We start from the raw sequence: 115,343 nt of genomic DNA, 5'->3' as shown, positions 1-115,343 counted from the left end.
CCCGGTGTCCTCTTCGGGAATAAGTCCCGTCTTTGTGACATTGACCAGCAGCACCAGCAACCCGAAAGAAATGCCTATGATGCTCCACAACAGCCATCGGCGATGGATAATGAACATCACTCCACGTACATAGCGTCGGCTCAGACTGTCGAAGACGGCATTGAACGCTTTACGGAAACGGGCTGCAAAATTGTTCTTAGTGTTGCCCTGCTCATCGATATAGGGTTTCAGCAGCAGCGCGCAAAGTGCCGGTGAGAGTGTGAAGGCATTGACTGCCGAGATTCCCACGGCAACAGCCATCGTGATACCGAACTGCGTGTAGAACGCTCCCGAAGTCCCGCCCATCATGGCTACGGGGAAAAACACTGCCATAAAGATTATGGTAGAGGTCAGGATAGCCGACGAAACGCCTTTCATGGCATCATCAGCCGCGAGAACTGCTGATTGATAGCCCTCATCGAACTTCGCCTGCACCGCTTCCACCACCACAATGGCATCATCGACCACGGTTCCGATGGCAAGCACAAGCGCGAACAGGGTGAGCAGGTTGATGGAGAATCCAATCATGGACATCACGGCAAATGTGCCGATGATGGAAACGAAGATGGATATGGTAGGGATAAGCGTTGACTTGATGTCCTGCAAGAACACATACACCACCACGATGACCAGAAGTATCGCTTCCAATAAGGTGCGGAGGACAGAGTGGATGGAGGCATACAGGAACTTGTTGGTATCGGTAAGCACCACGAATTCCGTCCCTTCGGGCAAGTCCCGGCTAAGGTCGTCAAGCACTTCGTGAATCTCCTTGATGGTGCTTGATGCATTGGACCCGGCTTTCTGGTTGATGAGCATCATAGCTGCCGGATGCCCGTTCACCTCGGAGGAATAGTTGTAGTATTCATCGCCCAGTTCCACATCGGCAACCTCTTTCAACCGAAGCACATTGCCGCCCGGCAGTGACTTGACGACCAGCTCACCGAACTCTTCCGCTCCGGACAAGCGTCCGCGGTATTTCATCGTGTATTCATTGGCGGTAGGATGATTGGCACCGAAGGAGCCGGTGGCGGCCTCGATGTTCTGTCGTGCAAGTACGGCAGAGATGTCATCGGGGATAAGCCCGTATTGCGCCATCTTGTCGGGACGCAGCCAAAGTCGCATGCTGTAGTTGGAACCGAACAACTGTGCCTTTCCCACGCCGCTGATACGTTTCAGCCTCGGCTCGACATTGATTTTCACGTAATTGCTCAGGAAGGTCTGGTCGAAGCGGTCATCGGGCGAATAGAGCGCGAAAGTCATCAGTTCGGCATTCTGCTGCTTTTCAGTGGTGACACCGGTCTTGGTGGCTTCCGCCGGAAGTTGGCTCAGTGCGCCGTTCACGCGGTTCTGCACGTTTACCGCCGCCATGTCCGCGTTGGTTCCCTGTTTGAAATAGATGTTGATGGAAGCATCTCCCGTATTCGATGCCGTGGAAGTCATATAGGTCATGTCTTCCACTCCGTTGATGGCTTCTTCCAGAGGGGTTATCACTGCCTTCTGCACGGTTTCAGCGTTTGCTCCCGGATAAGTTGCGAATACGTTGATGGTCGGAGGTGCGATGTCGGGGTATTGTTCCACCGGCAAGGAAAACATGGAAATCATGCCCAACAGTACAATCACCACCGAGATAACGCCCGAAAACACCGGGCGGTCTATAAAAAATCGCAGGTTCATTTCGTTTCGTTTTTAGGGGTTATGCTCATGCCTTCTCTCACCAGTCCCACGCCTTCGGCGACAATGGTGTCACCGACCGAAAGACCTTCTTTTACGATAAACCGGTTGCCGTCGTTCAGGCGGTCCACCGTGAGATAGGCGGCTTCCGCCTGTCCGTTTTTCAGACGGTAAGCGATAATCTTGTCCTGCAGTTCCACGGTGGCGGTCATGGGAATGGTTACGGCCTCCGTTTTCGGGTTTTGAAGGATGACATTGCCGATGCTGCCACTCAACAGTTCGCGGTCGGGATTGGGGAACAGGGCTTTGATTTGTACCGTTCCGGTAACAGGATCCACCACGCCGCTTACGGTTTCAATACGTCCTTTCGCCTTGTACAGGCTGCCGTCGTTGAGTTGCAGGCCCACTTCCGGCGTCCCGGCTATCATGCTGTCAATCGAGCCATAGCGAGCCGAATATCGCCGTAGCATATTCTCCGAAATGGAGAAATAGGCATACATCTCCGCATTGTCGGACACGACCGTGAAAGGCTGTGCCATATTGGGACCGACAAGCGCACCGATGCGATAGGGCAATGTGCCTACTACTCCGTTGCTCGGGCTTTTGATTTCCGTATAGGAGAGATTGTTGCGTGCATCCGATTCTTGTGCCTTTGCCTGTTCGAGTTCAGCACACGCCACTGCCAGTTGGTTCCGGGCGAGAGAAAGCTCGTAGTCGGATATGACCTTCTCGTCAAACAATGCCTGCTTGCCCCGCAGCTCGATTCTTGCCGTTTCCACTTTTGCCTGTGCCGCGCTGACATTGGCCTGCGCCGTGCGTAATGCCGCCCGATAGGGCACTTGGTCAATTACAGCCAATACTTGACCGGTCTTCACCCGTTCACCCTCTTTCACTTTCAGACGGATAATGCGCCCGGATATTTGCGGCAGGATGTCCACATCCTGCCGTCCGCGTATGGCGGCGGAATAGGACTCGGAGATTTCCACCGGACTTGCCGCGACCTTTATGACCCGATAACTCTGCACCGCATCCTGCTTGCCGTCCGCCTGCCTGCATCCGGTCGGCAGGAACAGCATGAGAGCAAATGCGGCGAAATTCGTGATAATGAATTGCTTGTTCATATTTTCTTCTTGTTTTGTATTAATTCATAAATTGATTTTTGGAACATGAATAAAAGTTTATCTTTTTCGTTCATGCGGATATTATCAGAATAATCGCCTTTTGTTATTTGATACCCGCATGGCTTGACCATAAAAACGCCTAAGCCCTTAGTGTATGAACTTACTTCTGAGGCGTAGTCTTTACTTGTATTTAATGGAACTTTCCCTTTAATATGACACCACTCATTATTGCAACTGATGTCTTCAATCTCAGACATCATTTTTTGCAAATCTGTAATAGCTTTGGAACTTGCCGCTTGGGGTATCTGCAACTCAAAATAGAGCATCGGTTCGAGAATGTCCACACCTGACTGTTGCAAGGCCAGCCTGAAGACATAAGGGGTCAGCTGTCTGAAATCAGCAGGTGTACTTACCGGGCTATAATACTCGGCTTGAGTAAAAGTTACTTTCAGATCAGTCACTTCCCATCCATGTAAACCAGATTGGCAAGACATACGAATCCCTTCAAAAACGGCATTTTGAAAAGAATGGTTCAGATAACCATAGGAGATGTCACTTTCGATTTGCAACCCTGTCCCTAACGGCAAGGGTTCAAGCGTCAGCCCTATTGTGGCCCAGTAAGGGTTGGGTGGCACTTCGATCTGAATAATCTTATTGACCTTTTTTACAGGTCGTTCTTTGTAGATAGTCTTGATCTCATCAAAATGGACCTTTACGGAAAATCGTTCTTCCAGCAATGTCTGTATGATTTCCTTTTGTGTCAAACCATATAACGAGATTTCCAATTCATCACTATATGAGTTTATGGAAAAGGACAAAGACGGGTCTTCAATCCACAATGTATTCAGAGCGGATATCACCTTGCTTCTCTCTTCGGACCTGTCTGGCCGGACGGAGGATTTGAGAGCGGGATGCTGATGAGATAACCCTTGAATCAAACAAGGTTTAGTACCTAAATAATCTCCGATTCGAAAATCTTCCATATCTTCTACAATCGCGATATCATTGGCCCCCACTTCATCAACATTTATCTCTCTGCCCTGATAAATAGTCTTTAGATTTTTAATCTTGATGAATTTTTCCGAATCGTTGATTCTTACAATGTCTCGAAGTCTCAGACTTCCGTCAATTATTTTTAGAAAACTTCTTTTATGTCCTTTGGGGTCATGCTCTATCTTATAGAGATAAGCTGAAAGTCTGTTTGAGACTGATTCTGGAGGAAGTATAAAAGAAGAGATGGCGTCCAACAACTCATTGATACCGATATTGAACATTGCTGATCCATGTAGTACCGGATAGACTTTGGCTTTTGCCACAAGATCGATTATCGTATTCCAATAATCAGCCGGTGAAATTTCGCTATCCGCCAAATATCGTTCTAATATATTGTCGTCATGGTTGCATACAAATTCTTTGTATTCTTCCTTTATATATGTTTGGGAGCAAATCGGATAAACCAATCCATCGACAACAGTTTGCATAAACAGGACATCTTGAGACAGATTTGTTTTTATATCCAGATACAAACGCTCTAAATTCACACCGTCACGGTCAATTTTATTGATAAATATAATTGTCGGGATTTGCAGTTTTTGTAAAGTATTGAACAGCAACTTTGTTTGCGCTTGTATGCCTTCCTTTGCGGATAAGATGAGGACTGCTCCATCAAGCATTTTGAATGTCCGCTCCACTTCCGCAATAAAATCCATGTGTCCCGGAGTGTCAATGATATTGCATTTCACTCCATTCCAGATAATAGATGTCGTAGAAGCCCGAACAGTAATTCCTCTACGTTTCTCTATATCCATAGAGTCTGTTATGGTGTCACCATTATCCACACGGCCGCACTTTTCCGTTGCTCCACTGGCAAACAGCAGATTCTCGGTTACGGAAGTTTTTCCTGCATCAATGTGAGCAAGAATTCCTAAATTTATAATATTCATTTGGATTAAGCAATAATATACTACAATAGATGCATTGTCGAAACGCACCTTTTAATACCTCCTCGTAGCATGTGAGAACTACAGGATTACTAACTCGTATTAATATGTATATTATTACTGCCGCATAACGATTGCAAAATTACACAAAAAAAATATATCTAACAAAAGTGGGAGGATTTTTTAACTTTTTTTACCATAGACATTTTATTAGGGAAGCGTAGGTTCAACTGGTAAGTACAAATAAGTAGAAATGTTTGAACAACAACGTTTTAGGAAGTTGAAAAAAATCAAGTTTCTCTCTCGGTATAACGTTTATTTTGGCCAATATCTTCTTTAGTTTGGCATTTGAGTATTTCCCATTCGTGTTCTATTTAGCTCCTTATTATGAGTATGTAGCAAGTTGCTTATCAAATTCAGCCTCTTTGAGGGTCAAATATGGTTTTGCAAATGGTGACTGACAAGACATAAACAAGGTCAGCAGGATTTTTTACATAAATGGACATGAATGTATATAACCTAAAATAAGAATAAATTTTAATAAGGGCTGCCCAAAAAGAAAAAAAATGCAGTTGCCATCCTACAGATACTTGCAGAAAGGATAAAATTTACTTTTAGACCTTTTGGGATAGCCCTTATTAATACTTCAGATAAAATTCCTAAGGTTATATTTTCAATCCTTTGGACCGGGTTTCCTCCTTGGCATACAGCCCCGGATGCCCAGTTATGGTGTGATTGGCGATAATACTTTCCGATGGATTGCGTATTTGCGGTGATGTATCTTCGGGATATTGCCTGATACCGTTTCGCACACCTTTCGCTTCCGGTTTGACCTGTTGCCCTTCATGCTCCTTTTCGGTGATTTCGGGTGTAGGCGGCGCAAGTTCCAGCTGTATCTTGCGGTCAAGGGCGGCAAGTTCGGACTTCAACTGTTTCAGTTCTTCCTCCTTCTTCCACACCTTGCCTGCTATCTCCTGCAACTGCGGTATCTCACGTTCCAAGACCTCATTCTTCGCTTTATACTGGTCGATGATGGAGGGGATTCTCTCAATCGCGTTGAGGAAGTTGCGGGCGGCGGCCAACGGGTCAGCCAGCGCCAGATGCCCGTTGTTGTAGGTGTACTTGTAGTTCCCCTCGACCACGAAGCGGTTGTCGGTAAACTCCAATCCCTCTTTGAGTATCCTTTCGCTGACCACCTTTATCGGGAAACCGTAAAACTCTCCAACCTGCGTGTACAACCCTCCGGTCGTGGCATTCTTGGCTATCTCCTGCAAACGCTTTCCGATGACTTTCTCATCGGCGGAATCCACTCCGTCCACCTTTATTATATTAAGGTGATTGCCCTCCTTGTCGGTCTGCACCACAGAGAGGAAGCGGTTCCAGTCCTCCGTCATGGCATCTATGAAAGCCGTGTTGTTGCGCAACTCGCCGGTCTTCGATTCCAGCTTGAACTCCGAATCACGCTTGCCCTTGTTGAACGACTTGCGTTCCCCTTCGAGCGAGGCGATACGTTTTTCCAGTTTCGCCTTGTCCAGCAGGTCGGTGTTGCCGGATAGCAACGCCATATATTCCGAGAAGTTCATGCCCGATTTCTCGTCCATTGCCCCCTCGTCGATGGTACGCGCTTCCATAGCACCGCTTTTAAGCTGGCTGATGAAAGTCTGCTTGCAGTGCAGGAGGTTGAACTTGTAACTGTCCAGTGATTTTTCCACCGCGTAGATTATTACGTCCACGTTGTTCCCGGCGAAATGCTTGGCTATCTCGTTGCCTGCTCTAACTCCCCGTCCGTCACGCTGTTGCAGGTCGGACGGTCGCCACGGCGTATCAAGATGATGAATTGCCACACACCGTTTCTGTGCGTTCACACCCGTTCCGAGCATGGAGGTGGAGCCGAACAGCACACGCACCGTCCCGGCGTTCATGGCGTCTATCACCGCCTTCCGCGCCTTGTCGGTCTTGCACTCCTGAATGAAGCGCACCTCGCTTGGCGGTATACCGTAGTCCTCCGTCAGTTTGCGCTTGATTTCCGAATAGACGTTCCACCCGTCGCCCGGCTGGTATGTCCCCAAATCAGAGAAAACGAACTGCGTGCCTTTCTGGGCGTCGTATTTTTGATAATACTCCGCGATCATCTTGGCACAGTGACTCGCTTTGTTGTCGGGATGATCTTCGTAATTCGGGTCTATCATGCGCATGTCGAGTGCCATTTTCCGGGCATAGTCCGTGGCGATGAGCATCTTCGCCTTTTCTTCCGTTTCCGAAAGCGGCAGCCTGCCCAACAAGGTGGCATCGCCCGTCTTGGCGAACTGCATCAGTTTCTGTATGAAGTCCTCCTGTTCCGGCGTGGGCGGTATATGGTGCAGTATCTCGTTCTTGGCAGGACGGTCAACGCCCACATCCTCCGCCGTGCGGTAGTCCGTGATTTCATTATAGAAGGCGGCAAGCTCCGGCACTTTGATGAAGTAGCGGAAACGCTCCTTCTGGACCACATTGTTCGTCACGTTAAATTCAAAATCCGTCGTCTTCTTGGCAAATATCGCCGCCCAAGCGTCGAAACACCTTATGTCCTGCCGTTCCAGCTCCTTCGGGCGCAGGTACTTGAACAGCAGGTACAATTCAGTCAGTGAGTTGCTGATAGTCGTGCCGGAGAGGAAGGTCGCACCCAAGTCTTTTCCTGTGCGCTCCTGTATGGTGCGTATGGCAAAGAGCATGTTAAGTGCCTTCTGGCTTCCCTCGCTGTTTCCCAATCCCGCCACACGGTCGTGGCGCGTGTTGAAAGTCAGATTCTTGAACTGGTGGCTCTCATCTATGAAGATGTGGTCGATGCCCATCTGCTTGAAATCCACCACGTCGTCCGTGCGTGACTTTATGGCGTGTTCCACCTTCTCCAGCTTCGCTTCAAGGTTGTGCTTGCGCTTCTCCAATCCTTTCAGCATCGCCCGCGACACGTTCTTTCCCTGCTGCCGTAGCACTTCGAGGTTTTCCTCCACCGTGTCAAGCTCTGCTTGCAGGATGCGCTGCTGCAATTCCGGCGACTGCGGTATCTTGCCGAACTGGTCGTGCGACATGATGACGCAATCGTAGTCGTTGTTCTTTATATTATTGAAGAAGCGCACACGGTTGGCGGTCGAAAAGTCCTTCTCCGAAGCGTACAGAATACGTGCGTTGGGATATGCCGCCTGATAGGTGGCTGCAATCTCCGCAACGTTGGCTTTCAGCCCGATAATCATCGGCTTGTGTGCCAAATTCAGACGCTTCATCTCATGCGCGGCGATGCACATTATCAGCGTCTTACCGGTTCCCACCTCGTGGTCGCAAATTCCGCCGCCGTTCTGTTTCAACATCCAGACGCAATCCATCTGTGAGGGATAGACGCTCTTGATACCCCGGCTTGCCAGCCCTTTCAGGTTGAGGTCGGGAAAGGTCTGATGGGAGCCGTCGTAGCGCGGGCGCACGAAACAGTTGAACTTGCGGTTATACATCGTCACAAGCCGCTCCTTGAACTGCGGCGACTGCTCTTCGAGCCATTCGGAGAAGCCGTTTCGTATCTCGTCAATCTTGGCGTTGGCGAGTTGTATTCCCTCGCTGTCGCGCATCTTGATGTCGTTGCCATGCTCGTCCTTGCCGATGGACTTCATCATGTCAGGGCAGGTGTTGTGCAGGGCGTGTTTTAGGAGGTGCATACCGTCATAGTTCCGGTAATACCCCTTCACCAGAAACTCGTCCGTGATTTTCATGGTGCGGTAGCCGCACACCACCGAAAACTCGTCCATGCTTGCGGAATAGGCGATTTTCACCTCCGTGTCGAACAGCCGGCTCATGTAGGCGGCATAGACACCCGTCGGAATCCAGCGTTCCCCGAAATTGAAGTCCAGATCCTCGAAGGCGATGCGCTGCGGCTCGGCATCTTTCAGAGCCTCCAACGCCTGCTTCACCTCCGGCATACGCTCATTTTCGGGATTGTCACCCATCCATGCCTCTATGCGTTCCGCTTTCTCTATGACATTTCCGGCGATGAAACGGTCTTTGATTTCGTAACCGGTCACGAGCGGATTGTAGTAGATGCGCCCTTGCAGGGCAGTGAGCAAATCCTCCGCCGTGCTGTCGGTTATCTCCCGCATATAGTCGAGATTGACCGTACCATATTTGTTGAGCGACGCAGACAGGGCTTCTTCGGGAGAGCCTACGTTGGCATGGCTCTCCACCGCGAAGGAAACAGGATGCTCGAAGATGTCCGCCTTGACGAACTTTCCGTTTTCCATCCGTTCCAGCGAAAGGATGTCGCGCCCGCCCGCATCCATCATCACTAACTTCACGTTCTGCTTGGCGTTGAGGTTGCCGTAGCGCATGACAAACTCATCGTAACAGGTATTCAGATGCTCTCGCCACGGAACATTTGCCTCGCGCCGGAGCGATTCATAACGGTACAGACGCTCGTAGGCGTCACGCAGCGACACATACAACAACGCCTTTTCCTTCTGGTATCCTTTCAGGTCGAGCGGCTGGAATGTCGCCCCGTATGGCGTGATGTCTTTCAGGTAGCCGATGTTATGACGCCCCCGGTCAGCCACCAGCGACCCTTCGCGCAGGTGCATCTCCGGCGTGCGGTGGTAGGCACGCGGAGAAAGGTCCACGACTTCCTCCTTCGGCTTTTCCGCTTCGATGTCGGGGAAAAGGAAAGTCCCCACCGCTTCCGATGGGGTATCTGTAACGGCAGGTGCGGCGACTGCCTCCGGCTGTGTTTCCTCCTGTCGTGGCTGCTCACGGGAAGTTTCCGGCACGGCTTTCACTTCCGTCTTTTCCGCCACTTGTTTCTCGTTATGCTGCCTTGCCAGTTCCCGAAGTTCTTTCCTACGCTCCGGCGTCAAACCCATCATCATTTCATAGAAACCGTTGATGGGAGGATTGGTATCCCAGTCCAGTGTGGCATAGATGTCGTCCGGGTCGGCAGGCTTGGCGGTGTTCTCCGCTTTCACCTCCTTATTCTCCATTGCGGGTTTTGCAGTTGGAGCTGTCGGTGTAACCGTGACTTTCGGTTTGGGCGGAGTGGACTTTGCCGTAACTGCCTTTTTCACCGTCTTTTTCTTTTTGGAGGTTTTCGGTTGGCTGACCTCTTCCGTCATCCCCCAGAGGTCAAGCAGGGTGAGCTGCACGCCTGCGGAATATTGCGGGCGCGGTTCTATCTCCGGCTTTTCATCTGCGGGTTGCGGCTTTTCTGTCGGAGTTTCCACCGTCTGCGCCGAGGATACTGTTTCCAATTTTATGGCAGGACGCTCTACTTTATTTTGAACGGCAACTTTTTCTTCCGTTCCTGCCTGCCGGATTGAACCCGAATACAAGCGCATGGCAAGCCTGTAATGGAAATCCTCGTCGAGCATACGGCGCAAATCCCCGGCGATGCCTGCTGCCTTGCCCTCGTGCAGATAAACCATAGCGGGCTTCCCGTAGGGTTCTGTGTCAAGTTTCGCCATCGTATGCACGATGCGTTCCGGGTGGTGGATGAAATAGGCGTTGTCGGTCAGGGCGGTTTTCGTGTCCGTCTGTATCACGGTCATCAGCCGCTCGTCCTGCGACATTTCCTTCTTGCTGAGGTTCTTTTGCAGGACAATCAGGTCACTGCCCACCTCCGTGCCCGCGTTGTCCGTGAACAGGTTGTTGGGCAGGCGTATCGCGGATACCAGATTGGCCTGACTGAACAGCTCGTTACGCACGGAGGTCTTGGTGCTATTCAATACCCCTTGCGAGGTGATGAACGCCACGATACCGCCGTCACGCACGGCATCCAGTCCTTTGAGAAAGAAATAGTTGTGGATGGTTTTCTGGGCGGAGCGTCTGCCGAAAGAGTCGCTCCGCTGAAACTCCGCGTCGAACACGGCAATGTCACCGAACGGAATGTTGGACACCGCCAAGTCGAAATAATTGTTGAACGGTCTTTCGATTTTCTCAAAACCGCAGGTGCGCATTTTCTGGTCGGGATAGAGATGCCTCAAGATTGTACCCGTGAGCAGATCCTTCTCGAAAGCCATCACATCCGCATTGGGGCTGTGCCGCAGCATGGAATCCACGAACACGCCGACACCTGCCGACGGTTCGAGCATACGGGCGGGGCGGACGCTGTAATCTGCCAGCACGTCCGCGATGGTGTCGGTTATCTCTTTGGGGGTGTAGAAAGCGGTCAGCACGGACGCTTTCAGCGAATCCACAAACCGCTTGTACTCTGTTTCGTCCTTGCTGTTCTCACGGATAAGCCTGTGCAGCTCCACCGTCGGGGCGAACAGTTCGAGGTCGGATTTCGCCCACCGGACGGCATCCGTCAGTTCCTTTGCAGGGTTGAGGATACATTTCAGACCGCCGAAACCGCAGTACCTTTGAAGTATGGCACGCTCTTCGGTTGTCGCTGTCCTATTTTCCCTGTCAAGGATGAATGCCGTCCGTATCGCCTCGATGTTGTCCCGCAGTTTCTGTTTGCGGTTAAACGCCATATTCGTCTAAGTAAAGGACGGTTGCTCCCGTCAGCTCCGTGTAGAGCAGGTCGTAATCGGAAGACAGGGCGAAATTGTCATCCGAGAGGTCATAGACGGAGAACACGTTGCCGACAAGCGGCAGCAGTTTCAGGACAAAGGCTTCACGCTTCTCTTCCGGCACTTCATCGGCAAACTCGTTTTCCACGACTTCGCGGAGGATGGCGTAACGGGAATAATGCAGCCCGCGCAGCAGCGTGTCCATCGCCAGTTCCTGCGCACCATCGGCGGGATAGCCTTCAAGCCGTGCCCTCTCATACGTTTCGGCGGCACGGTCGGCCCGTTCCCGTATGAAAGCGGTGTCGTCAGCCTGTTCAAACTTGTTCGTGCGGAGATAGTCCAGCAGGTACAGACCGTAATAGGAAAAGTCGGTCTGACCCTCGTTTTTCTTCTTGTTGTTCATTACTTTGGATTTAGCGGATTGATAATTAACGGGATAATCGGTTGGAAAAAGGAAGAAAAAGGCACTCGGTATCCCTCCGAGTGCCACCACTAAATCCAAAGTATGAGTGTAATCCGGTATCGAAGAACAATTCATTACTCTGAACAAGTGGCAAAGTTAATACTATTTCTTCCGTCCTGAAAATTTCTTGTCCTTTTTAGCCTCCGGGAACACAAAAGTCGTGTTATATTCCCCGTCAAAGGCGACAACAGCATCGAAACTCTTGCCCTGTTTGCTCTTGAACCCTTTGAGCAGCTTGGTATGCCCTTCGGTGAGCAGGTCTTTGATTTCATCGTCGGACAGGGTGCGTCCCGCTTTCAGCCGGAACACGGGCAGTCCGCACTCCGTGTTGTCGCAGCGTACCACCTTGCCGTAGAACCGCATCCTGCCCGTGCCACACTTGGGACACGCGCAGCCGGAGTCACGGCTGCCGAAGAGCTTGTCGCACGAGATCAGTTCGGAGGTTATCTCACGTGTGTACGCCTCTATCTCCTTGCGGAAGGTGTCGTCGGACAGTTCCCCGCGCTCGATACGCGCCAGCTCCTTTTCCCATTCGCCCGTCATGGCAACATCGGCGATGCGCATCGTCTTGACGACGGAATTGAGGGCAAGTCCTTTTTCGGTGGGAACAAGCGACTTCTTGCAGCGTTCCATGTAACCGCGCTTGAAAAGCGTTTCGATGATGGAGGCGCGTGTGGCGGGAGTACCGATGCCACAGTCCTTCATCGCCTGCCGCAGTGCGTCGTCCTCAATTTCCTTGCCCGCCGTTTCCATTGCCGAGAGCAGGGTGGCTTCGGTATGCAGCGGCTTGGGTTTGGTCTTTCCTTCGGTAATGGACGAGCCTTTCGGTGTCAGCGTGTCGCCTTCCTGCCAGCCGGGGATGGTAATTTCCTCTTTTTCCTCGCCATAGACGGCACGCCATCCGGTTTGCTTCACGACGCTGCCTTTTACGGTAAACTCCACTCCGGCACATTCCGCCGTGACAGTGGTCACATCCTTGACGCATTTCTCAGAGAATGCCTCGACCATGCGCCCGGCAATCATCTGATAGATGGTATTGTCCTCTTTGGAGAGGAAGAGCGGTTTCTCACCCGTGACGAGCAGGGCATGGTGGTCTGTCACCTTGCCGTCGTCCACGCTGCGGCGTGTCGGGGCGGCTTTTGCCCGCACCTTGTCTTTCCATTCGGGCTGTGTGCCGATGAAAGCGAGCAGTTTGGGAATTTCGGCAAACACGTCTTCGGGGATGTAGCGGCTTCCCGTTCTCGGATAGGTTATCAACTTCTTTTCGTAGAGTTTCTGCGCGATTTCAAGCGTCTGTTCCGCCGTGAAGCCGTGCTTGGCGTTGGCTTCTTTCTGGAGCGTGGTCAGGTCGTAGAGCAAGGGAGTTTCCTCCGTCTTCTCCTTGCGCTCGGCTTTCGTGACAGTGGCGCAACCTGCCGCCTTTACCTTATTATATAGTTCCATCGCCGGTTCTTTCTCTTTCCATTTCTCGGAGGATGAGAATTTCACGACTTCGCCGTCGCAACCGTCCGTTGCGATATGGAGCTGCCAGAATGCTTCGGACGTAAAGCGGCGGTTCTCCCAGTAGCGTTCACATACCATAGCCAACGTTGGTGTCTGCACCCGCCCCACGGAATACGTGCCGTGTCCGGCGGCGATGGATAACGCCTGTGTGCCGTTGATGCCCACGAGCCAGTCGGATTCGCTCCGCGCTTTGGCGGCGAGGTAGAGGTTGTCGTATTTGCTGCCGTCTTCGAGTTTCCGCAGTCCCTCGCGGATAGCTTTGTCGGTGAGAGAGCTGATCCACAGGCGCACGAAAGGAGTGGTGCAACCCGTATAGTGGTAGAGGTAGCGGAAGATAAGCTCTCCCTCGCGTCCGGCATCGGTCGCCACGATGATATGTTCGCTTGTGTCGAACAGTCTTTTGATGACTTTTATCTGCGACACCACGCCGCTGTCGGGCTTGTAACCTTTCTCCGTCCTGACCTGACGGGGGACGAGCGTGAATGTGTCGGGAATAATCGGGAGGTTGTCACGGACAAATCCGCGCACGCCGTAGCCGTCGGGCATGGCAAGCTGAACGAGGTGTCCGAATGCCCATGTCACGGCATAACCGCCTCCCTCGAAATATCCTTCCTCTCTCTTTGTCGCGCCCACGATGCGGGCGATTTCACGTGCCACGGAGGGCTTTTCTGCAATGATTGTCTTCATGTCTTCTTCTTTTTTGTTGATACTTTGGATTTTATTTTGGATTCAGTGGCGGACACGGGATTACATTTTCATGCCCTTGCCCGTTTTCTTCTGCGGCTTCTCCTGCTGCTGTTGCTGGCGGGCGTCCTTCGGGTTGGTCTGACCTTTCTGCAACGGCTCTCTCAGATTCTTTGTAGCCTCGTTGGTCTTGCCATCGTTGTTCACCGCCACCTGCGTGCGGCTCTCGTTGGACGGAGCAACCTGCTGTGCATTGTCAGGGTTCGTGTCGTAGCGGTACGGGCGTCCCTTCTCCGGGTTGAACTTGATATACATCGTGGCATGGAAGCCCTGCTTGTCGGTCACGTTCTCCAGCTTCACGGCTTTACCCGCCACATAGTCGGCTTTCTGCTGGTCGGTGAAGCTCACGCCGCTCCATTTGCTGATGGGGCGGATGCTGCCGTCCTCGTTCGTCCACGTGTTGCGGCGTTGCTCCTTCTTGGTCTGTGCGGCATTTTCCCCGCCCTGCGCCTGACTTTTCGATGTGTCGCCTTTGGTTTCCTGTGTCTGTGCGGTACGGGGCGACTTGCCGGTTCCCGGCACGAACTCCACGCCGCGCTGCTCCACGTTCACTTGCAGGGTGGTGACGAACTTTCTGCCGTCGTTGCGCTCGATGAGCTTGTCGCGTACGGGCAGTCCGGCGCGGAGCATGTCCCGCTCCTGCGTGGTGATTTCCGTCTTGCCGATGCGCTCCGGGATGCGCACCCTGCTTGCCGGAATGTCCGTGATTTCATTCGTCTTGCGGTCGATGCTGATGTAGGAGGGGATGATCTCGCCCGTTTCCCTGTCCACAATGTCCACGACCCTACCGAGATTGCCCGTTTCGCGGAGGTTCTTCCGGTCATTGTCGGAGAATTTGTGTTCCTTGTACTCATCCAGCTTCTGCTCCTTGCGGATGAAGTGCGGCACGAGGCTGATGTTTCCCTCACCGTCCTTCTTGAAGGAGAGGCGGGCGTCCAGCTCGAATGATTCGCCGCCGAAGGTCGGTTTGACCTTTACCAAGTCGGACTTGCCATAGTTGAGCATCTTCGTAAGGTCGCCGGACTTTTCAAGGTTGTCCCGCTTTACGCCCCATCTGTCCTCCAGCTCCTGCCAGTTGATTTTACTCTCGTCGATGGGCTGGTAGCCACGTTTGCCCTGCATCTGTTCGGATTTGTCCTGTTGCTGTTCTTTCCGTTGTTCCATGTTCTCCTGTTTTTGAGGTTCTTGTTTCTCTGTCTGTTGTGCTGCCATCTCTTCCTGCACCTTCTTCTCATAGTCGGAGGTGTCCACCTTGTGAGGGGCGAGCAGCTCCTTGTTCGCTTCGGGGTCTTTCAGCAGTTGCTTCATCACCTCTAAGAGATTTTCAGCTTGGTCTGCCGCAATGCGGTAGAAACCGAAGCGGCTGGGTTCCTTGCACTGCCGGAAGAAGTTCTTGAAGAAGTTGTCCAGCACGTCGCCATGTCGGTCGAATTGCAGGAAACTCTGCGCGTTCTCCGCTTTTGCGGGGGTGCGCTTGGGTGTGCCGTCCGCGTTCAGCCCGGCTACCACGCTGATCTCGCCTGTCTTCTCGTCACGGACTACCAGCACGTCCTTTTCGTCTTTTTTCTTTGCCATCTGAAAAATGTTTTAATGGGTTATTTATGAAAGAAATTATGGATACGAGCCTTGTAGAAGGCTATATCTTCCTTTTTGAAGTCCTTGATATGGTTGGAAAGGAATGTCAGCACGTCCTCCTCGCTGTAATAGGTCTTCTTGCCCAGCGTCTTGTAGGGCAATGCGCCTACGCTGCGGTAGCGTTGGAGGGTGCGTTTGCTTATCTGGAGCAACATGCACAAATCCTGATTGTCGAAAAGGCGGATGCTTTCCGTGATAGTGGGCTGTTTCCCCTCAGCCTTCATCGCCAGCAGCAGTTCGTCCTGACGGTCGAGCCGTTCCATCAGCTTCTGCATCCAGCCCTCGAAGTTGTTTCGTGTGAGCAGTTCCATGACCTATGTCCTCCTTCCTTTTGGTTTGCCGCCCGTGCGCAGCGTGTGGTTGTGGAACAGGGTGTCTATTGTCCCTTCCTCGTTCCTTACTGTGTTGTCCTCCAATAGCCGCAGTATCTCGGAAAGGCGGTAGCGGCAGCTTCCGCGTACCACCACATACTCGATACGGTGGTCGGTGCGCATACGCTGCATGGTGCGCTTGCTCACGTTGAGCATCTTCGCCGCCTGTGCCGTGTCAAGCAGCTTGTCTTCGGTTTCCCGCTTCCGTTTCTTCTCGTCCCTTGCCTCGCGGATGTACCCTGCGATGTTCGCAATCTGCGCCATCATCTCCTTGTAGGCGGAACTTTCCATTGTTATCACTTTCATGTTCAGTCCTTTCTTTTTGTTTCTGCGACAAAATTCGGCAATAAACAAAAGGGGCTTTAACAACTCACTACGTGACTCACGTAAGATTTTTGCGGAAGATGGCTCCGTAACCCGGTCAAACGGCGCAACAGGCAGCCTTTCAGCGGAAAACGATACGTCTTGTATGCCGTTTCGTTACCTTTGCGGCAAACTCTAAATGACATGAATATGGAAATAGTATCTATCGAGAAAAAGACTTTCGAGATGATGGTGGCGGCATTCGGCGCACTCTCGGAGAAGGTCGCCGCCCTGAGGCGCAAAAGCGACACGGGGCGCATGGAAAGATGGCTCACGGGCGAGGAGGTCTGCGGGCAGTTGAGAATAAGCCCGCGCACGTTGCAGACGCTGCGTGACAGGCGGCTTATCGGCTACTCGCAGATAAACCGCAGGTTCTATTACAAGCCAGAGGAGGTGAAGCGGCTGATACCGCTTGTCGGCACGCTCTATCCGCACGGCAGATGATTTGATTTATTCACCCACTGAATCCGAAGTTATGATGAACGAGAACAACGATGTTTTTACGATGGAAGACGAGCCGATAGCCTCTGTGGTGCAGGATATGCGCAAAGGCTCGAAATGGCTGTCCGCATTTCTGGAAAGCTACCGTCCTCCGCTGGACGGGGAACGTTACCTGACGGACGGCGAGGTGTCGGAACTGCTCCGTGTGAGCCGGCGCACCTTGCAGGAATACCGCAACAACCGCGTGTTGCCCTTCATACTTTTGGGAGGGAAGGTGCTTTACCCGGAAACGGGGCTGCGCGGGGTACTGGAAGCGAACTACCGCAAGCCGCTGGAGTGAGGCGGTTTCATGAAAAAGTAAACGGGTGACACCTTTTGTGGTGCTACCCGTTTACTTGTCTTATGGGGTATGTGCAATCAGCAATACCCGGCTTTTCCGTTCTGTATGAACATCACGTATGTCTGCCGTTTCTCTTGTGAGAGTGCCTTTCCCACCAGCCATGTGCGGAACAGGTGGGTGTTGTAGGTATTCACCCTGAAAGCGACCGGGATGATGATTTCAAGGGCGTACACGTCCGCGTGCAGCCCGTTTTCAAGCTGCATGTAGCGGCACACCTCGTAGTCGTTCAGCACGTCCGACTTGCGGACGGCTCTGATGGCGGCGTTCACTGCCGGGACGGTCGTATGGAACAATCCGGCTATTTCGGTGGCGGTCATCCACACGTCGTTACCGGTTACGCTGACTGCCTTGTCCTCGATGATGATTGTGTCACGTTTCATGGCTTTTCTTTTTAGATGGTGCAACCTGCAAATTCCTCGACGCCGTTCAATCTTGCGGCAAGGTTCTCCATGTCCTGATTGAGCTTCTCTTTGGTTATCTTTGCGTAAATCTGCGTCGTCTTTATGCTCTTGTGTCCGAGCATGGAGCTGACCGTTTCGATGGGAACACCGTTGGAGAGGAATATCGTCGTGGCTGCCGTGTGGCGGCTCTGATGCCACGTGATATGCTTGGTGATGCCGCAACGCTTGGCGACGGCACGGATACCGGCAAGGCACGTGTTATAATGCGGAACGGGAAATATCCTGCCGTCCCCGCACAGTCCCCGGTATTTGCCGATTATGCGGTTGGCGATGTCGAGCAGGCGGATGTTGGACACCACGCCCGTTTTCTGGCGGTTGATGTTTATCCACTCGTGTTCGTCGAAGTAGGTGCGGATATTCTCTTCCGTAAGGTTGCGCATATCCGCGAACGACAGCCCCGTGAAGGCGCAGAACAGGTAGAGGTCGCGGTACAATTCCTGTTTGGCGTTTTTCAGTTTCCCCTCCATCAGCAGGCGGATCTCATCTTTGGTCAGGAAACTGCGTGTTGTTTCCTCCTTCTTGATTTCATACTCGCGGAACGGGTCGCGCGTCAGCCACTCGTTGTTGATGGCGATGAATACCATCGTCCGTAACGGGCAGACGTACAGCCACACGGTATTGGTGCAGCAGTGCTTGTCCGTGCGCAGGAACATCTCGAAGTCGGAGATGAAAGCCGGGGTAAGCTCTTTTAGGGCGATGTCCTTCACATGGTAGCGGATGTCGAGGAACTCTTGCATGTGCTTGTAAACGGTGCGGTACTTCAGCAGCGTGCCTTTGGCTTTCATGCCTGCCTCCACCTGCTTCTCGTAGTCCTCGTTGTGCTGGCGGAACACCTGCATCAGCGTGTGGTAGCGGTGTTCCAGTCCGAGAAAGGCGTTCTTCACCTTCTCCGCCGTGACGAAGTTGTCACGCTCCATGATTTCCTGATAATGCCTGTTGATGCGTACCCGCATCTTGTCAAGCATACGGTTCGTTTCGAGTGCCGCCGTGCTTCTGCCCGTGACACGTCCACCTTTGGTGTCCCACAGTTTCGGATCGACAGTCAGTTTGCAGCTGAACTGTGTCTGGCTGCCGTCCACCGTGATGCGTCCCATGACGGGAACTGTCCCGTCCTTTTTCACTACCTGACGCTTGAGGTAGTAGATTACTGAAAATGTACTCTTCATTGTCCTTAATTTTTGGGTTTCAAAATTAGTTGGTGAAGAGTCCGGTGTTGGTACGCAAAACGGGGAGGAACGGCGCAATCTTTTTCCGTAACCTGATTTTTCGCATGAGTTATGGATAACTCACTATTCCTTAGAGCCTTGTTTCGCTATTCGTACCCGTTTGTCGCATTTTCGGGCATGGTTACGAACAAGTAACGTAGCGGCGTCAGGATTTGGCTTCGGCAGGGATTGTAATGGCTTCACGGATTATCGCCACTTCAACCAAAACCCTTGTAACTCAATTCTATCACTATATCTTTCCGCATTTCACTTTTTTGTAGTAACTTTGCAACGGGAAATTACAAATAAAACCTTTTATGAAAGAAGCCCTTACGCCACAGGTAAAAGTTTCGGTAGTAATGTGTACCTATAACGGAGAGAAATATCTCCGGGAACAGATTGAATCCATCCTGAACCAAACCTGCCCCGTTTACGAACTGATTATCCAGGATGACCGTTCTACCGATCGTACAGTTGAAATTGTCCGCGAATACCAGCAGAAGGATTCCCGCGTAAAGCTGTTTGTGAACGAACAGTCACTGGGCTTCAACTATAATTTCTCAACCGCTTTCACCCGGGCTACAGGAGAATACATTGCCTCGACCGACCAGGATGACATTTGGCGTACCGACAAGATTGAGGTACTGATGAAACACGTCGAAGGCTACAGCCTGTTATTCCACAATTCCCAGCTCTTCACAACAGACATCACACACTCCCTGGGAATGAAAAATGCATCCAACGTGCTTTATAACCCGCTTTTCCTATTGATGAAACCCTATGTGCCCGGTCATGAATGCTTTTTCAGCCGCACCATCCTTCCGCGCTTCATGGAAGCTGTGGAAAAGGAACATCGTATATCCTACGATTCACTGTTGATGCTGGCAGCCGTGACCTGCGGACCTATAAGATTCATAAATGAAGCATTGGTGTACTGGCGCCGTCATCCCCAAGCCACTTCTTATCTGAGCAGCAGCCACTACAGCTTGCTGAAAGGATTGGTATCCGCAGTACAAACCCTAAGCAATAAGGATAAGCGCAAAATTACCCAACGTTATTTCATGGCTCTAAGCGATTACCCCTTTACAGACTATGCAGCTGCAAAAATTATACGTTGCATGAAAAAAGGGAATTTATGGGGCATTCTGCAAAGTTGTATGCTCTGCTGCCACAACCGTAAACAGCTTTATCCCTATCACAACCCGCTGCAATCATGTATCAAGTCATTTTTCACACCATTGTATTTCATTCGCGACTGCAGCCAATTCATCATCTGTTAAAATCGTAAGAATATGATTCGCTTCACCGTTTTTCCACGTTTGCGCATCCTTCCTCACCAGAAGGCCAATCCTTATATCCGTGATTTTGTAGCTGCATTAGAGCAGGAAAAAGTATCCCAGGTGGTCAATCCGCCACACAAGAACCCATTGTTCAGCCTGCTGCCTCCCAAACGGTGGGGAGATGTATTTATATTTAACTGGTTCGAAAGTATTCCCGATTCCAAATACGGACCATTGCAGTCTGTTGTGGCAGTCTGCTTCGTCATACTGCTGAAACTATGCGGACGGAAAATAGTATGGGTATTACACAACAAAAAGCCTCATGCTGGAGGCCATGCACGATTGAAAAAATTCCTCACCCGCTTCATCGCACAAAAATCGGACCTTATCCTGACGCATGCCACCGAAGGTGTGAAAATGATTGAGGCTCATTATCCCTATGCCGCCGGAAAGATACATTTCCTTCATCATCCTACCAAAAACCGTCTGCCGGAATCACTACCTGCAGAAATGCCGGAATACGACATACTTATCTGGGGAAACATCTCACCCTATAAAGGAGTACTAGAATATCTTTCCTATCTGAAGAACAATCCGCAAGACCTCAAAGTATGTATTATTGGAAAATGTTCACCGAATTCATTAGCCAATGAGATACGCCAGATAGCGCCCCCGAACGTCACTTTTATCTGTGAAAGCCCTTCATTCGAGGAACTGGCACACTATATCCGGAAATCGGCGTTTGTGCTTGCCCCTTATTGTCCTGATTCGGTGCTGAGTTCAGGAATTCTGATGGATTCACTCTCTTTCGGAAGCAAGATTATCGGACCAGAAGTAGGTTCATTTAAGGATTATGCACGTGAAAAGCGCCTGAACGTCTACACGTTTCATGACTACGAGGATATAGAAAAAACGGTCGCCTGCTATAAAACGACTCCCATATCCCTTGAAGACTATCGGAGCTTTCTGAATGAAAACAACTGGGAGCACTTCGGAAACCGAATCATTAAATTAGTAAAATCCCTCAAATAAAATGACGAACACCTACGCACCTATCCTGCTATTTGTATATAACCGTCCGGAACATGTCCGCCGGAATATCCAGGCACTACTGAAAAATGAACTGGCAGCCGAAAGCGAATTGTTTATCTATTCGGATGCGGCAAAAGATGAAACATCACAGGCTGCCGTAAAAGAAGTACGCGCTTTTATCCGGTCAATACAAGGATTCAAGAAAATAACCATTACCGAACGTGCGGAAAACTGGGGACTCGCCCGTAGTATCATCGATGGAGTGACAACCCAGATAAACCGTTACGGTCGTGTCATCGTACTGGAAGACGACCTCGTCGTGGCCCCTCATTTCCTGCAGTTCATGAATGATGCCTTGGAAACTTATCGTGATGAAGAGCGGGTAGGTCATATCCAGGCCTGTGATTTTACTCATGACCCCTCCCTGCCCGATACTTTTCTCATTAAATGGACCGGAAGCTGGGGTTGGGGTACCTGGGACCGCGCCTGGAAACATTTCAATGCCGACGGAAAGGCACTGCTGACAGAACTGGAAAGCAGAAAGCTTACCTATACCTTCGACTTTAACGGCAAATATGGTTACACCCGTATGCTGCGCCGGCAAATTGAAGGTAAAAATAATTCATGGGCCATTCGCTGGAATGCTTCACTTTTTCTAAAAGGCATACTCTCGCTTAACGTCGGGAAATCGCTGGTGCAAAACGAAGGATTCGATGGAAGCGGTACCAACTGCGGCGGAGGAGGATTGTACGCATCCGAATTGTACATGGAGCGACTTCCTGTAAAAAAGATTTCCCCTATAGAAGAAAATATACAGGCACGTAATGCCTATGTCCGCTACTATGCCCGCACCAATTCATTCATGGCAAAGGCCATACGACGCATCAAACGTACATTGAAAGGAGACTTCGGCGCATGAAAATATACTATTACCACACCCGACCTATTGCTTCTGCCCTAAAAGAATGGAAGGAGCATACACATCCTGGACATATCCTATACGGACTTACCCACTTCCCTAAAAACGGGATTGACCCAGTGCTTCACCCATACAAACATTTCACCTCACGCTGGAAACTGATGTGGTATAACCTACACGCCATTCTGAGGTGTAAAGAAAATTATGATGTAGTTTATGGCACCTCTTACCGGGGACTGGAACTTCTCATATTCTTACGAGCTCTCGGCCTGTTCCGTAAACCAATAGCCGTCTGGCATCACCAAGCCGTCCCCCAAAGCAAAGGTTGGCTGAAAAATCTTCTTTCCCGCCTTTTCTATAAGGGTATAGACTGTATGTTCTTTTTCAGCAAGGCATTAATAGACGATTCCCTGAAAACTGGAAAGGTAAAAGAAAAAGACATGTACCTTATCCATTGGGGGGCCGATCTGGACTTCTACGACCGCATGCGGAATGAGGCGAAAGACAAAGAGTTCATCTCTACAGGAAAGGAAAATCGAGATCTGGCAACCTTACTCCAGGCTTTCAGCCATACCGGACTGGAATTCGACCTCTATACTTCCCCAGCTAACGGTGACCAGAAATATGAGGAAATCACCAACCGGTTTCAAGGGAAAAACAATATCCATATCCACATAGTAGAAGGTATCATACCGTATCAGTTAGCACTGGAGGTAGCTCGCTCAAAAGTTGTCGTCATTTCCTGCCTTAACTATCCTTACACTGTCGGACTAACTACGCTGGTAGAGGCACTGGCACTCGGGCTTCCAATCATTTCAACCCGAAACACCAAATTTGAAATGAATCTGGAACTGGAACAAGCCGGTATGTTAGTAGATTACGGTGATGTGGCAGGATGGGAAAAGGCTTTACAATATCTGCATGACCATCCGGAACAAGCCCTCAAAATGGGAGAAAACGGTAGAAAACTTGCAGAAACGACCTACAACCTGGAAAATTACAGCCGTGAACTTTCGGAAGTCCTGCTAAAAAGATTTAACCGGTAGCATGCTTTCAAAAAAGAATAATGTACCTTTGCAATAAAATTAAGCCGACAGACTAATGAGAGTACTGATCATCAATACCGCAGAACGCATCGGAGGAGCTGCCATCGCAGCCAACCGACTGATGGAAGCTTTAAAGAACAACGGAATAAAAGCCAAGATGCTGGTCCGTAACAAGCAAACCGATCAGGTGACAGTGGTTGCCCTCAAGAAATCATGGCGCAGAATCTGGCAGTTCACATGGGAACGAATTGTCATCTGGGCAGCCAACGGCTTCAAACGGCATAACCTTTTTGCGATGGATATTGCCAACACGGGTACAGATATTACCTCCTTACCGGAGTTCCGTCAGGCAGATGTGATTCACCTGCACTGGATTAACCAAGGCATGCTTTCCTTGAAAGATATCCAGCGCATTCTTGCTTCCGGGAAACCTGTAGTATGGACCATGCACGACATGTGGCCTTTCACCGGTATCTGCCATTATTCCGGAGAATGCGAGAAATACACTGCACAATGTCATGACTGTCCGCTTCTACTGAAGCCTCATCATCATGACTTGTCGGAAAAGACGTTCCATAAAAAGCAAAAGCTCTACGCTACGGCTCCCATTACGTTTATAGCTTGTAGCCGATGGCTGGAATCTATGGCACGCAGAAGCAGCCTGCTGCAAGGACACACCATTACAAACATTCCTAATGCGATTAATACTAATCTGTTCAAACCACGTACCAAGAAATTCGCACGCGAGAAGCTGAATCTACCTGCCGACAAGAAGCTTCTTTTGTTCGGCTCCATGAAGATTACGGATAAGCGTAAAGGAATAGACTACCTGATTGAGGCATGCAAACTGCTGGCTCAACAGGAACCGGAATTGAGTCAGCAATTAGGAGTAGTGGTATTAGGAAGTCAGGCCGAACAGTGCAAATCACTTTTCCCCTTCCCTATCTATCCCATGAATTACGTAAGCAATGAAAAAGAGCTGGTAGATATATACAATGCCGTCGACCTCTACGTCACTCCTTCCTTGCAGGATAACCTACCAAATACCATTGTCGAGGCAATGGCCTGTGGCATTCCTTGTGTAGGATTTAATGTAGGAGGTATTCCGCAAATGATTGACCATTTACACAATGGCTACGTGGCCCAATATAAATCGGCTGACGACCTGGCCAACGGCATTTGCTGGACGCTGACAGAGGGAGACTACGAAACATTAAGCTCCGAAGCCTATCGCAAGGCTGTGACAACCTACTCTGAAGCAACTGTAGCCAGCCAATACATTCAAATATACAACCACATCACCGGAAAAAATGCATAACATTCATCATTTACATCCGAAGTTTTCCATCATCACGGTTACTTATAATGCCGGAGCCGTACTGGAGGACACTATTCAGAGTGTCATCACCCAGACCTACAAGAATGTGGAATACATCATCGTGGACGGAGGTTCCAAGGACAGAACTTTACAAATCATTGAACAATACAAGGAACATATACATACCGTAATCAGTGAGCCGGATAAAGGACTGTATGATGCCATGAACAAGGGAATCAAGCTGGCCACCGGTGATTACCTTTGCTTCCTGAATGCAGGCGACGAACTGCATGAGGATGATACTCTCCAGCTGATGGTACACTCCATTACAGAGTCCACACTTCCGGATGTGCTATATGGTGACACAGCCATTGTGGACGAAGAAGGACACTTCCTGCACATGCGCCGCTTGGCTCCTCCAGAAAACCTGAACTGGAAAAGTTTCAAGGAAGGCATGCTCGTATGTCACCAGGCTTTCTTCGCACGACGTGACCTTGTAGAGCCCTACAACCTTCATTATCGTTTTTCAGCAGACTTTGACTGGTGCATCCGCATCATGAAGAAAAGCCAGGTACTCCACCACACTCATCTGGTGCTTATCGACTACCTGAATGAAGGAATGACTACACGCAACCACAAAGCTTCCCTAAAAGAACGTTTCCGCATCATGTGCAAGCATTACGGTGTAGTATCTACCGTACTGCGTCATGCCTGGTTTGTCATCCGGGCCCTGAAAACTAAAAAACGTCCCAGTTAAGTGGCCTGAGCCTCTTCACTGGAACGCTTTTATTTCTTCAAACAAACTTCCCGGCCTGTTTACTTCTTATTTTTCTTTAGAGCCAGCACAATGGCGACCAATATTGCCAAGCCCAATATGCCCAATGCAATGAAAGCAATAGTTTCCGTCACATGGAGTGATTGCGGGTCAAAGGTAAATTCTACCACATGCTTTCCAGCTGGTACATTCATCGCACGCAAGATATAATCTGCACGGCCATGCAATACCTCTTCTCCATCAATGAACGAACGCCATCCCGGATAGTAAATCTCAGCAAAGACTACCGTACCGCCCTTCGGAGAGTTTACTTCATACTTCAACGCATTAGGTTCATAGCTGGTCAATACAATCGTACTCAGGCTGTCGGCACCTACAGAAGCTTTCACTTCGTTCTGGAACTTTTTATCTACCACTGCTACGTGGGCCGGATTTACCTGATGCAACGCTTCTATTTCTTCATTGGCATTGTTCACATACTGCACCTCGTTAACAAACCAGGCATTGCCTAATGCATGAGGATTAAACATCGGAATAGTCTTGCCCTGCTGCAACGGAATGATGAAATAACGTGTATTCAGCATATTCAGTACCGGAGTCAACGTATCACCTACCTGACTTAAATCAGCTCCTACCGAGGGTAAAGTCTTATACAGAGCCGTAATTTCACCCTGAATGTGCTCATCAATCATTTCCTGATAACGGCGAAGCTTCGCTGCATGATACCCTCCAATACTTTTGTGCCAGTAGGCTGTATTGTTCTCATTAAAGGTATTGACCGACAGATTCAATACACGATAATCCAGAGACTTGTCCTGAAGTATCTGCTTGTCTGTTTCCGAAGGTTCCAGGAAAGGCTGCATTTCTGTACCCTTTGCCACAAACTGCTCGTCATACAGATAGCGTTTGTTTACACTCCACATATCTACCAGACAAAGCAAAGCCAGCAAACCAACCAGCAGCTGTGCTTTCAGTTTTCCGGCACAGTATCCCCATAACAACACAGCTCCTATCAATACGACAAAGAAGCTCCTCCAGGCATCCGAAGTAAAGATGGACTTACGTATCTCTTCCAAGTTAATTAAAATCGGAGCCAGCTGATCGGCCGGAATCGCATTCTGCAATGCGTTCATTTCGGCAGAAGACACATACGAAGGGAAGAAGAAGCCTGGCGCCAATGCAAACAGCAAAGAAAGACCTCCCGTCAAAGCAAAAGTAATATAGAAAGACTTACGTGATTCATTCCACAACTGCGGACGTTCTACCACTTCTTTTAACGCCATAATGGCCAGCAACGGTATGGTAAACTCTGCAATAACCAGAATAGAAGATACCGCACGGAACTTGCTGTACATGGGCACATAGTCAATAAAGAAATCTGTCAGGCCCATAAAGTTATGTCCCCAGGAAAGTAATATGGAGAATACGGTTCCACCCACCAGTGCCCACTTCATCGGTCCTTTTACGATAAACAATCCCAGAATGAAGAGGAACATAACAAAAGCACCTACGTATACCGGACCGGAAGTACCCGGCTGTTCCCCCCAATACTGTCCCAACTGACTATACAATCCCATATAGTTAGGGTCGGCCTTCTCCATGGCTTTCTCATTTTGAGCCAAAGGAACAGAAGCACCTCCTTTCACATTCGGAACCAGCAACGAGAAGGTTTCTCCGATGCCATAGCTCCACTGTGTGATGTAGCTTCGTTCCAACCCGCTATTGGTCTGGTTTGCACTGTTCTCCTTTACCAGCTCACTTTTGCCGCGCATGGTCTCCTTGCTGTACTCATACGTATGATATAGGTTTGACAAGTTCACACACACGCCCAACAGGCCGGCAACTACCAGTACCACACTGGCTTTGATAAATTGAGGTATCATCTTTTCCCGCCATGCCATCACCCCATACGCAATGGCCATGAACAGCATGACAAACAAGAAATAGTAACTCATCTGCGGATGGTTAGCCACAATCTGCAAGGCCACAAACAAGGCTGTCACAATCCCCCCAGCCAACAGCTTACCACGATAAGCCAGCACCATACCGGCAATGGTAGGAGGAATATAAGCCAGTGCTACAAACTTCCAGATATGACCGGCCGCAATGATGATGAAGAAATAAGACGAGAACGCCCAGATAATGGCCCCCAAGGCTGACATCCACACCTTAAAATCAAATGCACGCAAAAGGATGTAGAAACCCAGCAGCATGACAAATACATACCACACGTAAGTAGGCAGGAACAGATGATATACCTGTTGAATCCAGCCCAACGTATCGGTAGAGTCATAGCTCGGAGACATCTGGTAGGTAGGCATTCCTCCAAAAATGGAGTTTGTCCAGCGCGTACGTTCCCCCGTCTTCTCCAGGTATTCACTCATTTCACGTCCAGAACCGATGCCAGCTACTGCATCATGCTGAGCCAGAATTCGTCCTTCATTTACCGCAGGATAGAAATACGCAAACGAAATAAGGGCAAAAAGCACGATTACCACTACATCGGGTAATAGTTTCTTGAACAAGTTCATATTATTCATAATTAATGTTTTCGGCAGGCAAAGATAACACAATACTGCCTGAAAAGTCGTAAATTTGCCGCTGAAAATCTTTTTTAACGCATGAAAATAGGAATCATTACGGCCATGTCTTCCGAACAGAAGCAACTGGCTAATCAACTCGAGAACAAGACTGAACGCAAAGAAGGCCCCTTCACCTACATTGAAGGAAACATCAAGCAAAATACCATCATCCTGATGCAATGTGGCATCGGCAAAGTGAATGCCGCTGCCGGAACGGTCGAACTTATCCGCAACTTCCAGCCCGACTGCATCATCAGTACCGGAGTAGCCGGAGGAATCGACACCTGCCTGAAAGTGATGGACGTAGTAGTCAGCCAGCAGATTGTGTACCATGACGTATGGTGCGGCGAAGGCAATGCCTACGGACAGATTCAGGGTCTCCCTACTTTCTTCCAGGGAAATGAAACCCTCTTCCAGTGTGCCCTTTCACTCGATACAGAAACGGCTATCCACGGAGGTCTGATTTGTACAGGCGACAAGTTTATTACTGACCGCAGCGAACTGGACGAAATCAAGCATAACTTCCCGGAAGGACTGGCTGTGGATATGGAATCGGCTTCCATTGCCCAGGTGTGCTACCTCTATCAGATTCCTTTCATCAGTTTCCGCATCATCAGTGACACTCCGGGAGCTGACAAGCACTTTGAACAATACCAGAATTTCTGGGGGGAAATGGCCGACCGTTCTTTCCACGTCACTGAAACTTTCCTGAAAGCATTACCCAACAAACTATAATCGCTTTATGAAAAAGATACCAAGCTTTACAGTAGACCATATTCGTTTGCAACGCGGTATTTTCGTGTCACGCAAAGATGAAGTTGGAGGTGAAATCGTTACCACCTTCGATATTCGTATGAAAGAGCCTAACCGTGAACCGGCCTTAGGTCCTGCCGCTATCCACACCATTGAACACCTGGCAGCGACTTTCCTGCGCAATCATCCGGTATGGGCCGACAAGATTATCTATTGGGGACCAATGGGCTGTCTGACCGGAAACTACCTGATAGTAAAAGGCGATTTACAATCCAAAGACATTGCTCCGCTGATGACAGAAACCTTCCGCTTCATCGCCGATTATGAAGGTGAAGTGCCGGGAGCCAGTGCAAAAGACTGCGGAAACTACCTGATGATGAATCTTCCTATGGCCAAATGGGAGGCAGCCAAGTTCCTGCATGAGGTGCTGGAACAACTCACCGAAGAAAACTTAAACTATCCGGCTTCCCTGTAAAATCAAACCACCTGTTCCAGAAACACGAACAGGCTATCACCTTATCAGGTGCCGGAAAACAAAGCGTGCCGGCAGGCGCTTTTCAGACAGCCTGCCGGCACGCTTTCAGTACTTCTTAGGCAGTACCGTAGTACTTCCCTGGCAGTACTCCAGTACTTTCACGGAAGTACCGCAGTACTGCCTAAGAAGGATTACTCAGCCTTCAATACCACTTCCGCTCCTTTCAAAAGAGGAGAAGTCAGTTTCACACGAATCTCACCTTTCTCACCTGTAGTCTGGATATAAGCCAGCAAACGTCCGTGGAAAGCACGGTGGTGATTATCTGTATAATCACTCATATCTCCGTTATTAGAACCTTCCAGTCCCAACAAACGTGCCGGACCTTCAATCTGACAAGTTACGTCGTTATCGCCTAATTTTACGATAGTACCTTGTTCGTCCACCACTTCGATCGTTACATGTGCAGTAGCCTTATCCGGTGACAAGACTTCCTTATCCACAGTAGCCCGCAAGGCGGATGGACGTCCAGAGGTCTTGATGGCATAAGATGAAAGCACTTTTCCTGTTGCATCACAACCTTCTGCACGCAATTCTCCATCCTGATAAGGAATATCCCAGTAAATGATACCACTCTTATCATCGTAAGGCTTCATCTGGCCCACTTCTTTTCCGTTCAGCAACAAACGAGCCTGCGGTGCATTGGTATAACAAACTACCCGAATCAACTGGCCCGGTTCGTAGTTCCACAAATCCCATGCATCCATTGATACCCAGTCGTGCTTGGGATATGTACCGATGTAAGTCACAGGTTTTTCACTCCAAAGCGAAGCTCGGAAGTATCCGCGTGGTTTAGGGAAGCTGCCAAAGTCCAGCAAACCGGTATACAAACCTCTGGAAGGCCATCTGCCTGATTCACCCAGATAGTCTGTACCCGTCCAGAGGAACTGTCCGAAAATAAATTCCTTGTCGCGTACCGCATGCCAGGCTTCAATTCCCACACCGGTTTCACTACCGTAAATCACACGGTCAGGATAAGTAGCATGATCTTCATCATAACGGTTTTCCGTATAATTATATCCTACTACATCTACTGCTTCAGGATATTCTGTCTGATTCGACATTACCACTCCGGCCAATGCACCGGTAACAGGACGAGAAGTATCTACCGCACGTACACAGGCAGCCAGACGCTTTGCAATCTTACCGATACGCATGGCATCCGGCGCATCAGGCTTGTATCCTCCGAACATAGGCTGATTGATGGTTGTGCCATCCAGAATCGGATGAGAATAAGGGTCATTCGGATAGTCTACCTCATTACCGATACTCCACAAGAATATACAAGGATGATTCCGGTCACGACGCACCATATCCGTCACATCGCGTTCAATCCATTCTTCAAAGAAATCAAATGTTCCGTCATAGCTTGGCTCACCGACATTCCATCCCTTTATCCATTTCCGTTTCGGGAACTCCCATTCATCCGAAGCCTCATCCATCACCAGGAAGCCCATTCGGTCACATAAATCATACAATACCGGTGCCTGCGGATTATGGCTCATACGGATGGCATTCACACCTATTTCTTTCAGGTTTCTCAGACGGCGCTCCCATACCTCAGGAGGAACTACTGCTCCCAGTACACCAGCATCATGATGCAGACATACTCCTTTCACCTTCATCCACTCTCCGTTCAGGGCAAATCCCTTGTTGGCATCAAACTTCAACGTACGGAGACCTACATTCGTCGAACTGCCATCTATCCGTTTGCCGTCACAAAGCAGCTCTGTCTTCAACGTGTACAGATAAGGTGCATCCAGATTCCAGCGGCGAGGTTTCTTCACCTTCAATGATACTGTTTCTTTCGCAATACCTTCAGCCTTATCCGCCACTTTCTTACGGCCCTGTGCTACCAGTGTACCTTCTGCATCATAAAGTGCCGCAGAAACCTCCAATGCACCAGCAGCCTTCACATGTTTCTCTACTTCCATATCGACTGCCACTACCGCCTGCTTATCGGTCAGCGAAGTAGCGTGCCAGCCTATTCCCCATTGGGCAAAATGAATGTCAGGAGCAGAAATCATCCACACATCCCGGTAAATTCCAGAACCGGTATACCAGCGTGAATCGGCATAACGGCTGTGGTCAATACGGACTGCCAGCACGTTATCTCCTTCCTTCAGGTAGGGAGTCATGTCATACATAAAAGAGATGTATCCGTTCGGACGTTTACCAAGCAAGTGTCCGTTCAGATAAACCTCGCTGCGGTTATATGCTCCCTCAAAATAGATATAATGGCGTGCGGCCTTATCGGTAACCTGAAAATGTTTCCGATACCAGCCTATACCACCCGGCAAATAACCGGTACAGCTTGCCAGTGAAGGAGAAAGCTGTCCTTCTACCGACCAGTCGTGCGGTAAATCCAGCTTTCGCCATTTACTGTCATCATACGATGCAGAAGCACCCAGACTATCGTCTGACAAGCTGAACAACCAATTCTCATTGAATTTTTTGGCTTCGCCAAAAGATACTTGGGCTTGCACTGAAAAGCATGCAAGCAGAATGAATGAACAAAACAAAAAGAATCTGTTTCCCATAGAACCGTTTTTATTAATCATACAAATTATTTGCATAAGCTCAGAATAAGCTTACAAGAGTACATTTTTAGAAAAGCTAAAGTTACAGATGTTTTTCTGATAAAGGACAAGACCTATAAACAAAATAATAAAATCTCTATATAAAAATCTTTGAATCAGGAGCATATCCATTAATTATAAAGGGCTGACTCCTCAATGGAATCAGCCCTCCATGTTAAACAGTCTATATCTTAGCAATAACAGACTTATTCAATCTTAGTAGACTGCGTAAAACAATATTCAGATGCCTGTCCAGATTTTACTCCTACTCGTGCAAAGAAATAATCCTCAGAAGCTAAGCTTTCTGGAATATCAATCTCAGCAGTAATTTCTTGATCCAATGTAATGTTTGATCCTAAGCTAAGGTTTGCACGATTCGTATTATTATCTGTGATAAGAGTTTCTCCCAAATATATGCGTACATCTTCCAATGCAGCACCTTCAGAAACTTTCTTCACCGTAAATTTCGCAGTTACCTTAGAACCGTTTTTAGTGAACGAAGCATTCTTTATCACAAAATAAGGAGTAACAGGAATATCCTGTACCGTATTTCCATGTACTTCTATAAGAATCGTATCATTTGTAGGGCGTTCCCAAGGAGCATTACCCATACGTACGAGTTTATATTCTCCATCAAAAAGCACGGCAGAATAAGTTCCATCCTGATTAACATACACAGGAATAGAGTTATGAAGGGCATATCCGTCCTGATAAAGAACGAATTCAGCACCTCCGGCACGTACGCAAACGGGCTCACCATCATAAATGACTCTACCCGTCAACAAAGACTGAGGTTCATCATAATTATCATATCTACAGCTGCTTATTGCTAAAAGGCAGCACAACAAAGTAAAAAATGATGTTATCTTTTTCATATTTTTTTATTGAAGCGGGTTCTTTACAATTAACGGGTTATTATTAATTACATCATCTGCAATAGATGAATAGTAATTTGACATTCTGAACATACGGGCCAGGATGAAACGGCTTGAACGATGTTTCACAAAAATATACTTATCTGTATCATTCGTTCCCGGTTTTGCCTTAGCAATTCGATAAGGATACAGGCCATATACCACAGCTGTACTGTTTTCACTTTCATCTCCATCCCATACATCATCTGCAATTCTCCAACGTTTCAGGTCAAAGTAACGCTGGTCTTCAAATGCCATTTCAACTCGACGTTCATTCTGAATCTTTTCCAGTGTCAGGCTTGTCAGACTGTTTGCAGGGAATCCAGCACGTTCACGCAACTTATTAATATAGAACAATGCTCCCGGATCCTCATCTCCCAATTCAAAGGATGCTTCTGCTGCATTCAGATAAATTTCTCCCAAACGGAACCAGGGCCACCAGTTTTCTTCGTAGTTTCTCAATGTAAAGCCAACTTCTTCGCTTATATATTTACGAATATAGAAACCAGTATTACTTACATTCTGTGCTCCATCCAAAGGACCATCCTGACCAACATAAGTCTTACCATCCGTATAGGTACTACCCAGTGTCGGGTCAGACAACAGATCGTAATCCTGTTTTTCATCATTCCAAACAGCTACGCCAGCCTGTATGTCTACATCAGAACCTCTATATTTTGTACCCGGATAGATAACGGTTCCATAAAGACGTGCATCCTTATTGGCAAACAGGTCTGCAGGATTATCAAAAACCTTATAGTTATTGTTCTCATCCATATACTTCAGCTTTCCCGGAGTTCCATCCAGGTAATCAAAAGCTTCAACTAATCCCAATGACGGGCCGATGCAAGAAGAGTTTTCATTATCTTCTTTCAAATGCTGGATTACATTATCAAAACCAAAGCTATGAACCTTAACAGGATTCTTATAATCTTTGGCCCAGATTATCTCCGGATTTTTCTCCTTATCCATAAAGAGCTTATAAAAGTTTACACCTTTATCTGCATTCTTATTATACAAGTCATATCCTCCGTCTTTGATAATCTCTTTAGAAGCAGCAAGAGATTTTCTATAATAATCATCAGCCATACTTGCCGGAATACCGACCTCACCGCCATCTGTTACGAGTGTAGGAGTATATAAGGCATTGTATTTGGCAATTGAAGCAGCATACAACATCGCACGGCTTTCCAAAGCCAATGCCGTGAAATAGTTCGCTCTTGTCTGACTTCCGGCATTTGCCTTCAAGTCATTCTTCACAGCCTCACATTCACTGTAAACGAAGTCATAAACCTCATGTTCCTTCGCACGTGGATGCTGCAGGTAAGAAGGATCACCGCTATAATCATATTCCAGTGTAGAGGTAATCAAGGGAACACCACCCATACGTCTTACCATATCAAAATAAATGTAGGCACGAATAAAACGGAACTCTGCCTTAAACAAGCTTTTTTCCTCTTCTGTCAATTCTGTACCATAAGTTTCCAGATTCTCAATGGACATGTTGATATCGCGCATCAGACCGTAATCCCATAAGCGGCCATAATCATTTCCATATTGGAAATTATTTCTTCCGTTTCCGTCTAACGCACCACACCACATGGCATCATCAATTTCGGTCATACCTCCGGTATTAAAATCTCCGTGCAGATGCGTAATACGGTTATACAAGTTTGCCAACTGCGACTTTACCATATTGGGGTCATTCCATACCTGCTCATTTGTCAGAATATTTTTAGGATCCCTTTCGAACCAGCCATCACCACAACCCGACAAAACAGAAGCGAAGGCAGTTCCTATTATCAATAGTTTTATAGAATTCTTTTTCATCTTAATGATTGTTTTTTAGAATGTAACATTAAATCCAACAAGGAAAGTACGCTGCTGAGGATATACAACAGCTGCGGCAGCTGTAATTTCCGGGTCAATGCCATACTGATGTACATTATCAAATGAACACAGATTAGACACACTACCATAAATACGTACCTTCTGTGCATGAATCGGCTTCAGCATCCAGGTCGGTAAGCTGTATCCGATTTCCAGATTTGAGATACGCAAATAATGTACATTATGTAACCAAAAATCACTATTCTTATTATTGTAAGCAAATTCACCGTTACGGATTGCCGGATAACGTCCAGGAACCCATTCACTTTCCGGATCATAAAGATCCAAGCGATGCCAACGGTCTTCCAGCAAATAAGCTGGAGAGTTACCACCGTTATGATATGCATTGGTCAACTCATAGTTCTGTCTCCATCCCTGCATAGCACCTCCAGAGAAATCAATATTCAAATCGATTCCTTTCCATTCCAATCCGATATTACCACCAAAAGAAAGAATTGGAGCCCAGCCTTCAGGGAAACCGATAGGACGTTCATCCATACCGTTAATTACACCATCATTGTTCACGTCTTTATAGATAAGGTCACCCGGTAACAATGTGGTATTACCTTGTCCATCCAAGTTTACTGGATAATTCTTGATTTCTTCTTCAGACTGGAACTGTCCGATAACTTGATATCCCCAATAAATACCTCCCCAGCGGTCTTCAGAAGAGTTCCGGTATTCATCCCAAGAGTTGCTGAATCTCGGCTTGTATGACTCAATATTTCTGTAACGAGAGAAAGTAATGTTACCGCTTACTCTATAGTTGAAATCACCAATGTGGTCTGTCCAAGTGGCCATTGCTTCAGTACCAACATATGCCTGCTTGTTCAGGTTTTCGTTCGGCAAGGAATATCCTACTTCACTCGGTAACAATACGTCGTAACGTGCTGCCGGAACCCCTGTAATATCTTTACGGAACGCATCTGCACTGATTGTCAAACGGTTACCAAACATAGTCAAGTCAAAACCAATGTTCTTTGTAGTATTCTTCGTCCATGACAAGTTTGTTACAGGCAAACCTCTCTGATTCAATCCAGTTACATATTCTCCATCCAGAACGGCACTTCCCTGATTCCAGTTATAACCGCTCAGATAACCGAATAAAGATACTCCACTTTCTGTACCAGTCTGACCAATAGATGCACGAATCTTCAAATCATCTACTACTGATTTCAAAGGAGCAAAGAAGTTTTCTTCTGAGATTCTCCATCCGATAGAAGCTCCAGGGAAGAATCCCCAACGCTGACTGGGAGCATAAAGATAAGAACCATCATAACGGGCTAACAATTCAACCAGGTACTTATGAGCATAATCATAGTTTACACGAGCCAGCCAACCAGCACGGGCCTCATAGCTCCATTCATCACCAAAACTGTTGATTTCATCCATCTGCAGCAACGGCAAATAGTCTGTAGAAGGTTCAGTTCCGTAAGTTTTCTTGCTCCAATCATAATCAGAAGCTTCATAACCTAATACTGCAGAAATATTATGATCCTTTATCTGCTTATTATAGTTCAACTGCAACTGCATGTAACGGGTCGGCACGCTACGGTCAATTTGCAATCTCCAGCGACCTGCTGCATTAGTACCATTATAAGTATCAGAGGCTTCATCATAAGTATAAATCTGATATGCATACTGGTAACCGTCAAAACGGCTGTTAGTATAACCATAAGAGAATGTAGCCTTTGCTGTCAATCCAAAACCGAAATCATACTGAGCGTATGCATTGATATTTGCGTAACGAGTCATGCTATCTTTATAACCGGCAATGTCACGTCTGAATGCAGCCGGGTTATATCCGTTACGATAAGAGTCAATATTTCTGATATAATTAGGATTATCATTTGCATACGGGCTATCAATAGGACGCATTTTAAATACTGCCAAGATTGCAGAGTAATAACCGTCACCACCAGGCAGACCAACATCGTTTGTTTTTTCATATCGTCCACTTACCTGTGCACCGATAGTAAACCGATTGGTAATTTTTGTATCCAGGTTTAACTGGAAGTTAGTACGCTGATAATTAAAATCAGGCATCATGGCTTCCTGACTTGTATGCGCTACAGAAAGATAATAATTAGTTCTTTCAGAACCACCGGTCACACTTGCATTTACATGATACTGCGGTACATTTTTTCTCATGATCATGTCATAATAATCATAGCTTTTATAGCCCTTTTCTGTTCCAGCAGCCCATTTAGCCAGTTCTTCTTTTGTATACACTGAGTTTGGATCTTCTCCTCTATTCTGAGCAGCTTCGGCCAAACCTCTTGTATATTGTTCAGCATTTGCAAGCTCAGGGAAGCGAGTCAAATTCTGCCAGCCATAATATCCGTTTACATTGATGCTGACTTTTTCGTTCTTCTTACCTTTTTTTGTAGTTACCAATACAACACCATTTGAAGCTCGCAAACCGTAAATTGCTGCAGAAGCATCTTTCAATACGGTAATGCTTTCAATATCCTCAATATTTAAGGAGTTAAAAACATCATTTCCTGATACTTCTGAATTGACCAACCAGTCATTTCCGGTGTTACCACCATACGGAATACCATCAATTACATACAAAGGAGCACCCATGTTACGTATCTCCAAACTGATTCCTTTACCAGGACGGGCATCTTTTGCACGAGTTGAGATACCTGCAATCTTACCGGAAAGCGCTCCGGCTGTAGTGGTAGATACCGAACGTGTCAATGATTCAGACTTCACGTCACTGATCGCACCGGTCAGGCTTTTTCGATTTTGTGTACCGTAACCTACAACCACAACTTCATCCAAAGTTTCTGTGTCTTCCTGTAGTATTACATTAATAGGTGATTTCCCCTTAATTGCAGCCTCAGCTGATTTATAACCAATAAAAGAAACCACAAGAGTACCGTCGGTGGAACCCACCTCCAGTGTGAAATTACCGTCAATGTCTGTGATTGTTCCAACTGTTGTTCCTTTCACTGTGACATTGGCTCCAATAATAGGTTCCCCGGTAGCGTCTGCTACGTGACCTGTAACTTGATTTTGTGCAAATGCTACTACAGACATGAGTAGCATAAAGCAGGATAATAAGAATTTTAAATTCCTCATAGGTTATTAGAGTTAATGAATGTGAACGCAAAGATATGTAAACAAGGAATAAAAATGAGTAAATAAATTATGCATTAATGAATAAGAAATGATGCAATGTAAGATTAATAACAGTTCAAAAAGAGCATTATCAAATAGATCTATCCTTATTTATAAAAGGATAAGAATCCGCAGTTTAATTGTATTTACTAAGCCATACAAACATACAAGAAGCCCTCTAAGCGCATTATGAGACGCTTGCCCACCTTACTTTGAATCACAAATCAATCATTAAACGATTTCATATCAATCATTCTCGTATCCAAAAGAATTTTATCCAATAAATATTAGTATTTTTGAATTCACCCTAATTTTAATAAAGCATGAAATACTTTTTTATCACATTCTATTTGTTCTTGTGCATTGCTGAAATATCTTCACAACCTTATACAATCAAAAAGTTGGGTTTAGAAAAAGGGTTATCCAACAATTATATCAATGACATTGTAGAAGATAAAAAAGGATACCTCTGGTTTGCCACAGAAGAAGGATTGAACAAATTAGAGGGAAATCATTTTACCAGTTTTTATAAGAAAAGCGGTAAAGTGCTAAATCTGACAGGAAACGAATTAAACTGCTTACTTGACGACCCGACAGAACCTATTTTATGGATTGGTACCCAAAGAAGCGGATTAAATGCATTTAATTATCAAACCAACCAACAAATAATCTATCAACATGACAAAAAAAATCCAAATAGCATTTGTACAAACGATATAACTGGCATATATCCCACCTCAGACGGGAATCTATGGATTACAACTTATTGGCAGGGAATTGACTATTTAGATAAAAAAACGGGGAAATTCACGCACTATAATCAAACGACTATACCTGAACTCCCAAGCAATACCGTATGGACCTTGTTAGATGATAATAAAGGCAATTTATACATAGGACACCATGCAGAAAATGGGATGAGTATACTTTCACTAAAGACCAAGAAGGTCAAAAACTTTACACACGACCCAAACAACAAGAAAACACTTCCCCACAACAATGTTCAATGTATATTCAAAGATAACACAGGTAATATCTGGGCAGGAACAGGAAGAGGACTGGCTCTTTTTAACCCTAATACAGAAGAGTTTATCTGGTTAGGAGAAAAAAATCCATCACTGTCACATCTCGTTTATGATATTCAGCAATTCAATGAGAACCAATTATGGGTAGCTACAGAACTGGGAGGTATTGCCATTATAGATCTTTCAAAAACCCTGTTCAATACGGCAGAAGAGATACATGTAATCCAAGCAGGAAATAATGAACATAATCTAAACAATTCAACCGTTCGTTGTTTATTTCAAGACTCTCATCAAAATATCTGGGCTGGAACCTGGGGAGGAGGCATCAACTTCCTCAGTTCGGATGGTGCTTTATTTAAGTCATTTAGCTATTCGCCCAATTCGCCAGAAAGCTCTCTCAGCACACAAATTGCCAGTGCTGTCTGTATCGATAAACAGGGATTATTATGGATTGGCACAGATGGAGGAGGAATTAATATATTGAAAGACGGACAAAGAATAGCCACCTACACAGAAGAAAGTGGACATCTTAGTGGGAATTCCGTACAAACTGCTCTATGCGACCAAAAAGGAAATCTTTGGTTTGGCATTTTCAACGGAGGAATAATGTATTATAACATACAGACTAAATCATTTCAGCAAATATTCCCAGAAAAAGAATCTACTCAGGATGTACGCTCGCTTTTCGAAGATAATAATGGCACTATATGGGTAGGAACAAGCAACGGCGTATTTCAAATAGACAGAGAGTCTAAAAAGATTCTTCAGCACATGAATGCCAATGCTCCTGACAATTTGGTCCGCTCGGTTATGAAAGACAAAAAAGGACAGATATGGGTAGGAAGTTTCGGAAGAGGAATATTTCTTTATGCTTCCAATGGTAAACGATTAAAAGAATTCAACACCTACCTAAACTTCCCATCCAACACCATCAACCAGATTTTTGAAGACTCAAAGGGATGTATATGGGCTGCAACAGGAGAAGGTCTTGTCCAAATCGAGAACAGTTCACCTTGGAAATATAAGGTCTACCAGCGCAATGAGGGATTGGCCAATACCTTTATCTGGGCCATTGAGGAAGATGAAAACCAGAATATCTGGTTCAGCACCAATCAGGGAATCAGCTGTTTTGTTCGAAATGAAGAAAATATCTACAATTACGATTTCAGGGACAATATTCCAATGGCAAGTTTCACCGGAAGAAGCGTCTGCAAGGGCAAAAATGGAGTTATGTATTTTGGCTCCACGAACGGGCTCTGCTACTTCACTCCCAGCTATATTCTGGAAAAGCGACAGGCTCCAAAAGCCATTATCGGAAAGATAACCGTTTTTGAACCTCTTGTTTCCGAAAACAGTAATGAAACCGAAATTTCTTTAATCAACAAAGAAAGTGTACGGTTAAAACACCTGCAAAACAATTTCAATATTTCATTCAGCATACAAGATTACTCACTGAATGAAAGAGTAGAATATGCCTATATGCTAAAAGGGCTGGAAAACTCCTGGTACACTGTAAAGGATCCTAACAACGTCACTTTCCGCAACCTACCCCCCGGAAAATATGAATTCATGATCAAGACTCGTATCCGAAACCAGGAATGGTCAGACGAAATATCATCCATAGAAATTATCATTGCTCCCCCACTCTGGCTTTCCTGGTGGGCTAAATTACTCTATGTAATTAGTGGTGTAGGTCTGCTTTTCACCGGACTATGGGCTTACAAACGCAAATTAAATTTAGAGTATTTATATGAATCCGAAAAGAAAAGTCATGAACAGGAACAAGAACTGAATGACGAACGTCTGCGGTTCTATACCAATATTACCCACGAACTGCGCACTCCGTTGACACTGATTTTAGGCCCATTGGAAGATTTGGTAAAAAGCAATACACTTTCCAGCAAAGACCATCATCGGATTTCTGTTATTCATCAGAGTGCCGTACGATTACTGAATCTGATAAACCAGATACTGGACTTCCGGAAGACAGAAACACAGAACAAGAGACTGTGTGTGACAAAAGGGAACCTGACCAGCGCGGTCTATGAAACCGGACTGAAATACAAGGAACTGAACAACAAGCCGGAGATTCAGATTCTGATAGAGGTGGAAGAGGAAAACATGGTGCTGTTCTTCGACAAGGAAGTCATCACCATGATTCTGGACAACCTGATTTCCAATGCGTTGAAATACACAGAAAAAGGATATATCCGTATCCGCGCCGAATGGGTTACGGAAAATGGCATACGCTATGCGCAACTGTCCGTAGAAGACACCGGCTATGGTATCGGACAGGACGCTTTGGCACATATCTTCGAACGCTATTATCAGGAGAGCGGAGAACATCAGGCTTCCGGAACAGGCATCGGACTGGCACTGGTGAAAAACCTGGTGAAGCTGCACGAAGGGGACATTCAAGTAAAGAGCCTGCCGGAAATCGGCACGACCTTCTATCTGCGCCTGCCGGCAGGCAATACCTATCCTCAAGCCCTGCACGGAGAAGATATACATACAGACAAGCAAGACGGAAAGGAAGAAGAGCCGATTGAGAAACAAGAAGTGGCAGATAAAGATAAAAATGCCCGCCCGATTATCCTGGTGGTGGAAGACAATGCCGACATACGCGACTACATTGCCGACTCGTTTACGGACTTATATGAGATAAAGACTGCTGCTAACGGAAAAGAAGGATTACAAATAGCCACAGATTGTATTCCGGATATTATCGTCAGTGACATTATGATGCCGGTAATGAATGGGGTTGTCATGTGTCAAAAGCTGAAAGCAGACATTCGTACCAGTCACATTCCGGTTATCCTATTAACGGCAAAAGACAGTATTACCGACAAGGAGGAAGGCTACCAGGCAGGAGCTGATTCTTATCTGACGAAGCCTTTCAGTGCCGGTCTGCTGCAAAGCCGCATCAGCAATTTGCTGACCCAGCGGCGACTTTTATCAGAGCGCTTTGCCATCCGTCCAGACAAACCGAAAAAACAAAGCATGGAGGAAAAGAGGGCCATTATCACGGAATCTATGAACAAGTTGGACAAGGAATTCCTAGATAAAATCACCAATACGATTACCGAAGGATTAGCTGCTGCAGAAAATATAGATATTACCGTACTTTCCAATGTGATGTGCATGAGCAGTTCCACACTCTATCGCAAGGTAAAGGCACTTACGGGTATGTCAACTAACGAGTATATCCGGAAAATCAAAATGCAGCTGGCTGAAAAGTATCTGTTGGAAGGAAAATATTCTATCTCTGAAATCGCATTCAAGGTAGGAATCAACAGTAACGTATACTTCCGTCAGTGCTTTAAAGAAGAGTTCGGCATGTCTGCTTCCGATTACTTGAAGCAACTGACAGGTAAATCTATTGATGAGAAAGTCGATGAATAATCAGCTATAAAAAACGTCCTTACGTTTGATTCAAAACACAAGTACATTTGAATCAAAACGCAAGGACGTTTCAAAGCAAACGCTTAGACGTTTTAATCCGAACGCCTAGGCGTTTTTTCATGCTCATAAACCACATCAAAAAAGCGGCCGCTTTCACGAGGAAAACAGCCGCTTTCAAACATTATATCAGATTTCTAATTTATTCTGCTTCACCAGCCTGTTTCGGCATCTTATGACCCATTGTCAGGTAAGCTACCGGAGCAGCTACGAACAATGAAGACAATGTACCGATTACTACACCCAGAATCATAGCGAATGCGAAGCTGCGGATGCTGTCGCCACCCAGAATGAAGATACTCAGCAACACAATCAAGGTACTGAAAGAAGTGTTGATGGTACGACTCAAAGTGGTGTTCAGCGAATCGTTGAACAATTGCGTACGGTCACGTTTCGGATACAAGCCGATGAACTCACGCACACGGTCGAAGATAACCACCTTATCATTGATAGAATAACCGATTGCAGTCAGGATGGCTCCGATGAATGTCTGGTCTATTTCCAGAGAGAACGGCATCCATCCGTGACACAAGGAGTATGCTCCGATAATCAGCACAGTATCTACCGTCAATGCAACCGTAGCACCAATACTGAAGGCAATGTTGTTGAAACGAACCAAGATATACAGACCAATGGCAATCAAGGCCAGTACCACTGACCATACGGCGGAAGTCTTAATATCGTCGGCAATGCTGGGACCTACCTTCTGGGAACTGATGATAGAACCTCCGGCACGGTTATCGCGGTCGATGAAGATTTCCAGTGTGGTACCTTCTCCCAACAGGTTACCTTCCTTCAACGCATTGTAAAGGAACTCTTCGATTTCGGCATCGATTGTAGGAGAGTCTTCGTTGATACGGTAGTTGGTAGTCACACGGATTGTCTTACCGTCTGTACCCAAAGCAATAGCCTGCACGTTTGCATCACCCACTTTCGGCTGCAGCAAGCTACGTACAGTTTCCGGCTGTACAACCTGTTCAAACTGAACCACGAAGTTACGTCCACCGGTGAAGTCGATACTCTGTGCAAGACCACGTACAAAGAATGAAATGATACATACTACGATGACAACTCCCCAGATAGTAAACGAACGTTTCGTAATACCCATGAAGTTATAGTGTACATTCTGCATCAGGTTCTTTGAAATACCTGTAGTGAATGTCAGGTGCAGCCATTTGTCCTTGTTCATGAAGTGTTCGTAAACCAGACGAGTCAAGAACACAGCTGAGAAGAATGAGCAGAGGATACCGATAATCAAGGTAGTGGCAAAACCACGGATAGGACCAGTACCGAAGTTAAACAGGATGATACCTGTAATGATAGAAGTCAGGTTCGAGTCGAAGATGGCAGAGAAGGCATTCTTGTAACCTTCGGCCAGGGCCTGCTTGGTTCCCTTTCCTGCACGAAGCTCTTCTTTCGTACGTTCGTAAATCAATACGTTCGCATCCACGGCCATACCCAGTGACAATACCATACCGGCGATACCGGACATCGTCAAGGCAGCCTGGAATGACGAGAGGATACCCAGCGTGAAGAAGAAGTTGATGAACAGCGCACCGTTCGCCACCATACCCGGAATGAGTCCGTACATCACGCACATATAAAGCATCAGGGCAATCAGAGCCACGATGAAAGACACAATACCCTGGTTAATAGATTCCTGACCCAGAGACGGACCCACGATGTCTTCCTGTACGATGCGTGCAGGAGCAGGCATCTTACCGGATTTCAATACGTTGGCCAAGTCTTTCGTCACTTCCGGAGTAAAGTTACCGGTAATCTGCGAGTTTCCTCCGGTGATTTCAGAGTTCACACGCGGAGCACTGTACACGTATCCGTCCAATACGATGGCGATTTCCCGGCCAATGTTCTTCTTGGTCAGGGCAGCCCAGCGGCGGGCACCTTCCGTATTCATGGACATGCTTACGCAAGGCTTGTTGAACTGGTCGTATTCATCTCTTGCGTCAGTCACCACATCACCTTCCAGCGGTGCACGGCCGTTACGTTCTGTAGACTTGATAGCATACAATTCGAAGATACGTCCTGTCTTGTCCATATCCGAGGCTTTCACGCCCCACATCAGTTTCAGGTCGCGCGGCAGGATTTCCTTCACGGCCTTCATATCCAGAATACGGTTTACGTCGGCAGTATCCTTATAGTCTGCATATCCGACGATGCAACCTACTCCGCTCTGGTTCAGCTGCAATACGGCCAGCAACGGATGTTCTTTCTTCAGTGCTTCGATATTCGCACTGGAAGCGGCAGCGGTTTCGCCCTTCAATGCGGCAGCCAGACTGTCTTTGGCAGACACTGCTGAAGTCTGGGCTACAGCGGCCGTATCAGCTTCCACCTTTGCCGAATCAGCCGGAGTTTCCACATTCAGCAAACCACGAGCACGGTTGTCGGCAGAAGCCAGTACCGGAACGATGTCCTTTGCTTCGAATGTTTCCCAGAATTCCAGGTTAGCAGAACCCTGCAAAAGTTTTCTCACACGTTCGGGTTCCTTGATACCCGGCAATTCTACCATGATACGGCCCATCTTACCTTCCAGTGTCTGGATGTTCGGCTGAGCTACACCAAAACGGTCAATACGTGTACGCAAAACATTGAATGAGTTATCAACAGCAGCACTTACCTCTTCACGTAATACTTTTTCTACTTCAGCGTCAGTACTACGGGTATTTACTTTATCCTTCAACTGCTGAGTTGCAAAGAGTTCGGCAAGCTTGCCCTCCGGTGCCAGTTTCTTGTATTCTCTGATAAACAGCGTAATAAAGTCTTCCTGGCTGTTAATTTGCAATTTTGCAGCTTCCGCTACAGCTTTATTGAAAGCTTCATCCGGTTTGTTGTCGGCCAACGCCTTCACTACATCTGGTACAGAAACTTCCAGAATGACGTTCATACCACCTTTCAGGTCCAAACCCAACCCGATTTCCATCTCACGGCATTGTTTCAGCGTATAAATCCCCAACCACACCTTCTGATTCTGCATGGAATCCAGGTAATGTGCCGAACCTTTCGGGTCCTCAGCCGCCTTGTTCATCTGATAACGTGTAACGAATGAGAACGAAAGGTAAAAAGCACACGCAAGGGTCAGTAATACCGCAAAAACCTTTACAAATCCTTTGTTTTGCATGTTACTTTAGTTTATTATATTTACTTTTAAAATTTGATACGTTTATTCAAGGTTGCAAATATAGTTTTTTTTTCATTTATATGCGGAAAGGATTGTAAATATTTAAGGCTTAGAGCCTAAAAAAGGGAGTACAGCTTGCAAAAATGAAGCTATACTCCCTCTTTTAGTTATACTCTGTACAGATTTTCTCTGCTATCCGGACATTTTATTTCAATCCGCGAGTCTTCAGCAACGCATCCAGACTGGGTTCTGCCCCACGGAAGGTTACATACAGTTTCATCGGGTCGTCTGAACCACCTTTTTCCAGAATGTTCTTGCGGAAAGAGGTAGCAGTAGCCTGGTCGAACAAGCCATGTTCCTTAAACGCTTCAAAGGCATCTGTATCCAGACGTTCAGCCCAGATATAGCTATAATAACCAGCTGCATAACCACCCATGATGTGGTTGAAGTAAGTAGAACGATAACGAGGCGCAACCTGCGGGATCAGTCCCAATTTGTCCATCAGCTGTTTTTCAAACTGAAGCACGTCGAATCCTTCCATCGTAGTCAGACAGTGCATTTCCATATCCAGAATGGCAGCTGCCAACAGTTCTGTAGTCATAAAGCCCTGGTTGAACAATGCCTGATTTTCAATCTTGGCAATCAGAGAATCAGGAATAGCCTCACGAGTCTGGTAATGTTTGGCATACATTTTCAGCACTTCAGGTGATACAGCCCAGTGTTCCATAATCTGTGAAGGAAGTTCCACGAAATCCTGAGCTACAGAAGTACCAGACACACCTTTATACTTGCACTGAGTCAGCAATCCGTGCAAAGCATGTCCGAACTCATGATACATGGTGCGTGCTTCATCGATTGTCAGCAAGGAAGGAAGGTCACCAGCCGGTTTGGTAAAGCTGGCCACATTATAAATCAACGGACGAACCCCTTCCTGCTGTTCACGGAAGTTACTCATCCAGGCACCGCTCCGTTTGCTGGCACGAGGCATGTAGTCGCTATAGAACACGCCCAACAATGAATCGTCTGCATCCTTCACAATATAAGTCTTCACATCCTTATTATATACAGAAATAGAATCACAAGGAGTCAAGGTAATGCCATACAACTTGTTGACCACCGTACACAGTCCATTGTGCACATCTTCCTGACTGAAATAAGGCTTGATGGCATCTTCATTCAAATCATATTTCTCCTGGCGAAGCTTTTCTGCATAATACCACCAGTCCCATGCTTCCAGTTTCTCACCTTTTCCTTCACGGTCCATGATTTTCTGTAACTCAGCTGCTTCCGCTTTGGCATTCTTGATAGAATATTCCCACAAGCCATACAGCAGGTCAAGTGCATTTTTCGGGTTCTTCGCCATGTTGTCAGCCAACTGATACTCTGCGAAATTGTTGAATCCCATCAGCTGTGCCTTTTCCAGACGAAGAGCAAGCACCTTTTTCAGCACTTCCTTGTTGTCATTGGCATTGCCACGGTTACCCAGGCTGGTATATGCCTGATAGATATTCTTTCTCAGTTCACGGTTCTGAGCATACTGGAGCAACGGAGTACGGCTGGATTCCTGCAAAGTAAATACCCACTTACCGTCTTTTCCGTGTGCCTTGGCTTCCTGTGCAGCTCCTGCAATAACTGCATCCGGTAGACCAGCCAAATCTTCTTTCTTATCTACCACCAGCAGATAATCGTTGTTGTCGGCCAACACATGATTACCGAACTCAATGGTCAGTGTAGAAAGCTGCTTGTTGATTTCACGCAGACGTTCCTGCTTTTGTGCATCCAGTCCGGCACCAGAACGGATAAATTCCTTATAATATTTATCCAGCAGATAATGCTGTTCGGTGGTCAGCTGAATCTTTCCAGCCTCTTCCTGAGCATGAACAGCAGCCACTCTCTTATACAGCTCCTGATTCAGGAAAATATTATCACTGTGTTCAGACAGCATCGGCGCAATCTTTGCTTCCAGCGCCATCATTTCGTCATTGGTATCTGCTTCTGTCAAAGCAAAGAACACACCGCTCACACGAGCCAGAATCTCCCCGCTATTATCCAATGCCACAATCGTATTCTCAAAACTCGGTTCCTCCGGGTTCTCTACAATGGCTTTGATTTCCCCATTCTGCTGCTCAATGCCTTTCAAGAAAGCCGGTTCATAATGTTCCACCTTGATACGGTCAAAGTCCGGTGTTCCATAAGGGGTCTCAAACTCTGACAGGAACGGATTGCCCGTATCTGCCGCCTGCTGACCGCAGGCACATACCATACAACTCATAGCTGCTGCAAAAATTAAATTCTTCATCTTCTATTTATTATCAGGTTATAACTTCTCTACCAAACACCACAACGGATAATGGTCGGATGCTGAAATGGAATTGTCCACACGGCATTTCAATACTTTAAATCCTTTGTTCACAAACAAATGGTCAATGCGGAAATACAGAAAATTCCGGTTATACGAGAATCCCGGTCCCCAGCCGGCTTCACGATAAGCATCTGTCAATCCTTTTCCGATGGTGTGATGCGCATACGAAATAGGAGAATCATTGAAATCACCGCATACCAGCAGATACTTACCTGACTGCCGGGAGATGGCCTGTGCCACCGAATCAGCCTGCGGTCCACGGATGGCCACGGCATCAGCTAATTTATGCAACAGGTATTTACTGTCCGATTTCACGTTCTGTTCTTCAGGCGATTTCAGCAATCCCTCGTATACTTCCTTATCATGCGCATCCAGTTTATTCGATTCCAGATGATTGCATATCAACGTCAGTGTATCCCCTTTTATGTTTAGCCGAAGTAAAAAACTGGCATTACTCCCACTTTCATAAGGAATCTGTTCTACCGAGAGAATCGGGAATCGCGACAGGCAAGCCATCCCATTTCCGTTAGACGCTTTCAGCAACTTTCTGTAAGGATACATAGGGAAAACCTTCCTAGTCTCTTGAGCATCCCACTGATACTCCTGCAGACAAACCACGTCTGCATCACTTTCCTGAATATAATGTTGCACGGGACGAGATTCATTTTCCGCATCTCCGTACATATTCATAACGTTGTAGGTCAGAAATTTCAGTACATCCCCGTCCGTAGGTTCTTCCCCTCCTCCAAACGGAGTATACGTCGCGACTGCCCCTCCTCCTGCCAGTAAGAGCAGCAAAGGAAGGCACATAAACTTCCATCCATGAAACAGCCCCACTACTGCAAGAACAATCAAAGCCAACAAGAAAAAGGGAAAAAACAACCCCGCACAAGCCAGCACCGGATGAGCCACCGGCGATAGAAGCGGACTGTAAGCACAGCACAAAAATCCGGTCCCGACAACCAGGTTTCCTAAAATAAAGACTCCTCTAAACGTATGTTTCCAAATACTCATTTCTTACTTGCATCAAATAAGCTTTTTTTCTCGTCATCCGTCAGACTGTTATAGCCCGACTTACGCAGTTTGTCCAGAATCCGGTCAATTTCTGCCTCACGTTCCTTTTTCCGGGCATTGTATTCATAATCTGCCTGACGTCCTCCGTAGTGCACCTTCATCTTGGGTTTACGCTTCACCGGACGTCGCAAGCCTGCAAACCAGTCGCACACCAGGTTTATCCATTTTGTGGCATCGTGGCCGCTCTGCAATCCTGCCGCAAACCACCATCCGGCCAGTGCTCCACCCAGATGTGCGATGTGCCCGCCTGCATTGTCAGAAGTCATGAACAGCAAATCAAGCACCACCATGAACAAAGCCACATATTTCAGACGCACCGTACCGATAAACAGGAACTGTACCGGATAATTCGGTTCACGTACACTTACCGCCACCACAATGGCCAACACAGAAGCCGAAGCACCCAGCAAATAGGAAGAATACACGGCATCCTGAAAATAAGGAAACACATTATATGCCAGCATATAAAGCAATCCGCCACAGATACCTCCCAGGAAATAAAGTCCGCGCAAGTGCTTCGACGAGAAAAAAGCCAGAGACAGACGACCGAACCAGAATAGCCACAGCATATTAAACAAGATGTGCAGCACACCGGCATGCATGAACATGTAAGTAATCAGGGTCCAGGGCCTACGGATAAAGACCTCCGTCCATGCCGGCAGTTCCAGATAGTTCATCCACGGTGAAGCAGACACATTGAATAAGGTCAGAAAAATCTGCACCAGTGTCACTGCCAGAAACACCGCTACGTTCACATACACCAGACGCAGCACAATGTCTCCCTGCTGGAACTTTCTTTTCAAATCAGTAATAAATCCGTCCGCCGCCATTTTTCTTTCTCCAATAAACAATCAGTATCAAGCCGAACAACATACCTCCCAGGTGAGCGAAATGGGCTACTCCATCGTTGCTTCCCAATCCTAAAAGCAGCTCCAGCACCGCATATCCAATCACAAAATACTTCGCCTTGATGGGCACCGGTATCGGGAATACAAACATCTGACTGTTGGGAAACAACATACCAAATGCCAGCAAAATGCCATACACCGCTCCCGAAGCACCTACGGTAGTCAGCTGGTTCAGGAACACATCCATAGGAATGATACCCAGTCCCGTATTGACCGAATCATAATTAGACCACACCGCCAGATACTCCACATACTGCACCAACTCCTGAATCAGGCCGGCGCCAATACCACAAATCAGGTAATACGTCAGGAAGCGTTTAGGTCCCCACACCTGTTCCAGCACCCGTCCGAACATCCATACCGCAAACATATTGAAGAAGATATGCGAGAAATTGGCATGCATGAACATGTAAGTGATAAGCTGCCCCAGGTTAAAATCCGAAGCCAGGAAAAAGTGAAGACCCAGCATATTTTCTATATCCACTCCGTATTTCCGGGCCACAAACATCCCGAAGAAACAGAGCACATTGATAATAAGCAGGTTTTTCGTTACTGTTGGAAGATTATTCATATTGTTAAATCATTGATTCAGTTACAAATGTACAACATAAAATCGGGTTTGAAGGAATATGTATCCTTAAATTTCATTGAACGCACGCACCGAGTCACGCAGCACCAGTAAGCTTTCCGGTCCCATATTGAACAGCAGGTCAATCACACTGAGATTAGGCAGAAAACCCAGCTTCTGGTCAAACACCTGATAATAAGGTTTAGGAAAGAATGCCTTGTCCGCCTCCCGATAATCCCGTTTGGGATGAATCAGTTCCCGGAAATCATCGGCACACTCCACTTCCGGCATGTATTCCTCGGTAGGTATCAGGCGAGGCTCCATGTCAATCTGCCGGCACACCCACTCACACAGCTCCAGGTTAAACTCGAACAGAAACTCATATTTCTGCTCAAAGAACCGGTGAAACTCATCTGCATAGTAATCAAAGAAAGGACTATGCTTGTAAGCGGCTACAAACGCATTCCAGTGCACATGCCGCCAGTTGCCATGGTCTGAAATACGTACATCCTTCATCACACACTTCAGGTCGTCACTCTTTTCCGTCGGAATGGTCAGTACCAACGGTCCGTCGGCCGATGCAATCACGCACCGGTTGCGGTAAGTCTGCTTCATGTAGTGGTCATAACGCTCCACACGTACCGAAGGATAAGCAAAAAGTTTGGTATAATATTCTACGGGAGCCAGATAGGCCGACCCCAAAATCACTTCATTCTTCATTCTTTCTTAGTTTATGTCATTGCACCCGCTGCCAGAAGCGCCCCTTCCGCGAAGAGTACCAGATGCGCCAAGCCTTCCCTATCAGGTGGTCCTCCGGCACGAACCCGAACAAGCGGGAATCACAAATATTCACCGGGTCATTGGAAGCCACCCAGTAATAATCCTTGCCAAACGTATAAGCCTCCACGGGCTTTCCCTTCACATACAACGTATCGTGACGAACCTCTGCAGGCTGGTGTTCATGCGCCACAATCGTATTGCAGAGCAAGGTCACATTCCAGGGATATACCTTCACCGGAACGCCTTTCGCCGGAATCACATACGGATGCACTTCCGTACGGTTCTTTTCATCCAGCGGAACCAGCGGAATCCGTCCCTCCAGTTTCTGCGAAATCAAGTAATATTCATATTGGCTGAAACTCCGTATATACCCCCCGTCGGAAGTATATCCGGCCAGCGTATTTCCTTTGATACCCAGCACCGACAGCACAGTCAGCATCAAGTCTTCCGAAGACACCGGATAAGCATACAGCGATTTGGCATCCGGGCTGAGCACCTCTCCGCCCACACAGTTCAGGTCGGCATCCAACATCAGCGTATCTCCCGGCGTGCCGATACAGCGACTGATGAACAGCTCTCTCCACTCTATTCCTTTCTCCACCTGCTGGGGATGAGGGTTATTGAACAAGAGAATATCCCCCTTCTCCGCACGCGAAGATGCCAGCCGATGATAGCCGAAAAGCGAACAAAAAGGCAAACGCAGCCCGTAGCTCCACTTGTTGACCAGAATCCGTTCTCCCTGATAAAGAGAATTTTCCATCCCGGAAGAAGGAATTACACAAGTCGTCACAAGCAGGGTCCGCACCAGCCATACGGTCAACACCGTCAGGCCGGCCGCTCTCAACCACCACCATCCGGACTTTCCTTTGTTCATAGATTATTTAATGGAATCCACAAACTTAAACAGACGGTTCCAGCGAATCTTTCCGTCAAACCAGCCACGATCCTGATTCAGCGACAGCCAGATAAAAATAGGTTTACCCACAATGTGGTCTTCCGGCACGAAGCCCCAGAAACGTGAGTCGGCCGAATTATGACGGTTGTCACCCATCATCCAGTAATAATCCATCTTGAAGGTGTATTTCGTCGTTTCCTGTCCGTTGATGTAGATTTTTCCGTCTTTCACCTCCAGGCTGTTGCCTTCGTAGTTCTTGATCGGACGTTCATACATCGGCAGGTTATCCAGTGTCAGGTCTATGGTAGCTCCCTTCTTCGGAATCCATATCGGACCGTAGTTATCTACTGTCCAGCCCGTCAGTTTGTTATCCGGATACAGTCCGCCTGCATCATCATCCGGCACGTTTTCAATGGCAGTCACCAAGTCCTTCCGTGCCAGCAAGGCAGCCTTCGCCTTTTCAGTCAACGGCATGTTATACACCGATTCCTCCGTATAATAAGCCATCAGGTCCTCCTGGCTGATGCCCAGTTCATGACATAAATCCTCCGGCAGCATGCCCTTGGTATGCACGAAATAACGATACTGCACATTATCCGGCTCCTTGTTGGCCTTACCGTCCAGGTAAATAATCCGGTTCTTGATTTCCAGTGTCTGGCCCGGCATACCTACACAACGCTTCACGTAATTCTCTCTCCGGTCTACAGGACGGGTAATCACCTCACCATACAGCTGCGGATTTTCGTCAATATACTTGCGTCCTATCGAGTAATAATAATCATACACATCCCGTTGCTGCTCCAGGTTCAGGCTGGCCAAGTCAATAGGCTGCGAAAGTTGCTTACCGATGGCATAGCTCATGCGATAGATGTCTTCTGCCGGATTGCCGGTAGCCACCGTATCCCCTGCCGGGAAGTTGAACACTACGATGTCATTCAGCTGCACCTCTCCCAGTCCGGCCACCCGTTTGTAGTCCCACTTCGGCCATTCCAGATACGACTTGCAGTTGAACACCGGCAACGTATGCTGCGTCAGCGGCATGTGGAGCGGTGTCTGCGGAATACGGGCACCATAACTCATCTTGCTTACAAACAGATAGTCACCCACCAGCAGCGATTTCTCCAGCGACGAAGAAGGAATCACGTAGTTCTGAAAGAAATACAGATTCACAAAATAGACTGCCACCAGTGCAAACACGATGGCATCCACCCAGCCCATCACCGTCAGCACGGTCTTGTTGGTCGATTTCTTCCACCATGTCCAGGGAATCTTTTTGGAAATATATGCGTCAAAGATGAACGGAACCACTACCAGTCCCAGCCAGCTTTTCAACCAAATCAGGAAAATCAGGTAAAGCACCAGCACTATGCCGAACTTTATCCATTGTTTACGCGATGCCTGTATCATACTCAAAACTGAAATAAATCATTCATACCTAAGAAGCCCTGGTGCGCAGCCGTATATTCTGCAGCCAGCACCGCTCCCAATGCAAACCCCTTGCGGTTCTTTGCGTCGTGTGTAATTACGATAGAATCAGCCTCCGATTCATATTTGATGGTATGGATACCCGGTACTTCCCCTTCGCGGATGGCACTCACTGGCAATTCATCCGGTGCACAGTCGGTCGTGCCCGTCACCGTACCGTCGGGAGCAGTCAGTGTGCCCATCACCCATTTCTGCTTGCGGTCCAGGTTTTCCAGAATCCCTTCAGCCAGTGTAATGGCCGTACCACTCGGGGCATCCAGCTTGTGCACGTGGTGGGTTTCTACCATCGACACATCGTAGTTCGGGAACTGGTTCATAATCTTTGCCAGGTACTTGTTCACCGCCGCAAAGATAGCGACACCCAAGCTGAAGTTAGACGACCAGAACAGCGTCTTACCCTCTTCCTGGCACAGACGGCGCATCTCTTCGCCATGCTCTCCCATCCATCCGGTGCTGCCCGATACCACTTTTACCCCATTCTTGAACGCCTCCAGACAATTGCCGTAAGCCACTGAAGGAGCCGTAAATTCAATGGCCACATCGGCCGAACGGAAAGCCTCCGAAGCAAAATCTTCCCGATTATTTATATCAATGATACTCACAATTTCATGACCTCTGGAAAGGGCAATCTTTTCAATTTCCTTTCCCATCTTTCCATATCCAATTAATGCAATTTTCATAATTCTGATGATAATTTTATTCGCAAAGATAGTGTTTTTCAGTATTAATCATTACATTTACCCAACATTTACAGCTCGTTAACATGGAACATCTACTCCAGTTTGTATGGAAACACAAGCTTTTTCCGCTCACTCCGCTGCATACCACGCAAGGACAAACCGTGGAAGTCATTGACCCCGGACTCCCCAATCCCGATGCAGGACCCGACTTTTTCAATGCGAAAATCAAGATAGACGGCATTCTGTGGGTGGGAAATGTAGAAATCCACGTGCACGCTTCCGACTGGAAACGCCACCACCATCATCAGGACCGCGCCTACGACTCTGTGATTCTGCATGTGGCTTCCGACATCGATGCCGAAACCTTCCGCACCGACGGCACACCCATCCCGCAAATGGAGCTGCACTATCCGCCCTACCTGTTAGACAACTACCGCGAGCTGATTGAAACCAGCCATTACCCGGCCTGCTACCGCCTTATCCCTCGCCTGCCCAAACTCCTGCTCCACAGCTGGCTCTCCAGCCTGCAGACCGAACGTTTCGAGCAGAAGACACAGCGCATCCAGGCCCAGCTTACCCAAAGCAAAGGCGACTGGGAACAAGCCTTTTTTCTCACCTTAGCCCGCAACTTCGGTTTCGGCACCAACAGCGACGCCTTCGAGCAATGGGCACAGACCATTCCCTTGCAAGCCGTCAACAAGCACCGCGATAATCTTTTTCAGATAGAAGCCATTTTCTTCGGGCAGGCCGGCCTGTTGCAGGAACTCCCGTCCGACGACTATTCCGCTCAGCTTACCAAGGAATACGCCTACCTGGCCCACAAATTCGAGCTACAGCCCTCCGAACACCTTCGGTGGAAAATGCTCCGCATGCGCCCGGGCAACTTTCCGCACGTACGCATCGCCCAGCTGGCCAACCTCTACCACCGTTCCCAGGGCATGCTCTCTCAGTTGCTGCTGGCCTCTACGGTGAAAGAACTGCGCGACCTGCTGCGTGGAGGTACCTCCCTTTACTGGCTTACCCACTACGTTTTCGGCGAATCCTCGCCTGCCCGTCCGAAAACCCTCAGCGACGCCTCCATCGACCTGCTGATTATCAATACCGTGGTTCCCTTCCTCTATGCTTACGGCAAGCACAAAGGCGAGGAACGGCTCACCGAACGTGCCGGCAACCTGCTGGAGCAACTTAAACCGGAAAACAACTACATCATCCGGCTGTGGAAAGAATGTGGTCTGCAAGCCGCCCATGCCGGCGACAGCCAGGCACTCATCCAACTCAAAAAGAATTACTGCGACACCAAGAAATGTCTGTTCTGCCGCATCGGATACGAATATTTCAAGAAAAAAGAAGGTTAAAAACCCTTCTCACCCCTTACACACGAGTCTTTCATTAAATCAGTACTTCCTTGGCAGTACTCTAATACTTTCCTTGGAGTACTACAGTACTTACGTGGAAGTACTCAAGTACTGACAAGAAAGTACTGAAAGCTATTAAATCTGTATTTCTCAATATGTTACAGAAATTTATAGAAAATCCATCCCTTTCAAAGAAAAATCATTTCCGTCTTGACAAAGGAATATAGACCGAACACTCCCAGCCTGAAAGTCGGTTACGCAAGAAAGGAGACATATTGAACTTCCTTGTCATCCCCCATTTGTATTGCACAGCCACTTCCATGAATCTGAAGTCATACGCCAATCTTGCAAATACCGGCAAGTCGAAGAAACTTTTGTCATAAAAATAAAAAGTAGGCTCCACTCCTACCGACAGATTCAATCCTCGAAACAGGTACCGTCCCACACTTCCAGCAAAAGATGCCGACCACAGATTACGGATTCCTTCTCCGCCCACATACGTCGTATGCACGTCAGAAGAAAGATAACGGAATCCATAGCTGTAGCGGCCATATCTTGCCGATAACGACAAGTCGAAGAACCAGCCGGTATCCGGACGATTCAGCCGCCAGCGGTATCCGGCACCCAAAGTAAAATCAGCCCCCAAACGGGAGTTTGCCAAATCGAAAGGCGGTAATCCTTTCTCCGGTGAAGCCACCTGGTAGTTTACGGTATTTTTCCCTCCATAAAGCACTAGGCCTGAAGAACGGAGCATCTGTGCACGAACTGTCATCCATAAAAAGAAAAGGAATAAGAAAAAAGATAATCGTTTCATACTGATTTCCAATTAGCGTTATTATTTTTAATCTAGTTTCTGTTTTATTTACTTAACGATTCATTATTCAGCGAAATAAACGGGTGATTCTTTTTTATCGAATCCACATTATATTCAACATTAAACACTGCATGGTCAAAATCTAACTGTGTTTCAGACTCTGACAGTTCCATCCACTCCGTTTGCCGCAAGCAGCAACCACCTACCAGTCCGAAACCGTTCTCCACATTGGTGTAAGTAGCCCGCATAGGAGCCAGCTCCACATTACCCAGTTCATTATTCTTCTGCTCATTAAGTGATTTCAAATAACGGTAGAACTCTTCAGACAGACTATATAAATAAACCTTATATTGCTTTCTGTTTATAAAAGTTTCATCTTGAATAGAAGTCTTGTAATCAGGTATGTAAGTCATATTCAGGCGAAGTGTGTAATTCTTTCCCTGAATTTTCTCATCGCTCCAAAAATACAGATTCTGATAGTACGCATAGTTTCCCATAAAAATGTCATCCAAACCAGAAGAAGCATCCAACATTGGCTCATCACTCCAGTCCATATAAGCAGAAGACGGTTTGCCATAATGCACCTCCGAAGTCCCCTCTTTCCAATACTTCACCCTTTCTTTGACCGTTACCGCATAGTAATTTTCAATCTTTGCATAATCGGTAAAATTTATCTGAAGCTGGAGCACACTCAACTCAGAGGGTTTTCGTTCTATTTTAACAGCGTTTAAGGGAAAAGGAGCAGGAATAATGGTAAAGGCAGATACTGCTTTCACCCCTTCTACCGAAGCTGTAAGCCGGACACGGTCACTCGTCCCATAGGGCTGCACCACATAATAACTTTTGGCGGGGACTCCCGGCAATGAATCCTCTGTCCACAACAAAGGAACAGCAATGTCATTCACTTCCAGTCTGATGTCCCTTCCCTTTAATCCATACATTCTCATGCCTTTGTCATAAACTGGAAGACTGTGCGAAAGACGTACCACCGTAGTATCTCCACTTCCAGGATAACTATATACCGTTAATTTAGGAACCTCTGAAATTTCATCCAAGTCAAAATGATACACACAAGATGACAACAGACTGAAAGCTGCAAGTATTATTATAAAATTCTGTTTGTTTAAATGCATAAATACAATGTTTAGAAATTTGTTATAATCAATGACATTCCAATGCATACCGATTCAGAAATTTAAGGTGTAGCTAAAAGAAGGAATTATCGGGAACAGTCCGATAGCCTTTCCTCTGAAACTTCCATCCACCTGCCGTTCTATCTTTGTATAAAAAGGATTCATACGGCAATAAGCATTATAGATACTCACATTCCAAATTCGCTCGAATCCCCGCTTGGTAGTCCGCCGGAAATTGATACCCACATCCAGCCGGTGGTAGGCAGGCAAAGTAATATTGTTAGGTTTTCCATACATCGGCTCTAAGTCCGACAACTGCGAAGTTCCAGGTAGGCAAGGATTTTCCACATACTGTGTAGGAACCGTCGCATGGTCACCACTACGATAAGTCCACGCTGCATATACATCCATTCGATGGCTGAATTTACGACGATAGACAAAATTCAGTTTATGACGATTATCAAACTTGCTGGGATACCAACCGGAATAGAAATCATCAAATTTTTGCTTGCTCCATGATAAAGTATAACCAGCCTGAAAGAGGTTCTGCTCATCATGATACACCAGCGATGTTTCCAACCCATACGATTTGCCGTCTCCCACCCGTACCACCTGTTCCCAGTTTCCGGCAGGCAATGTAAGACTGCCTCCCGCCTCGTACTCCAACATTCGGCTGGTAGTACGGAAATAGCTTTCCACCTCCAGGCGCAACCTCCACGGAAGTTCCATGTACACACCACCTGCCACCTGTCGCGAATGCATAGGACGTATACGGGAGGTAGAAGGAACCCAACAATCGGTCGGCAAGTTTAAATAAGAATTGGATAACTGGTGCGCAAACTGACTCATCTCGGTATAGGAAACTTTTAAAGTGGTACGACTGAACAGACGGTAACTTGCCGATATTCTCGGCTCCAGCGAATGATATACTGCTCCCGAAACTTGATACATGGTATAACGTCCCCCCAAGTTTATCCGCAGCTTTCGGGTCAGCCTCATATCGTCTTCCGCATAAAAAGAGAATTCATTCCCCTTGTAATGGCTCTCTACTGATGACAATAACGTATCCGTCATTTCCTCCGTACCTCTTATATCCTGTGATAGCGTATGCTGCGGACAATAGATATGATACAAGTAATCGCTTCCGAAGCGAACATGATGACTCGCCGTAGGAAGGTAATGAAAATCCATGCGAAAACCTACGTCATCAATAGTAGAATAACTGTCCCTCTGCATCCGGTCTACAGAATATTCTTTATCATCTTCCCCTTTATAAAAACTATCATCTGACCTGAAGTCATATTTAGACAGATTACGGGCATATACCAAAGAAAAGTTACCGGTCAGTTTATGATTGAACTGATTATTCCATGACAACGCGGCAGAAAGATTTCCCCATCTGATATGATATTCATCCGTGGTCTGTTCTTTCTCTTGATGGAGCAGATTTCCTGACGGGAAAAGCTGTTTATCCTTCATTTTAAACAAATCTCTTCCAGAATACACACTAAAAGAAAGCCTGCTCTCATTGGAAAACCGATGTGTAATTTTCGCATTTATATCATGAAAAGCATAACGGGCATTGATATCTTCTTCGGGAAAGAAACGATTGGCAATCCGCAAAGCAGGAGCAGAAAGCACGTCCAACCAACTCCGGCGCATACCGAACACAAAAGAAGTTTTTTCCTTTATGACAGGCCCTTCGAAACGTAGCCTTCCGTCCAGCAGCCCCAACGAGACCATACCATGAAACTCCTTTAAGTCCCCCTCCTTCATACGGACATCTGTCACAGACGAAAGCCTCCCTCCGTAACGTGCCGGAAAACCACTCTTGTAAAAATCCACGTTCTTCACTATATCCGTATTAAATGCAGAAAACAATCCTCCAAAATGATTCACCTGATAGAGAGGCATGCCGTCCAATAAGAATAAGTTTTCATCATTCTTCCCCCCGTGTACATAAAGCCCGGAGAGCAGTTCCGTGCCAGCAGATACTCCGGGAAGCTGCTGAATTGCCTTGACTAAATCCGGTGAACTGAACAGTGAGAATTCCGTATTCAACTGTTCTGAAGTCAACGAAATCTTTCCAGTCTGAGTTGTAAAAAGAGAAGTATTCAAATCGGCTGTTACCACTACCCCTTCCAATGCAGTGGAACTTTCCTTCAAATAAATAGTACCAGAATAATCTGAACGCAAGTCCAATTCTTTCACCACCTCTTCATAACCTACATAAGAGAAACGCAAAGTATGCTTTCCTTCCGGTAATGTCAAACTAAAAAAACCATGTTCATCCGTTAAGGTACCGATATGCATATTCTGATCATACACCGTGACATTAAGGAGTGATTCCCCATTATCCTGACACACGTGTCCTGAGAAAGTATACTGGCTCGATTTAAACAACAAAACATAGCTGCCTTTTATCTCCCATTTGATTCCGGTTCCGGAAAAGACTGTTTGCAGATTCTCCTTCAATGACTTACCAGAAGAAAGAATGCCAGATAACCGTATCATTTCCAAAGAAGAATCATAGACGAAATTCACATGATACAAGTCTTGCATTCGTACGATTGCTTTCTTCAATTCTGAAGTTTCAGAACAAGGATGTCCCCCTAAACATAAACAGACAGCCGCCACAGTCCACAAGGTACTCATCATACTTGCTTTTTAATATGCACTTTTAATACTTTTTCTATTATCTCGATGATTTCGTCCAGACTGTGTGCATCGAAATTGGCTGTCAACCGTTTGTCTGTCCGGTCAGCTACCAGCTTTACCCCATAATAACGGGAAAGCTCTGCAAGTACTTTCGGAAGAGGAGTATTCTCAAATACAAAACTTCCTTTCTTTACAGAATCCGGACGATGGACGATTTGCGGAACATGCTGACCTTTTACCACTTGTGCCTCCATTCCAGCCAGAAGTTCTACACCTTCCGACTGACCTAGTACAGAAAACCGTACTTTTCCCGATTCCACCTGAACCCATGCGGTATCCGCACGGCTTTCATCCATCACGAAACAAGTACCCAACACTTGAACTTCAGCCAACTTTCCTATTACTTTAAACGGACGAGTACAATCTCTTTTTATCATAAAACCAACTTTCCCCGTCAATTTCACTTCACGACATACATCTGCATAATCCTTTGTACGGAAACAAATAGAAGAATAGGGATATACCGTAACGACCGAACTGTCCGGCAACTGGTACTTTACTGCATGTTCGTATGCTGCCAATTCTGTCCACTGCTTCTCAGGAGATATACCCACCCAGACAATAAACGCCAGCAATATAGCCGCAGCCAGCCCAGATAAAAACAGGAAATACCGGTTCTTTCCGCCTGCCCTTCCAACCACTCCATGCTTTTCCTTGAAAACTTTCAAAGCCTGCCGTGTGTCCAATTTATTCTTTTGATAGTGCCTCAACACAAAACGAAGGCATTTTTCTTCTAATTCATTCATGTTTCTGGTGATATTATACATTCAACCCTGTGACAATAGAAACCCCAAAAATCACTACGTGAAAACACTGAATTTTAGTTAAAGAGAAACATATACACTTTATATGCCCCCTCACGTATCAAACGAAATGCCTTCTGAATATGACTGTCGACTGTATGAACCGAAATATGAAACTTTTCAGCAATCTCCTGATACTTCAGGCCATCCCGTTTATGCAAAAGAAAGACCTCACGGCAACGCTCAGGCAAGGCATCTATGGCAGTCCACATTCGCGCCTCCATCACACTCCGCTCCTCCACCTCCTCATCCAACAAGGTTTCTTCTAATTCAGTAAATGAGACTCCCGATTTGAACAGATTTTCCTGACTCAAATAATCCAAGCTACGGTTCTTAACCATCACATACAAATAAGCCTTCATATTACTTACCTCACAAGACTTTTCATTATTCATTTTCTCCCACAAAGACGAAAAGCAATCCTGCACAATATCTTTGGCCATCTCTACGTCCTGTACATAATGTGTTGCATACAAACACAAAGGTCTATAATAAAACTTGAATAACTCATCTATATTTAATCTGTCTCTTCCCATGTGCAAATCGATTTCTATTTCAAATAGAGACAGATGAAAATACCAAAATCACCATCCTACTTCTGTAAAAAAAGTTAAGTCTTTTCAGTTCTTCATACCTCTCACCGCAACGCCTCTTCCACTGCCCGCAGATACCCGTCCAGGCGATTGCTCTTCAAGATAGCCTTCCGCTGTTTCTTGTCCAGCTCCGGCAACAGGTACTCCCAGCAGGTCTTCAGCTTGGCCAGCAGCTGCGCCTCTCCGCCCTCTATCACCCGATGATAATACAGATACATCTGCCGGTGCATCTGCGCTACCCGTGCCTTCAATTCGTTCTCGGACAATTCTCCCTCACGGAAAGCCAGCGCCAGCGCCGGATTCGTCAGCAGCCCGCGTCCCAGCATCACCCCTTTCAGCCGGGGAAACGCTTCCAGTACCTCCCGGATATCGGCCACCGTCAGCAAATCACCGTTGTACACCAGCGGCCGCTCGCACGCCTCATAGAACGCACGGAACGCCTCCCGGTCCACCGCCCCCTTGTACTGCTGCTTCCCGATGCGCGGATGAAGCGTCACCTGCGTCACACACGAACGGTTGAGTAACGGCACGAGCGCCTTCCACTCCTCCGCATCCTGGCCGCCTAACCTCATCTTCACCGAAAAGCGAATCTCCGGAAACACCTTCATCATCTCCAACAGTGCCTCCACCTTCTCCGGAGAAGACAAGATACCCGCTCCCTTCCCACGACGTACAATCAGCGGAAACGGGCAGCCCATGTTCACATCTATCTCCCGATAGCCCTGCGAAGCCAAAAAGTCCGTCAGCACCTTCAGCTCCTCCGGGTCCGAGGCAATCACTTGCGGAACCAGCCGGGGCACCGTGTTCTCTTCAGGCGACACGTCGCGCCTGTCCTTGTTACGAATCTCTCCCTTCTCCAACCGGACAAAAGGAGTATAATACGCGTCCACACCTCCCAGGCACTGCGCATGTGCATTGCGCCACGCCACTTCCGTAAAGCCCTGCAAAGGGGCTGCATAAATTACTGGTACATTCTCTTTCATATCCCGCAAATATAGGAATAATTCGCTATCTTTGTGAAAATACATAAACTTCACTCTCATGGAGAAATACATCTTTGAACTGAAAATGAAGGTCCGCGACTATGAATGCGACCTGCAGGGAATCGTCAACAATGCCAATTACCAGCACTATATCGAGCACACCCGCCACGAGTTTCTCTCCTCCGTCGGCGTCAGCTTCGCCCAGCTTCACCAGCAGGGCATCGACCCCGTGGTAGCCCGCCTGAACATGGCTTTTAAAACCCCGCTGACCAGCGGCGACGAGTTCATCTCCCGTTTGGCACTCCGCAAGGAAGGCATCAAATACGTCTTTGTGCAGGACATCTACCGTCTGCCCGACCTGAAACCCGTCATCAAATCGACCGTAGAAACCGTGTGCGTAGTCAACGGACGCCTGAGTGACAGCGCCCTCTTCAATGAAATCTTTGCTCCCTACCTGAACCAATGAACGAAAAAGAACTCCTCTGCCGCATGGCCCTTCCCCTTCTGCCCGGCATCGGTCTGGTAGGAGCCCGCCACCTGATTCAGGCTGCCGGAAGTGCGACCATGCTTTTCGAACACGCCCGCGAGCTGCCGGCTCTTCTTCCCGGAGTCACTCCGAAAGTAGCCACCGCCTTTCAGCATACGGAAGTATTCCGTCTGTGCGAAGCCGAGCTCTCGTTTGCCCAGAAGCACCAGATTCAGTGCCTGACCGAAGACGACGAAGCCTACCCTTCCCGCCTCCGCGAATGTCCCGATGGCCCGCTCGTGTTGTTCTACAAAGGCTCGGCCAACCTGAACAACCGTCACATCCTGAGCATCGTAGGCACACGCAATGCCACCGACTACGGCAAAGTCCTCTGCCAGCGTTTCATGCAGGAACTCAGCACCCTGATTCCCGACGTGCTGATAGTGAGCGGGCTGGCTTACGGCATCGACATCCATGCCCACCGTGAGGCACTGACCCACGGATTCGACACCGTGGGCGTACTGGCTCACGGTCTAGACCGCATCTACCCAGCTGTACACCGCCGCACCGCCACCGAGATGCTGACACAGGGCGGACTGCTCACCGAGTTCATGAGCGGCACCAACCCCGACCGGCAAAACTTCGTGAAGCGAAACCGCATCGTAGCCGGCATCAGCGACGCCACCCTCGTGGTAGAGTCCGGCCCCAAAGGTGGCTCCCTCATTACCGCCGAGATAGCCGAAAGCTACCAGCGCGACTGCTTCGCCTTTCCGGGCCGCGTAGGCGACACCTACTCCACCGGCTGCAACCTGCTGATACAAAAAAACCGCGCTGCCTTGATACAGGGCGCGGAAGATGTGGTAAAAGCCATGAACTGGGACCATGTGCCCATTTCCCCTCAGGTAGTCCAGCGCCAGCTGTTCCCGGAGCTGACACCCGAAGAAGAACAAGTCATCACCCATTTACAGAAACATCCCGACGGGATACAAATCAATACGTTGGTAGTGGAAAGCAACATCGCCATCAACCGCATGACCAGCCTGCTGTTCAACTTAGAGATGAAAGGCGTGGTCCGTGCACTGGCAGGAGGAGTTTACAAAATGGCATAAAAAATGGGAGAACGCTTTCTCCCAACCTTGTTAACCTTAAATCTAATACTATGAAAAAAATCACGTGACAAATGTAAGAATAACACTTATTCTGTGCAAATATTCAACCCTTGATTTTCAGCTTTTTAAAAGTTTTTAAAAGACAAAAAGAATTCGCCCCGAAACAGCGTGTGCTTCGGGGCGAATCGTTATCTGTCTGTAAAGAGAATTAGTCTTTCAGTTTTGCTTTGATGAAGTCGCGGTTCAAACGAGCGATGTTGCTGATTGAAACGCATTTCGGACATTCTGCTTCACAAGCACGAGTGTTGGTACAGTTACCGAAGCCCAGTTCGTCCATCTTGGCAATCATAGCCTTTGCACGACGCAATGCTTCCGGTTTTCCCTGAGGCAACAGGTTCAACTGGCTTACCTTAGCAGAAACGAACAGCATGGCTGAACCGTTCTTACAAGCAGCTACACAGGCACCACAACCGATACAAGAAGCGGCATCCATTGCTTCGTCAGCTACCGGTTTCGGAATCAGGATAGCGTTGGCATCCTGAGGAGCACCTGTACGTACGCTGATGAAACCACCTGCCTGCATAATCTTATCATAAGCAGTACGGTCTACCATCAAGTCCTTGATAACCGGGAAACCAGCTGAACGCCACGGTTCTACAGTGATTACATCACCGTCTTTGAAACGACGCATGTAGATCTGGCAGGTAGTAGCACCTGTAGCAGGTCCGTGCGGATGTCCGTTGATGTACAAAGAACACATACCGCAGATACCTTCACGACAGTCGTGGTCGAACACTACCGGTTCTTTTCCGTCTTCAATCAACTGTTCGTTCAAGATATCCAGCATTTCCAGGAAGGAAGTATCGCCTGGAATGTCCTTCATCTGGAATGTATCGAAATGACCTTTTTCCTTAGGTCCGTTCTGACGCCAAACTTTCAGCGTAAATGATATATTTTTATCCATTTTACTTAGATTCTTTAATTGTTTAACTTCACTGATTAGCTCTTGTAGTTACGAGTCTGTACCTTGATAGCTTCGTAAACCAGCGGTTCTTTGTACAATACCGGAGCCTTGTCGTCGCTTCCCTGGTATTCCCAGCAAGCTACATAGAAGAAGTTTTCGTCATCACGTTTTGCTTCACCTTCTTCTGTCTGGTATTCTTCACGGAAGTGACCACCGCAAGATTCGTTACGGTTCAATGCATCGTAAGCAATCAGCTCGCCCATTGTGATGAAGTCGTTCAGACGGAAAGCCTTATCCAGCTCTACGTTCAAACCTTCCTTAGAACCCGGGATGAACAGTTCTGTTTCGAATTCCTTACGGATGTCTTTCAGCTTAGCCAGACCGGTCTTCAAACCTTCAGCTGTACGGCCCATACCTACGTATTCCCACATTACGCGACCCAGTTCCTTGTGGATAGAGTCTACAGACTTCTTACCCTTGATGTTCATCAGGTGGTCAATCTTGTCCTGAACAGCCTTTTCTGCTTCTGCAAATTCAGGCAGGTCAGTAGAGAAACGAGGAACAGTAATCTGGTCGGCCAGGTAGTTCTGGATAGTGTAAGGCAATACGAAGTATCCGTCGGCCAGACCCTGCATCAATGCAGAAGCACCCAGACGGTTAGCTCCGTGGTCAGAGAAGTTACATTCACCGATAGCGAACAGACCCTTGATAGAAGTCTGGAGTTCGTAGTCTACCCAGATACCACCCATTGTGTAGTGGATAGCCGGATAAATCATCATCGGGTTGTAGTATTTCACACCGTTGATTTCGCGAGCCAGTTCGCCCGGATTTACGTCGGTGATTTCTTCGTACATATCGAACAAGTTACCGTAACGCTGGCGAACTACGTCCAAGCCCAGACGTTCGATACTTTCAGAGAAGTCAAGGAATACGGCCAGACCTGTGTTGTTTACACCGAAACCGTGGTCGCAACGTTCTTTAGCGGCACGTGAAGCCACGTCACGCGGAACCAGGTTACCGAATGCCGGATAACGGCGTTCCAGATAGTAGTCACGGTCTTCTTCAGGAATATCGCTACCTTTCTTTGTTCCAGCCTGCAATGCTTTGGCATCTTCCAGTTTCTTCGGAACCCAGATACGACCGTCGTTACGCAGAGATTCTGACATCAAAGTCAGCTTAGACTGCTTGTCACCGTGTACCGGAATACAAGTCGGGTGAATCTGTACGTAAGCCGGGTTAGCGAACATAGCTCCCTTACGGTAGCAAGACATGGCAGCTGTTACGTTACATGCCATGGCGTTAGTTGACAGGAAGTAAGTGTTTCCGTAACCACCAGTTGCGATAACTACTGCGTGAGCAGCGAAGCGTTCCAACTTACCGGTTACCAGGTTCTTGGCGATGATACCGCGTGCACGACCGTCAACCAATACTACGTCGAGCATTTCGTAACGAGTGTACAGTTTTACAGTACCGGCACCAACCTGACGGCTCAATGCAGAGTAAGCACCCAGCAACAGCTGCTGACCTGTCTGACCTTTAGCGTAGAATGTACGAGATACCTGTGCACCACCGAATGAACGGTTAGCCAATGTACCACCGTATTCACGAGCGAAAGGAACACCCTGTGCCACGCACTGGTCGATGATGTTGTTTGATACTTCAGCCAGACGGTAAACGTTAGCTTCACGAGCACGGTAGTCACCACCTTTCACTGTATCGTAGAACAGACGATAGATAGAGTCACCGTCGTTCTGGTAGTTCTTGGCAGCGTTGATACCACCCTGTGCAGCGATAGAGTGTGCACGGCGAGGAGAGTCCTGGATACAGAAGTTGAACACACGGAATCCCATTTCACCTAAAGAAGCAGCAGCAGAAGCACCTGCCAGACCTGTACCTACCACGATGATGTCCAGACGACGTTTGTTAGCCGGGTTCACCAGTTTCTGGTGAGCTTTATAATTGGTCCATTTCTCAGCTATCGGGCCTTCAGGAATCTTAGAATCGATTATCTTAGTCATAATGTTTTTTCAATTTAATCAGTTACACTTAAATTAGCAAGCACCGCAACCCATCATGTTTTTCAGGAAGAACACAACGGCTACCAGCATGAAGCCAAGTACGATGATGGTAGAATAGATGTTAGAGATGCATTTCCAACGGTTAATCCAGATGGTGTTGTTCCAACCCAAAGTCTGCATAGAGCTCCAGAATCCGTGAGTCAGGTGGAACCACAAGGCAATCAGCCAGATGATATACAACACGAAGAACACCGGATTAGAGAATGTCTGCATGATGTAGCCGTAACCGTCGGCTGCATGAAGACCACCCTTCATCGGGTTGCCGATGATTTCAGCGAACTGCATTTTGTACCAGAAGTTTACGAAGTGAAGAGCCAGACCCAGGATTACAATGATACCCAGTACCAGCATGTTCTGAGATGCCCATTCCACGTTTTTCGGTTTTGCTGTCACTGCATAGCGTTCGTGACCGCGAGCTGCACGGTTCTGCATCGTCAGCCAGAAAGCGTAGATGATGTGAATTACAAACAGGGCAGCCAGTCCGACAGTAGCTACCAGCGCATACCAGTTGGCACCGAGGAACTCACAAACCATGTTGTACGCCTCGCCCGAGAACAATGCAACAAGGTTCATCGCCATGTGAAATGTCAGAAACAGGACAAGGGCGATACCAGTAACACTCATCACCACTTTCCTTCCAATAGATGAATTACTTAACCACATAAATGATTGAATTTAAATTATTTAATTGTTAGAACTATAAATTCGCACTCGAAGGTCCAAATTATGATGCAAAATTAGAAGATTTATTGAGATAACACAACAGATTATGGAAAAAATTCTGTAATCGGAAGCCGTGAGCCACACGTAAAAAGCCTATCTTTTGGGAAAATTCATGCCGGGCTTGCGCAGTAGTTCAATGGCCTTTTTCATGCTGTCGTTCAGCGTGTTAATCACCTGGAAGTATTCGTTCATGTCCCAGATGTCGCGGGCCAGCAGGGCTTTCAGCTGGGTCTTGACCAGCGGAAGTGCCGTACGGAACTGGGCCTCGTTGTAGGTGATGCCCATGGAGGTGCCTTGTGCCACCAGCTCATCGAGCATGGCCTGGCTCACCTCAAACTCGCGGTTGAAGCGGTCGAACGTCTTATACTGCTGGAGCCATTCTTTCCGGTGGCGGTCAATCAGCTTGATGTTCAGCTGCACCATGGCGCCTTTGTCGCGCAATGACAGATAATAGTTGGTGTACATCGTGGTGTCGATGGGCACGAAATAGTCGGGCATGATGCCTCCGCCACCGTACACGGTACGTCCTAGCTTCAGGGTCTTGGCCTTGAGCGAGTCGGGGAAGTGGATGCTGTCGGCACTCATCATCTCACCCCGGTTGTAACGGTCTATCAAGTCTTTATTGTATTGCTCGATGCTTTCGTAAGGTTTCTGGATACAACGGCCCGAAGGGGTGTAGTAACGGGCGATGGTCAGACGGATCATGGAACCGTCGGGCAAATCGATGGGGCGCTGTACGAGTCCTTTTCCGAAGGTACGCCGGCCTACTACGATACCTCTGTCCCAATCCTGAATGGCTCCGGTGACAATCTCACTGGCGGAAGCCGAGAATTCATCGACGAGCACCACCAGACGGCCTTTCTGGAAATCGCCGTCGCCCTTGGCTTCAAATTCTGAACGGGGGTTGCGGCGGCCTTCGGTATAGACAATGAGTTCTTTCTTACCCAAAATCTGGTCGCACAGGATGATGGCGGCATTCAGGTAACCGCCTCCGTTGCCTTGCAAATCGAGAATCAGGTCTTTCATGCCTTGCTTCTGCAACTTGTGGAGGGCATCGGTAAATTCTTGTCCGGTGGTAGCGGCAAAGCGGTTCACACGGATATAACCGATTTTTCCTTCTACCATGTACGAAGCATCCAGACTGTATACGGGAATCTTGTCGCGCTTGATGGTGAAGGGCAGCAACTCTTTCACACCGGCACGCAACACTTTTACCGTCACCGTGGAGCCTTTTGGTCCGCGCAAGCGGCGCATCACTTCGTCAGTGTTCATCTTCACACCGGCAATGACCGTGTCGTTCACTTCGATGATGCGGTCGCCGGCCAGGATGCCGACTTTCTCGGAAGGTCCTCCCGATACGGGCTGGATGACAAAGAGGGTGTCGGTAGCCATATTAAACTGGATACCGATGCCATCGAAGTTTCCCTGAAGGGGTTCGTTGAGCCGCTTCACTTCTTCCGGGTCGGAATAGGTGGAGTGCGGGTCGAGCTCTTCCAGCATGCTGACAATGGCGGTTTCCACCAGTTTGTCTTCGTCTACCTTATCTACATAGAGATTGGAGATGGCGAACTCGGCCAGCTGCAGTTTGCGCGAAGGCGAATCGAGCAGCTTGTTCTGGGCAGGCAGGGCAGTCCATGCCGCACATCCTGCCAATAAAGCGAATAGGTATTTTCTGATTTTCATGTGCATTCTTTCATTTTATTCCACTTCCATGCCTTCGGGCAGAAAGTCGGATACATCCTTGCCATACTGCAGGAGTTCACGGACGATGGTGGAACTGATGGAGGTCAGTTCGGGCTCCGTAAAGAGTAGGATGGTTTCTACGCCGGCCAGCTTGCGGTTGATGTCGGCAATGGTTTCTTCGTATTCAAAGTCGTGTACGGTACGGATGCCGCGGATAATGAATCCGGCCTCGCGCTCGCGGGCAAAATCAACGGTAAGGTTGTCGTATGCCTCGACCTTGATGCGCGGCTCGTCGGCATAAAGTTTGCGAATCATCTCTACGCGCTTCTCGGTGGGGAACCAGGTTTTCTTTTTGTCGTTCACCCCAATGCCGATGATGATTTCGTCCATAAAGGTCAGGGCACGCTTCACCACGGAATAGTGCCCGATAGTAAACGGGTCGAATGTGCCCGGAAATATCGCTCTTTTCATCACTGATGACTGGCAGTTTTTAATTATTAATTCTTCATTCCTCATTCTTAATCAGGTCTTCCTCTACCACCAGATTGTCGATGATGAAGTTCTGGCGTTCCATGGTGTTCTTTCCCATGTAGAACTCCAGCAGTTCCTTCACGGCGTCGGTCTTGCGAAGGGTGACCTGCTCCAGACGCATGTCCTTACCGATGAAATGGCGGAACTCGTCGGGCGAGATTTCTCCCAATCCTTTGAATCGGGTGATTTCGGGATTGGGACTCAACTTCTCGATGGCAGCCACACGCTCTTCTTCCGAATAGCAGTAGATGGTTTCGTACACCCCTTTCTTGCGGTTACGCACGCGGAACAGGGGGGTCTGCAGGATGTACACATGACCTTTCTTTATCAGGTCGGGGAAGAACTGCAGGAAGAAGGTAATCATCAGCAGGCGGATGTGCATACCGTCCACATCGGCATCGGTGGCCACGATTACCTTATTATATCGGAGTCCGTCGAGCCCTTCTTCAATGTTCAGGGCAGCCTGCAGGAGGTTGAACTCTTCGTTCTCGTAGACCACCTTCTTGGTGAGTCCGAAAGAATTCAGCGGCTTACCGCGCAAGCTGAACACGGCCTGCGTATTGACATCGCGGCTTTTCGTGATGGAACCGCTGGCGGAGTCTCCCTCGGTGATGAAGATGGAGCTTTCCAGACGGGGGTCGTCTTCTTCTTTCTTTCCGCCTTTCTGGTCGTTCAGGTGGATGCGGCAGTCGCGCAACTTACGGTTGTGCAGGTTGGCTTTCTTGGCACGCTCACGGGCTATCTTCGTGACGCCGGCAATGGCCTTGCGTTCTTTTTCGGATTCCTGGATTTTCTGCAGCAGGACTTCGGCCACATCGGGATGCTTGTGGAGGTAGTTGTCTACCTGCTCTTTTACGAAATCGCCCACAAACTTGTTGACGCTGACGCCCGACAAGGGATAGGGGTTGCCTTCGGAATCTTTCTCCGGTGCCATAGACAGTGAGCCCAACTTGATTTTGGTCTGGCTTTCGAACGTAGGTTCAATCACGTTGATGGCAATGGCAGCCACCAGTCCGTTACGGATGTCCTGAAACTCCAGGTTCTTTCCGTAGAACTCCTTGATGGCACGGGCTATGTGTTCCTTGAACGCGCTCTGGTGGGTTCCTCCCTGCGTGGTGTGCTGACCGTTGACAAAGGAATAGTATTCCTCGCCATACTGCGCACTGTGGGTAAAGGCTATCTCAATGTCTTCGCCCGTCAGGTGCACAATGGGATACAGTCCCGGCGCAGTCATGTTGTCGTTCAGCAAGTCTTCCAGTCCGTTACGGCTCACAATGCGGTGTCCGTTATAATAGATGGAAAGGCCCGTATTTAAATAGGTATAATTGCGGAGCATGGTCTCAATGAACTCCGGACGGAAGTGGTAGTTCTGGAACAGGGTATCGTCGGGCTCAAAGAAGATGTAGGTTCCGTTTTCTTCGTCCGTGGCGCAGGTCTCGTCGCTGACCAGTTCTCCACGTTCGAACACGGCCTTGCGCATCTGTCCGTCGCGGGCACTCCAGGCCACGAAACGGCTGCTCAATGCATTGACCGCCTTGGCTCCCACTCCGTTCAGACCGACACTTTTCTTGAAGGCCTTGGTATCGTACTTTCCTCCGGTGTTCAGCATGGAAACGGCATCGACCAGACTTCCCAAAGGAATGCCTCGTCCATAGTCGCGCACGGACACCCGCAGGTTGTCTTCCATCTGGATTTCAATGCGCTTTCCGGCTCCCATCTTGAACTCGTCGATACTGTTGTCGACGACTTCTTTCAACAGCACATAAATTCCGTCTTCCACCTGCGAACCGTCGCCCAGGCGACCGATGTACATACCGGGACGGGTACGTACGTGCTCCATGTCGCTCAGGTGGCGAATGTTCTCTTCGGTATAAGCTACAGAGGAAACGGTTTGTTCATTGAGTTCTTCCATATCTATTCCCCCTCTGTTTTTTAAATCATTTTCTTATAAGCACGGCGGCGTTTGTGTTGCACGGATTCGAATGCGCTCCACTGTGCCTGTACTTTCTTGTTGAGCTCAAGCTCCGGATTACTTTCCCCATACTCAAATCCCATCTGCTGGAAAATAGGCACAAGGTCGTAGAACAAGAGAGCGTTGACTCCCTTGCTCTGGTATTCGGGCTTCACGCCTACCAGCAGCAAATCGAGCACACGCGGACGCTTGATGAACAGGGCCTTTAACAGGTGGTACCAGCCGAAAGGAAGCATCTTTCCCTTGGCTTTCTGCAAGGCTTTCGACAAGGACGGCATGGCGATTCCCACTGCCACCAGGTTGCCTTCCGCATCTTCTACCAACGACACCATGCGCAGGTCGATGAGCGGCAGATACATCTTTATATATTGGTTAATCTGTCCCTGCGTCATCTGCGAATATCCGTAAAGAGGCGCATAGGCTTCGTTAATCAAATCGAAGATTTTCTGCCCGTAGTTCTGCTTCTTGATTTCGCTCCGCTTGAGCTTCTTAATTTTCAGGTTGTACTTCTGAAGAATGATTTCGGAGATGCGCACAAACTTGTCCGGAAGCTGGTGGGGCACGCTCAGTTTGTATTCCACCCAGTCGGCTTCTTTCTCAAAGCCTAACTGCTCCATGTGTTCCGGATAATAGGAATAATTATAGATGGTGGCCATCGTACTCAACTGGTCGAATCCTTCAACCAGCATTCCTTCGGCATCCATATCCGTAAATCCCAACGGACCGACAATGGCTTCCATACCTTTTTCTTTTCCCCATTGCTCTACGGCTTTCAGCAAGGCTGAAGACACTTCTTCTTCGTCAATGAAGTCCAGCCAGCCAAAACGGACTTCTTTCTTGTTCCAGGTGTCATTTGCACGGTGGTTGATGATGGCAGCCACACGCCCCACTATCTCCTCGCCTTTGTATGCCAGGAAATATTCTGCCTCGCAGAATTCAAATGCCGGATTCTTCTTGGGATTGAAGGTATTCAGCATGTCATCGTACAAATCGGGAACGGAATAGGGATTATCTTTATAAAGTTCGTAATTAAAACGAATGAACTTCTTCAGTTCTTTTTTCGTAGTGACTTTTTTAATCGTGATAGTCATTGTGGTATAATTTTCTTTCGTTCGCTTTGAGTTTAGAAAAATTAAGGCTGTAAAGATAGTGTTTTTTCTCCTAAAAAGCTGGCTATTCACTGATTTTCACACTTTAAGGATTTTTTACGCAAGAAGCAAACGGCATACGAAAATTAGAAATTTGATGGGATTTTAAGGTATCTTTTCATTTCATTTCCAGAATGAAGAAAGCAGTAATTCCGGTAATCCACTGTTTGACAGTAAAATAAGTCATCTTTCCCCCTTGAGAATTGAAAAATCAGCTTCTCTCCGACGGATGGACGGGATTTTCAGATTCTCGCGGCGTTTATTTCCACCAGCCGCCGGGCAAGGCAAGAATCATGGCTACCACTTCGGCATAGTTTTTCTGTCCGGAAGGAATCTGGTTGCCTTTGAGGTAATACTCATACATCAGTTCCTGCACTCGTCCTACCCACGGATTGTAGCGTGCCTGCCAGTAGGCTTGCTTTTCACGAAGGGTCTGCAAAATCTCGGGACGAATGGAAGCAAGCAGTTGCCGGTAGTCTTCTTCTTCCAACAATGTAGCGGCATTGGAGAGCACATAGGGTAGCAGACCGAAATAGCCGGAGTAGCGGACGGCTGGTGAAACGGAGCGGATGCAAATCTGATAGGCCCAGAAGTTGGCTTCGGCCTCGCTGCTTATTCCCAACAGATGGGAATATTCATGGGCATAGGTGAACGGCCATTGCAAGGGAGGCAGCTCGCGGTTGAGCTGTGACTCGGCAAAAAAAGGGCCCATGTAGCCCAACACGCCGACACCGGAATAGAGTGCGTTGAACATGACTTGCTTGGGATGCTGGTAGCTTCTCGGTGAAGAAAGACCGAAACGGGAGGGCACCTGGGCAAAGAGTTGCTTCACCTCTTTTTCGATGATCTCGTGCGAAGGGAAAGGCGACTGCGTGTAGGCTTGATTCAAGCGGCGGGTATAGTCGGCCAGAAAATGCTGAAAGGTGGAATCCTGATAGGCCACATATTCTACAGAGGAACGCGTAAAGAAGTCTTTCCGGAAATAGTTGATTCCCCAGCCTACATAGAACCAGAGGTACACTCCTACCAGCAGCTCGGCTTCTGCACGCAAGGTCCACTTCCACCCTTTCTTTTTCTTCCAGCCCCACAGCGGTAGTCCGGCAAGGAGTACACACGCGGCTACAAAAAACCATTCTTCCATGGAGAAGGGTATCCAGGAAACCAGGGCCGACAACAGTGCGGACAAAGCGGGATAAAAGTGACGGGCATACATCTCGCCCCAATCGGGCAAGAGGCGGCAAAGGAAGATGAAGCACACCCCCAAGGCCTCTGCGGTCCAACGTACGTAACGTAAGGGAAAACTTTTCATATACACAAAGTTATATGTTTTCAGACAAGGTGAAGGAAGTGACAAAGAAATTATATATTTTTGTAACACAGATTAATCATGAATTATACTTAGATAGAAATGGCTTTAAACTACATCTGGATTGCATTTTTCCTTCTGGCCTTCGTGGTGGCACTGGTCAAGCTCGTATTTTTAGGCGACACGGCCGTATTTCCGGAGATTATCAATTCTACTTTCGCTTCTTCCAAAACGGCGTTCGAAATCTCATTGGGACTGACGGGGGTGTTGTCGCTCTGGCTGGGCATCATGAAGATTGGAGAAAGAGGAGGCGTTATCCAGCTTTTCGCCCGTCTGCTGAGTCCGCTGTTTTCAAAACTGTTTCCGGAGATTCCGAAAGGGCATCCGGTGACGGGAAGTATTTTCATGAACCTGGCAGCGAATATGCTGGGGCTGGACAATGCGGCCACACCGCTCGGCCTGAAAGCCATGGAGGGACTGCAGGAGCTGAACCCACGAAAGGATACAGCCAGCAACCCGATGATCATGTTTTTAGTGCTGAACACGTCGGGACTGACACTGATTCCCATCAGCATCATGGTATACCGGGCACAGATGGGAGCCGCACAGCCTACGGACGTGTTTGTTCCGATTCTGCTGGCGACTTTCTTTTCGACGATGGCCGGTATCATTGCGGTCAGCCTGTACCAGCGCATCAACCTGCTGAACCGGACTATTCTGCTGTTTCTCGGAGGAGCCAGTCTGCTCATTGCAGGCATCATCTGGCTTTTCCTTCAGCTTAGCCGGGAACAGATTGACCTCTACTCTACCACCTTTGCCAATGTGTTTCTCTTTCTCGTCATCATCGGCTTTATCGTGTCGGGCATGCGGAAAAGAATCAATGTGTACGATGCCTTCGTGGAAGGAGCCAAAGAAGGATTTTCTACTGCCGTGCGCATCATTCCTTACTTGGTGGCCATCCTGGTTTCCATCGGTGTGTTCCGTGCTTCGGGCGCCATGGATTTTCTGATTCAGGGCATCGCCGGGGTGGTACGGAGTTGCGGAATAGACGACCAGTTTGTCGGCGCACTGCCCACGGCACTGATGAAGCCGCTGAGCGGTAGCGGGGCCCGCGGACTGATGGTGGACGCCATGAGCACCTACGGAGCCGATTCGTTTGTCGGCCGTCTGGCCTGCATCTTCCAGGGGTCAACGGATACTACATTTTATATTCTGGCGGTGTATTTCGGAAGCGTCAGCGTGACGCGTACAAGGCATGCGTTAAGCTGCGGACTGATAGCCGACTTTACCGGAATACTAGCTGCCATTTTCATCGGATATTTATTTTTCAATTAACATAAGCTATGATTAGTTATCAGACAGAGGGCATAGACATGCCCGCCATCAAGAAGCGCGAAACGACTGCATGGATCAAAGCCGTGGCCGATACCTACGGCAAGAAGGTGGGCGAAATAGCGTACATCTTCTGTTCGGACGAGAAGATCTTAGAGGTGAACCGCCAGTACTTGCAGCATGATTATTACACGGACATCATTACGTTCGACTACTGCGAAGGCAAGAAACTGTCGGGCGATTTGTTCATCAGCCTGGACACGGTACGCACCAACGCCGAACAGTTCAATGCGCCGTATGAGACGGAACTCTACCGCGTAATCATACACGGCATACTGCATCTTTGCGGCATCAATGACAAGGGGCCGGGAGAACGCAAAATCATGGAAGCCGCAGAAAACAAAGCACTGGAAATGCGGAAAGATTTCATGTAATTCGTATTTTTGCAAAGGATTAAAAACATAAAAGCTAATGGATTTCAAGTATGATGTAATCGTAATCGGAGCCGGTCATGCCGGATGTGAAGCAGCGGCTGCGGCAGCCAATCTGGGCTCAAAGACCTGCCTGATTACAATGGACATGAACAAAATCGGGCAGATGAGCTGTAACCCGGCCGTAGGGGGTATTGCCAAGGGACAAATCGTCAGAGAGATTGACGCCTTGGGAGGATACATGGGACTGGTGACAGACAAGACCGCCATCCAGTTCCGTATGCTGAACCGTTCCAAAGGACCGGCCATGTGGAGTCCGCGCGCCCAGTGCGACCGAGGAAAATTTATCTGGGCCTGGAGAGAAATTCTGGAGAACCTGCCCAACCTGCATATCTGGCAAGATACGGTGGAAGAGTTGTTGGTGGAGAATGGCGAAGTGACCGGCGTGGTGACTTGCTGGGGAGTGACGTTTCATGCCAAATGTGTGGTGCTGACTGCCGGTACTTTCCTGAACGGTCTGATGCACATCGGACACAAGATGCTGGCAGGAGGACGCTGTGCGGAACCGGCATCGTATCACCTGACTGAATCCATCACCCGCCACGGCATTACGGCCGGACGCATGAAGACGGGTACCCCGGTGCGCATCGACGGAAAGAGCGTGCACTTTGACCTGATGGACACACAGGACGGCGAGAATGATTTCCACCGCTTCTCGTTTATCAGCGAACCGCGCCACCTGAAACAGCTGCAATGCTGGACCTGCTTTACCAACGAAGAGGTGCACGACACACTCCGGAAAGGACTGGCCGACTCTCCCCTTTTCAACGGACAAATCCAGAGCATCGGACCGCGTTACTGTCCGAGTATCGAAACCAAAATCGTGACCTTTCCTGATAAGCCGCAACACCAGTTGTTCCTAGAACCGGAAGGTGAAACCACACAGGAACTTTACCTGAACGGCTTCTCTTCTTCACTCCCGATGGACATCCAGCTGGAGGCACTGAAGAAGATTCCTTGCTTCAAAGACCTGGTGGTGTACCGCCCGGGATATGCCATCGAATACGACTACTTCGACCCGACACAGTTGAAGCATACATTGGAATCGAAGATGGTGAAAAACCTCTTCTTTGCCGGACAGGTGAACGGGACAACCGGATACGAAGAAGCCGGCGGACAGGGTATCATTGCAGGTATCAACGCGCACCTGAACTGCCACGGCGGCGAGCCATTCGTGCTGGGACGCGACGAAGCTTACATCGGTGTACTGATTGACGACCTCGTGACCAAAGGTGTGGATGAGCCGTACCGTATGTTTACTTCGAGAGCGGAATACCGCATCTTGCTTCGTCAGGATGATGCCGACATGCGACTGACCGAACGGGCTTATCAGCTGGGACTGGTGAAAGCCGACCGCTACGAAATCCTGCAAAAGAAACGGGCCGAAATAGACCGCATCGTAAACTTCGTAAGCACCTTCTCCGTGAAGGCCGACAAAATAAACGACGCCCTCGAAAAGTTAGGAACAGCTCCGCTTACTCACGGATGCAAGCTGGTTGACTTAATCAGCCGTCCGCAGATTACGATTGAAAATATCGCTCCTTATATCCCCGCCTTCCAGGCAGCACTCGACAAAATCGAGGACCGAAAAGAAGAGGTAATCGAGGCAGCCGAAATCCGCATCAAGTACAAAGGCTACATCGACCGGGAGCGTACGATTGCCGACAAGATACACCGGTTGGAGTCCATCCGAATCAAAGGAAAGTTTGACTACGCGAACCTGCAATCCCTGTCGACCGAAGCCCGCCAGAAGCTGGTGAAGATAGACCCGGAAACCCTGGCACAAGCCAGCCGCATCCCCGGCGTATCACCGAGCGACATCAACGTGCTGTTAGTGCTTTTGGGACGATAAAGCAGGTATGTTTCACGTGAAACAATTTGTTTAAGGAATACACATAAAATACTGGATATGAATAAAGAAACATTAAAGAAAAACCTTCGAGAAATACCCGATTTCCCCAAGCCCGGAATTCTGTTCTACGACGTCACTACCCTGTTCAAAAATGCGGAATGCTTGCAGGGCATGATAGACGAATTGTATGAGCTGTACAAGGACAAAGGGATTACCAAAGTGGTAGGTATCGAGTCCAGAGGATTCATCTTGGGAGGTGCCTTGGCGGCCCGCTTAGGAGCCGGATTCATCATGGCCCGCAAGCCCGGAAAGTTGCCGGCTGAAGTCATTGAAGAAACTTACGCCAAGGAGTATGGAACCGACACCATACAGCTTCACAAGGATGCCATCAGCAAAGACGACGTAGTATTGCTGCACGACGACTTGCTGGCTACGGGCGGAACCATGGCGGCAGCTTACCGACTGGTAAAACGCTGCGGCGTGGAGAAAGCGTATGTCAACTTCGTCATCGAGCTGAAAGGACTGAACGGAAGAAACGCTTTCGAAAAGGACGTAGAGGTCACTACCCTTTTAGAACTATAACACGAGAAGAATCCCCTACAAAAAGGGGGAAATTATATGCAGCCTTCTTTGCAGGAAACCTCTCCTCAAAGAAGGCTGTATTCACCCTGACAAGAACCCTACGACATGGAAGAAACAGAAAAGACAAGCAACACCAGTGAATACCTGAAAGGAATCGTATTGAACCTTCCGGAAGGTCCGGGCATCTACCAATACCTGAACAAGGAAGGGGTCATCATCTACGTGGGAAAAGCCAAGAATCTGAAGCGCCGTGTCTATTCTTATTTCTCCAAGGACCACCAGTCGGCCAAGACACGCATGCTGGTTTCCAAGATTGCCGACATCCGCTACATCGTGGTGAACTCGGAAGAGGATGCCCTGCTGCTGGAGAATAACCTGATCAAGAAATACAAGCCAAGATACAACGTGCTGCTGAAGGACGACAAGACCTACCCTTCCATCTGCATCAGCAACGAGTATTTCCCACGCATCTACAAGACCCGGAAGATTATTCGCGACGGTTCGAATTACTTCGGCCCGTACAGCCACGTGCCTTCCATGATGGCCTTGCTAGAGCTGATAAAAAAACTGTATCCGCTCCGTACCTGCCACCTGGCACTGACGCCCGAAAACATTGCGCAGGGGAAGTTCAAGGTCTGCCTGGAATACCACATCAAGAACTGTAAAGGACCCTGCATCGGGAAGCAGTCGCACGAAGAATACATGCAACAGATAGCGCAGGCAAGGGAGCTGCTGAAAGGCAATACCCAAAAGGTAAGCAATGCGCTGATGGAGGAAATGAAACGCCTGGCAGAAGAGATGAAGTTTGAGGAAGCACAAAAACTCAAGGAGCAATACATGCTCATTGAAAGCTATCGCGCTAAGAGTGAAGTAGTGAGTTCGGTGCTTCATCACATTGACGTATTCTCCATAGAAACGGACGAGAATACGGCGTACATCAACTACCTGCACATTACCAACGGATGCATCAACCAGGCCTTCACCTTCGAATACAAGGTGCGCATGAACGAGAGCAAGGAAGAGTTGCTGCAGTTGGGTATCGTGGAAATGCGCGAACGCTATAAAAGCACGTCGAAGGAAATCATCGTGCCTTTTGAACTGGACATGGAAATGAACGGCGTGACGCTCACGATTCCTAAAAAGGGCGAGAAAAAGCACTTGCTCGACCTTTCGCTGATGAACGTGAAGCAGTATAAAGTGGACCGTCTGAATCAGGCCGAGAAACTGAATCCGGAGCAGCGGAGCGTGCGGCTGATGAAAGAGATTCAGGCACAGCTGCAACTGGAGAAAATGCCGAACCACATTGAGTGTTTTGATAACTCCAACATTCAGGGGGCGGATGCAGTGGCTGCCTGCGTGGTGTTCAAGAAAGCCAAACCCAGCAAAAAAGACTACCGGAAATACCTTATCAAAACGGTGGTGGGACCAGATGATTACGCTTCCATGCAGGAAGTGGTACGTCGGCGCTACAGCCGCATTCTGGAAGAGCAAGGTGAACTGCCCGACCTGATTCTGACGGATGGAGGAAAAGGCCAAATGGAAGTGGTAAAACAGGTGATAGAAGACGAGCTACACTTGCAGATTCCCATTGTGGGTCTTGCCAAGAACAACCGTCACCGTACGTCGGAAGTGCTGTTTGGATTTCCACCGCAGACGCTCGGCATCAAGCAAGGCACTCCCCTTTTCCATCTACTGGAAAATATCCAGGATGAGGTGCACCGCTTTGCCATCACCTTCCACCGGGAAAAAAGAAGCAAAAGCCAGATTGCCTCTGCACTCGACCATATCAAAGGTGTCGGCGACAAGCGGAAAACAGCCCTGCTGAAAACATTCAAGAGTGTGGCCCGCATCCGGCAAGCCAGCTTGGAAGAGATTGCAGAAGTGATTGGAGAAAGTGCAGCGAAAAGCGTCAAGGAATCACTGTCGGAATCCAAATAATTTGATTATTTTTGTAGAAACAAGACGAATCACATGAGAGTAGTTATACAGCGCGTGACACACGCATCCGTGACCATTGACGGAATTTGTAAATCGGCCATCAAAGAAGGCTTCATGATTCTGCTCGGCATTGAAGCTGCCGACTCGCAGGAAGATGCAGACTGGCTCTGCAAGAAGATTGTCAACCTCCGTGTTTTTGACGATGAGAATGGCGTAATGAACAAGTCCATTCTGGATGTGCAGGGAGAAATCTTGGTGGTAAGCCAGTTCACACTGATGGCTTCGACCAAGAAGGGAAACCGCCCCTCTTACATCCGGGCTGCCGGACATGAAATTGCCGTTCCTCTATACGAATACTTCTGCAATGAATTGAGCATTGCCCTGGGAAAAGAAGTGGAAACCGGTGAGTTCGGGGCCGACATGAAGGTGGAATTATTGAACAACGGACCGGTGACCATCTGCATGGACACCAAAAACAAGGAATAACCATGACACTGGAAGAAGCACAGAAGACCGTAGACGAATGGATAAAGACGTACGGAGTAAGGTACTTCAGTGAGCTGACCAATATGGCTGTGCTCACAGAAGAAGTGGGTGAACTGGCACGCATCATGGCACGCACCTACGGCGACCAGTCGTTCAAGGCAGGCGAAAAAACGGACTTGGGCGATGAAATGGCCGACGTGCTCTGGGTGTTACTCTGTCTGGCCAACCAGACGGGTGTGGACCTGACGGAAGCGTTCAGAAAGAACCTGGAGAAGAAAACCAACCGAGATAAGGAAAGACATAAAAACAACCCTAAACTATAAAGTATATGAATCCTAATCACGAACATGCGTGCGGATGCGAACATACGCACGAAGAAGAGAGCCAGTACAACAAGTACGAAGATGCGTTGAGCAAATATCAAACGAATCTGAAGGACGATGAAATCGCGGAAAAAACAGCCCGACTCATCGAAAAGCACCTGGAAGAAAACAATACGAAGGAAGTAAAGAAATTTCTTTTCAATTGTATTGACTTGACTACGCTGAAATGTACAGACAGCGACACAAGCGTGATGAAATTCACGGAAAAGGTCAATGAGTTTGTCGACCGCTACCCTGACCTGAAAAACGTGGCAGCTATCTGTGTATATCCCAACATGGCTGAAATCGTCAACGATACACTGGAAGCAGACGACGTGAAGATTGCCTGCGTATCGGGAGGTTTCCCCTCTTCACAGACCTTCATTGAAGTAAAAGTTGCCGAGACGGCCATGGCTATTCATAGTGGCGCAGACGAAATAGATATCGTAATTTCTGTGGGCAAATTTCTGAGCGGTGACTACGAAGGTATGTGCGATGAAATCGAAGAACTGAAAGAAGTATGCGGCGACAAGCACTTAAAAGTAATCCTGGAAACCGGCGCATTGGGAAGTGCTTCAAATATCAAGAAAGCTTCTATCCTATCTATGTATTCAGGTGCTGACTTTATCAAGACTTCTACCGGAAAAGAAAGTCCGGCTGCTACACCGGAAGCTGCTTACGTAATGTGCCAGGCCATCAAGGAATACTTCCTGGAAACCGGACGTAAAGTAGGATTTAAGCCCGCTGGAGGCATTAACTCCGTGCACGATGCATTAGTATACTACACCATCGTAAAAGAGCTGTTAGGAGAAGAATGGCTGACCAACGAGCTGTTCCGTCTAGGTACAAGCCGCATGGCCAACTTATTGCTTTCTGACATTGTAGGAAGTGAAACCAAGTTCTTCTAAAAAACCTCATATAAGGACATAAAAAAAGCCCTTTTCTTCGATAAAGAAAGGGGCTTTTTTTATGAATCATTTATTTCGTTCAATCACATAATCGATATAAGCCGTCAATGCTTCTTTCAGACTGGAATCGGCCGAAGCGGGAACCAGGGCCAGCGCCTTATCGCGGAACTCGTACATCATGCGGGTGGCGTATTCAATACCTCCCTTTTCTTTCACGGTTTCTACAAAGTTCGCTATCTCCTCTTTCGAAGCTTCCAAGGAACGTATCTTCAAGGCGGTCTGCTTCAAGCTGTCATCCCCCGTCTGGTTCAGTACATACAAGGCAGGAAGCGTGAGCTTTCCTTCCAGCATATCGTTTCCTGTAGGCTTGCCCAGCTCCGAACTCTCGAAGTAATCAAAGATATCGTCCTTTATCTGGAAGGCAATACCAATCATTTCACCTAACAATCCAGCTTTCATTACCTCTTCCTGCACGGCTCCTACTGATACAGCTCCACTCTGCGAACTGGCCTTAAACAGGGCAGCTGTCTTCTTCCGGATGACATCGAAATATGCCTCCTCTGAGAAATCTTCCTTACCAATATTGCCTAACTGCAGAATCTCACCTTCCGACAATTCCTGTCCTAAAGTAGCCACCAGTTCTACCAGTTCCACCTTACCAGTCAGAGCGGCATGCTTCAGACTTGTGGCCAGCATATAATCGCCTACCAGTACGGAAACTTTATTATTGTAGATTGCGTTTACAGAAGACTGCCCCCGACGCTTATCACTCTCATCTACCACATCATCGTGTACCAGACTGGCGGTATGGAGCAGTTCCAGCGACAATGCCGCATGAAAGGTTGACTGATTTAATGTACCGAACAATTTAGCCGTCAGCATCACCAGAATAGGACGCATCATCTTTCCGCTCCGTTTCTTGATGTAAGCCAACACCTCTCCCAAAAGAGGGTCTGTACTCGTCAAAGAGTTTTCAAAAAGCCCTCTGAATTCCTCTAATTCTTTTTCTACAGGCTGCTTTATTAAGTCAATTTTGTTCATGTACATTTATTTAGGCCCACAAAAGTAATAATAAAAGACTGAATACCGTATTTTTTTGTACTTTTACATGAAAAAACTTAATATTTTTACACGAATGGAGAAGCTATTTCTATTAGACGCTTATGCACTGATTTACCGTGCTTATTACGCCTTTATCAAGAATCCTCGCATCAATTCGAAGGGTTTCAACACCTCTGCCATCCTAGGATTTGTCAACACTTTGGAAGAAGTGCTACGGAAAGAGAATCCTACTCACATCGGCATTGCCTTCGACCCGTCGGGACCTACGTTTCGCCACGAAGCCTATGAAGCATACAAAGCACAGCGGGAAGAGACTCCGGAAGCTATCCGGCAGTCGGTTCCTGTCATAAAGGATATTATACGTGCCTATCATATTCCTATTTTAGAGATTGCCGGATACGAAGCTGATGACGTAATCGGCACACTTGCTACGGAAGCCGGCAAAAGAGGCATCAATACCTACATGATGACTCCCGACAAGGACTACGGACAGTTAGTGAGTGAACACGTGTTCATGTATCGTCCCAAATACGGCGACAAAGATTTCGAAGTGATGGGGGTGGAAGAGGTAAAAGCCAAGTTCGACATCCAGTCGCCCTTACAGGTCATCGATATGCTCGGACTTATGGGAGATACGGCCGACAACATTCCAGGATGCCCGGGTGTGGGAGAGAAAACGGCACAGAAACTGATAGCCCAGTTCGGCAGCATCGAGAATCTGTTGGCTCACACCGACGAACTGAAAGGTGCCATCAAGAAGAAGGTGGAAGAAAACAAAGAGCAAATCACGTTCTCAAAATTTCTGGCTACCATCAAAACGGATGTGCCCATCGCACTCGACATGGAAGTACTGAAAAGAGAAGAGCCCGATGAAGAGGAATTGCGCCGTCTGTTCGAAATGCTGGAATTCCGAAGCCTGATTGACCGGGTAATCAAAACAGAAAAAAAAGCTCCCTCCTCTCCTGCCGCTCAACCCGATCTCTTTGGCTTTTTTGCGGAGGAAGATACAGCTGACGCCAAAAATTCAATTCTCACGAGGTTAGAAGACCTGCCATACGACTATCAACTCGTTGATAATAAGGAGAAAATGGCGGTTTTGGCCGAAAAATTACTTGTCCAGAAATTTTTCAGTCTAGACACGGAAACCACCGGAATCGATCCCATCACGGCAGAACTGGTGGGAATGAGCTTCAGTTTTGCCGAAAACCAGGCCTTTTATGTACCGGTACCGGCTAATCGTGAAGAAGCCCTTACAATTGTGAATATATTTAAACCAGCCTTCGAAAATCCAGATTCGCTCAAAATTGGACAAAATATCAAATACGACCTGATCATGCTGGCCAATTACGGAGTGACCCTGAAGGGAAAGATGTTCGATACCATGATTGCGCATTATGTGCTGCAGCCCGAACTTCGTCACGGCATGGACTACCTGGCCGAGATTTACCTGAAATACGAAACCATCAAAATCGAAGAGTTGATTGGAGCAAAAGGGAAAAAGCAAGGAAACATGCGCGACCTGGCTCCCGAGGCAGTTTACAAATATGCTTGTGAGGATGCCGATGTAACCCTCAAACTGAAACAGGTACTCGAGAACGAACTGGAGACTAACGGAGTCAAAAAACTGTTCGAAGAGATAGAAATGCCTTTGGTGCCGGTATTGGCTTACATGGAAAGAAACGGAGTACGTATTGATACGGAAGCACTGAAAGAAACGTCACGACATTTTACGGCCCGGATGAACCAGATAGAAGAAGAGGTACACCAGCTGGCCGGAATGGAATTCAACATTGCCTCTCCCAAACAAGTGGGTGAAGTGTTGTTCGACCGCCTGAAAATCGTGGAAAAAGCCAAGAAGACGAAGACCGGGCAGTATGTCACTTCGGAAGAAGTGCTGGAAAGTCTAAGAGGAAAGCATGAAATCGTAGGAAAGATTCTGGAACATCGCGGACTGAAAAAACTGTTAGGTACCTACATTGATGCCCTACCCCAACTTATCAATCCGGCTACCGGACGCATCCATACATCTTTCAACCAGACGGTCACAGCTACCGGACGACTGAGTTCTAGCAATCCGAACCTGCAGAACATTCCTATCCGCAACGAAGACGGAAAGGAAATCCGAAAGGCTTTCATCCCCGACGAAGGAAGCGAATTCTTCTCGGCTGACTATTCACAAATTGAGCTGCGCATCATGGCACATCTGAGCAATGACCCGCACATGATTGAAGCTTTCCAAAAAGACCAGGACATTCATGCAGCTACTGCCGCTAAAATATATAAGGTAAAACTGGAGGAGGTGACACGCGAACAAAGAAGCAAGGCCAAGACTGCCAATTTCGGTATCATCTACGGAATTTCAGTGTTCGGACTGGCAGAACGTCTGAACGTTGACCGCAAGGAGGCCAAAGCACTTATCGACGGATACTTTGAAAACTATCCGAATGTAAAGGCCTATATGGACCAGAGCATTCAGGAAGCACGCGAAAAAGGATACATTGAAACCATCTTCAAACGCAAACGCTATCTGCCGGACATCAACTCCAAAAATGCAGTCGTCAGAGGGTATGCCGAACGAAATGCAATCAATGCCCCCATTCAGGGCAGTGCCGCCGATATTATTAAGGTAGCCATGATACGCATATACCAGCGCTTCCAGGAAGAAGGTATCCGCTCGAAAATGATTCTCCAGGTACACGACGAATTAAACTTCAGCGTCTTGCCGGAAGAAAAAGAAAAAGTGCAGCAAATTGTGATAAGCGAAATGGAGGCTGCTTACAAAATGAAAGCTCCACTGCGTGCTGACCATGGTTGGGGACACAATTGGCTGGAAGCACACTAAGTCATCCAAATTGTTAACAAATGTTTAATTAGTGACATTTTGCTAATTTGTCGCATTTTTTTGCCGGAATGCATACAACATATCAAAGCTTTTACTACATTTGCACCGTCAAAAAGAACAAAACGTAAGTAAAACCTTAAAATTAGAAAGATATGAAAAAGATGAATTTAGCAAAGTGTGTAGTTGTTTTAGTTATAACTTTTGTTGCAAGCTTGTCAACTTATGCTGCTAAAATGAATAACAACCTGATTTACAATGCGCAAGAAGTTAACGGATTGAAAGTTGCAGAAACTGTATACAAGAAAGACGGTAACATGCTGACAAACTACATGAAGTATAACTACAAATACAATGACAACAACCAGATGACTGAAAATATGTCACAGAAATGGAATGTAAACAAGAACTGCTGGGAAAACGATTTGTGTATCCGTTATACATACGACAACAAGAGTGTAACTACAGAATACTACAAATGGAATTCCAAGAAGAATGATTTCATTCTGATTCCTGAAATGACTGTTACAATGGACAAATGATTAAATAAGAAAATTCATAAACTCTCTTTTACAAAAGAGGCACTTCGTGATGAAGCGCCTCTTTTTTATTTTCCACCGACGAAGTCTGCCAAAATTGCCGCTCATTCTGTAGAAGAATAGGCAGGAACTTAAAAAATAACTATCTTTGCAGAGAATTAGAGTATTATGCATCTGAAAATAGATTAAAAACAAACTATAAATTATGGCATTACAATGTGGTATCGTCGGTTTGCCAAACGTGGGAAAATCGACACTTTTCAACTGCTTATCAAACGCAAAAGCCCAGGCGGCCAACTTCCCGTTCTGCACCATCGAGCCCAATGTGGGCGTGATTACGGTGCCCGATGACCGTCTGAACAAACTGGCCGAGCTGGTGGACCCCGACCGTATAGTGCCCACTACCGTGGAAATTGTGGACATTGCCGGACTGGTGAAAGGGGCCAGCAAGGGCGAAGGGCTGGGCAACAAGTTCCTGGCCAACATTCGTGAAACGGATGCCATTCTGCACGTGCTGCGCTGCTTCGACGATGAGAACGTGACGCATGTGGACGGCAGTGTGGACCCGGTGCGCGACAAGGAAATCATTGATACGGAACTTCAGCTGAAGGACCTAGAAACCATTGAAAGCCGCATTCAGAAGGTACAGAAACAGGCGCAGACCGGGGGCGACAAGGTGGCCAAGCAAACGTATGAGGTGCTGGTTCGTTACCGTGAGGCGCTGTTGCAAGGCAAATCGGCACGTACCGTGCAGTTTGAAACGAAAGACGAACAGAAAATAGCACACGAACTGTTCCTGCTCACCTCGAAGCCGGTGATGTATGTGTGCAACGTGGACGAAGCCAGTGCCGTAAGCGGCAACAAGTACGTGGAGCAGGTGCGTGAGGCAGTGAAAGAGGAAGGTGCTGAAATCCTGATTGTAGCGGCCAAGACGGAAGCCGACATTGCCGAACTGGAGACGTACGAAGACCGCCAGATGTTCCTGCAGGAAGTGGGGCTGGAAGAGTCGGGCGTGAGCCGGCTGATACGTGCGGCCTACAAGCTGCTGAACCTGGAGACGTACTTCACGGCCGGAAAGATGGAGGTGCGTGCCTGGACGTTCCACAAGGGATGGAAGGCTCCGCAGTGTGCCGGTGTCATCCACACGGATTTTGAAAAGGGATTTATCCGCGCGGAGGTCATCAAGTACGACGACTTTATCCACTATGGCTCGGAAGCTGCCGTACGTGAGGCCGGAAAGCTCAACGTGGAAGGCAAGGAATACGTGGTGGAAGACGGCGACATCATGCACTTCCGTTTCAACGTGTAACCGTCGGGAGGAGAACACCATGAACTATCTCATCATCGGAACGGGCGGTGTAGGAGGATGCATCGCCGGATTTCTGGCACTGGCAGGCAAGGACGTGACCTGCATTGCCCGCGGAAAGCACTTAGCAGCCATCCGCCGGCAGGGGCTGCACCTGAAGTCGGACCTGAAGGGGGAGCATTTCCTCCGCGTAAAGGCATGCACCGCCGAAGAATACCGGGGAAAGGCGGACGTCATCCTGGTGTGCGTGAAAGGCTATTCCATTGACTCCATCCGCCCCGTGCTGGAGCGTGCGGCTACCCCCCACACCCTGGTCATCCCCATCCTGAATGTGTATGGCACGGGGCCCCGCATCGGCCGCCTGGTGCCTTCTGTCAAGGTGCTCGACGGGTGTATCTACATCGTGGGCTTCGTATCGGGCGAAGGGGAAATCAGTCAGATGGGCAGCATCTTCCGCCTGGTGTTCGGTGCGCGTCCGCAGCAGCAGGTGGCGCCCGAACGGCTGGAGAAGATTGCCGGCGAACTCCGCGAGTGCGGCATCAAGGTGGACGTGTCGGACGACATCAACCGGGATACGTTCATCAAATGGTCGTTCATCTCGGCCATGGCCTGCACGGGTGCCTATCACGACGTGCCGATGGGCGAGGTGCAGCACGAGGGTGAGGTGCGCGACACGTTCGTCGGCCTGTCGCGTGAGAGTGCGCAGATTGGGGAGAAACTGGGCATCGCCTACCCCGGCGACCCCGTGGCCTACAACCTGATGGTGATTGACAAGCTCGACCCGCACAGCACGGCTTCCATGCAGAAGGACATTGCCCGGGGGCATGAGTCGGAGATTCAGGGTCTGCTGTTCGATATGATTGACCTGGGCGCACAGTTGCACATTGACATGCCTGTCTACCGGAAGGTGGCGCAAAAATTCCGTCAAGCATGAAACATCTTATCGATATTGACACCTGGGAGCGGAAGGACAACTATCTTTTCTTCCGCGATTTCCATAATTCCTGGATTGCCATGACGGGCGAGGTGGACTGCACGGAGGCGTATGCGGAAGCGAAGGCGCAGGGCCGTTCCTTCTTTCTGTATTACCTGTACGCCATTCTTCGTGCGGCGAATGAAATCAAGGAGTTCCGTTACCGGTGGGACAAGCACGGACAGGTGGTCTGCCACGATACGGTAGACATCACGACGCCCATTGCCGTGCCGGGAAAGACGTTCTACACGGTTCGCATTCCCTGGAACAGTGATTTCAAGGCTTTCTACGAGGAAGCACGGCGCATCATTACCTCTATCCCGGAGGACGGAGACCCGTACGGCACCGACAAGGAGATTGCGGCGCAGGGCGATTTCGACGTCATCCTGCTCAGTGCCACGCCCAAGCTGTACTTTACTTCCATCTCTTACACGCAGTATGCCCCGGGCCATCCGCTGGACTATCCGCTGATGAACGCGGGCAAGGCGGTGACACGTGAGGGAAGGCTGGTCATGCCCATTGCACTGACCGTAAGCCATGCCTTTGTAGACGGGGCGCACATCTCACTGTTCTTCGAGAAGGTAGAGAAGTACCTGAAGGAAAGATAAACCTGCTGCTTAAAGAATATCGTTATGACAAAGAGAACAAGCTGGTTCCTGTCTGTAGCCGCCACTGTCATCGTACTCATGGGGGGCGGTTACGCGGCGCTGCGGCATAGCCGGACGCAGGTGCATGCCCTTATCAATCAATCCCTGCAGGAAGCCGAACGCCTTCACTACAACGACCGTCTGAATGCGTTCAGCAGAAACCCGCACATCTACGTTGACCCGGCCCTGAAGGCTTATCTTTTCGCGCCCGTCTCCAGCCGGAAAATCAAAAGCTATACGCTCCAGACTACAGAAGGGAAAACCACTTACCTGTTCAAGGACAGCATCCCGGAGGAGAAAGCCCGGAAACTGCTGAACGAATACCTGCTGGCAGACATACAGCCTGTCAGGGTGGAGGAAGTGAACCGGTTGTTTCAGGAACAGCTCGAAAAAAGGCATGTCAGCGGAACGGCGGGTGTGTTTTATTCCGACAAGTCGGCCCGCACCCGCACACGGGCAGGCATCTTACCCACGTCCTCAGCCTATAAGACTCCGGTCTGCTGGCTCGACCTGACTCACAGCCTGCAACTGCAAGGGTGGGCTGACTACGACTGGCTGACTTTACTCCGCCATATCCACGCGGGCTTTTACGGGCTGCTGTGCCTGCTGCTTGCTGCCACAGGTATACAAGTCTGCCTTTACCTGAAAAAACGGCAAAATAAGCCTGAAAAAGGGCTGAGCATCGACCTGAAGCAGCAGATATTGCTGATCGACGGCATGCAGTGTGCCATTTCCAGCCTCGACTTGCAGCTTCTTTACCTGCTATGGGAAAAGAAAGGAGAATGTGTGAACCGTGAAGACTTGAAAACGGCTTGCTGGCCGCACGACCCGCAGGCGGATGAGAAATTAGATGCGCATATACAAACAATCCGGAAAGTCCTGCAAGACTTCCCGGATTATCGGATTTCCACCGCCAGAGGACGGGGATATTATCTGACTGCTGCCTCCTGTTAAGGATTCTGCACCAGATTAGGATTGGCGTCTATCTCGGTCTGCGGAATGGGGATGGCCAGACGTGAGTCATTCGGCTGGATGGTATAAGCATTGGAAGTCTCCAGCGAAGTCAGGTGCCAGCTTCCCTTACGCACCACGGGCAATTTATTACGCGTATAATCGTACACTGCCAGGCCCTCGCCCACCAGTTCCTTTCTTCTTTCTTTCAGGATGCGCTCCAGGGTGAAATCGGCAGCGGCATTTACTTTCATGGCGGTATTCGTGGTACGGTTGGTAATCACGTCGTTCAGGTATTCCATTCCCTTGGTCGCCTGCTCGCCCCCTATTTTCAGACCTGCCTCGGCTGCATTCAGATAAATCTCTGACAGACGCACGATGCACAAGTTGTTGTCGCGCGGATCGCCGGTCTTGCCGGGGAACTTCGCCAGATAGACTTTCTTGTCACGGGCGCCTTCGGGAAGACCTTCATTATTTGCTATGGCAGATACTTCTGTCACACAGTGGCGCACATCCTGCGGGTCTTCATTCAGCAAGTTCAGGTAGTCTTCCGACAGTATCAGATTGTTCCAGTCCACTTTTTCCTCATTGGCATAGACCATAGGAGCTCCTTCTCCACCCGAACCACCGGAAGGTTCCGTCAGCGAGAAGTAGAATTCGAAAAGCGATTCGCTGGTGTATTCTTTTCCCCAGACAGTAGGATACTCGTCAAGGGTGTACAACTGATACAGGCTTTTACTGTTTTCGATGACATCTGTGGCTGCCTTGTAGGCATTCGGATAATCCAGCTTGTTCAAATAAACTCTTGACAGAATACCCTGCACGGCCCAGTAGTTCAGACAGCCGTCCTTCTTCTCCTTGCTAAGGCCGGCCAGCGAGTTGGTCAAGTCGGTAATAATCTGGTCATAGCATTCGGCCACCGTATTGCGTGCTGGCTTCGAAGACTGATCAGTGGCTGTTGTAACGATAGGCACCCCTAATGACTGGCCGTTATCATACGAATAAGGCATGGCAAACACGCGTATAAGATCGTATAAAGCAAGCCCTCTCATGGCCAAGGCCTGAGCCTTAATCTCATTCAGAGCAGCCTCATCAGTAGTTTTTATCAACCCACTTTCAGTTGCAGCTATCAGATTGTTGGTTTGTCGAATCACTTTATAGACCTGATTCCACGGCAGGCTTGAATTAAAACTGTCAGTAGCCTTCACGTTATACTCATAATAAGGTGAAACCCTACGTCCGTCTCCTTTCGTCATACGAGCCTGCACATCCGCAGCCCGGCAATCGCCAAAATAAAAGAAATTGTCACCATAATAACTATGTGCTGACGCCAGCCTATAAATGCCGTTTAATGCGCTTTGGGCATCTTCCAAAGAAGAGAAAGCCTGGTCGGTGGGTACGGACGTGGACGGATTCAGGTCCAGCCAGCTGTCCGAACAAGAGGTACATGCCAGTGAGGCGGCAAGAAAATAAATATAGAGTGGTTTCATAATCCAATTCGTTTTTAGAAAGTTAATTGTACGCCGAAGTTGAAGGTACGCATGGCAGGTGCCTCGCAGAACACTTCTCCGTTGACCGGAGTTTCGGGGTCATACTGTTTCCATTTAGCCCATGTCAGCAGGTTGCTGCCTGAGAAATAGATGCGGGCTTTGTCTATCAGGGCCTTGCGGGTCCATTCGGAAGGAAGCGTGAATCCCAGCGTAAGGTTCTTCAGACGCAGATGATCGGTACTGTGAATATAGCGCGAAGAGTTCTGAGGTCCGGCATCTTCCCCATACACAAAGCGCGGTACATTGGTCTGGTCGCCCGGCTCCTGCCAACGGTCCATGGCATATACCGGAAGATTATATCTTGAATCATAAATGTTCTTGGTACCATTCTCTATATAGGTGCCAGTTTTATCATAAGAATATCCGCCCAAGGAATAGGTCAGCGTAAAGCTCAGGTCCAGCCATTTGTAGTTCAGCATGTTCGTCAGACCGCCAGACACTTTCGGGTTAACCGACTTATAAGGAATGGCCTGCGCCTCACTGGCACTCTCCGTCAGGCTCCGGTCTACAATCACCGAACCGTCTTCCTGAGGTATTTCCTGGTTACGGTAATACATGGCCTTACCTGTATCCGGATTTACCCCGGCGTATTCTTTTACGTAGAAGGTGTAGTAGGGCAATCCTACTTTGTGGATGAACCATGTGCCCTCGATTGACTGCTCCAGCTGTCCGTTGAGTGACACAATCTTGTTCTTGTTGTGACTCAGATTGAAGACCGTGGTCCAGTTAAAGTTGTCATTGGCGAAGTTGATGGTACGCAGTTCCAGTTCCACACCCCGGTTGTTCAACTGTCCCACATTGCTCAGGTAGTTCGTAAATCCGGTGGTGGCACTGATAGGAAGGCTGTACAGCAAATCCTTCGTATCGCGGTTATAGTATTCCACGCTCAGGAAAATGCGGTTGATGAACGACACGTCCAGTCCCACGTTCAGGTTATAGTTCTTTTCCCATCCCAAGTTGGGGTTGGAGATAGAAGATTCATAAGAACCCAAACCTCCCATATAGCTTTGTCCCAAAGAATACAATCCCATATAGCCATACAGAGAGCCTGGCTGGTTACCGTTCACACCGTAAGAGGCACGAATCTTCAAATCGCTCAGAATGTGCTTCACAGGCTGCATGAACGCTTCGTTGCTCACATGCCACATACCCGATACGGACCAGAAATTTCCCCAGCGGTTATCGGGTGAAAGACGGGAACTACCGTCGCGGCGGAAGCTTCCTGCCACATAATAACGGTCGTCATAATCGTAGTTCAAACGTGAAATATACGACAGCATACGATAATCCTGCGTTGATGAAACGAAGCTGTTCAACACTGCTCCGTTATCAGGTTCAGTAAGCCCTACATACGACGGCAATTTGGAACGTTCGCCGGATGCCTTATCCGTCTGGTAGCTTTCCACTTCATACGCAGCCAAGACATCCAGGTGGTGCTTCTGCGCAAAGGTCTTCACGTAATTCACCGAAGTAGAAGAAATCAGCTTCCCATATTCGATGAATCCTTTGGAGGACTGTGCATCGGAACCGCTCTTCGGTCCTGCAGAACTCAACGGATTGTAGTAGCGCGAGTCCTTCTGGATGGTATAATCATAGCTTAACGTTTCCTTTATTTTCAGGCCCTTTATCGGTTCTACAGCCGCATAGCCGGTGGAGAACATACGCGTCATCCGCGTGCGGTTATAGTCCGTCAGAATATCACGCAGCGGGTTCAACTGTGTACCGTCGTACGCTCCCACATAATTTCCGGCTTCATCTCTCACCAGCATGGAAGGAGTCATGGTCATTGCCACACACAAATACGGGTTGATGGCAGAGCCACGCTCTTCGTTCATCTCCTGGTTCATCTGGGTAAACATCATGTTGGCGCCTACCTCACCGTACCGGCCTACCTTCTGGGTCATGTTCAGACGGGCGGAGTAGCGATCCAGGCTGGAGTTCTTGGCCAGTCCTTCCTGGCTGTTATAGCCCAAAGAGGCATAGAAAGTGGTCTTCTCGTTTCCTCCGGATACAGATGCCTCGTAATCCTGCTGGATGGCGGTACGAAGCAGTTCCTTTCTCCAGTCGGTATAGCCCATGGAAGGCACAGACGCATACTTGTCAATCTCACCGTCTGCATAGCCGGTAGGGTCTGCCATCTGCTTGTCAGTAGCGTAGTTCACCAGGCCCTCGTACAACAGTTCACGGCGCTGGTCGCCGTTCAGTGTCGGACGGAAATCAACCGCCGCATTCGAGAAACCTCCCGACATGTTAAAGGAAACCTGTGCCTTGCCCGCCTTTCCTTTCTTGGTCGTAATCAGGATTACGCCATTGGCTGCACGCGAACCATACAGAGAGGCTGCCGCCGCATCCTTGATAATCGTAATGTTTTCAATATCGGCCGGATTCAGCGTGCTCATGATATTGGTTTTGGAGTTGTTCATATAGGCCGCATCGGCTCCTCCGGCACTCAGGCTACCGGAAGTGACCGGCACCCCGTCGATCACGAACAGCGGTTCCTGAGAGGCATTGAACGAGCCCATACCACGGATACGAATGCTCTGATTAGCTCCCGGCTGTCCGGAACTGCTGGTAATAGACACGCCCATGGTCATTCCCTGCAGCTTCTGCTCCACGCTCATCACGGGGATGTCTTTCATCATGTCTCCCTTCAGGGTATTGGCAGACCCCGTAAAAGAAGACTTGGTGAAATTACCGTATCCCGTCACCACCACCTCTTCCAGGTTCATGGTTTCAGGCTGGAGCACCACGTTCAGGTGTTCTTTCTTAGGAACCTTTATCAACTGAGTTTTCATACCCAGGTAAGCCACGACCAGAATCTTGTCATCCGGTCCCACTTCCAATGTATACTTTCCATCAATGTCGGTCACTACCCCATGCGCCTCGTTTCCCTGTACGGAAATCGTAGCACCGATAAGCGGCTCGTGATCTTCAGCTGAGATAACCAATCCGCTGATGGTACGCTGTTGTGCAAAAGTCTGTTGACACACCACACACAGCAGCAATAAAACTAAAAGTCTGATTCTTTGCATTTTGACGATTTTTGTTTGTAATTCCGTAGAATACTTCGCAAAACACACGCCAAAAACAGCCTTTTTATACTTTAATTTTTAAAAAATTGATTACAAGAAAGTTACACGCGATTAAGAAAAAGAAAAGGCTGTGGAATTTCTGCACATTTGTAGAAATAATCCACAGCCTTTTTTCTGCTTTATTTACTGTTCAGATAGTCACACAACTTCTGTACGGCTCTTGCCCGGTGACTGATCCTGTTCTTTTCTTCAGCCCCCATCTCCGCAAAAGTCTCGGCATAGCCTTCCGGCACGAACACCGGGTCGTAGCCGAAGCCGGAGCTTCCTTTTTTCTCCCGGATGATTTCTCCCTTCACAATGCCTTCGAACAAGTGCTTTTCTCCTCCTTCTATCAGGCAGATGGCCGTGCGGAACTGCGCCTTCCGGTTCTCCTTGCCTTTCAGTTCTGCCAGCAGCTTCTTCATGTTGGCTTCCGAGTCGTGACCTTCACCGCCCGCATAACGCGCCGAATACACTCCGGGAGCCCCGTCCAGCGCTTCCACCTCCAGACCGGTATCGTCGGCAAAGCAATCCATGCCATAATGCGCATGAATATATTCCGCCTTCAGCGCGGCATTTCCCTCCAGCGTATCCGCCGTTTCCGGAATATCGGCCTCACAACGGATATCTTTCAAACTCAGCACTTTCACTTTATCTCCCAGAATGGCACGTATTTCCTCCAGTTTATGGGCATTGTTAGTAGCAAAAACCAGTTTCTTTTTCATGTTGAACTTTTTCTTGACAATTATACATTTCTGCGCAAAGATACACATCGCCCGACAGTATTTCAACTAACGGCCCCAAAAAGCCGATAAAAAAAGCCTGATCTTCCCTCAGGAGACCAGGCCTTTATCACGAAGGCTATGCGCCATCAGTTCAATACGATTTCATCTACAAACAAGAATCCGGGATTGCCCTTGCCGCCGTGCCATGCCGGGATATTCTTTTCGGACAAGGCCGTTACCTTCACGTAACGGGTCTTTACCGGGTCAAACGTCAGGGTATGGGTATAAATCTGGTTGGCATCCGTTTCCTTCATAGCCGGATAAGCTTCCGAAGCCACTTTCTTGAAAGTCTTGTTGTCGTCCGACACCTCTACGGTAATGCCTCTGGTATCAAACGTCCAGTCGCCCTTTTCCACGCAAGTGCGCAGGGTCATGGAACTGATTTCGGTAGCCTCCTTCAAGTCGATCACCGCCTCCATGTCATTCTTGTAGAAAGCAATCCAGCGTCCGGTCTTGTAGTTGCGGTCGCCCGTCATACCGTCTACCAGCGTAGTGGCACCCTTAAACTCGTAAGGCTTATTGATAGGCTGCAACATAGTGATAGGTTTCGCCGTAGACTTGCTGAACGCAATGCTGTCACGCGTAATGCGCGAGTTGCCTTCCGGACGCACGGCCATCATGCGCAGCACACATGCCGCATCAATGGTCAGTCCGTTTTCATACTTGGACGAAGCAGTGGTAGGTTCCGTACCGTCGAGGGTATAGTACACAGGTGCATCGTCGATGGTGCTTGCCGTTACATCCAGCTTGCCCGTTTCCGTGTTGGGAGCGATGTTCACATTCACATCGAAGATATGCGTCGCGTAGTTCCATCCCTTCAGCTGATAAATCTTTGTCAGACGAGCCGTACGTTTCAGGAATCCCTGATAATCCTGCTTCTTTTCAGGAGCGCTCCACTGCGTTTCACAAAGCGCAGCCATACGCGGCAATACCATGTACTGTGCCTGTGCCATGGTCGGGATATATTCCGTCCAGAGATTCGCCTGCACACCGGTAATGAACTTCTGTTCTTCCGGAGAAAGGGCAGACGGCATCGGTTCGTAGCTGTACACCCGTTCCATAGGCAGATAGCCGCCGATGGCCAGCGGTTCACTGTCCGTATCCTTTGCCTGATAATAGTCGAAATACAGGTACGTGTTCGGCGTCATGATGACATTGTGCTGCTGACGGGCCGCTTCAATGCCACCGGCTTCCCCTCTCCACGACATCACCGTGGCATTCGGAGCCAGACCGCCTTCCAGGATTTCATCCCAGCCAATCATGCTGCGTCCGTTCTCGGTGAGGAACTTCTCGGCCTCGTGTATCACGTAGCTCTGCAGGTATTCCTCCTTCGAGTGCTTGCTGTCGCCCTTGATGCCCAGCGCCTTGATACGTGCCTGACACTTCGGACAAGTCTCCCACTTCACCTTCGGACATTCGTCGCCACCCACATGGATGTATTCCGACGGGAAGATGTCGATGATTTCCGCCAGCACATCCTTGATGAACTGGATGGTCTTGTCGTTACCCGCACAAAGCACGTTGTCGGAAATACCCCACATGCGCCATACTTCATACGGACCGCCCGTACATCCCAGTTCCGGATAAGCCGCCAGCGCCGCCTGCATGTGACCCGGAAGGTCGATTTCCGGAATGACCGTGATATAGCGTTCTGCCGCGTAAGCCACGATTTCCCGGGCCTGTTCCTGCGTATAGAAACCGCCGTAAGGCTTGCCGTCATACTCACCCGAGTTACGTCCGATCACCGTCTCGCTGCGTTTGGAGCCGATTTCCGTCAGCTTGGGATACTTCTTGATTTCGATACGCCATCCCTGGTCTTCCGACAGATGCCAGTGGAAGCGGTTGATGTTGTGCAAGGCCAGCATGTCGATGTACGTCTTGATTTCATCCATGCTGAACATGTGACGGCCCACATCGAGCATCATACCACGGTAGCTGAAGCGCGGCGAGTCGTTGATTTCCACTGCCGGCAGTTCCACTGCTCCGGCCCCCTCATGCACCGACACCGACTTGCGGAGCGTCTGGATGCCATAGAACACACCCGCTTCCGAAGGAGCGGAAATCTCCACCTTGCGGTCGTCCACCTTCAGCCGGTACGCTTCCGGAGAATCAGCCTCCAGCCCCAGGCGGAGCACGATGCCCTCTTCCCCATCACCTTCCGCCACCTTCAGCGCGATGCCGGTCTGTTCCTTGATAAAAGCCGCCAGGAACTCGGCGTTCTTCTTCATCTTTTCATTCCCTGCCGTATAGCAGATAGTTTCCCCGCTCTTCAGCAGGAACGAACCCTGCGATGCCGCCGTAATCTCCAGCGGCATGGGCACCACCTGATAGTCGGCCACCGCCGTCGGACTGTCCGCACACGAGGCCATCAGCATTCCGGCAAATGCCAGCCCCATACAATTCATTTTTGAAAATGGTTTCATAATCAATACATATAAAAGATTAGTAATCAGATTTTATTCCCTCACATCGGCCAGCTGGTGAATCACCACGGAAACGTCCTCCAGCGGAGAACCGTCGGCCGAAGACACCGTGATGCGCTTCGTCTCGCCCGGCAGCAGGTCGAAGAAATTGTCGGAGAAACGCGCCCCCTGCAAGGGCACCTCCACGAACACGTCGCGCGCCAGCACACGCGATTTCAGCGTCAGTTCCACCACCCCGCCCTTCTTCACCTTACGGCAGGCAATTTCAGCCCTAGGCAGGCGTTGCTCCTTGGGATACATCGGATAGAACACCTCGTCCGAAAGTACCTTCTTTCCGTCCGCACCCCTGAGCGTCATGCGGATGAACGAAGCCGTAGTGTCACAGCCCTCAAACGCCTTCTGCCAGTCTTCTTCAAAGAACACCTCCGAAGCATTTACCGGCAGCATCCCTTCCACCCGATGGCGGCGCATCACCCTTCCCTGAAAGTCCGTCAGCGCCAGGTGCAGCGTCACGTTCTCCGTCTGCAGGCAGTCGGACAGCACATAAAAGCGCAGCTTGTCGCCCTGGCGGATGGCATCCACCAGCACGGGCGCAAAGGCACGGCGCGTGTGATACTGCATGGCCTTCCAGTTGCCGTAATAATCGATGGCCGACCACGACACCACGGGCCAGCTGTCGTTCAGCTGCCAGGGCAAGCTGCCCATGCAGTACGGACGATTGCGGCGGTGCGCCACCATGCCCCGGCGCATGCCGTGGCCCTGCAGCACCAGCCCCACGTACACCAGGTCTTCAAACTTCTCCGGCACCGGATAATACAGGCTCATGGTTTTCTTAATCAAGGCATTCCCTATCGTGCTCTTCTGATGCGCATTCATTACGGGCGACTCCAGCTCATAATCCTCGGGCGAAGCAAAGGTGCGGATGGTCTTCATCTCCGGAAAGGCCTGAAAGCCGTACTCGCTCATGAAACGCGGTATCTCCTTATCTAAACTCTCGAAAGGCTTCTGACCGTACCACGTGCCCCAGTTATGGCTGTCGCCCACCTTCCAGCTCTCCGGTCTGCCCCAGTTGGCCTCCAGCGGCGAGCCTTCCAGGTAGAAGCGCCCCGGATCAAATTCTTTCACCTTCTGCGGCAAAAGCTGACGGAACAGCACGTCGTATCCCTCCTGCATCTGCTGATAGACCTCGGACGAATATTTCTCCTCCCATCCCCAGTAGCGTATACCCTCGTATATCTCGTTATTACCGCACCACATGGCCAGCGACGCATGGTTGCGCAGACGATGAATGTTATATTCCGCTTCCGCTTCTACACGACGCAGAAAGGCCGGGTCATGGGGATAAGTGGTGCAAGCGAACATGAAGTCCTGCCACACCAGAATGCCGCGCCTATCGGCTTCCTCAAAGAACGCATCGTCCTCATAGATACCGCCACCCCACACACGAATCATATTCATATTGGATGACTGCACATCCTCCAACAAACGGCTGTAGCGCTGGCGCGTAACACGCGGCAGCAGCGCATCCGACGGAATCAGGTTCGTACCCTTGGCAAACATCGGTACCCCGTTCACTTCGAAGTAGAAACTCTGGCCGTCCTTGTCTTCCTCCTGCACTACACGTATCGAACGCAGGCCAATCTGGTGACTCTTCTGTGACACCACCTGCCCGTCTACCGACACTGAAGCCTCAAACATATACAACGCAGGCTCTCCCCAACCGTTAGGCATCCACAAATGTGGCTGCTCCACTGTTACAGGAAGAGAAATATGATTAAGTCCCGGCTGCAATTCCACCGTCTGCTCCACGTTCTTATCTGGTTCACCCGTATAACTGTACGTCACACGTACCACAGCCTGCTGTGTATGATTGCTAATATTGTTTATTTCTAAGCGATTGTCTACCTCTGCCCGTTCGGCGCTGACTGACTGCTGGTGCACGAAATAATCTTCCACTACCGCCCGATCCGCAAACTGCAGATACACCGGCCGCCAAATGCCACAAGTCACCATACGGATACCCCAGTCCCATCCATAGGAATAAGGTGCCTTACGAGTAAAAATACTTAGCTTCTGTGGATAATGATCATTATCAGCCGGATAATCAAACCCGTTACTCTCCCATTGTGGCATCGCTTCCCGAATGGGCGAACGGAAACGTACTACAAGCTTGTTTTCTCCTTTTCTTAAAACAGACTTGACAGGAACCCGATACCCCACAAACATATTATCTGCTTTCAGCAGCAAAGAACCGTTTAAGAAAACATCTGCATAGGTATCAAGCCCTTCAAAAACCAAATACACCCCTTCATGATGCAGCTGCTCTTCTGTCAATACAAATGAAGTGCGATACAACCAGTCTTCCTTTTCTACCCATTGTATTTTCTGCTCATTCATGCCATAAAAAGGATCAGGCAATTTATCATGAGCTATCAGGTCCTGATGCACCGTGCCCGGCACCTGTGCAGACAACCATTCATTAGTACCGTACATTGAAAATTCCCATCCAGCATGCAGCTGATGGATTTGAGATAAACTACTGCCCGACGCATGATTTCCATAAGTCAGTAAAAAGGCCAGTAACATCATCAGAGTGACTTTTGACATATTTTTCACGTTATAGATTCAAGTATCGTAATATCAGATACAAAATAAAATAAGTTTTTCCGATAAGCCAAATTAATCGAAAAAACTTATTTTATTTTAGTTTTTTAAGGGAAAAGTTTATTTTACTTTAAGCTTATCAAAGCCTTCACCATATACTCCAACTACATTGCTTTGTGAAATGAAGGCATTCGGATCAATATCCTTTACTAACCGGAAGATATCGAGTGATTCCCGTTTTTTAGCCAAAACCACTACTACCTTTATTTCCTGTTTGCTGTACCATCCTTTTCCATCAAGTAAAGTCACCCCACGATCAATCTTTGTCGCAATCCCCTCGGCTATTTCCTCATATTTGCGTGAGAATATCAAGAACTGCACAGACTGACGCGTACTGTTAATCACATAGTCAATGACGATACTCATCACAAACAAGACACAAAAGCCGAACAACACCCTACGCCAGTCGTGAAAAATAAAATAACAGGATGAAATGATTACGATGTCACAATACATCATCATCCGCCCCAGCGTAACATCCTTATATTTATTAATAATCCAGGCTATAATATCCGTTCCACCCGTACTTCCATTGTTACAGAATACGATACCAATTCCAAAACCCAGCAGACCAGCACCTATCACACAAGCCATAAAATCCTGACCAGGACCTAGCAACTGAGGAAGGTTTCCACTCTCATCTTTTAAAATCATCTGAAAGAACCAGAGCAGGAAGGTCAGCATAAAAATGGCAAAGATGGTCTTAATACTAAATTTAGGCCCTAAAATTTTCAAGGCAAAACCCAGGAATATAGCATTAATCACAAAATAAGAGACCTGAATCTCTATGCCTGTGGCATAATAGATAATTGCCGCAATACCCGTTACCCCTCCGGTAGTAATCTGATAGGGAAGCATAAATGCAGCCCAGCCAATGGAATAACAAATCAGCCCGAAGGTTATGGCCAAATAGTCTCTGGACTCCCGGCCCAACTTTTTCTTTAATAAAGCTTCCATAGACAATAAAAAACAATCCGGAATGAACAGGAGGTACCTCCTGTTCATTCCGGACGAGCATTTAATAGGCTAAAGTACAATGTTTACAATTTTCTTCGGTACAATAATCACCTTCTTCGGAGTCTTGCCCTCAATCCACTTCTGTGACTGTTCTTCAGCCAGTACAGCAGCCTGGATGGTATTATTATCTGCATCGGCAGGGAACTCCATTGTAAAGCGAGCCTTACCATTGAAAGAAATAGTATATTTTACACTGTCTTCTTTCAAATATTCCTCATTGAATTCCGGCCAATGTGCATCGCATACAGAAGAGGTATTGCCCAAAGCTTCCCACAATTCTTCTGCCAAATGCGGAGCAAACGGAGCCAGAAGCACAACCAGATTGCTCATCACAGCCTTGTTGCGACATTTCAATGAAGTCAATTCATTGACACAAATCATAAAGGCACTGATAGAAGTGTTGTAAGAGAAGGTCTCAATATCTCCTGTCACCTTCTTAATCAGTTTATGAATGGCTTTCAGTTCTTCTTTGGTAGCTTCTCCTTCAACAGGCAAGAAAGCACCCTGACGGTCATAGAACAAATTCCAAAGTTTCTTCAGGAAGCGGTGTACTCCGTCAATACCATTGGTATCCCATGGCTTAGACTGTTCTACCGGGCCAAGGAACATTTCATACATACGCAATGTATCTGCTCCATAACGTTCTACAATCATATCCGGGTTCACCACGTTATACATGGACTTACTCATCTTTTCAACCGCCCAACCACAGATATACTTGCCATCTTCCAAAATAAACTCTGCATTATGGTATTCCGGACGCCAGTTCTTGAAGGCTTCCACATCCAGTACATCATTCGATACAATGTTTACATCTACGTGCAACGGAGTTACTTCATACTGGTCTTTCAATCCCAATGACACAAAAGTATTGGTATCCTTGATACGATATACAAAGTTGCTTCGTCCCTGAATCATTCCCTGATTCACCAGTTTTTGGAACGGTTCTTCCTTGATGCTGATGCCTAAGTCGAATAGGAATTTATTCCAGAAACGAGAATAAATCAAGTGACCGGTAGCATGTTCCGTACCTCCTACATAAAGGTCTACATTCTGCCAGTAATGGTCTGCCTTCTCAGAAACCAGCGCTTCATTGTTATGCGGATCCATGTAACGCAAATAATATGCGCTGGAACCGGCAAATCCCGGCATGGTATTCAATTCCAGAGGGAATACATTCACGTTATCAATCTTCGTGTTTTCTACTACTTCACCTTTGGCTACATCCCACGCCCAACGGGTTGCGTGTCCCAAAGGAGGTTCTCCGCTTTCTGTAGGCAAGAACTTAGCGACCTCAGGAAGTTCCAGCGGAAGCTTGCTTTCGTCAATCATATACGGCATGCCGTCCTTGTAATATACCGGGAACGGTTCACCCCAATAACGCTGGCGAGAGAAAATCGCATCACGCAAACGGAAGTTGACTTTCACACGGCCCAGATTATGCTCTTTCACATATTTCTTGGTAGCAGCAATGGCTTCTTTGATAGTCAGGCCATTCAGCGTCAAATCGCAATAAGGAGTTCCCCCCGCTTTCGGAGAGTTGCAAACGATTCCTTCCTTCGCATCGAAACTTTCTTCGCTTACGTCACAACCTTCTACCAGCGGTACAATCGGCAAGTTGAAATGCTTGGCAAATGCATAGTCACGACTATCGTGCGCAGGTACCGCCATGATGGCTCCTGTTCCATAACCAGCCAAAACATAATCACTGATCCATACAGGAACAGATTCTCCTGTAAACGGATTTACTGCATACGAACCACTGAACACACCCGTTACACGACGGTCAGCAATACGCTCACGTTCTGTACGCTTCTTTGTACGGTCCAAATAAGCCTCAACTTCTGCACGCTGTGCTTCGGTTGTCAGCATCGGTACCAATTCACTTTCAGGTGCAAGTACCATGAAAGTCACACCGAACATCGTATCGGCACGTGTAGTAAAGATGGTAAATTCCAAATCGCTGTCTTTTACCTTGAAACGTACTTCAGTACCTTCTGAACGGCCAATCCAGTTACGCTGAGTCTCTTTCAAAGAATCTGTCCAGTCTACCGTTTCCAATCCGTCAAGCAAACGCTGTGCATAAGCAGACACACGCAAACACCACTGACGCATCTTTTTCTGCACCACCGGATGTCCTCCACGTTCAGATACCCCGTCTACTACTTCATCGTTTGCCAATACCGTACCCAATGCCGGACACCAGTTTACCATGGTTTCTCCTAAGTAAGCGATACGGTAATTCATCAGGATTTCCTGCTGTTCCTTTTCTGTCTTAGCTTTCCATTCTTCTGCAGTAAAATTCAGTTCTTCGCTGCATGCCACGTCCAGCCCTTTTGTTCCTTCAGCCTCAAAATGAGCAATCAGCTTGCTGATAGGCTGTGCTTTCTGGCATGAATTGCAATAGAAGCTGTTGAACATTTTCTGGAAAGCCCACTGTGTCCAGTGATAATATCCAGGTTCGCACGTACGTACCTCACGATCCCAGTCGAACGAAAAGCCAATCTTGTCCAACTGCTCACGATAACGTGCAATGTTAGCTGCGGTAGTAACGGCCGGATGCTGTCCGGTCTGAATGGCGTACTGTTCAGCCGGCAAACCGTATGCATCATATCCCATCGGATTCAACACATTGAATCCTTGCAAACGTTTGTAGCGTGCATAAATATCACTGGCAATGTATCCCAGTGGATGACCTACGTGAAGTCCTGCTCCCGACGGATAAGGGAACATGTTCAACACGTAGAACTTTTTCTTGGATTCATCTTCGACAACTTTATAGGTCTTGCGTTCCACCCATCTCTGCTGCCACTTCTTCTCAATTTCTCTGAAATTATATTCCATAGCGAAATATTATATGATTGATTATTACGTATTTCTCCAATTTCTCCGCAAATATAGTAAGAGTTCAGGAATAAATAAGGATAGTTTCGAACGAAAAGTTTATCTTTGCTTGATAAATGAGAACCTAATCTTAGAAATCTATGCACATCCGTAAATTCTTTCTGCTCGCTACTATCCTCTGTAGTGTATGCAGTCTCAACGCACAGCGACATGAACAACTCTTGGAAACCGGCTGGAAATTCCACAAAGGAGAAGCCAATGGAGCTGAAACTATTTCATTTAATGATTCTCAATGGGAATCTGTCTGTATTCCACACGACTGGGCCATTTATGGACCGTTTGACCGTAATAATGATTTACAAAATGTAGCCATTACTCAGAACTTGGAGAAACAGGCATCTGTCAAGACCGGACGTACCGGAGGACTTCCTTATGTGGGAGTGGGATGGTATCGCACCCGTTTCGATGCAGACCCTGATAAAAAGACAACACTGGTTTTTGATGGAGCCATGAGTGAAGCCCGTGTGTATGTCAATGGAAAGGAAGCCTGCTTCTGGCCTTTCGGTTACAATTCCTTCCATTGTGACATTACTGAGCTTCTGCACAAAGAAGGAAAAGATAATGTATTGGCTGTACGTCTGGAAAACCGTCCTCAATCTTCCCGCTGGTATCCGGGAGCTGGACTTTACCGGAATGTCCATCTCATTACTGCAGAAAAAATACATGTACCGGTATGGGGTACACAGATTACCACCCCACACGTTGCTAATGACTATGCTTCGGTTTGCCTTCGTACCTCTTTACAGAATGCAGGAAAAGAAGAAATTACCATAGAAACAGAAATTCTAGACCCGAACGGAAAAAGAGTTTCTTTCAAGAAAAACAGCGGACGCATCAATCACAGACAGCCGTTTACACAAAATTTCATTGTGGAAAACCCACAATTGTGGTCGCCCGAAACACCGTTCCTATATCAGGCTGTATCTAAAATCTATGCCAACGGAGAGCTTACAGATACTTATACCACCCGCTTTGGTATCCGTTCCATCGAATTTGTAGCCGACAAAGGCTTTTTCCTGAACGGCCAGCACCGTAAATTCCAGGGGGTGTGCAACCACCACGATTTAGGTCCTTTGGGAGCTGCCATCAACGTATCTGCCCTACGCCACCAGCTTACACTATTGAAAGACATGGGTTGCGATGCCATTCGTACTGCACACAACATGCCGGCACCCGAACTTGTCAGACTCTGCGATGAAATGGGATTCATGATGATGATTGAACCTTTCGATGAATGGGACATTGCCAAATGCGAAAACGGATACCACCGCTATTTCAACGAATGGGCCGAAAAGGACATGGTAAATATGCTACGGCAATACCGGAATAACCCCTGTGTAGTGATGTGGAGCATCGGTAATGAAGTGCCCACCCAATGCAGCAGTGAAGGATACAAAGTAGCCAAGTTCCTGCAAGACATTTGCCATCGGGAAGACCCTACCCGTCCGGTTACCTGCGGCATGGACCAGGTTAGTTGTGTACTCGACAACGGATTTGCGGCTATGCTCGACATTCCTGGATTCAATTATCGCGCACACCGTTATGAAGAAGCCTACCAACGATTGCCCCAGAACCTGGTGTTAGGCTCAGAAACCTCTTCTACCGTCAGCTCACGCGGTGTATATAAATTCCCGGCAGAACGTAAAGCCGATGCCAAATACGAAGACCATCAGTCTTCTTCTTACGACCTAGAATACTGCTCCTGGTCTAATATTCCCGATATAGACTTTGCTCTGGCTGATGACTACCAATGGACTTTGGGGCAATTTGTCTGGACAGGCTTTGATTACTTGGGCGAACCTAGTCCATACGATACAGACGCATGGCCCAACCACAGCTCCATGTTCGGTATTATTGACTTAGCTTCCTTGCCCAAAGACCGGTACTATTTATACCGCAGCGTATGGAACAAGCAAGCTGAAACACTTCATATTCTCCCTCATTGGAACTGGGAAGGCAGAGAAGGAAAAGAAGTACCCGTATTTGTCTATACCAATTATCCGACAGCCGAACTTTTCATCAACGGAAAAAGTTATGGAAAACAGACGAAGAACAACCAAAGCGTAGAAAACCGTTACCGCCTGATGTGGCACAACGCTATTTACGAACCAGGAGAAGTAAAAGTTGTAGCATACGATGAGCATGGCACAGCCAAAGCTGAAAAAATCATCCGCACGGCTGGAAAACCACATCATATTGAATTGGTTTCTTCACGCCAGTCACTCACAGCCGACGGAAAAGAGTTGGCATACGTAACCGTACGTGTTGTGGACAAAGACGGAAATCTCTGCCCCACAGACATGCGCTTGGTGAAATTTAAAGTAAAAGGAGCCGGAAGCTACAAGGCCTCAGCCAATGGAGACCCAACTTGTCTGGATTTGTTCCACCTGCCTCAGATGCACGCCTTCAACGGCATGCTGACTACAATTGTGCAATCAGGAAAAGAAGCAGGAGTTCTTGAGTTACAAGTCACTGCAAAAGGGCTGAAATCAGGAAAGATACAAATCGAAGTAAAATAACCCTCAAGACAACAGCGGGGAAAAGCAGGCATGAAGTGCCTGCTTTTCCCCACTTATATTTTTCCACAGCTTGCTATCTGTTCAGGTTTTCCTTAAATTCAACTTCTACAATACGAAGTTCATGATTGGTTTTATCTCCATCTTTCGCCTTAAACAAATCTAATTCATTGGCTACTGGAGCAGCCACTTCCACAATCTGTCCAAAGGCATCATCCTCTTTACTTGAACCCTTCAACCGGATAGTTATTTCAGAAGCAGGAATCGGTTTCACTTTCAGATGAACGTAACCCAGACTTTTTTCAGTTTCTCCGCTCCAAATCAACTCATCGCCCGCATAAATTTCCAAAGGATAACTACGCATACGCCATCCTGTAAGTTTCATACATATCTCATCCACACGCGCTACCCTTTCAAGGTGATATTTAATCCATGCAGTGGAAGCTTTTCCATCATTTTTCCATTCACTCAATTCATTGTCATCAAAACTCTTACAAGCTTCCTCCGTATTTATTCCGGCCTCTGCAGAGAGCACAGCCACATCCACCGCACGATCTATATAAGAAGGAGACAAAGGTGTTTCTCCACGATCTAAACTTCCTTCCAAATCATCTCCAGGAATGTATGTACTCAGTCCGTTTTGTACTTCTACAGGAGAAGAAACCAGTTCTAATGAGGCGGAAGCCAATCCTTCTGCTTCAGCTCGTACAACCACCTTCCCTGCTGTAACAGACGAGCGCAATAACGCACGGTTCACCCCACATTCCACAGGAAGTTTTTCCGACAAGATATAATTATCCGGGCCTTGCGCTATACCTCCTCGCCATTCTGCCGGACCTTCTACCGTAAAATGAATCAAATCGTTCGCCAGCGGACAACGATTCCCTTCCGCATCGACAACCTCCACTTGCAACAACACCAAATCGGATCCATCGGCTTTCCATCCTTTCGGATGCTGAATGGCAGCTAATTTCAATTTAGCTGGTTTACCTGCGGTTCTTAACTGCATACGCGCAGCTTCTTTTCCGTCATTGTACCCCACAGCTTCCAATACTCCAGGAGTGAAGGCGATTTTATCAAAAGTAAACAAGAAATGATAGTCACACTGAGCCTGTCCCATTGGTTTTCCGTTTAAAAATAACGCCACACTATCCGTATTAGAAACCACATACACAGGCTTGACCACTCCCGGTTCATAATTCCAGTGTCCTACGATATGCAAACGAGGATTTTCCGTATCTACCCATCCGTCCCACATCACTTGATGAGCGAAATAAGAATCTTTCGGAATACGCATCGGGTCTGTATCTCCACTACGCCTATAATTTTCTACTCCACGAAAATGAGTATTTGTATCTGAAAAAATAATCTTAGCGCCGCCTGAGCTTACCCTTTTCCCTGTCCCCGGACGTTCACGCCAGTAATCAAACCAACGAATCACATTCTCAATGGTGAAAGAGTCCTGATTGCGATTGTATACACTGGCATCTGCCTGTTTTTTCGTTTTTCCGGTAGCCGCAGAATGATAAGCACTGTTTCCTTCTCCATCCTTATGATATGGATAGGAGTAATTATCCCAATACTTGCGCAAGCCTTCATCACGGCAATACTCCATGGCCCACATAGGATGATGCGCACTTTTGTTAATATACAACATCTCTCCCCCATACTCGGCATCACGAATATCCAGCATCTCACGAGAACCGATTGCACGCCCACCATGATAATCAAACTCATCACGTATCTTCTTCATCTCCAGCATGTGTTCACGGCTGATTGATTCATTGCCACATTCATAAAAAAGGATACTCGGATTGTTGCGGTTATAGATAATTGCATCCCTCATTACCAGTTTACGCTGCTCCCACTGACGTCCTTTGCAATCTTTTTCTGCATCTCCTGCCGGCATGGCCTGAATTAAACCGACACGGTCGCATGACTCTACATCCTGCTTCCAGGGAGTTACATGCATCCAACGTACCAAATTAGCATTAGCTTTCACCATGAGACCATTGCTGTAATCACTCAACCAGGCAGGCACCGACATTCCCACAGCAGGCCATTCATTACTTGTTCGCTGGGCAAATCCCTTCAACTGAATCACCCGGTCGTTTAACCATACTTTTCCATCGGCAAATCGTGTCTTTCGAAAACCTGTACGCGTAATTACCTCATCCGTTTTCTTTCCTTCTATACACAAAGCTGTCTTTACCGTATACAAATAGCCGTAACCCCAGCTCCAGAAATGTAAGCCTTCCACTTCACTTTCAGCCGAAAGCACTATTTTTTCTCCTGGATTAATTCTTTTCTCCGCGCCACGGAACGCCTTTACAAGCTTCCCGTCACGGTCAAAAAGCTCCACCAAATAACCAACCGTCTGGCTTTTCTTTGTTTCATTTTTCACTTCCGATTCGGCATGAATTCGAGCTTTACGAGCACGCACTTGAATATCTTCCGCGTAAATATAGACACCTGTCGTTTGCAGGTTACTATATAAAGGTAAGGTCTGGTATAACTTATCCGTCACATGTAACCACACATTCTTGGGTAAACCTCCGTAATTTGCATTAAAATTACGGTTACTCCACTGATACTTCACGCCAGTAGCCTTCTCTGCATAGTCCCAATTATTATCAATACGTGCAGCAATAACATTTTCCTTACCCGGCTTTACAAGTGCAGTAAGGTCGAAACCAAAAGCCATCACTCCATTTTCATGCTGACCGACCAAGTGACCGTTCACATACAGATCAATTCCTTGTCGTGCTCCTTCAAATTCGATGAACACCTTTCGTCCTTTGGCGTCAGCAGGTAAACGAAAATGTTTCCGATACCACACAATTGTATCAGTAAGATCCTTGATATTCAGTTTGAAAGCCTCATCCTCATTGAATGCATGAGGAAGTGTAACCGACTTCCATTCCGTATCAGAATAACTCACACTCTCTGCCTGAGCTATATCACCGACTTTTAGCTTCCAGCCACTGTTGAAATTATATTTTTCACGTCCTGCGGCATGAATGCTGCTTATAACCATCAGCAGACATAAACTTATCCATAAAAATCTCAGTCTCATACTATCTAAATATTTTGTGTAAAAATACATTATCTCTTGTAAGAATACATGGAAAAATAAAGATTATAACTGGAATTATTGGTACATAAACAAATAACTTTTATCAGAGTAAGATAAATACGGACGGTAGTACTGGACAGTTCTCTTTTTTCTAGAAAATTCTGATATTGATGAATATGAGATGATCTGATTTGTTCAAGCGGTATATCATGTTCTTTTTTTAAAATCGATTAAAATGTGAAATTGCCGTTTTATATAGTTTTAATGATACGATTTAAATGGATGAAAATTTACATAAAGAAAAAGATTCTTATTGATAGTTTATTTTGTTCTAATCATTTTTTCAGAACTACTTTGCAAAAACTCTGTTTCACAGTGTGGGATTTGTATTTCACACTGTGAAATATGTATCCCACACTGTGGTTTTTATATCCCACAGTGTGAAACAGAGAATTTGTGCCTAAATTTAAAGGAATACATCAAAGGGAAAAGAAGAATTATATAGAGAATTTGTATGTTTGAATGTTAATGAAATAACTTAAATTCTCTAATCTGTTAACAAACCTGCGATATGTATGATAAGATTGTTTGATGAATATGACATAAAAAAGATTTTTATGTCAAAGCAGGCTTAAAAAACTCTTGAAAGGTATTTGTACAAATTTTTCCATGTATCTACACAATTTTACATTGTTTGAAACCTTGCACAATCGTACTTTTACAACGCATTTGAGACAGCAGATGCAAAATATAGAGATATAATGAAACTAACTTTTGTTTAACTTAACCAAATTAGAGGTATGAAAGACAGAAATTGTTCTAGTCTGATGCGTTGCGCTTCCAGCCTGCAACGTTTGTTCTTCTTGGCCTTGTTGTCTATCATCGCGATTGGCGCGTATGCACAAGGCAAGACAGTGTCGGGAACTGTACTCGACAAAAGTGGGGAATCTGTAATTGGTGCGAGCGTAGTAGTAAAAGGAACTACCAACGGTACCATTACTGACTTTGACGGTAAGTTTACCTTATCTAATGTACCAAACAATGCTTCGCTTGAAATCAGCTTCGTGGGCTACAAGACTCAGGTGATTCCGGTACAAGGAAAAAACACATTTAATGTAACGATGGTAGAAGACACTGAAGTACTCGATGAAGTTGTTGTGGTAGGTTACGGTGTGCAGAAAAAGTCAGACGTTACTGGTGCGATGGCACGTGTCGGAGAAAAAGAATTGAAAGCGATGCCTGTTAAAAATGCACTGGAAGGTATGCAAGGTAAAACCGCCGGTGTGGACATTACTTCCAGTCAACGTCCTGGCGAAGTCGGAGATATTAATATTCGTGGTGTACGCTCTATTAATGCGGCACAAAGTCCTCTGTATGTAGTCGACGGTATGATTATTCAGAATGGAGGTATTGAAAACATCAATCCTAGCGACATTGAAAGTATTGACATTTTGAAGGATGCTTCTGCAACTGCCATCTATGGTTCTCGTGGTGCAAATGGTGTGATTTTGGTCACTACCAAAAAAGGGAAAGAAGGAAAAATCTCTCTGAACTATTCAGGAACAGTCACATTTGAAACATTACACGATGTAACACAAATGATGTCTGCATCTGAATGGCTAGATTATGCACGATTAGCCAAGTACAATATGGGATCCTATCCTTCTGCAACTCCAGACTATGCAGCCGATCAGGCCGCTTTTGGAAGTGTAGCCGCTTCTTGGGCAAATATTGAAAAAGCCTGGGCAGGAGGAACATACGACCCTTCAAAAGTTGGTTCGTATGATTGGGCTTCTAACGGAAAACAAACCGGTATTACTCATGAGCATACATTAAGTGCATCTGGAGGTACAGACAAATTCCAAGGATATGCCTCATTTGGATATCTAAATCAGAAAGGAACTCAACCAGGACAATCCTATGAACGTTATACCTTAAAGACATCATTTGATGCCAATCCTATTTCTTTTTTCAAAATGGGAACATCAATCAATGCATCTTACTCTACTCAGGACTATGGATATAGTTTTACAAAATCAGTTACCGGTGCAGGTGACCTCTACGGAGCATTAAGAGGAATGTTGCCCTGGACTGTTCCTTACGATGAAGATGGAAAATACATCCGTAATCCGAATGGAGATGTTAATATCATCAACCCTATCCGTGAATTAAATTATAATACAAACCAACGTCGTACATTCCGTGCTAATGCCAGTATGTATGCACAAGTTGATTTTGAGAAAATCTGGGAACCCTTAAAAGGCTTATCTTACCGTATCCAGTTTGGCCCAGAATTCCAGTTTTATACATTAGGAATGGCCAATGCTGCAGATGGTATCAATGGAGATGGAAACAACAGAGCTCAATACAAAAATGAGCAGAAACGTTCATGGACATTAGATAACTTGATTTATTATAACCGTCAATTTGCAGAAAAGCATAATTTAGGATTAACTTTAATGCAATCTGCTTCCGCTTATCATTATGAAATGGGAGACATGCGTGCTACAGACGTAGCCTCTTCTCAAGAATTGTGGTATAACCTTGCTAGTGCGGGTACACTTGGTTCTTTTGGAACAGGATTAACAGAAACCCAAATGACATCTTATATGATTCGAGCCAACTACGGCTTCATGGACAAATATTTGCTGACAGCATCTATGCGTTGGGATGGTGCCTCACAGCTAGCTCCTGGTCATAAATGGGCAAGTTTCCCCTCTATGGCATTGGCATGGCGTATTGATCAGGAAGATTTCATGAAAAACATCAATTGGCTTAGCCAGTTAAAATTACGTTTGGGATTTGGTGTCACAGGTAATGCTGCAATCAGCGCTTATGCAACCAAAGGTCCGCTTCAAGCCATGTATTATAACTGGGGACAACAGAACTCTTCATTAGGATACTTACCTTCTGACCCGTCACTTGCAGCAGACGACATTGTAAAAATGGCTAATCCTGATTTAGGATGGGAAAGAACTACACAATACAATTTAGGTATTGATTATGGATTCTTGAATAATCGTTTGACTGGTAGTATCGATGCCTATAAAACCAAAACAAATGATTTGTTATTGTTAATGTCAATTCCTATCACTAATGGATATGGTTCTACATACGCAAATGTAGGTAAGACTTCTGGCTGGGGTATTGATCTTCAATTGAATGCAATCCCTGTACAAACTAAAGATTTTTCTTGGAACACTACTCTCACATGGTCTATGGATAGAAACCAAATTGATGAGTTGTCCAATGGAAGAACAGAAGACGTGAATAACAGATGGTTTGTAGGTGAAGAAATCGGAGTATATTATGACTATGTATACGATGGTATATGGAAAACCTCAGAAGCTTCTGAAGCAGCAAAATATGGACGTAAACCAGGTCAGATAAAAGTAAAAGATTTGAATAATGACGGAACAATCGATGCCACAAACGACCGTCAGATTGTCGGCAAAATACGTCCTGACTGGACTGCCGGATGGAACAATACGTTCAGTTACAAAAATTTTGAATTATCCTTCTTTATTCTTTCACGCTGGGGATTTACTGTTCCTCAAGGCGCTGCAAGTCTAGACGGACGTTACATGATGCGTAAACTGGACTATTGGGTTGCAGGCACAAATGAAAATGCTGCATATTATTCTCCAGGCTCTAACGGTGAAGCAGCAGACACCTACAGCTCATCCATGAATTATCAGGATGGATCTTACATCAAAGTACGTAATATTTCTTTGGGCTATAACTTTACCCAAAAACAACTGAAGAATACCGGTTTGAACAATTTAAAGGTTTATGTACAAGCTATGAATCCTTTCAGCATCTACAAAGCATGCGATTGGCTGGATACAGATTTATTGAATTATGATAATAATACCAAGACTTTCGGATCTGCTACAACGATAAAGAGTTTTGTTATTGGTTTGAATATTGGATTCTAAAAAATGAAAAAATTATGAAGCTTAATAAGATATTATTCTCAGCATTAATGCTCAGTGCCATAAATGGAGCCATGACATCATGCAGCGACTCCTTTTTGGAAGAAGATCAAATTACACAATATGATACAAGCTATTTCAATACCCAGGAAGGGTTGGATGGTCTCGTAACAGGAGCATACGAAAAATTAAAATTCAAATTTAATTATGTATGGGCTATTGAATGTTATAACATGGGAGTGGATGAATTCACAGATGCCAATAATACCATGCCTGCTTGGAACCATTATAGCAAAGACCTGAATTCAGCAGAAACAGGTGCCAATCAGCCTTTATGGGACAATATGTTTGCACTCATCAGAGCAGCAAATATCATTGTTACCAACATCCCTCAATATTATGACCAAAATAGTGACACGTATAATACCAGATTAGGAGAAGGATACTTCCTGAGAGCATTCGCTTATTTTGAATTGGTAAAACAATTTGGAGGTGTACCTCTAGTTTTATCTTATTCTAATAATGTTGAAACTAATTTTGGAAGAAACAGCGCAGAAGAAGTATATAAACAAATCATCTCAGACTTAGGAGAGGCATATAAGTTACTTCCAGAAACAGCTTCTGAAGGAACAGGAAGAATAACCAAATATGCGGCTGCGCATTATTTGGCTAAGGCTCACTTATTCCGTGCTTCTGAAATAAACGAAGAATGGAACAGCCAGTATGTAGCAGATGACTTGGACGCTGTTATTACTT

The 115,343-nt window shown here is 47.6% G+C and carries 80 protein-coding genes (2 of these 80 cut by a window edge); 31 read left to right on the top strand and 49 right to left on the bottom strand.

Translation table 11 applies throughout. From position 1 onward, the window contains the following. The 9 genes from DXD04_RS00655 to DXD04_RS00615 all read right to left on the bottom strand — a co-directional run. A protein-coding gene (locus tag DXD04_RS00655; protein WP_005809243.1) for an efflux RND transporter permease subunit crosses the window boundary here: on the bottom strand, positions 1–1,713 show its 5' portion. 1,401 nt of this gene lie to the left of the window's left edge; 1,713 of the gene's 3,114 nt are visible here — the first part of the coding sequence; the start codon lies at positions 1,711–1,713; its stop codon lies beyond the left edge, outside the window. After that, the gene (locus tag DXD04_RS00650; RefSeq protein ID WP_005809248.1) at positions 1,710–2,831 is read right to left on the bottom strand and encodes an efflux RND transporter periplasmic adaptor subunit; all 1,122 of its coding nucleotides are present in this window, start codon (positions 2,829–2,831) and stop codon (positions 1,710–1,712) included. Before DXD04_RS00650 ends, DXD04_RS00655 begins: the two co-directional genes overlap by 4 nt. Then, on the bottom strand, positions 2,828–4,774 hold the full coding sequence (gene tet(Q), locus DXD04_RS00645) for a tetracycline resistance ribosomal protection protein Tet(Q) (RefSeq protein WP_117670051.1): 1,947 nt from the start codon (positions 4,772–4,774) through the stop codon (positions 2,828–2,830). Before tet(Q) ends, DXD04_RS00650 begins: the two co-directional genes overlap by 4 nt. Positions 4,775–5,436: 662 nt before the next feature. After that, positions 5,437–11,253, bottom strand: a complete 5,817-nt coding sequence (locus tag DXD04_RS00640; protein WP_117670049.1) for an N-6 DNA methylase — start codon at positions 11,251–11,253, stop codon at positions 5,437–5,439. Then, positions 11,243–11,695, bottom strand: coding sequence for a DUF1896 domain-containing protein (locus DXD04_RS00635; protein ID WP_004304266.1), 453 nt, complete (start codon positions 11,693–11,695; stop codon positions 11,243–11,245). Before DXD04_RS00635 ends, DXD04_RS00640 begins: the two co-directional genes overlap by 11 nt. A gap of 162 nt (positions 11,696–11,857) precedes the next feature. Beyond that, the gene (locus DXD04_RS00630) at positions 11,858–13,945 is read right to left on the bottom strand and encodes a type IA DNA topoisomerase (protein ID WP_004291456.1); all 2,088 of its coding nucleotides are present in this window, start codon (positions 13,943–13,945) and stop codon (positions 11,858–11,860) included. Positions 13,946–14,005: 60 nt separating this feature from the next. Further along, positions 14,006–15,577 (bottom strand): DUF3945 domain-containing protein, encoded by a 1,572-nt coding sequence (locus tag DXD04_RS00625; RefSeq protein WP_004291455.1) that lies wholly within the window; start codon positions 15,575–15,577, stop codon positions 14,006–14,008. 20 nt (positions 15,578–15,597) lie between these two features. Then, the gene (locus DXD04_RS00620) at positions 15,598–15,948 is read right to left on the bottom strand and encodes a helix-turn-helix domain-containing protein (RefSeq protein ID WP_004291454.1); all 351 of its coding nucleotides are present in this window, start codon (positions 15,946–15,948) and stop codon (positions 15,598–15,600) included. Positions 15,949–15,951: 3 nt separating this feature from the next. Next, on the bottom strand, positions 15,952–16,377 hold the full coding sequence (locus tag DXD04_RS00615) for a helix-turn-helix domain-containing protein (protein ID WP_004291432.1): 426 nt from the start codon (positions 16,375–16,377) through the stop codon (positions 15,952–15,954). 138 nt (positions 16,378–16,515) lie between these two features. Here DXD04_RS00615 and DXD04_RS00605 point away from each other — a divergent pair, with 138 nt between their 5' ends. Continuing rightward, positions 16,516–16,815, top strand: coding sequence for a helix-turn-helix domain-containing protein (locus DXD04_RS00605; RefSeq protein ID WP_004291426.1), 300 nt, complete (start codon positions 16,516–16,518; stop codon positions 16,813–16,815). A gap of 31 nt (positions 16,816–16,846) precedes the next feature. Next, positions 16,847–17,152, top strand: a complete 306-nt coding sequence (locus tag DXD04_RS00600; protein ID WP_004291424.1) for a helix-turn-helix domain-containing protein — start codon at positions 16,847–16,849, stop codon at positions 17,150–17,152. Positions 17,153–17,229: 77 nt separating this feature from the next. On the opposite strand, the gene DXD04_RS00595 is transcribed toward DXD04_RS00600, so the two are convergent. Together DXD04_RS00595 and DXD04_RS00590 are read right to left on the bottom strand one after the other, a co-directional pair. After that, positions 17,230–17,592 carry a hypothetical protein gene (locus DXD04_RS00595; RefSeq protein WP_004291423.1) on the bottom strand — a complete coding sequence of 121 codons (363 nt, stop codon included), beginning with the start codon at positions 17,590–17,592 and terminating at the stop codon, positions 17,230–17,232. An 11-nt stretch (positions 17,593–17,603) separates the two neighbouring features. Next, positions 17,604–18,839: a site-specific integrase gene (locus DXD04_RS00590; RefSeq protein WP_004291422.1), complete on the bottom strand. Its 1,236-nt coding sequence runs from the start codon at positions 18,837–18,839 to the stop codon at positions 17,604–17,606. 356 nt (positions 18,840–19,195) lie between these two features. Here DXD04_RS00590 and DXD04_RS00580 point away from each other — a divergent pair, with 356 nt between their 5' ends. The 6 genes from DXD04_RS00580 to DXD04_RS00555 are packed head-to-tail and all read left to right on the top strand — an operon-like array spanning position 19,196 to position 25,230. Next, on the top strand, positions 19,196–20,158 hold the full coding sequence (locus DXD04_RS00580) for a glycosyltransferase (protein WP_117670047.1): 963 nt from the start codon (positions 19,196–19,198) through the stop codon (positions 20,156–20,158). Between the two features lie 12 nt (positions 20,159–20,170). After that, entirely contained in the window at positions 20,171–21,190 is a 1,020-nt protein-coding gene (locus DXD04_RS00575) for a glycosyltransferase family protein (protein ID WP_117670045.1), read from the top strand. Between the two features lies 1 nt (position 21,191). After that, positions 21,192–22,109, top strand: a complete 918-nt coding sequence (locus tag DXD04_RS00570) for a glycosyltransferase (RefSeq protein ID WP_117670043.1) — start codon at positions 21,192–21,194, stop codon at positions 22,107–22,109. After that, a complete protein-coding gene (locus DXD04_RS00565; protein WP_117670041.1) occupies positions 22,106–23,155 on the top strand; it encodes a glycosyltransferase in 1,050 nt (349 codons plus the stop codon). Before DXD04_RS00570 ends, DXD04_RS00565 begins: the two co-directional genes overlap by 4 nt. Positions 23,156–23,210: 55 nt before the next feature. Further along, on the top strand, positions 23,211–24,473 hold the full coding sequence (locus DXD04_RS00560; protein WP_117670040.1) for a glycosyltransferase family 4 protein: 1,263 nt from the start codon (positions 23,211–23,213) through the stop codon (positions 24,471–24,473). Further along, a complete protein-coding gene (locus DXD04_RS00555) occupies positions 24,466–25,230 on the top strand; it encodes a glycosyltransferase family 2 protein (protein ID WP_117670039.1) in 765 nt (254 codons plus the stop codon). The genes DXD04_RS00560 and DXD04_RS00555 overlap by 8 nt, the downstream gene beginning before the upstream one ends. Before the next feature lie 59 nt (positions 25,231–25,289). Here the strand turns inward: DXD04_RS00555 and DXD04_RS00550 are convergent, their stop codons facing one another. Further along, the gene (locus DXD04_RS00550; protein WP_117670206.1) at positions 25,290–27,779 is read right to left on the bottom strand and encodes a glycosyltransferase family protein; all 2,490 of its coding nucleotides are present in this window, start codon (positions 27,777–27,779) and stop codon (positions 25,290–25,292) included. Between the two features lie 90 nt (positions 27,780–27,869). On the opposite strand from DXD04_RS00550, the gene DXD04_RS00545 reads away from it, so the two are divergent. Together DXD04_RS00545 and DXD04_RS00540 are read left to right on the top strand one after the other, a co-directional pair. Continuing rightward, the gene (locus tag DXD04_RS00545; RefSeq protein WP_022054305.1) at positions 27,870–28,565 is read left to right on the top strand and encodes a 5'-methylthioadenosine/adenosylhomocysteine nucleosidase; all 696 of its coding nucleotides are present in this window, start codon (positions 27,870–27,872) and stop codon (positions 28,563–28,565) included. A 7-nt stretch (positions 28,566–28,572) separates the two neighbouring features. Further along, positions 28,573–29,058 carry an S-ribosylhomocysteine lyase gene (locus DXD04_RS00540; protein WP_007559432.1) on the top strand — a complete coding sequence of 162 codons (486 nt, stop codon included), beginning with the start codon at positions 28,573–28,575 and terminating at the stop codon, positions 29,056–29,058. Between the two features lie 191 nt (positions 29,059–29,249). On the opposite strand, the gene DXD04_RS00535 is transcribed toward DXD04_RS00540, so the two are convergent. The 4 genes from DXD04_RS00535 to DXD04_RS00520 form a co-directional block, all read right to left on the bottom strand. Then, positions 29,250–31,655: a glycoside hydrolase family 2 TIM barrel-domain containing protein gene (locus tag DXD04_RS00535; RefSeq protein ID WP_117670205.1), complete on the bottom strand. Its 2,406-nt coding sequence runs from the start codon at positions 31,653–31,655 to the stop codon at positions 29,250–29,252. Between the two features lie 245 nt (positions 31,656–31,900). Beyond that, positions 31,901–32,569, bottom strand: coding sequence for a DUF3823 domain-containing protein (locus DXD04_RS00530; RefSeq protein ID WP_117670038.1), 669 nt, complete (start codon positions 32,567–32,569; stop codon positions 31,901–31,903). 6 nt (positions 32,570–32,575) lie between these two features. Then, positions 32,576–34,438, bottom strand: coding sequence for a RagB/SusD family nutrient uptake outer membrane protein (locus DXD04_RS00525; protein WP_117670037.1), 1,863 nt, complete (start codon positions 34,436–34,438; stop codon positions 32,576–32,578). Between the two features lie 15 nt (positions 34,439–34,453). Further along, positions 34,454–37,588, bottom strand: a complete 3,135-nt coding sequence (locus DXD04_RS00520; protein WP_117670036.1) for a SusC/RagA family TonB-linked outer membrane protein — start codon at positions 37,586–37,588, stop codon at positions 34,454–34,456. 362 nt (positions 37,589–37,950) lie between these two features. On the opposite strand from DXD04_RS00520, the gene DXD04_RS00515 reads away from it, so the two are divergent. Next, the gene (locus DXD04_RS00515) at positions 37,951–42,054 is read left to right on the top strand and encodes a hybrid sensor histidine kinase/response regulator transcription factor (RefSeq protein ID WP_117670035.1); all 4,104 of its coding nucleotides are present in this window, start codon (positions 37,951–37,953) and stop codon (positions 42,052–42,054) included. A gap of 199 nt (positions 42,055–42,253) precedes the next feature. Here the strand turns inward: DXD04_RS00515 and secDF are convergent, their stop codons facing one another. The 9 genes from secDF to dapB form a co-directional block, all read right to left on the bottom strand. After that, on the bottom strand, positions 42,254–45,247 hold the full coding sequence (gene secDF / locus DXD04_RS00510) for a protein translocase subunit SecDF (RefSeq protein WP_117670034.1): 2,994 nt from the start codon (positions 45,245–45,247) through the stop codon (positions 42,254–42,256). Positions 45,248–45,452: 205 nt separating this feature from the next. Then, a complete protein-coding gene (locus tag DXD04_RS00505; protein WP_117670033.1) occupies positions 45,453–47,546 on the bottom strand; it encodes a M3 family metallopeptidase in 2,094 nt (697 codons plus the stop codon). A gap of 18 nt (positions 47,547–47,564) precedes the next feature. Beyond that, positions 47,565–48,623, bottom strand: a complete 1,059-nt coding sequence (locus tag DXD04_RS00500; RefSeq protein WP_117670031.1) for an endonuclease/exonuclease/phosphatase family protein — start codon at positions 48,621–48,623, stop codon at positions 47,565–47,567. Next, positions 48,620–49,513 carry a rhomboid family protein gene (locus DXD04_RS00495; RefSeq protein ID WP_117670029.1) on the bottom strand — a complete coding sequence of 298 codons (894 nt, stop codon included), beginning with the start codon at positions 49,511–49,513 and terminating at the stop codon, positions 48,620–48,622. Before DXD04_RS00495 ends, DXD04_RS00500 begins: the two co-directional genes overlap by 4 nt. Then, the gene (locus DXD04_RS00490) at positions 49,488–50,162 is read right to left on the bottom strand and encodes a rhomboid family intramembrane serine protease (protein WP_117670028.1); all 675 of its coding nucleotides are present in this window, start codon (positions 50,160–50,162) and stop codon (positions 49,488–49,490) included. Before DXD04_RS00490 ends, DXD04_RS00495 begins: the two co-directional genes overlap by 26 nt. A 66-nt stretch (positions 50,163–50,228) precedes the next feature. Next, positions 50,229–50,879, bottom strand: coding sequence for a WbqC family protein (locus DXD04_RS00485; protein ID WP_117670026.1), 651 nt, complete (start codon positions 50,877–50,879; stop codon positions 50,229–50,231). Positions 50,880–50,895: 16 nt separating this feature from the next. Then, complete coding sequence (gene lepB, locus DXD04_RS00480; protein WP_117670024.1) at positions 50,896–51,813, bottom strand: signal peptidase I; 918 nt, start codon at positions 51,811–51,813, stop codon at positions 50,896–50,898. A 3-nt stretch (positions 51,814–51,816) separates the two neighbouring features. Further along, a complete protein-coding gene (locus DXD04_RS00475; RefSeq protein WP_117670021.1) occupies positions 51,817–53,241 on the bottom strand; it encodes a S26 family signal peptidase in 1,425 nt (474 codons plus the stop codon). Positions 53,242–53,243: 2 nt separating this feature from the next. Then, complete coding sequence (dapB, locus tag DXD04_RS00470) at positions 53,244–53,999, bottom strand: 4-hydroxy-tetrahydrodipicolinate reductase (protein ID WP_007559449.1); 756 nt, start codon at positions 53,997–53,999, stop codon at positions 53,244–53,246. Between the two features lie 83 nt (positions 54,000–54,082). Here dapB and DXD04_RS00465 point away from each other — a divergent pair, with 83 nt between their 5' ends. After that, positions 54,083–55,354, top strand: a complete 1,272-nt coding sequence (locus tag DXD04_RS00465) for a DUF2851 family protein (RefSeq protein WP_117670019.1) — start codon at positions 54,083–54,085, stop codon at positions 55,352–55,354. Between the two features lie 199 nt (positions 55,355–55,553). Here the strand turns inward: DXD04_RS00465 and DXD04_RS00460 are convergent, their stop codons facing one another. The 6 genes from DXD04_RS00460 to DXD04_RS00435 form a co-directional block, all read right to left on the bottom strand. Beyond that, complete coding sequence (locus tag DXD04_RS00460; protein ID WP_229035199.1) at positions 55,554–56,168, bottom strand: hypothetical protein; 615 nt, start codon at positions 56,166–56,168, stop codon at positions 55,554–55,556. A gap of 44 nt (positions 56,169–56,212) precedes the next feature. Next, positions 56,213–57,301, bottom strand: coding sequence for a DUF4249 domain-containing protein (locus DXD04_RS00455; RefSeq protein WP_181977437.1), 1,089 nt, complete (start codon positions 57,299–57,301; stop codon positions 56,213–56,215). A 54-nt stretch (positions 57,302–57,355) separates the two neighbouring features. Next, complete coding sequence (locus DXD04_RS00450; protein WP_409034790.1) at positions 57,356–59,956, bottom strand: TonB-dependent receptor; 2,601 nt, start codon at positions 59,954–59,956, stop codon at positions 57,356–57,358. Further along, complete coding sequence (locus DXD04_RS00445) at positions 59,956–60,765, bottom strand: FecR family protein (protein WP_117670203.1); 810 nt, start codon at positions 60,763–60,765, stop codon at positions 59,956–59,958. The genes DXD04_RS00450 and DXD04_RS00445 overlap by 1 nt, the downstream gene beginning before the upstream one ends. A gap of 74 nt (positions 60,766–60,839) precedes the next feature. Then, positions 60,840–61,358 carry an RNA polymerase sigma-70 factor gene (locus DXD04_RS00440; RefSeq protein WP_007559456.1) on the bottom strand — a complete coding sequence of 173 codons (519 nt, stop codon included), beginning with the start codon at positions 61,356–61,358 and terminating at the stop codon, positions 60,840–60,842. A gap of 101 nt (positions 61,359–61,459) precedes the next feature. Next, entirely contained in the window at positions 61,460–62,398 is a 939-nt protein-coding gene (locus DXD04_RS00435; protein WP_181977113.1) for a tRNA-dihydrouridine synthase family protein, read from the bottom strand. Positions 62,399–62,456: 58 nt separating this feature from the next. On the opposite strand from DXD04_RS00435, the gene DXD04_RS00430 reads away from it, so the two are divergent. Further along, on the top strand, positions 62,457–62,864 hold the full coding sequence (locus tag DXD04_RS00430) for an acyl-CoA thioesterase (protein ID WP_007559458.1): 408 nt from the start codon (positions 62,457–62,459) through the stop codon (positions 62,862–62,864). Next, positions 62,861–63,973: a DNA-processing protein DprA gene (gene dprA / locus DXD04_RS00425; RefSeq protein WP_117670011.1), complete on the top strand. Its 1,113-nt coding sequence runs from the start codon at positions 62,861–62,863 to the stop codon at positions 63,971–63,973. The genes DXD04_RS00430 and dprA overlap by 4 nt, the downstream gene beginning before the upstream one ends. Positions 63,974–64,181: 208 nt before the next feature. On the opposite strand, the gene DXD04_RS00420 is transcribed toward dprA, so the two are convergent. From DXD04_RS00420 to DXD04_RS00385, 8 genes are all read right to left on the bottom strand, one after another. Continuing rightward, positions 64,182–64,937, bottom strand: a complete 756-nt coding sequence (locus DXD04_RS00420; RefSeq protein ID WP_007559479.1) for a succinate dehydrogenase/fumarate reductase iron-sulfur subunit — start codon at positions 64,935–64,937, stop codon at positions 64,182–64,184. Positions 64,938–64,972: 35 nt separating this feature from the next. Further along, positions 64,973–66,955 carry a fumarate reductase/succinate dehydrogenase flavoprotein subunit gene (locus DXD04_RS00415; protein ID WP_117670008.1) on the bottom strand — a complete coding sequence of 661 codons (1,983 nt, stop codon included), beginning with the start codon at positions 66,953–66,955 and terminating at the stop codon, positions 64,973–64,975. 33 nt (positions 66,956–66,988) lie between these two features. Next, positions 66,989–67,678, bottom strand: a complete 690-nt coding sequence (locus DXD04_RS00410; protein ID WP_117670006.1) for a succinate dehydrogenase/fumarate reductase cytochrome b subunit — start codon at positions 67,676–67,678, stop codon at positions 66,989–66,991. 153 nt (positions 67,679–67,831) lie between these two features. Beyond that, entirely contained in the window at positions 67,832–69,427 is a 1,596-nt protein-coding gene (locus DXD04_RS00405; RefSeq protein WP_181977112.1) for a S41 family peptidase, read from the bottom strand. A gap of 9 nt (positions 69,428–69,436) precedes the next feature. After that, a complete protein-coding gene (gene coaD, locus DXD04_RS00400) occupies positions 69,437–69,892 on the bottom strand; it encodes a pantetheine-phosphate adenylyltransferase (protein WP_117670004.1) in 456 nt (151 codons plus the stop codon). A 34-nt stretch (positions 69,893–69,926) separates the two neighbouring features. Then, positions 69,927–71,864, bottom strand: coding sequence for a DNA topoisomerase IV subunit B (locus DXD04_RS00395; protein WP_117670002.1), 1,938 nt, complete (start codon positions 71,862–71,864; stop codon positions 69,927–69,929). Positions 71,865–71,884: 20 nt separating this feature from the next. Further along, positions 71,885–73,015, bottom strand: coding sequence for an N-acetyltransferase (locus DXD04_RS00390; RefSeq protein ID WP_117670000.1), 1,131 nt, complete (start codon positions 73,013–73,015; stop codon positions 71,885–71,887). Positions 73,016–73,331: 316 nt separating this feature from the next. Then, on the bottom strand, positions 73,332–74,381 hold the full coding sequence (locus DXD04_RS00385; protein WP_117669998.1) for a DUF3810 domain-containing protein: 1,050 nt from the start codon (positions 74,379–74,381) through the stop codon (positions 73,332–73,334). A 99-nt stretch (positions 74,382–74,480) separates the two neighbouring features. On the opposite strand from DXD04_RS00385, the gene DXD04_RS00380 reads away from it, so the two are divergent. The 8 genes from DXD04_RS00380 (at position 74,481) to deoC (ending at position 82,329) form a co-directional block, all read left to right on the top strand. Further along, a complete protein-coding gene (locus DXD04_RS00380; RefSeq protein ID WP_117669996.1) occupies positions 74,481–75,713 on the top strand; it encodes a nucleoside recognition domain-containing protein in 1,233 nt (410 codons plus the stop codon). An 8-nt stretch (positions 75,714–75,721) separates the two neighbouring features. Next, a complete protein-coding gene (gene ybeY, locus DXD04_RS00375; protein ID WP_117669994.1) occupies positions 75,722–76,144 on the top strand; it encodes an rRNA maturation RNase YbeY in 423 nt (140 codons plus the stop codon). 37 nt (positions 76,145–76,181) lie between these two features. Beyond that, entirely contained in the window at positions 76,182–78,053 is a 1,872-nt protein-coding gene (mnmG, locus tag DXD04_RS00370) for a tRNA uridine-5-carboxymethylaminomethyl(34) synthesis enzyme MnmG (RefSeq protein ID WP_117669992.1), read from the top strand. Positions 78,054–78,110: 57 nt separating this feature from the next. Next, the gene (locus tag DXD04_RS00365) at positions 78,111–78,635 is read left to right on the top strand and encodes an adenine phosphoribosyltransferase (RefSeq protein WP_007559502.1); all 525 of its coding nucleotides are present in this window, start codon (positions 78,111–78,113) and stop codon (positions 78,633–78,635) included. A 105-nt stretch (positions 78,636–78,740) separates the two neighbouring features. Beyond that, positions 78,741–80,573 carry an excinuclease ABC subunit UvrC gene (gene uvrC, locus DXD04_RS00360; protein ID WP_117669990.1) on the top strand — a complete coding sequence of 611 codons (1,833 nt, stop codon included), beginning with the start codon at positions 78,741–78,743 and terminating at the stop codon, positions 80,571–80,573. 33 nt (positions 80,574–80,606) lie between these two features. Then, positions 80,607–81,059, top strand: coding sequence for a D-aminoacyl-tRNA deacylase (dtd, locus tag DXD04_RS00355; RefSeq protein ID WP_117669988.1), 453 nt, complete (start codon positions 80,607–80,609; stop codon positions 81,057–81,059). A gap of 2 nt (positions 81,060–81,061) precedes the next feature. Beyond that, entirely contained in the window at positions 81,062–81,382 is a 321-nt protein-coding gene (locus DXD04_RS00350) for a nucleotide pyrophosphohydrolase (RefSeq protein ID WP_022053718.1), read from the top strand. 5 nt (positions 81,383–81,387) lie between these two features. Beyond that, positions 81,388–82,329: a deoxyribose-phosphate aldolase gene (gene deoC, locus DXD04_RS00345; RefSeq protein WP_117669986.1), complete on the top strand. Its 942-nt coding sequence runs from the start codon at positions 81,388–81,390 to the stop codon at positions 82,327–82,329. A gap of 66 nt (positions 82,330–82,395) precedes the next feature. Here deoC and DXD04_RS00340 read toward each other — a convergent pair whose 3' ends face one another. Next, a complete protein-coding gene (locus tag DXD04_RS00340; RefSeq protein WP_117670198.1) occupies positions 82,396–83,370 on the bottom strand; it encodes a polyprenyl synthetase family protein in 975 nt (324 codons plus the stop codon). A gap of 94 nt (positions 83,371–83,464) precedes the next feature. Between DXD04_RS00340 and polA the strand changes: the two genes are divergently transcribed. The 6 genes from polA to DXD04_RS00310 all read left to right on the top strand — a co-directional run bounded on the left by polA (position 83,465) and on the right by DXD04_RS00310 (position 90,649). Beyond that, on the top strand, positions 83,465–86,233 hold the full coding sequence (polA, locus tag DXD04_RS00335; RefSeq protein ID WP_117669984.1) for a DNA polymerase I: 2,769 nt from the start codon (positions 83,465–83,467) through the stop codon (positions 86,231–86,233). A gap of 152 nt (positions 86,234–86,385) precedes the next feature. Next, on the top strand, positions 86,386–86,772 hold the full coding sequence (locus DXD04_RS00330; RefSeq protein WP_007559517.1) for a DUF3836 domain-containing protein: 387 nt from the start codon (positions 86,386–86,388) through the stop codon (positions 86,770–86,772). Between the two features lie 202 nt (positions 86,773–86,974). Further along, on the top strand, positions 86,975–88,078 hold the full coding sequence (ychF, locus tag DXD04_RS00325) for a redox-regulated ATPase YchF (protein WP_117669982.1): 1,104 nt from the start codon (positions 86,975–86,977) through the stop codon (positions 88,076–88,078). Positions 88,079–88,097: 19 nt separating this feature from the next. Then, on the top strand, positions 88,098–89,009 hold the full coding sequence (locus DXD04_RS00320; protein ID WP_117669980.1) for a ketopantoate reductase family protein: 912 nt from the start codon (positions 88,098–88,100) through the stop codon (positions 89,007–89,009). Beyond that, on the top strand, positions 89,006–89,656 hold the full coding sequence (locus tag DXD04_RS00315; protein ID WP_022053711.1) for a chloramphenicol acetyltransferase: 651 nt from the start codon (positions 89,006–89,008) through the stop codon (positions 89,654–89,656). The genes DXD04_RS00320 and DXD04_RS00315 overlap by 4 nt, the downstream gene beginning before the upstream one ends. Before the next feature lie 24 nt (positions 89,657–89,680). Next, positions 89,681–90,649 carry a winged helix-turn-helix domain-containing protein gene (locus tag DXD04_RS00310; RefSeq protein ID WP_117669978.1) on the top strand — a complete coding sequence of 323 codons (969 nt, stop codon included), beginning with the start codon at positions 89,681–89,683 and terminating at the stop codon, positions 90,647–90,649. On the opposite strand, the gene DXD04_RS00305 is transcribed toward DXD04_RS00310, so the two are convergent. The 7 genes from DXD04_RS00305 to leuS form a co-directional block, all read right to left on the bottom strand. Then, complete coding sequence (locus DXD04_RS00305; protein WP_117669976.1) at positions 90,646–92,136, bottom strand: RagB/SusD family nutrient uptake outer membrane protein; 1,491 nt, start codon at positions 92,134–92,136, stop codon at positions 90,646–90,648. The two genes, DXD04_RS00310 and DXD04_RS00305, sit on opposite strands and share 4 nt — an antisense overlap. A 14-nt stretch (positions 92,137–92,150) precedes the next feature. After that, positions 92,151–95,228 (bottom strand): SusC/RagA family TonB-linked outer membrane protein, encoded by a 3,078-nt coding sequence (locus DXD04_RS00300; protein ID WP_117669974.1) that lies wholly within the window; start codon positions 95,226–95,228, stop codon positions 92,151–92,153. A 179-nt stretch (positions 95,229–95,407) separates the two neighbouring features. Further along, on the bottom strand, positions 95,408–95,992 hold the full coding sequence (locus tag DXD04_RS00295; RefSeq protein ID WP_117670195.1) for a non-canonical purine NTP diphosphatase: 585 nt from the start codon (positions 95,990–95,992) through the stop codon (positions 95,408–95,410). Between the two features lie 146 nt (positions 95,993–96,138). Further along, positions 96,139–98,475 carry a glycoside hydrolase family 20 protein gene (locus DXD04_RS00290; RefSeq protein ID WP_117669973.1) on the bottom strand — a complete coding sequence of 779 codons (2,337 nt, stop codon included), beginning with the start codon at positions 98,473–98,475 and terminating at the stop codon, positions 96,139–96,141. 33 nt (positions 98,476–98,508) lie between these two features. Next, positions 98,509–101,082: a beta-mannosidase gene (locus tag DXD04_RS00285; RefSeq protein WP_117670193.1), complete on the bottom strand. Its 2,574-nt coding sequence runs from the start codon at positions 101,080–101,082 to the stop codon at positions 98,509–98,511. 117 nt (positions 101,083–101,199) lie between these two features. Next, positions 101,200–102,096 carry a YitT family protein gene (locus tag DXD04_RS00280; protein ID WP_117669971.1) on the bottom strand — a complete coding sequence of 299 codons (897 nt, stop codon included), beginning with the start codon at positions 102,094–102,096 and terminating at the stop codon, positions 101,200–101,202. A gap of 69 nt (positions 102,097–102,165) precedes the next feature. After that, positions 102,166–105,000 carry a leucine--tRNA ligase gene (leuS, locus tag DXD04_RS00275; protein WP_117669969.1) on the bottom strand — a complete coding sequence of 945 codons (2,835 nt, stop codon included), beginning with the start codon at positions 104,998–105,000 and terminating at the stop codon, positions 102,166–102,168. A 140-nt stretch (positions 105,001–105,140) separates the two neighbouring features. Here leuS and DXD04_RS00270 point away from each other — a divergent pair, with 140 nt between their 5' ends. Beyond that, complete coding sequence (locus tag DXD04_RS00270) at positions 105,141–107,579, top strand: glycoside hydrolase family 2 TIM barrel-domain containing protein (RefSeq protein WP_117669967.1); 2,439 nt, start codon at positions 105,141–105,143, stop codon at positions 107,577–107,579. Between the two features lie 73 nt (positions 107,580–107,652). Here DXD04_RS00270 and DXD04_RS00265 read toward each other — a convergent pair whose 3' ends face one another. Beyond that, positions 107,653–110,652 carry a glycoside hydrolase family 2 protein gene (locus tag DXD04_RS00265; RefSeq protein ID WP_117669965.1) on the bottom strand — a complete coding sequence of 1,000 codons (3,000 nt, stop codon included), beginning with the start codon at positions 110,650–110,652 and terminating at the stop codon, positions 107,653–107,655. A gap of 29 nt (positions 110,653–110,681) precedes the next feature. Further along, positions 110,682–110,858 (bottom strand): hypothetical protein, encoded by a 177-nt coding sequence (locus DXD04_RS17080; RefSeq protein ID WP_409034789.1) that lies wholly within the window; start codon positions 110,856–110,858, stop codon positions 110,682–110,684. 594 nt (positions 110,859–111,452) lie between these two features. Between DXD04_RS17080 and DXD04_RS00260 the strand changes: the two genes are divergently transcribed. Beyond that, entirely contained in the window at positions 111,453–114,590 is a 3,138-nt protein-coding gene (locus tag DXD04_RS00260; protein ID WP_117669963.1) for a SusC/RagA family TonB-linked outer membrane protein, read from the top strand. A 14-nt stretch (positions 114,591–114,604) separates the two neighbouring features. After that, a protein-coding gene (locus DXD04_RS00255) for a RagB/SusD family nutrient uptake outer membrane protein (RefSeq protein WP_117669961.1) crosses the window boundary here: on the top strand, positions 114,605–115,343 show its 5' portion. It continues 1,388 nt past the right edge of the window; 739 of the gene's 2,127 nt are visible here — the first part of the coding sequence; it begins with the start codon at positions 114,605–114,607; its stop codon lies beyond the right edge, outside the window.

Source organism: Phocaeicola plebeius (assembly GCF_003437535.1).
Classification (GTDB): Bacteria; Bacteroidota; Bacteroidia; order Bacteroidales; family Bacteroidaceae; genus Phocaeicola; species Phocaeicola plebeius_A.
The sequence above is the reverse complement of the archived record's forward strand: the minus strand, read 5'-3'. Positions and strand labels throughout refer to the sequence as shown.

What these genes read in the sequence shown, in the direction of transcription:
- coaD (WP_117670004.1), bottom strand. Translation starts at nt 69,892, where the DNA reads ATGAAAAGAGCGATATTTCCGGGCACATTCGACCCGTTTACTATCGGG.
- DXD04_RS00570 (WP_117670043.1), top strand. Translation starts at nt 21,192, where the DNA reads ATGACGAACACCTACGCACCTATCCTGCTATTTGTATATAACCGTCCG.
- DXD04_RS00390 (WP_117670000.1), bottom strand. Translation starts at nt 73,015, where the DNA reads ATGACTATCACGATTAAAAAAGTCACTACGAAAAAAGAACTGAAGAAG.
- DXD04_RS00380 (WP_117669996.1), top strand. Translation starts at nt 74,481, where the DNA reads ATGGCTTTAAACTACATCTGGATTGCATTTTTCCTTCTGGCCTTCGTG.
- DXD04_RS00270 (WP_117669967.1), top strand. Translation starts at nt 105,141, where the DNA reads ATGCACATCCGTAAATTCTTTCTGCTCGCTACTATCCTCTGTAGTGTA.
- DXD04_RS00285 (WP_117670193.1), bottom strand. Translation starts at nt 101,082, where the DNA reads ATGTCAAAAGTCACTCTGATGATGTTACTGGCCTTTTTACTGACTTAT.
- DXD04_RS00300 (WP_117669974.1), bottom strand. Translation starts at nt 95,228, where the DNA reads ATGCAAAGAATCAGACTTTTAGTTTTATTGCTGCTGTGTGTGGTGTGT.
- DXD04_RS00620 (WP_004291454.1), bottom strand. Translation starts at nt 15,948, where the DNA reads ATGGAACTGCTCACACGAAACAACTTCGAGGGCTGGATGCAGAAGCTG.
- DXD04_RS00430 (WP_007559458.1), top strand. Translation starts at nt 62,457, where the DNA reads ATGGAGAAATACATCTTTGAACTGAAAATGAAGGTCCGCGACTATGAA.
- DXD04_RS00280 (WP_117669971.1), bottom strand. Translation starts at nt 102,096, where the DNA reads ATGGAAGCTTTATTAAAGAAAAAGTTGGGCCGGGAGTCCAGAGACTAT.
- DXD04_RS00535 (WP_117670205.1), bottom strand. Translation starts at nt 31,655, where the DNA reads ATGGGAAACAGATTCTTTTTGTTTTGTTCATTCATTCTGCTTGCATGC.
- DXD04_RS00485 (WP_117670026.1), bottom strand. Translation starts at nt 50,879, where the DNA reads ATGAAGAATGAAGTGATTTTGGGGTCGGCCTATCTGGCTCCCGTAGAA.
- DXD04_RS00600 (WP_004291424.1), top strand. Translation starts at nt 16,847, where the DNA reads ATGATGAACGAGAACAACGATGTTTTTACGATGGAAGACGAGCCGATA.
- DXD04_RS00265 (WP_117669965.1), bottom strand. Translation starts at nt 110,652, where the DNA reads ATGAGACTGAGATTTTTATGGATAAGTTTATGTCTGCTGATGGTTATA.
- DXD04_RS00540 (WP_007559432.1), top strand. Translation starts at nt 28,573, where the DNA reads ATGAAAAAGATACCAAGCTTTACAGTAGACCATATTCGTTTGCAACGC.
- DXD04_RS00305 (WP_117669976.1), bottom strand. Translation starts at nt 92,136, where the DNA reads ATGAAACCACTCTATATTTATTTTCTTGCCGCCTCACTGGCATGTACC.
- DXD04_RS00460 (WP_229035199.1), bottom strand. Translation starts at nt 56,168, where the DNA reads ATGAAACGATTATCTTTTTTCTTATTCCTTTTCTTTTTATGGATGACA.
- uvrC (WP_117669990.1), top strand. Translation starts at nt 78,741, where the DNA reads ATGGAAGAAACAGAAAAGACAAGCAACACCAGTGAATACCTGAAAGGA.
- DXD04_RS00410 (WP_117670006.1), bottom strand. Translation starts at nt 67,678, where the DNA reads ATGTGGTTAAGTAATTCATCTATTGGAAGGAAAGTGGTGATGAGTGTT.
- DXD04_RS00520 (WP_117670036.1), bottom strand. Translation starts at nt 37,588, where the DNA reads ATGAGGAATTTAAAATTCTTATTATCCTGCTTTATGCTACTCATGTCT.
- leuS (WP_117669969.1), bottom strand. Translation starts at nt 105,000, where the DNA reads ATGGAATATAATTTCAGAGAAATTGAGAAGAAGTGGCAGCAGAGATGG.
- DXD04_RS00555 (WP_117670039.1), top strand. Translation starts at nt 24,466, where the DNA reads ATGCATAACATTCATCATTTACATCCGAAGTTTTCCATCATCACGGTT.
- DXD04_RS00495 (WP_117670029.1), bottom strand. Translation starts at nt 49,513, where the DNA reads ATGGCGGCGGACGGATTTATTACTGATTTGAAAAGAAAGTTCCAGCAG.
- DXD04_RS00290 (WP_117669973.1), bottom strand. Translation starts at nt 98,475, where the DNA reads ATGAAACCATTTTCAAAAATGAATTGTATGGGGCTGGCATTTGCCGGA.
- DXD04_RS00435 (WP_181977113.1), bottom strand. Translation starts at nt 62,398, where the DNA reads ATGAAAGAGAATGTACCAGTAATTTATGCAGCCCCTTTGCAGGGCTTT.
- DXD04_RS00315 (WP_022053711.1), top strand. Translation starts at nt 89,006, where the DNA reads ATGAAACATCTTATCGATATTGACACCTGGGAGCGGAAGGACAACTAT.
- DXD04_RS00450 (WP_409034790.1), bottom strand. Translation starts at nt 59,956, where the DNA reads ATGAGTACCTTGTGGACTGTGGCGGCTGTCTGTTTATGTTTAGGGGGA.
- DXD04_RS00590 (WP_004291422.1), bottom strand. Translation starts at nt 18,839, where the DNA reads ATGAAGAGTACATTTTCAGTAATCTACTACCTCAAGCGTCAGGTAGTG.
- DXD04_RS00310 (WP_117669978.1), top strand. Translation starts at nt 89,681, where the DNA reads ATGACAAAGAGAACAAGCTGGTTCCTGTCTGTAGCCGCCACTGTCATC.
- DXD04_RS00365 (WP_007559502.1), top strand. Translation starts at nt 78,111, where the DNA reads ATGAATAAAGAAACATTAAAGAAAAACCTTCGAGAAATACCCGATTTC.
- DXD04_RS00385 (WP_117669998.1), bottom strand. Translation starts at nt 74,381, where the DNA reads ATGAAAAGTTTTCCCTTACGTTACGTACGTTGGACCGCAGAGGCCTTG.
- DXD04_RS00575 (WP_117670045.1), top strand. Translation starts at nt 20,171, where the DNA reads ATGATTCGCTTCACCGTTTTTCCACGTTTGCGCATCCTTCCTCACCAG.
- DXD04_RS00260 (WP_117669963.1), top strand. Translation starts at nt 111,453, where the DNA reads ATGAAAGACAGAAATTGTTCTAGTCTGATGCGTTGCGCTTCCAGCCTG.
- DXD04_RS00295 (WP_117670195.1), bottom strand. Translation starts at nt 95,992, where the DNA reads ATGAAAAAGAAACTGGTTTTTGCTACTAACAATGCCCATAAACTGGAG.
- DXD04_RS00605 (WP_004291426.1), top strand. Translation starts at nt 16,516, where the DNA reads ATGAATATGGAAATAGTATCTATCGAGAAAAAGACTTTCGAGATGATG.
- DXD04_RS00340 (WP_117670198.1), bottom strand. Translation starts at nt 83,370, where the DNA reads ATGAACAAAATTGACTTAATAAAGCAGCCTGTAGAAAAAGAATTAGAG.
- DXD04_RS00640 (WP_117670049.1), bottom strand. Translation starts at nt 11,253, where the DNA reads ATGGCGTTTAACCGCAAACAGAAACTGCGGGACAACATCGAGGCGATA.
- DXD04_RS00650 (WP_005809248.1), bottom strand. Translation starts at nt 2,831, where the DNA reads ATGAACAAGCAATTCATTATCACGAATTTCGCCGCATTTGCTCTCATG.
- DXD04_RS00625 (WP_004291455.1), bottom strand. Translation starts at nt 15,577, where the DNA reads ATGGCAAAGAAAAAAGACGAAAAGGACGTGCTGGTAGTCCGTGACGAG.
- DXD04_RS00415 (WP_117670008.1), bottom strand. Translation starts at nt 66,955, where the DNA reads ATGACTAAGATAATCGATTCTAAGATTCCTGAAGGCCCGATAGCTGAG.
- DXD04_RS00445 (WP_117670203.1), bottom strand. Translation starts at nt 60,765, where the DNA reads ATGAATGAATTAGAAGAAAAATGCCTTCGTTTTGTGTTGAGGCACTAT.
- DXD04_RS00580 (WP_117670047.1), top strand. Translation starts at nt 19,196, where the DNA reads ATGAAAGAAGCCCTTACGCCACAGGTAAAAGTTTCGGTAGTAATGTGT.
- DXD04_RS00455 (WP_181977437.1), bottom strand. Translation starts at nt 57,301, where the DNA reads ATGCATTTAAACAAACAGAATTTTATAATAATACTTGCAGCTTTCAGT.
- DXD04_RS00330 (WP_007559517.1), top strand. Translation starts at nt 86,386, where the DNA reads ATGAAAAAGATGAATTTAGCAAAGTGTGTAGTTGTTTTAGTTATAACT.
- DXD04_RS00420 (WP_007559479.1), bottom strand. Translation starts at nt 64,937, where the DNA reads ATGGATAAAAATATATCATTTACGCTGAAAGTTTGGCGTCAGAACGGA.
- DXD04_RS00395 (WP_117670002.1), bottom strand. Translation starts at nt 71,864, where the DNA reads ATGGAAGAACTCAATGAACAAACCGTTTCCTCTGTAGCTTATACCGAA.
- DXD04_RS00515 (WP_117670035.1), top strand. Translation starts at nt 37,951, where the DNA reads ATGAAATACTTTTTTATCACATTCTATTTGTTCTTGTGCATTGCTGAA.
- DXD04_RS00560 (WP_117670040.1), top strand. Translation starts at nt 23,211, where the DNA reads ATGAGAGTACTGATCATCAATACCGCAGAACGCATCGGAGGAGCTGCC.
- DXD04_RS00505 (WP_117670033.1), bottom strand. Translation starts at nt 47,546, where the DNA reads ATGAAGAATTTAATTTTTGCAGCAGCTATGAGTTGTATGGTATGTGCC.
- dapB (WP_007559449.1), bottom strand. Translation starts at nt 53,999, where the DNA reads ATGAAAATTGCATTAATTGGATATGGAAAGATGGGAAAGGAAATTGAA.
- ychF (WP_117669982.1), top strand. Translation starts at nt 86,975, where the DNA reads ATGGCATTACAATGTGGTATCGTCGGTTTGCCAAACGTGGGAAAATCG.
- DXD04_RS00630 (WP_004291456.1), bottom strand. Translation starts at nt 13,945, where the DNA reads ATGAAGACAATCATTGCAGAAAAGCCCTCCGTGGCACGTGAAATCGCC.
- DXD04_RS00440 (WP_007559456.1), bottom strand. Translation starts at nt 61,358, where the DNA reads ATGGGAAGAGACAGATTAAATATAGATGAGTTATTCAAGTTTTATTAT.
- DXD04_RS00565 (WP_117670041.1), top strand. Translation starts at nt 22,106, where the DNA reads ATGAAAATATACTATTACCACACCCGACCTATTGCTTCTGCCCTAAAA.
- DXD04_RS00465 (WP_117670019.1), top strand. Translation starts at nt 54,083, where the DNA reads ATGGAACATCTACTCCAGTTTGTATGGAAACACAAGCTTTTTCCGCTC.
- lepB (WP_117670024.1), bottom strand. Translation starts at nt 51,813, where the DNA reads ATGAACAAAGGAAAGTCCGGATGGTGGTGGTTGAGAGCGGCCGGCCTG.
- DXD04_RS00635 (WP_004304266.1), bottom strand. Translation starts at nt 11,695, where the DNA reads ATGAACAACAAGAAGAAAAACGAGGGTCAGACCGACTTTTCCTATTAC.
- DXD04_RS00475 (WP_117670021.1), bottom strand. Translation starts at nt 53,241, where the DNA reads ATGATACAGGCATCGCGTAAACAATGGATAAAGTTCGGCATAGTGCTG.
- DXD04_RS00545 (WP_022054305.1), top strand. Translation starts at nt 27,870, where the DNA reads ATGAAAATAGGAATCATTACGGCCATGTCTTCCGAACAGAAGCAACTG.
- DXD04_RS00405 (WP_181977112.1), bottom strand. Translation starts at nt 69,427, where the DNA reads ATGCACATGAAAATCAGAAAATACCTATTCGCTTTATTGGCAGGATGT.
- DXD04_RS00595 (WP_004291423.1), bottom strand. Translation starts at nt 17,592, where the DNA reads ATGAAACGTGACACAATCATCATCGAGGACAAGGCAGTCAGCGTAACC.
- dtd (WP_117669988.1), top strand. Translation starts at nt 80,607, where the DNA reads ATGAGAGTAGTTATACAGCGCGTGACACACGCATCCGTGACCATTGAC.
- dprA (WP_117670011.1), top strand. Translation starts at nt 62,861, where the DNA reads ATGAACGAAAAAGAACTCCTCTGCCGCATGGCCCTTCCCCTTCTGCCC.
- DXD04_RS00500 (WP_117670031.1), bottom strand. Translation starts at nt 48,623, where the DNA reads ATGAGTATTTGGAAACATACGTTTAGAGGAGTCTTTATTTTAGGAAAC.
- secDF (WP_117670034.1), bottom strand. Translation starts at nt 45,247, where the DNA reads ATGCAAAACAAAGGATTTGTAAAGGTTTTTGCGGTATTACTGACCCTT.
- DXD04_RS00525 (WP_117670037.1), bottom strand. Translation starts at nt 34,438, where the DNA reads ATGAAAAAGAATTCTATAAAACTATTGATAATAGGAACTGCCTTCGCT.
- polA (WP_117669984.1), top strand. Translation starts at nt 83,465, where the DNA reads ATGGAGAAGCTATTTCTATTAGACGCTTATGCACTGATTTACCGTGCT.
- DXD04_RS00320 (WP_117669980.1), top strand. Translation starts at nt 88,098, where the DNA reads ATGAACTATCTCATCATCGGAACGGGCGGTGTAGGAGGATGCATCGCC.
- DXD04_RS00550 (WP_117670206.1), bottom strand. Translation starts at nt 27,779, where the DNA reads ATGAACTTGTTCAAGAAACTATTACCCGATGTAGTGGTAATCGTGCTT.
- deoC (WP_117669986.1), top strand. Translation starts at nt 81,388, where the DNA reads ATGAATCCTAATCACGAACATGCGTGCGGATGCGAACATACGCACGAA.
- DXD04_RS00530 (WP_117670038.1), bottom strand. Translation starts at nt 32,569, where the DNA reads ATGAAAAAGATAACATCATTTTTTACTTTGTTGTGCTGCCTTTTAGCA.
- mnmG (WP_117669992.1), top strand. Translation starts at nt 76,182, where the DNA reads ATGGATTTCAAGTATGATGTAATCGTAATCGGAGCCGGTCATGCCGGA.
- ybeY (WP_117669994.1), top strand. Translation starts at nt 75,722, where the DNA reads ATGATTAGTTATCAGACAGAGGGCATAGACATGCCCGCCATCAAGAAG.
- DXD04_RS00350 (WP_022053718.1), top strand. Translation starts at nt 81,062, where the DNA reads ATGACACTGGAAGAAGCACAGAAGACCGTAGACGAATGGATAAAGACG.
- DXD04_RS00490 (WP_117670028.1), bottom strand. Translation starts at nt 50,162, where the DNA reads ATGAATAATCTTCCAACAGTAACGAAAAACCTGCTTATTATCAATGTG.